The organism is Acinetobacter shaoyimingii (assembly GCF_011578045.1).
Lineage (GTDB): Bacteria > Pseudomonadota > Gammaproteobacteria > Pseudomonadales > Moraxellaceae > Acinetobacter > Acinetobacter shaoyimingii.
Window position 1 is genome coordinate 2,595,212 of sequence record NZ_CP049801.1, and the last position, 115,343, is coordinate 2,710,554.

Annotated in this window: 99 protein-coding genes, 4 tRNA genes and 3 pseudogenes (1 of these 106 cut by a window edge); 54 read left to right on the top strand and 52 right to left on the bottom strand. The window is 38.0% G+C overall.

Annotated features, from left to right (window positions below):
• Positions 1–963: the beginning of a multidrug efflux RND transporter permease subunit gene (locus G8E00_RS11650; protein ID WP_166224812.1), read on the bottom strand. It extends 2,130 nt beyond the left edge of the window; 963 of the gene's 3,093 nt are visible here — the first part of the coding sequence; its start codon is at positions 961–963; the stop codon falls past the left edge of the window.
• Positions 964–1,220: 257 nt separating this feature from the next.
• Here G8E00_RS11650 and G8E00_RS11655 point away from each other — a divergent pair, with 257 nt between their 5' ends.
• Together G8E00_RS11655 and G8E00_RS11660 are read left to right on the top strand one after the other, a co-directional pair.
• Positions 1,221–2,372 (top strand): glycerophosphodiester phosphodiesterase, encoded by a 1,152-nt coding sequence (locus G8E00_RS11655; protein WP_166224815.1) that lies wholly within the window; start codon positions 1,221–1,223, stop codon positions 2,370–2,372.
• A gap of 245 nt (positions 2,373–2,617) precedes the next feature.
• Entirely contained in the window at positions 2,618–2,992 is a 375-nt protein-coding gene (locus tag G8E00_RS11660) for a diacylglycerol kinase (RefSeq protein ID WP_166224818.1), read from the top strand.
• A gap of 565 nt (positions 2,993–3,557) precedes the next feature.
• On the opposite strand, the gene groL is transcribed toward G8E00_RS11660, so the two are convergent.
• The 4 genes from groL to G8E00_RS11680 all read right to left on the bottom strand — a co-directional run bounded on the left by groL (position 3,558) and on the right by G8E00_RS11680 (position 7,446).
• Entirely contained in the window at positions 3,558–5,192 is a 1,635-nt protein-coding gene (groL, locus tag G8E00_RS11665; RefSeq protein WP_166224821.1) for a chaperonin GroEL, read from the bottom strand.
• 89 nt (positions 5,193–5,281) lie between these two features.
• On the bottom strand, positions 5,282–5,572 hold the full coding sequence (locus tag G8E00_RS11670) for a co-chaperone GroES (RefSeq protein WP_005176348.1): 291 nt from the start codon (positions 5,570–5,572) through the stop codon (positions 5,282–5,284).
• 172 nt (positions 5,573–5,744) lie between these two features.
• Positions 5,745–6,533 carry a metallophosphoesterase family protein gene (locus G8E00_RS11675; protein ID WP_166224824.1) on the bottom strand — a complete coding sequence of 263 codons (789 nt, stop codon included), beginning with the start codon at positions 6,531–6,533 and terminating at the stop codon, positions 5,745–5,747.
• A complete protein-coding gene (locus tag G8E00_RS11680) occupies positions 6,514–7,446 on the bottom strand; it encodes a diacylglycerol/lipid kinase family protein (RefSeq protein ID WP_196781987.1) in 933 nt (310 codons plus the stop codon). Before G8E00_RS11680 ends, G8E00_RS11675 begins: the two co-directional genes overlap by 20 nt.
• Positions 7,447–7,856: 410 nt before the next feature.
• Between G8E00_RS11680 and G8E00_RS11685 the strand changes: the two genes are divergently transcribed.
• From G8E00_RS11685 to G8E00_RS11695, 3 genes are all read left to right on the top strand, one after another.
• Positions 7,857–9,686 carry a phosphoenolpyruvate carboxykinase (GTP) gene (locus tag G8E00_RS11685; protein WP_166224827.1) on the top strand — a complete coding sequence of 610 codons (1,830 nt, stop codon included), beginning with the start codon at positions 7,857–7,859 and terminating at the stop codon, positions 9,684–9,686.
• Positions 9,687–10,024: 338 nt separating this feature from the next.
• The gene (locus G8E00_RS11690) at positions 10,025–11,347 is read left to right on the top strand and encodes an MFS transporter (RefSeq protein ID WP_171522233.1); all 1,323 of its coding nucleotides are present in this window, start codon (positions 10,025–10,027) and stop codon (positions 11,345–11,347) included.
• 142 nt (positions 11,348–11,489) lie between these two features.
• Positions 11,490–11,927, top strand: coding sequence for a hypothetical protein (locus tag G8E00_RS11695; RefSeq protein WP_406741469.1), 438 nt, complete (start codon positions 11,490–11,492; stop codon positions 11,925–11,927).
• Positions 11,928–11,950: 23 nt separating this feature from the next.
• On the opposite strand, the gene G8E00_RS11700 is transcribed toward G8E00_RS11695, so the two are convergent.
• Positions 11,951–12,619, bottom strand: coding sequence for a class I SAM-dependent methyltransferase (locus G8E00_RS11700; protein ID WP_166224833.1), 669 nt, complete (start codon positions 12,617–12,619; stop codon positions 11,951–11,953).
• 141 nt (positions 12,620–12,760) lie between these two features.
• Positions 12,761–13,609: a bifunctional methylenetetrahydrofolate dehydrogenase/methenyltetrahydrofolate cyclohydrolase FolD gene (gene folD, locus G8E00_RS11705; RefSeq protein ID WP_166224836.1), complete on the bottom strand. Its 849-nt coding sequence runs from the start codon at positions 13,607–13,609 to the stop codon at positions 12,761–12,763.
• A 154-nt stretch (positions 13,610–13,763) separates the two neighbouring features.
• On the opposite strand from folD, the gene G8E00_RS11710 reads away from it, so the two are divergent.
• From G8E00_RS11710 to G8E00_RS11730, 5 genes are all read left to right on the top strand, one after another.
• A tRNA-Cys gene (locus G8E00_RS11710) sits at positions 13,764–13,837 on the top strand.
• 12 nt (positions 13,838–13,849) lie between these two features.
• A tRNA-Leu gene (locus G8E00_RS11715) sits at positions 13,850–13,935 on the top strand.
• Between the two features lie 118 nt (positions 13,936–14,053).
• Positions 14,054–14,782 carry a hypothetical protein gene (locus tag G8E00_RS11720; RefSeq protein WP_227591365.1) on the top strand — a complete coding sequence of 243 codons (729 nt, stop codon included), beginning with the start codon at positions 14,054–14,056 and terminating at the stop codon, positions 14,780–14,782.
• A gap of 187 nt (positions 14,783–14,969) precedes the next feature.
• Positions 14,970–15,055, top strand: a tRNA-Leu gene (locus G8E00_RS11725).
• A gap of 106 nt (positions 15,056–15,161) precedes the next feature.
• A complete protein-coding gene (locus tag G8E00_RS11730) occupies positions 15,162–15,626 on the top strand; it encodes a hypothetical protein (protein WP_166224839.1) in 465 nt (154 codons plus the stop codon).
• 32 nt (positions 15,627–15,658) lie between these two features.
• On the opposite strand, the gene G8E00_RS11735 is transcribed toward G8E00_RS11730, so the two are convergent.
• The 5 genes from G8E00_RS11735 to rlmE all read right to left on the bottom strand — a co-directional run bounded on the left by G8E00_RS11735 (position 15,659) and on the right by rlmE (position 21,712).
• Positions 15,659–15,970 (bottom strand): DUF5713 family protein, encoded by a 312-nt coding sequence (locus G8E00_RS11735; protein WP_166010486.1) that lies wholly within the window; start codon positions 15,968–15,970, stop codon positions 15,659–15,661.
• Between the two features lie 156 nt (positions 15,971–16,126).
• Positions 16,127–17,872 carry a vWA domain-containing protein gene (locus tag G8E00_RS11740; RefSeq protein WP_227591366.1) on the bottom strand — a complete coding sequence of 582 codons (1,746 nt, stop codon included), beginning with the start codon at positions 17,870–17,872 and terminating at the stop codon, positions 16,127–16,129.
• Positions 17,873–18,003: 131 nt separating this feature from the next.
• On the bottom strand, positions 18,004–18,855 hold the full coding sequence (gene folP / locus G8E00_RS11745) for a dihydropteroate synthase (RefSeq protein ID WP_166224842.1): 852 nt from the start codon (positions 18,853–18,855) through the stop codon (positions 18,004–18,006).
• A gap of 173 nt (positions 18,856–19,028) precedes the next feature.
• Positions 19,029–20,927 (bottom strand): ATP-dependent zinc metalloprotease FtsH, encoded by a 1,899-nt coding sequence (ftsH, locus tag G8E00_RS11750; RefSeq protein ID WP_166224845.1) that lies wholly within the window; start codon positions 20,925–20,927, stop codon positions 19,029–19,031.
• Positions 20,928–21,061: 134 nt separating this feature from the next.
• On the bottom strand, positions 21,062–21,712 hold the full coding sequence (rlmE, locus tag G8E00_RS11755) for a 23S rRNA (uridine(2552)-2'-O)-methyltransferase RlmE (RefSeq protein WP_166010482.1): 651 nt from the start codon (positions 21,710–21,712) through the stop codon (positions 21,062–21,064).
• Positions 21,713–21,911: 199 nt separating this feature from the next.
• On the opposite strand from rlmE, the gene yhbY reads away from it, so the two are divergent.
• Positions 21,912–22,235, top strand: a complete 324-nt coding sequence (yhbY, locus tag G8E00_RS11760) for a ribosome assembly RNA-binding protein YhbY (RefSeq protein WP_166010480.1) — start codon at positions 21,912–21,914, stop codon at positions 22,233–22,235.
• A 22-nt stretch (positions 22,236–22,257) separates the two neighbouring features.
• Positions 22,258–22,794, top strand: a complete 537-nt coding sequence (locus G8E00_RS11765) for a DOMON-like domain-containing protein (RefSeq protein WP_166010478.1) — start codon at positions 22,258–22,260, stop codon at positions 22,792–22,794.
• Between the two features lie 134 nt (positions 22,795–22,928).
• Here G8E00_RS11765 and G8E00_RS11770 read toward each other — a convergent pair whose 3' ends face one another.
• Positions 22,929–23,390 carry a hypothetical protein gene (locus tag G8E00_RS11770; protein ID WP_166010476.1) on the bottom strand — a complete coding sequence of 154 codons (462 nt, stop codon included), beginning with the start codon at positions 23,388–23,390 and terminating at the stop codon, positions 22,929–22,931.
• A 309-nt stretch (positions 23,391–23,699) separates the two neighbouring features.
• Between G8E00_RS11770 and carA the strand changes: the two genes are divergently transcribed.
• The 4 genes from carA (at position 23,700) to G8E00_RS11790 (ending at position 29,618) form a co-directional block, all read left to right on the top strand.
• Positions 23,700–24,842 (top strand): glutamine-hydrolyzing carbamoyl-phosphate synthase small subunit, encoded by a 1,143-nt coding sequence (carA, locus tag G8E00_RS11775; RefSeq protein WP_166224848.1) that lies wholly within the window; start codon positions 23,700–23,702, stop codon positions 24,840–24,842.
• Positions 24,843–24,855: 13 nt separating this feature from the next.
• The gene (carB, locus tag G8E00_RS11780) at positions 24,856–28,086 is read left to right on the top strand and encodes a carbamoyl-phosphate synthase large subunit (RefSeq protein ID WP_166224851.1); all 3,231 of its coding nucleotides are present in this window, start codon (positions 24,856–24,858) and stop codon (positions 28,084–28,086) included.
• A gap of 93 nt (positions 28,087–28,179) precedes the next feature.
• On the top strand, positions 28,180–28,656 hold the full coding sequence (gene greA / locus G8E00_RS11785; RefSeq protein WP_166010470.1) for a transcription elongation factor GreA: 477 nt from the start codon (positions 28,180–28,182) through the stop codon (positions 28,654–28,656).
• A 338-nt stretch (positions 28,657–28,994) separates the two neighbouring features.
• Positions 28,995–29,618, top strand: a complete 624-nt coding sequence (locus tag G8E00_RS11790; RefSeq protein ID WP_166224855.1) for a CatB-related O-acetyltransferase — start codon at positions 28,995–28,997, stop codon at positions 29,616–29,618.
• Here the strand turns inward: G8E00_RS11790 and G8E00_RS11795 are convergent, their stop codons facing one another.
• Complete coding sequence (locus tag G8E00_RS11795; protein WP_166224859.1) at positions 29,619–31,043, bottom strand: KAP family P-loop NTPase fold protein; 1,425 nt, start codon at positions 31,041–31,043, stop codon at positions 29,619–29,621.
• 180 nt (positions 31,044–31,223) lie between these two features.
• Here G8E00_RS11795 and G8E00_RS11800 point away from each other — a divergent pair, with 180 nt between their 5' ends.
• Positions 31,224–31,778, top strand: a complete 555-nt coding sequence (locus G8E00_RS11800; RefSeq protein WP_227591367.1) for a hypothetical protein — start codon at positions 31,224–31,226, stop codon at positions 31,776–31,778.
• 341 nt (positions 31,779–32,119) lie between these two features.
• Positions 32,120–32,566, top strand: a complete 447-nt coding sequence (locus tag G8E00_RS11805; RefSeq protein WP_166224865.1) for a universal stress protein — start codon at positions 32,120–32,122, stop codon at positions 32,564–32,566.
• A gap of 109 nt (positions 32,567–32,675) precedes the next feature.
• On the opposite strand, the gene G8E00_RS11810 is transcribed toward G8E00_RS11805, so the two are convergent.
• On the bottom strand, positions 32,676–33,011 hold the full coding sequence (locus G8E00_RS11810; RefSeq protein WP_171522232.1) for an MGMT family protein: 336 nt from the start codon (positions 33,009–33,011) through the stop codon (positions 32,676–32,678).
• A 107-nt stretch (positions 33,012–33,118) separates the two neighbouring features.
• Between G8E00_RS11810 and G8E00_RS11815 the strand changes: the two are divergent.
• From G8E00_RS11815 to G8E00_RS11825, 3 genes and pseudogenes are all read left to right on the top strand, one after another.
• A pseudogene (locus G8E00_RS11815) lies at positions 33,119–34,088 on the top strand (alpha/beta fold hydrolase).
• Between the two features lie 517 nt (positions 34,089–34,605).
• The gene (locus tag G8E00_RS11820; protein ID WP_166010458.1) at positions 34,606–35,574 is read left to right on the top strand and encodes a hypothetical protein; all 969 of its coding nucleotides are present in this window, start codon (positions 34,606–34,608) and stop codon (positions 35,572–35,574) included.
• 13 nt (positions 35,575–35,587) lie between these two features.
• Positions 35,588–36,484, top strand: coding sequence for an arginase family protein (locus G8E00_RS11825; protein WP_166010456.1), 897 nt, complete (start codon positions 35,588–35,590; stop codon positions 36,482–36,484).
• A gap of 108 nt (positions 36,485–36,592) precedes the next feature.
• Here G8E00_RS11825 and G8E00_RS11830 read toward each other — a convergent pair whose 3' ends face one another.
• The 3 genes from G8E00_RS11830 to G8E00_RS11840 all read right to left on the bottom strand — a co-directional run bounded on the left by G8E00_RS11830 (position 36,593) and on the right by G8E00_RS11840 (position 40,192).
• Positions 36,593–38,092, bottom strand: coding sequence for a cation:proton antiporter (locus G8E00_RS11830; protein ID WP_166010454.1), 1,500 nt, complete (start codon positions 38,090–38,092; stop codon positions 36,593–36,595).
• A 218-nt stretch (positions 38,093–38,310) separates the two neighbouring features.
• Positions 38,311–39,213 (bottom strand): KPN_02809 family neutral zinc metallopeptidase, encoded by a 903-nt coding sequence (ypfJ, locus tag G8E00_RS11835; RefSeq protein ID WP_166010452.1) that lies wholly within the window; start codon positions 39,211–39,213, stop codon positions 38,311–38,313.
• A gap of 52 nt (positions 39,214–39,265) precedes the next feature.
• Positions 39,266–40,192, bottom strand: coding sequence for a DUF808 domain-containing protein (locus G8E00_RS11840; protein ID WP_166010450.1), 927 nt, complete (start codon positions 40,190–40,192; stop codon positions 39,266–39,268).
• A gap of 194 nt (positions 40,193–40,386) precedes the next feature.
• On the opposite strand from G8E00_RS11840, the gene trpS reads away from it, so the two are divergent.
• The 6 genes from trpS (at position 40,387) to G8E00_RS11870 (ending at position 47,109) form a co-directional block, all read left to right on the top strand.
• Positions 40,387–41,400: a tryptophan--tRNA ligase gene (gene trpS, locus G8E00_RS11845; protein ID WP_166010448.1), complete on the top strand. Its 1,014-nt coding sequence runs from the start codon at positions 40,387–40,389 to the stop codon at positions 41,398–41,400.
• Between the two features lie 547 nt (positions 41,401–41,947).
• Complete coding sequence (locus G8E00_RS11850; RefSeq protein WP_166224868.1) at positions 41,948–42,592, top strand: YqiJ family protein; 645 nt, start codon at positions 41,948–41,950, stop codon at positions 42,590–42,592.
• 24 nt (positions 42,593–42,616) lie between these two features.
• On the top strand, positions 42,617–44,326 hold the full coding sequence (locus tag G8E00_RS11855) for a flotillin family protein (protein ID WP_166224871.1): 1,710 nt from the start codon (positions 42,617–42,619) through the stop codon (positions 44,324–44,326).
• Positions 44,327–44,724: 398 nt separating this feature from the next.
• Positions 44,725–45,459: a sulfite exporter TauE/SafE family protein gene (locus G8E00_RS11860; RefSeq protein ID WP_166010443.1), complete on the top strand. Its 735-nt coding sequence runs from the start codon at positions 44,725–44,727 to the stop codon at positions 45,457–45,459.
• A gap of 161 nt (positions 45,460–45,620) precedes the next feature.
• Positions 45,621–45,956, top strand: a complete 336-nt coding sequence (locus tag G8E00_RS11865; protein WP_166010441.1) for a hypothetical protein — start codon at positions 45,621–45,623, stop codon at positions 45,954–45,956.
• A gap of 205 nt (positions 45,957–46,161) precedes the next feature.
• Positions 46,162–47,109, top strand: a complete 948-nt coding sequence (locus tag G8E00_RS11870) for an N-acetylmuramoyl-L-alanine amidase (RefSeq protein ID WP_166010439.1) — start codon at positions 46,162–46,164, stop codon at positions 47,107–47,109.
• A gap of 80 nt (positions 47,110–47,189) precedes the next feature.
• Here G8E00_RS11870 and G8E00_RS11875 read toward each other — a convergent pair whose 3' ends face one another.
• Positions 47,190–47,774 carry a 1-acyl-sn-glycerol-3-phosphate acyltransferase gene (locus tag G8E00_RS11875; RefSeq protein ID WP_166010437.1) on the bottom strand — a complete coding sequence of 195 codons (585 nt, stop codon included), beginning with the start codon at positions 47,772–47,774 and terminating at the stop codon, positions 47,190–47,192.
• A gap of 330 nt (positions 47,775–48,104) precedes the next feature.
• On the opposite strand from G8E00_RS11875, the gene G8E00_RS11880 reads away from it, so the two are divergent.
• Positions 48,105–48,605: a copper resistance protein NlpE gene (locus G8E00_RS11880; RefSeq protein ID WP_166010435.1), complete on the top strand. Its 501-nt coding sequence runs from the start codon at positions 48,105–48,107 to the stop codon at positions 48,603–48,605.
• Positions 48,606–48,759: 154 nt separating this feature from the next.
• On the opposite strand, the gene G8E00_RS11885 is transcribed toward G8E00_RS11880, so the two are convergent.
• Positions 48,760–50,364 (bottom strand): isocitrate lyase, encoded by a 1,605-nt coding sequence (locus tag G8E00_RS11885; protein WP_166010433.1) that lies wholly within the window; start codon positions 50,362–50,364, stop codon positions 48,760–48,762.
• A gap of 634 nt (positions 50,365–50,998) precedes the next feature.
• Here G8E00_RS11885 and G8E00_RS11890 point away from each other — a divergent pair.
• The gene (locus G8E00_RS11890; protein ID WP_166010431.1) at positions 50,999–51,991 is read left to right on the top strand and encodes a LysR family transcriptional regulator; all 993 of its coding nucleotides are present in this window, start codon (positions 50,999–51,001) and stop codon (positions 51,989–51,991) included.
• A 126-nt stretch (positions 51,992–52,117) separates the two neighbouring features.
• Positions 52,118–53,443, top strand: coding sequence for a hemolysin family protein (locus G8E00_RS11895; RefSeq protein WP_166010429.1), 1,326 nt, complete (start codon positions 52,118–52,120; stop codon positions 53,441–53,443).
• A 72-nt stretch (positions 53,444–53,515) separates the two neighbouring features.
• Here the strand turns inward: G8E00_RS11895 and G8E00_RS11900 are convergent, their stop codons facing one another.
• The 8 genes from G8E00_RS11900 to tatA all read right to left on the bottom strand — a co-directional run bounded on the left by G8E00_RS11900 (position 53,516) and on the right by tatA (position 63,268).
• A complete protein-coding gene (locus G8E00_RS11900; protein ID WP_166224874.1) occupies positions 53,516–55,810 on the bottom strand; it encodes a TolC family protein in 2,295 nt (764 codons plus the stop codon).
• The gene (locus tag G8E00_RS11905; protein ID WP_166010425.1) at positions 55,807–57,939 is read right to left on the bottom strand and encodes a peptidase domain-containing ABC transporter; all 2,133 of its coding nucleotides are present in this window, start codon (positions 57,937–57,939) and stop codon (positions 55,807–55,809) included. Before G8E00_RS11905 ends, G8E00_RS11900 begins: the two co-directional genes overlap by 4 nt.
• 15 nt (positions 57,940–57,954) lie before the next feature.
• Complete coding sequence (locus G8E00_RS11910) at positions 57,955–59,223, bottom strand: HlyD family secretion protein (RefSeq protein WP_166010423.1); 1,269 nt, start codon at positions 59,221–59,223, stop codon at positions 57,955–57,957.
• 66 nt (positions 59,224–59,289) lie between these two features.
• Complete coding sequence (locus G8E00_RS11915) at positions 59,290–61,101, bottom strand: cholesterol oxidase substrate-binding domain-containing protein (RefSeq protein ID WP_166224877.1); 1,812 nt, start codon at positions 61,099–61,101, stop codon at positions 59,290–59,292.
• Positions 61,102–61,349: 248 nt separating this feature from the next.
• On the bottom strand, positions 61,350–61,682 hold the full coding sequence (locus G8E00_RS11920) for a hypothetical protein (RefSeq protein WP_166010419.1): 333 nt from the start codon (positions 61,680–61,682) through the stop codon (positions 61,350–61,352).
• A 133-nt stretch (positions 61,683–61,815) separates the two neighbouring features.
• On the bottom strand, positions 61,816–62,592 hold the full coding sequence (gene tatC, locus G8E00_RS11925) for a twin-arginine translocase subunit TatC (protein ID WP_227591368.1): 777 nt from the start codon (positions 62,590–62,592) through the stop codon (positions 61,816–61,818).
• A gap of 110 nt (positions 62,593–62,702) precedes the next feature.
• On the bottom strand, positions 62,703–63,092 hold the full coding sequence (locus tag G8E00_RS11930; protein WP_166224880.1) for a preprotein translocase subunit TatB: 390 nt from the start codon (positions 63,090–63,092) through the stop codon (positions 62,703–62,705).
• Positions 63,093–63,106: 14 nt separating this feature from the next.
• Positions 63,107–63,268: a twin-arginine translocase TatA/TatE family subunit gene (gene tatA, locus G8E00_RS11935; protein ID WP_166010415.1), complete on the bottom strand. Its 162-nt coding sequence runs from the start codon at positions 63,266–63,268 to the stop codon at positions 63,107–63,109.
• Positions 63,269–63,726: 458 nt separating this feature from the next.
• Between tatA and G8E00_RS11940 the strand changes: the two are divergent.
• Positions 63,727–64,179, top strand: a pseudogene (locus G8E00_RS11940) (SLC13 family permease); the annotation flags it as partial.
• A 323-nt stretch (positions 64,180–64,502) separates the two neighbouring features.
• On the opposite strand, the gene G8E00_RS11945 reads toward G8E00_RS11940, so the two are convergent.
• On the bottom strand, positions 64,503–65,015 hold the full coding sequence (locus G8E00_RS11945; protein WP_166224883.1) for a hypothetical protein: 513 nt from the start codon (positions 65,013–65,015) through the stop codon (positions 64,503–64,505).
• 170 nt (positions 65,016–65,185) lie between these two features.
• A complete protein-coding gene (locus tag G8E00_RS11950; RefSeq protein WP_166224886.1) occupies positions 65,186–66,091 on the bottom strand; it encodes an AEC family transporter in 906 nt (301 codons plus the stop codon).
• 412 nt (positions 66,092–66,503) lie between these two features.
• On the opposite strand from G8E00_RS11950, the gene G8E00_RS11955 reads away from it, so the two are divergent.
• A complete protein-coding gene (locus G8E00_RS11955; protein ID WP_166010409.1) occupies positions 66,504–67,316 on the top strand; it encodes a hypothetical protein in 813 nt (270 codons plus the stop codon).
• Positions 67,317–67,626: 310 nt separating this feature from the next.
• Complete coding sequence (locus tag G8E00_RS11960; protein WP_166224889.1) at positions 67,627–68,814, top strand: ammonium transporter; 1,188 nt, start codon at positions 67,627–67,629, stop codon at positions 68,812–68,814.
• A gap of 81 nt (positions 68,815–68,895) precedes the next feature.
• On the opposite strand, the gene G8E00_RS11965 is transcribed toward G8E00_RS11960, so the two are convergent.
• Together G8E00_RS11965 and G8E00_RS11970 are read right to left on the bottom strand one after the other, a co-directional pair.
• Positions 68,896–69,630, bottom strand: coding sequence for an HAD family hydrolase (locus G8E00_RS11965; protein WP_166224892.1), 735 nt, complete (start codon positions 69,628–69,630; stop codon positions 68,896–68,898).
• 139 nt (positions 69,631–69,769) lie between these two features.
• Complete coding sequence (locus G8E00_RS11970; protein ID WP_166226535.1) at positions 69,770–71,074, bottom strand: MFS transporter; 1,305 nt, start codon at positions 71,072–71,074, stop codon at positions 69,770–69,772.
• 210 nt (positions 71,075–71,284) lie between these two features.
• Here G8E00_RS11970 and G8E00_RS11975 point away from each other — a divergent pair, with 210 nt between their 5' ends.
• The 5 genes from G8E00_RS11975 to putP all read left to right on the top strand — a co-directional run bounded on the left by G8E00_RS11975 (position 71,285) and on the right by putP (position 76,089).
• Complete coding sequence (locus G8E00_RS11975) at positions 71,285–71,902, top strand: 1-acyl-sn-glycerol-3-phosphate acyltransferase (RefSeq protein WP_166224895.1); 618 nt, start codon at positions 71,285–71,287, stop codon at positions 71,900–71,902.
• 86 nt (positions 71,903–71,988) lie between these two features.
• Positions 71,989–72,918: a patatin-like phospholipase family protein gene (locus tag G8E00_RS11980; RefSeq protein ID WP_166224898.1), complete on the top strand. Its 930-nt coding sequence runs from the start codon at positions 71,989–71,991 to the stop codon at positions 72,916–72,918.
• A 129-nt stretch (positions 72,919–73,047) separates the two neighbouring features.
• Positions 73,048–73,521, top strand: a complete 474-nt coding sequence (locus tag G8E00_RS11985) for an NfeD family protein (RefSeq protein WP_166010529.1) — start codon at positions 73,048–73,050, stop codon at positions 73,519–73,521.
• A gap of 42 nt (positions 73,522–73,563) precedes the next feature.
• A complete protein-coding gene (locus G8E00_RS11990; RefSeq protein WP_166010399.1) occupies positions 73,564–74,424 on the top strand; it encodes an SPFH domain-containing protein in 861 nt (286 codons plus the stop codon).
• 171 nt (positions 74,425–74,595) lie between these two features.
• Entirely contained in the window at positions 74,596–76,089 is a 1,494-nt protein-coding gene (gene putP / locus G8E00_RS11995; protein ID WP_166224901.1) for a sodium/proline symporter PutP, read from the top strand.
• Between the two features lie 124 nt (positions 76,090–76,213).
• On the opposite strand, the gene G8E00_RS12000 is transcribed toward putP, so the two are convergent.
• The 3 genes from G8E00_RS12000 to prpF form a co-directional block, all read right to left on the bottom strand.
• Complete coding sequence (locus tag G8E00_RS12000; protein WP_166224904.1) at positions 76,214–77,125, bottom strand: polyprenyl synthetase family protein; 912 nt, start codon at positions 77,123–77,125, stop codon at positions 76,214–76,216.
• A 114-nt stretch (positions 77,126–77,239) separates the two neighbouring features.
• Complete coding sequence (locus tag G8E00_RS12005; RefSeq protein WP_166224908.1) at positions 77,240–78,196, bottom strand: GGDEF domain-containing protein; 957 nt, start codon at positions 78,194–78,196, stop codon at positions 77,240–77,242.
• A gap of 261 nt (positions 78,197–78,457) precedes the next feature.
• Positions 78,458–79,645: a 2-methylaconitate cis-trans isomerase PrpF gene (gene prpF, locus G8E00_RS12010; protein WP_166224911.1), complete on the bottom strand. Its 1,188-nt coding sequence runs from the start codon at positions 79,643–79,645 to the stop codon at positions 78,458–78,460.
• Between the two features lie 309 nt (positions 79,646–79,954).
• On the opposite strand from prpF, the gene G8E00_RS12015 reads away from it, so the two are divergent.
• The 6 genes from G8E00_RS12015 to G8E00_RS12040 all read left to right on the top strand — a co-directional run bounded on the left by G8E00_RS12015 (position 79,955) and on the right by G8E00_RS12040 (position 87,733).
• Positions 79,955–81,322, top strand: coding sequence for an amino acid permease (locus G8E00_RS12015; RefSeq protein ID WP_166010389.1), 1,368 nt, complete (start codon positions 79,955–79,957; stop codon positions 81,320–81,322).
• A gap of 79 nt (positions 81,323–81,401) precedes the next feature.
• A tRNA-Arg gene (locus G8E00_RS12020) sits at positions 81,402–81,477 on the top strand.
• Positions 81,478–81,745: 268 nt separating this feature from the next.
• Positions 81,746–82,888, top strand: a complete 1,143-nt coding sequence (locus G8E00_RS12025; RefSeq protein ID WP_166010387.1) for an OmpP1/FadL family transporter — start codon at positions 81,746–81,748, stop codon at positions 82,886–82,888.
• Positions 82,889–83,333: 445 nt separating this feature from the next.
• Positions 83,334–84,569, top strand: coding sequence for an OmpP1/FadL family transporter (locus G8E00_RS12030; protein ID WP_166010385.1), 1,236 nt, complete (start codon positions 83,334–83,336; stop codon positions 84,567–84,569).
• 323 nt (positions 84,570–84,892) lie between these two features.
• Positions 84,893–86,035 (top strand): OmpP1/FadL family transporter, encoded by a 1,143-nt coding sequence (locus G8E00_RS12035; RefSeq protein WP_166010383.1) that lies wholly within the window; start codon positions 84,893–84,895, stop codon positions 86,033–86,035.
• Positions 86,036–86,356: 321 nt separating this feature from the next.
• Positions 86,357–87,733: an outer membrane protein transport protein gene (locus tag G8E00_RS12040; protein ID WP_166224914.1), complete on the top strand. Its 1,377-nt coding sequence runs from the start codon at positions 86,357–86,359 to the stop codon at positions 87,731–87,733.
• A gap of 57 nt (positions 87,734–87,790) precedes the next feature.
• On the opposite strand, the gene thrH is transcribed toward G8E00_RS12040, so the two are convergent.
• Positions 87,791–88,408, bottom strand: a complete 618-nt coding sequence (gene thrH / locus G8E00_RS12045; protein ID WP_166224917.1) for a bifunctional phosphoserine phosphatase/homoserine phosphotransferase ThrH — start codon at positions 88,406–88,408, stop codon at positions 87,791–87,793.
• 195 nt (positions 88,409–88,603) lie between these two features.
• Here thrH and G8E00_RS12050 point away from each other — a divergent pair, with 195 nt between their 5' ends.
• Both G8E00_RS12050 and G8E00_RS12055 read left to right on the top strand, forming a co-directional pair.
• The gene (locus G8E00_RS12050; RefSeq protein WP_166224920.1) at positions 88,604–89,335 is read left to right on the top strand and encodes a phosphoadenylyl-sulfate reductase; all 732 of its coding nucleotides are present in this window, start codon (positions 88,604–88,606) and stop codon (positions 89,333–89,335) included.
• A gap of 164 nt (positions 89,336–89,499) precedes the next feature.
• A complete protein-coding gene (locus G8E00_RS12055; protein ID WP_166010375.1) occupies positions 89,500–90,903 on the top strand; it encodes a WS/DGAT/MGAT family O-acyltransferase in 1,404 nt (467 codons plus the stop codon).
• A 409-nt stretch (positions 90,904–91,312) separates the two neighbouring features.
• On the opposite strand, the gene G8E00_RS12060 is transcribed toward G8E00_RS12055, so the two are convergent.
• From G8E00_RS12060 to G8E00_RS12085, 6 genes are all read right to left on the bottom strand, one after another.
• Positions 91,313–91,486, bottom strand: coding sequence for a PA1571 family protein (locus G8E00_RS12060; RefSeq protein ID WP_166010373.1), 174 nt, complete (start codon positions 91,484–91,486; stop codon positions 91,313–91,315).
• A gap of 133 nt (positions 91,487–91,619) precedes the next feature.
• Positions 91,620–93,074 (bottom strand): ribonuclease G, encoded by a 1,455-nt coding sequence (gene rng / locus G8E00_RS12065; RefSeq protein WP_166010371.1) that lies wholly within the window; start codon positions 93,072–93,074, stop codon positions 91,620–91,622.
• 53 nt (positions 93,075–93,127) lie between these two features.
• Complete coding sequence (locus tag G8E00_RS12070; RefSeq protein ID WP_166224923.1) at positions 93,128–93,694, bottom strand: Maf family nucleotide pyrophosphatase; 567 nt, start codon at positions 93,692–93,694, stop codon at positions 93,128–93,130.
• Positions 93,682–94,179 carry a rod shape-determining protein MreD gene (mreD, locus tag G8E00_RS12075; RefSeq protein ID WP_166224926.1) on the bottom strand — a complete coding sequence of 166 codons (498 nt, stop codon included), beginning with the start codon at positions 94,177–94,179 and terminating at the stop codon, positions 93,682–93,684. Before mreD ends, G8E00_RS12070 begins: the two co-directional genes overlap by 13 nt.
• Complete coding sequence (gene mreC, locus G8E00_RS12080) at positions 94,166–95,023, bottom strand: rod shape-determining protein MreC (RefSeq protein ID WP_166010365.1); 858 nt, start codon at positions 95,021–95,023, stop codon at positions 94,166–94,168. The genes mreD and mreC overlap by 14 nt, the downstream gene beginning before the upstream one ends.
• Before the next feature lie 16 nt (positions 95,024–95,039).
• Positions 95,040–96,086, bottom strand: a complete 1,047-nt coding sequence (locus G8E00_RS12085) for a rod shape-determining protein (protein ID WP_166010363.1) — start codon at positions 96,084–96,086, stop codon at positions 95,040–95,042.
• A 134-nt stretch (positions 96,087–96,220) separates the two neighbouring features.
• Between G8E00_RS12085 and gatC the strand changes: the two genes are divergently transcribed.
• The 4 genes from gatC to G8E00_RS12105 are packed head-to-tail and all read left to right on the top strand — an operon-like array spanning position 96,221 to position 100,325.
• The gene (gene gatC / locus G8E00_RS12090; protein ID WP_166224929.1) at positions 96,221–96,535 is read left to right on the top strand and encodes an Asp-tRNA(Asn)/Glu-tRNA(Gln) amidotransferase subunit GatC; all 315 of its coding nucleotides are present in this window, start codon (positions 96,221–96,223) and stop codon (positions 96,533–96,535) included.
• A 53-nt stretch (positions 96,536–96,588) separates the two neighbouring features.
• The gene (gene gatA / locus G8E00_RS12095) at positions 96,589–98,067 is read left to right on the top strand and encodes an Asp-tRNA(Asn)/Glu-tRNA(Gln) amidotransferase subunit GatA (protein ID WP_166224932.1); all 1,479 of its coding nucleotides are present in this window, start codon (positions 96,589–96,591) and stop codon (positions 98,065–98,067) included.
• Positions 98,067–99,542, top strand: a complete 1,476-nt coding sequence (gene gatB, locus G8E00_RS12100) for an Asp-tRNA(Asn)/Glu-tRNA(Gln) amidotransferase subunit GatB (protein ID WP_166224935.1) — start codon at positions 98,067–98,069, stop codon at positions 99,540–99,542. The genes gatA and gatB overlap by 1 nt, the downstream gene beginning before the upstream one ends.
• A gap of 60 nt (positions 99,543–99,602) precedes the next feature.
• Entirely contained in the window at positions 99,603–100,325 is a 723-nt protein-coding gene (locus G8E00_RS12105) for a hypothetical protein (protein WP_166224938.1), read from the top strand.
• A 19-nt stretch (positions 100,326–100,344) separates the two neighbouring features.
• Here the strand turns inward: G8E00_RS12105 and G8E00_RS12110 are convergent, their stop codons facing one another.
• Both G8E00_RS12110 and G8E00_RS12115 read right to left on the bottom strand, forming a co-directional pair.
• Positions 100,345–101,052: a DUF4145 domain-containing protein gene (locus G8E00_RS12110; protein WP_166224941.1), complete on the bottom strand. Its 708-nt coding sequence runs from the start codon at positions 101,050–101,052 to the stop codon at positions 100,345–100,347.
• Between the two features lie 349 nt (positions 101,053–101,401).
• The gene (locus tag G8E00_RS12115; protein WP_166224944.1) at positions 101,402–101,971 is read right to left on the bottom strand and encodes a hypothetical protein; all 570 of its coding nucleotides are present in this window, start codon (positions 101,969–101,971) and stop codon (positions 101,402–101,404) included.
• Between the two features lie 157 nt (positions 101,972–102,128).
• Between G8E00_RS12115 and G8E00_RS12120 the strand changes: the two genes are divergently transcribed.
• The gene (locus G8E00_RS12120; protein ID WP_166224947.1) at positions 102,129–103,031 is read left to right on the top strand and encodes an NADP-dependent oxidoreductase; all 903 of its coding nucleotides are present in this window, start codon (positions 102,129–102,131) and stop codon (positions 103,029–103,031) included.
• A 39-nt stretch (positions 103,032–103,070) separates the two neighbouring features.
• Here the strand turns inward: G8E00_RS12120 and G8E00_RS12125 are convergent, their stop codons facing one another.
• Positions 103,071–103,532, bottom strand: a complete 462-nt coding sequence (locus G8E00_RS12125) for an AAA family ATPase (protein ID WP_166224950.1) — start codon at positions 103,530–103,532, stop codon at positions 103,071–103,073.
• A 491-nt stretch (positions 103,533–104,023) separates the two neighbouring features.
• Positions 104,024–104,473: a hypothetical protein gene (locus G8E00_RS12130; RefSeq protein ID WP_227591211.1), complete on the bottom strand. Its 450-nt coding sequence runs from the start codon at positions 104,471–104,473 to the stop codon at positions 104,024–104,026.
• A gap of 246 nt (positions 104,474–104,719) precedes the next feature.
• On the opposite strand from G8E00_RS12130, the gene G8E00_RS12135 reads away from it, so the two are divergent.
• Together G8E00_RS12135 and yddG are read left to right on the top strand one after the other, a co-directional pair.
• Positions 104,720–105,469, top strand: a complete 750-nt coding sequence (locus G8E00_RS12135) for a DUF4850 domain-containing protein (RefSeq protein WP_227591424.1) — start codon at positions 104,720–104,722, stop codon at positions 105,467–105,469.
• 115 nt (positions 105,470–105,584) lie between these two features.
• Positions 105,585–106,520 (top strand): annotated as a pseudogene (gene yddG / locus G8E00_RS12140) (aromatic amino acid DMT transporter YddG).
• 73 nt (positions 106,521–106,593) lie between these two features.
• On the opposite strand, the gene G8E00_RS12145 reads toward yddG, so the two are convergent.
• Positions 106,594–107,670, bottom strand: a complete 1,077-nt coding sequence (locus G8E00_RS12145; RefSeq protein WP_166224956.1) for a DUF1176 domain-containing protein — start codon at positions 107,668–107,670, stop codon at positions 106,594–106,596.
• 210 nt (positions 107,671–107,880) lie between these two features.
• Here G8E00_RS12145 and G8E00_RS12150 point away from each other — a divergent pair, with 210 nt between their 5' ends.
• Positions 107,881–108,459, top strand: a complete 579-nt coding sequence (locus G8E00_RS12150) for a DJ-1/PfpI family protein (protein WP_196781988.1) — start codon at positions 107,881–107,883, stop codon at positions 108,457–108,459.
• Between the two features lie 55 nt (positions 108,460–108,514).
• Here G8E00_RS12150 and sbmA read toward each other — a convergent pair whose 3' ends face one another.
• The 5 genes from sbmA to pgaB form a co-directional block, all read right to left on the bottom strand.
• The gene (gene sbmA, locus G8E00_RS12155) at positions 108,515–109,714 is read right to left on the bottom strand and encodes a peptide antibiotic transporter SbmA (RefSeq protein WP_166224959.1); all 1,200 of its coding nucleotides are present in this window, start codon (positions 109,712–109,714) and stop codon (positions 108,515–108,517) included.
• 293 nt (positions 109,715–110,007) lie between these two features.
• Positions 110,008–111,171, bottom strand: coding sequence for an acyltransferase family protein (locus tag G8E00_RS12160; protein ID WP_166224962.1), 1,164 nt, complete (start codon positions 111,169–111,171; stop codon positions 110,008–110,010).
• Positions 111,172–111,285: 114 nt separating this feature from the next.
• Positions 111,286–111,702 carry a poly-beta-1,6-N-acetyl-D-glucosamine biosynthesis protein PgaD gene (gene pgaD / locus G8E00_RS12165; protein ID WP_166010330.1) on the bottom strand — a complete coding sequence of 139 codons (417 nt, stop codon included), beginning with the start codon at positions 111,700–111,702 and terminating at the stop codon, positions 111,286–111,288.
• Positions 111,703–111,716: 14 nt separating this feature from the next.
• A complete protein-coding gene (pgaC, locus tag G8E00_RS12170) occupies positions 111,717–112,982 on the bottom strand; it encodes a poly-beta-1,6-N-acetyl-D-glucosamine synthase (protein WP_166010328.1) in 1,266 nt (421 codons plus the stop codon).
• Positions 112,983–112,991: 9 nt separating this feature from the next.
• Positions 112,992–114,980 carry a poly-beta-1,6-N-acetyl-D-glucosamine N-deacetylase PgaB gene (pgaB, locus tag G8E00_RS12175; RefSeq protein ID WP_406741470.1) on the bottom strand — a complete coding sequence of 663 codons (1,989 nt, stop codon included), beginning with the start codon at positions 114,978–114,980 and terminating at the stop codon, positions 112,992–112,994.
• Between the last annotated feature and the right edge of the window lie 363 nt (positions 114,981–115,343).

Consider the following 115,343-nt stretch of genomic DNA (forward strand, 5'->3'; position numbering starts at 1 on the left):
CCCTTCCGGTAATTGTTTAGAAAACTGTTCAATGGTTTCATAGATACGTTTAGAAGTCTGAACAGCATTGGCGCCAGATGCCAAAGACACCGCCATCCCAGAAGATGGATAACCATTAATGGTGTTATAAGATTGGTAATTCTCTGCCCCCATTTCAACGCGAGCGACATCTTTTAAATAAACGTATTCACCCGCTTGGGTGGATTTCAAAATAATATGGTTAAAATCATCGACTGTTTTTAAACGTGTACCTGCGGTCACCTTCGCATTTAAGTATTGTTCAGATACTGTTGGTAACTCACCAACCCCACCTGCCGCCACTTGAGTATTTTGTGCTTCAACCGCACGTTGAACATCACTTGGCATTAAACGGAATTGTCGAAGTTTATTTGGGTCGAGCCAGATACGCATTGCAAACTGCGAACCAAATACATCTAACTCACCCACACCATCAACACGTGCAATTTCAGATTCTAAATGCGTCAGTAAATAATCAGAGAGTTCAATATTGCTACTTTTACGGGTCTCATCATACAACCCAATCACCATATGTGTATCGCCCAATGACTTCAGGACATTAACCCCTTGGCGTTGTACATCTTCAGGTAAACGACTGATCACACTATTGATGGAGTTTTGAACTTGGACCTGGGCGGTATCTGGATCTGTTCCATTTTCAAAACTGATGCTGATACGACTTCGTCCTGTCGAGTCACTATTGGAACTAAAATATAAAAGATGATCTAAACCTTTAATTTGCTGTTCTAAAACCTGCGTTACGCTTTGCTCAACCGTTTCGGCATCTGCACCCGAATAGGTTGCACTAATGGTAATACGAGGTGGCGCAATATCTGGATAACGCTCAACAGGCAAATTGTTCAGGGCAAATAAACCCAAGGCCATGACAAAGATAGCCAAAACACCAGCAAAAATCGGACGTTCAATAAAAAACTTAGATAGCATCGTTCACATTCATAATGAGATGAATAAATGGGTTGTTTTGTACAAATTATAACAATGAGATTGATATTCAATCACTGTTGAAAAAAACACAAGGAAAATAACAGAAATCCAGCGTTTATAAAGAATTAAGGAGGAAATATGGAGAAGATTTTTAAGCTCAAAATCGAGATGTTCTAGACCGATTTAAATTGTGTCATTGAACTGAAAAATAAGCCTTATACATTCAAGTTTTCTAAATAAAATTACATGAGACAGTGATGTATAAAAAAATCATCTTTAGCTTAGGTTTGGTGAGCGTATTGAGTGCATGTCATAGTGATGATTCAAAAAATAATGCTCAGCATGTTCCTACACCACCTGATAATACATATGTTGAACCAAAGATAATCATTGTCGGGCATCGCGGTGCGAGTGCGCTTCGACCTGAGCATACCTTGGCTTCTTATGAAAAAGCCATTGCAGATGGTGCTGATTTTATTGAGCCTGATTTGGTGTCGACCAAAGATGGGGTACTTATTGCACGTCATGAAAATGAAATTGGCGGAACCACCAATGTCAGTACCTTAGCCAACTTTAGCAATCGTAAAGCGACAAAGACGATTGATGGGCAAAACTATACTGGATGGTTTAGCGAAGACTTTACTTATAATGAACTACAACAAAATGTTAAAGCGCGAGAACGCATTCCAGAGCTACGTCCAGATAATACTCAATATAATGATCAATACTCCATTCCAACCTTAGATCAAATCATTGAATTGGCGGATCAGCATTATCAAAAAACCGGCAAAATTATTGGCTTATATATAGAAACCAAGCACCCAACTTACTTCAAAAAACTGGGATTATCTATGGAAGATCAACTTCTACACACTTTGGCCAAGTACAAATACACACGCGAAATTGCGCCTATTTATTTACAATCATTTGAAGTCAGTAATTTAAAGTATCTCAAGCAAAAGTTAGCTCAAAACCCATCCTTAAAGCACACCAAACTGATTCAGCTACTGGATAGTCCAATCATGCGTCCAGCTGATTTGGTAGAAAGTGGCAATAAACAAACCTATTTGGATCTTGCCCTTCCGACTGGACTCAAACAAATTGCTACTTATGCAGATGGAGTCGGACCAAGTAAAACATATATCTTTTCGAATACAGATCAAAACTCCACAACCAGTTTTATTCAAGATGCTCATGCTGTAGGTCTAAAAGTTCACCCCTACACACTAAGACCAGAAAATAATTTTTTACCGAGTTATTTACGCTGTAGCCAGAGTTTAGCTGAACGATGTATCAAAGGCGCAGAGCAAGAATACACAAGGTTCTTTAAAGCGGGTGTCGATGGTTTATTTACTGATGATCCTCAATTGGGTCGTGAAGCCTTAATAAAATTTCAAAAAACACCTTAAGTGTCGCTCAATTCCTTAAATTATAAGCGCATCACCTTACACCTATTTTCTTTTTTAGTGTGTGGCGTGATGCTTTTGCTCAGCGGAAAACCATATTAAAACGAACCTTTTAAAAATTCATAATCAATTAATAAATTTTTGATATTGTTGAAAAAAATATTTTATATTTCATTATACCTACTTAATTCTATTTTAATTTTATTGTATTATCCTGATTTAAATAATTCTATTTTCGATGATTTTCTATGAATCAATATTCTGAATTTAAAGGTAAAACTGGAATTAAACGCATTTTCAATGCAACGGGGTATTCAATTGCTGGATTCAAAGCTGCATTCCAAAATGAGGCTGCTTTTCGTCAGATTATTTTAATTAATATTATTTTAATTCCCTTAACATTCTTCCTAAATATCACTGCAGTTGAACAAGCGGTGATGATCGCCGTGTGTTTGTTGGCAATTATTGTAGAACTTTTTAATTCTGCTATCGAAGCTGTTGTCGATCGTATTTCTTTAGAACACCATCAACTTTCTAAAAATGCCAAAGATATGGGCAGTGCGGCTCAATTTGTTGCTTTAGCGATTATTACCGCGACGTGGTTAATTATTTTATTTCGTTAATGCTGCGTTGTGTGGATTTTTGAATTTTTAGTCCATTTGCAGTAACAATGACCTGTTTTAATTCCTTTTTTAATCACGTCTTTTTAATCATATTTATTTTTTCCTGTTATAAACCGTCTTTGTTCTTGAGTCGTAAAAAACTTTTAACACACTGATGCAAATATTAGGAAGCTCGACAAGAGAAAAGCCCTTGTCATCCAATCCCCCCTAATTTGTTGTTTTAGCCTATAACGCAACACATGGTTAAAATGCCAATAGATCCTATGTATTTCAATTTAATTTTTGAAAAATAAAATTTTAATTTTCACTTTAAAGATTAATTTCAAATGCTGTAAAAAATAAACTCTAGAAGGTTGATTTTGATTGTATAAAAGGCCAAATCATTGCACTTTTAAAATGCTGATCTTGTGTTAAAAGAGGTCAGCATGTCGCATGGTGAATGCTTAGACATGACGGTTTTTCTCAATATTTGAAATCATGATGATGATTCAAAAGGCGTTTTGCTTTAGGCCAAAAAATCCTCGCATATGCGAGGATTTTTTTGTACAGGTTTATGATGTTTAAATTACATCATACCGCCCATACCACCCATGCCGCCCATATCTGGCATAGCAGGTTTATCTTCAGGGATATCTGTGATCATGCATTCTGTGGTCAACATCAATGCAGCCACTGATGCAGCGTGTTCAAGTGCTGAACGCGTTACTTTAGCTGGGTCAAGAATACCCATTTCTAACATATCGCCATATTCACCAGTAGCAGCGTTATAACCAAAGTTACCTTCGCCATTTTTTACAGCATTAATGACAACCGAAGGCTCATCACCTGCGTTTGAAACGATTTGACGAAGTGGCGCTTCAATTGCACGGCGTAAAATGTTGATACCCACATTTTGATCATCGTTCGCACCAACTAAACCATCAAGTGCTTTAGCAGAACGTACGAGTGCAACACCACCACCAGCAACTACACCTTCTTCTACCGCAGCACGAGTCGCATGAAGCGCATCATCTACACGGTCTTTCTTCTCTTTCATTTCAACTTCAGTTGCAGCACCAATTTTGATCACTGCGACACCGCCTGCTAACTTTGCAACACGTTCTTGAAGTTTTTCTTTGTCGTATTCAGAAGTTGATTCTTCGATTTGCGCACGGATTTGTTGAACACGATCAGCAATTTGTTCAGCATTACCAGCACCATCAACAAGAACAGTGTTTTCTTTAGACACTGTCACTTTATGTGCAGTACCTAAGTGTTCTAATGTTGTTTGCTCAAGTGACATGCCAATTTCTTCAGAAATCACAGTACCACCTGTCAAGATCGCGATGTCTTGAAGCATTGCTTTACGACGGTCACCAAAACCAGGTGCTTTTACAGCACATACTTTAATAATACCGCGCATATTGTTGACAACAAGTGTCGCTAACGCTTCGCCTTCAACATCTTCAGCGATGATTAACAGTGGTTTACCTGTTTTAGCAACTGCTTCTAATACTGTGATCAACTCACGAATATTGCTGATTTTTTTGTCTACAAGAAGAATGAATGGGTTTTCAAGTTCTGCAGTTAAAGTATCTTGTTTGTTTGCGAAGTACGGGCTGATATAACCACGGTCAAATTGCATACCTTCTACAACATCAAGCGAGTCTTCGAAGCCAGAACCTTCTTCTACAGTGATAACACCTTCTTTACCCACTTTTTCCATTGCTTGAGCAATCAGTTTACCCACAGTCGCATCAGAGTTTGCAGAAATAGAACCTACTTGTTCAATTGCTTTTGTATCTGAAGCTGGTTTTGCAGTTGCTTTAATATTTTCTACAACCGCTTTAACTGCAAGGTCGATACCACGTTTCAAGTCCATTGGGTTCATACCCGCAGTCACTGATTTGATACCTTCATTTAAAATTGCTTGAGCCAATACAGTTGCAGTTGTTGTACCGTCACCTGCGATGTCATTTGTTTTTGAAGACACTTCACGTACAAGTTGAGCGCCCATGTTTTCAAACTTGTCTTTTAATGAAATTTCTTTTGCAACAGTTACACCATCTTTAGTGATGTGCGGTGAACCAAAAGAACGGTCGATCACAACATTACGACCTTTAGGACCTAAAGTCACTTTGACTGCATCTGCAAGTACGTTTACACCAGCGATCATTTTTGAACGCGCTGAATCACCAAATTTTACGTCTTTAGCTGACATCTTTAACTCCAAAATATTTTTAAATTTTTACAATAAATTTGCAAAAAAGAAATCTGAAAACTATGTAATCTGCAAAACTGTATAAACAGTTAGCCTTCTAACACAGCTAAAATGTCAGACTCTTTCATAATAAGAAGTTCTTCACCGTTAACTTTAACGGTAGTGCCGGCATAAGTACCAAATAACACTTTATCACCCACTTTAACATCTAAAGCACGAACACCATTGTCAGTAATTTGGCCATTACCTACAGCAATGATTTCACCTTGAGCTGGTTTCTCTGCAGCAGAACCTGGAAGTAAAATACCACCAGCTGTTTTAGTTTCTTCTTCAACACGGCGAATCACAACACGATCATGTAACGGACGAATATTGCTCATAAAAAAACTCCACAGACTTAAGGTCTTGATACAGTGTACAGACGATAACTTTGTTATTCCTTGGGTCATCGTCAAAAATAAATTTAGATGACTCTGTTGTGGGGATGGAAAAAAAGGCTTCAAGGGCAAAATTAAAAAAAAATCAATTTTTTGTATTTTTTTTACGCTAAATTTATAAATTTGATATCGAATTCATTTTTCGCTCATCCAGAACAAATGACTGCAATGCTTTTGAAAAATAATAATGACGAATATCTGTATTGCTATAAATCACATTAAAACTATTCGGTAATCCATGATGCAATCGATATGACGTTGCTGTTCCAGCGTGAACATCTAGAACAGGATGTGAACGACCTAAATCATATATTTGGTTCAGATCGAAGATTGCAGACTGGTGTAAATGCCCATGTAACAATCCATTTAAACCTGATTGACTCCAGACCTTAAGTGCAAGATGCCCCAAAGCTGGACAATCTTTCAATCCATGTAAATCATCTGGTTCAGTATAAAACGGTTGATGCACAACCACCCATTTACTTTTTTGTCGTGGTGCATTGCGAAGCAGTTGATCTACATGTTCGATTTGTTTTAAGGAAATTGAACCTCGCGTGTGATGCCTACGCCGAATACTATTTACCCCAACAAAGTAAAATTCTTTGGTTTCTAATACATTTTCCATTTTTCCGAAAAAAAGTTGATAACGTAAAAAAGGCGTTAGAAAGCGATTCCAAAGATTATATAAAGGAATGTCATGATTTCCTGGCACAACTATATAAGGCGTTTTAAGCCCATCTAAAAATACTTTACAGGCATAAAACTGCTTAAACCGTGCTCGCTGTGTAAGGTCTCCACTAACCACAATCGCCTCAGGTTTATTTTCAAGACAAAAACGCTCAATGGCCCTTAAACACTCCTGCTTTTCAGTGCCAAAGTGCAGATCAGACAGATGCAGAATCATGAGGCACCATTATATTTAAGGCATTCTTTTCCACATAAAAATTTAATGGCGTATTCATTTCAACAATTTCCCCATCAATAGCGACAGTCAGGGTTTTCTTTTTGGATTTCACTGTCACACGGTCACCACTAAAGCTGTGAACCTCTGTGGCCTTTTCAAGTTGTCCTCGAATTAACTTATACAGGGTTTTAAATAGCGTAATTTTATCACTTTTCGCCATAATAACCCCTGCAACTTCACCTAGTTCCGCAGCTTTGGCTATTTTCAAATTCATTTCTTCAAGTTGTAATTGATTATTGCCAAAAAAGATCAGGGGCGTTTTTACCGCATAACTTTTTCCTTCAACATCTATTTCTAATTTTAACTCCTTACGATCTCGAATTAAGACATCAAGACCTGAGGTATAAGCATTAAATGGAAAACGACCAAATTTTTGATTATAAATTTCACGTTTTTTAATAAATAAAGGATAAAGACCTAAACTGGCATTGTTTAAATAGACATGATCATTAATTCTGGCCACATGAGACGATCGAGCCTGTCCTGTTGCAATCACTTCAGCAGCTTTTAAAATATCCAATGGAATATCGAGCACACGAGCAACATAATTAAACGTACCTAGCGGTAGTATTCCCATAGGAATTTTTTGGTTGATTAACTGCGCAGCAACAGCATTTAATGTTCCATCCCCACCCGCAGCGACAATCACACCATGATCATCATAAGCTTCGTGTCGTTTAATAATTTTTTGAATCAGGGTCGCAACATTGGGTTCTGAAGCGATGTCAAACACCTGAATTTCAAATTCATGCTCGGTCCAAATGGTCATGAGCTGCTCATAGACTTCGTCATGATTGTTGGCATGAAATCCTGATTTTTCATTATAAATCATTGAAAGTGGTTTTAAACTCATCGTATTTAAAGATTAATAGTGAAGTAAGCCTTTAAATTTCGTATATTTTATACTCAATTAAAAGATTCTTTATGTAAAATTCGAATCGTATTGATTCAATAATTCGATTAATTTATAATTCTTCTCAAATCATATAAATTACTAATAATTAAAAGTATTTCAATAAAAAATATCAAACATAAGCTTAGTAAATGAATATAAAATATCCATTTTTATTATAAATTAAACATAAAAATCAATTACTTATTTAATAACAAACGATTACTTTGTTTTAAGCCTTTAGTCTTATTTTTTTTTTCAAAATATGCTTTAATACAGCCACTTTTTTCATATTTGAATCTAAGTATTTGTACCCCAGATCTTAGATTATTATTTGTACGCACATTGTACACATTGATATAGGCCTCACCATGACCCAAGTGAACGCACCAGAATTCGTTCGTCACCCTAAGCTTATTGCCTGGGTGGAAGAAATTGCAAAACTCACCAAGCCAGCAAAAATTGAATGGTGTGACGGTAGTGCAGAAGAATATCAACGTTATATCGACTTGATGATCGCTAACGGCACAATGCAAGCGCTTAACCAAGAGAAACACCCTGGTTCTTACCTTGCAAATTCTGATCCTTCTGACGTTGCTCGTGTTGAAGGTCGTACTTTCATTTGTTCTGAAAAACAAGAAGATGCCGGTGCTACAAACAACTGGGAAGCGCCTGCTGAAATGCGTGCTCGCTTGAACGGTTTGTTTGACGGTTCAATGAAAGGTCGTACTTTATATGTCGTTCCTTTCTCAATGGGTCCTCTAGGTTCTCATATTGCACATATCGGTATCGAATTAACTGATTCTCCTTATGTTGCAGTTAGCATGTCAAAAATGGCTCGTATGGGCAAAGCTGTTTATGACGTTCTTGGTACAGATGGTGATTATGTTCCTTGCGTACATACTGTTGGTGCGCCTTTAGAAGAAGGTCAAAAAGACGTTGCATGGCCTTGCAACCCTGACAAATGGATCGTTCATTATCCAGAAACACGTGAAATCTGGTCTTTTGGTTCTGGTTACGGCGGTAATGCATTATTAGGTAAAAAATGCCTAGCTTTACGTATTGCTTCATACATGGGTCGTCAACAAGGTTGGTTAGCTGAACACATGCTGATCCTTGGTGTAACCAATCCTCAAGGTGAAAAACACTATATCGCAGCTGCATTCCCTTCTGCTTGTGGTAAAACAAACTTTGCCATGTTGATTCCACCAGCGGGCTATGAAGGTTGGAAAATTGAAACTGTAGGTGACGATATTGCTTGGATCAAACCAGGTGAAGATGGTCGCTTATATGCAATCAACCCAGAAGCTGGTTTCTTTGGTGTAGCACCTGGTACAAATACCAAGACAAATCCAAACTGTATGGCGACACTTCACAAAGACGTGATCTATACCAACGTTGCTGTAACTGACAACGGTGAAGTATGGTGGGAAGGTCTTTCTAAAGAAGCACCTGCAAACCTTACAAACTGGAAAGGTCAACCCCATACTGGCGAAGAAAAAGCAGCGCATCCAAACGCGCGCTTTACCGTTGCTGCTGGTCAATGCCCTTCTATCGATGCTGATTGGGAAAATCCAGCAGGTGTGCCAATTTCTGCGTTCATCTTCGGTGGTCGTCGTGCGGACACGGTGCCTTTAATCTCAGAAGCATTTGACTGGGTTGATGGTGTTTATAAAGCTGCAACAATGGGCTCTGAAACCACTGCTGCTGCTGTTGGTCAACAAGGTGTGGTACGTCGTGATCCATTTGCGATGCTTCCATTCGCAGGTTACAACATGGCTGACTACTTCACGCATTGGCTAGAAATGGGTGAAAAAGTTGGCGAGAAAGCTAAAGCTGCTGGCAACAAGCTTCCTGGTATCTACAATGTGAACTGGTTCCGTCGTGATGCTGAAGGTAACTTCGTATGGCCAGGTTTCGGTCAAAATATGCGTGTTCTTGAATGGATCATTGACCGTTGTGAAGGCCGTGCTACTGCGGTTGAAACACCAATCGGTTTAGTACCTACTTATGAACAGTTGAACTGGACTGGTTCTGATTTCACTAAAGAACAGTTTGACCTTGTGACTTCGCAAGACAAAGATCAATGGATCAAAGAACTTGAAAGCCACACTGAATTATTCAACAAACTTGGCGATCGTATGCCAGAAGCATTGAAAAAACGTCAAGCAGAATTAATTGCTGCGGTTCAATCTGCTTAATTAATTTTTTATATAAAAATCAATAAAAAGGTCACTTCGGTGACCTTTTTTTACACCAAAATAGTGCATAATTTCTCACACACATATTCCCCCAATGCACCAGCATGGAACCATCTCATCAAAAAATGCAATAAAAATTAAACAATCCTAATGAAATATTCATTGTATTCTTAAGTTATTAAAATTTATTATATTTTTCATCTAATTTTGGTGAAAAATTAGTTTTTTATAATCAATAATCTTTTAAAAACTTTAGAATCAATCTCAATTTAAATAGACGGTGCAAACATCACATCTAAATTTCTTAAGATTGAGCTCTACGATCGCAGGAACTGATCATGACCAATGAAACAACCATGCCGCAAGAGCACACCCCAATAGACAGAAAAACACGCATCAAATCCATTATCGGTGGATCTGCAGGAAACCTAGTCGAATGGTATGACTGGTATGTCTATGCTGCATTTACATTATATTTTGCCCCCAAATTTTTCCCAGACGGTGACAGTACAGTTAAACTACTCCAAGCTGCAGCCGTTTTTGCTTTAGGTTTTTTAATGCGTCCCATCGGCGCTTGGATATTCGGTATCTATGCCGACCGCAAAGGACGTAAAGCCGGTTTAACGCTTTCCGTTTCTTTAATGTGTATCGGCTCGCTCATTATTGCCTTTGCTCCAACATATCAATCAGTTGGTATGCTTGCACCCGCTCTACTTTTATTTGCACGACTGCTACAAGGTTTGAGTATTGGGGGCGAATACGGTTCTAGTGCGACCTATTTGAGTGAAATGGCAGGCAAAAATCATCGAGGGTTTTTCTCAAGCTTCCAATACGTCACTCTTATTTCAGGACAACTTATCGCATTATGTGTCTTAATTATTCTGCAACGCACACTGGGTGAAACTGCTTTAAGTGACTGGGGATGGCGTATTCCCTTCTTTATTGGTGCTGTTTTAGCTGTCGTCGTATTTTGGATTAGACGTGGTCTAGTAGAAACACAATCCTCAAAAGAAGCACAAGAGCAGGCTAAAAAAGGTGGTCCTAAATCAGGTTTAATCGAGCTCTTTACAAAACATCCAAAAGCCGCCATTACCGTTATTTTATTAACTGCTGGTGGAACACTGGCTTTCAATACATTCACGACCTACTTACAAAAATATCTCGTTAACACATCAGGATTTGATAAAGCAACTGCAACCGAAATTACCACAGCTGCTATTTTTATCTTTATGTTGATTCAGCCGGCAATTGGTGCACTTTCAGATAAAATTGGTCGTAAACCAATTATGATCGCATTTGGTGTATTGGGTGTTATTTTCACTGTGCCTATTTTTAACCATATTGGTGCAACCAATAATGCAATGACCGCGTTCTTCTTGTGTATGAGTGGTATGGTGATTGTTTCAGGCTATACAGCAATTAATGCCGTGGTGAAAGCGGAACTCTTCCCTGCTCATATTCGCGCTTTAGGTGTTGCTTTACCTTATGCCATTGCAAATACAATCTTTGGCGGTACCGCAGAACTTGTTGCATTGAGCTTTAAAAATGCAGGACATGAAAATTACTTCTTCTACTACATCACATTTATGATTGGTGTGTCGCTGATCACTTACATTTTCATGCGTGACACTAAAAAACATTCCATGATTACAGACAACTAATCATGTGATTCATTCAATTTTATTGATCGCTTTCCGTTTGAAACATTCGGAAAGCTTTTTTATGTGAATAACTGATTTTTTTGAACATGCAATAATGCACAATGTGGCATACTTTAAGACATAAAACCCTTGGAGTTGCACAATAATGAAACACTTTAAAATAATTGCATTAAGTTCTTTCACTGTCATTTTAGCAGCTTGCCAGACCACGCCACGTCAATTCAATGGTTTAACAGGTTATGAAGTTGAATCTAAAAGCTCTGATCATGCAACCATTGCCTACACGCTCTCCAGTCGCAGCAATCAACAATTCGATGAAACCAAATTACAACGTGCTTGCCAAAAGGTTTTAAACTCAACTCAAGCGTATAAATTAGATATTTTAAGTGTCAATGAAATTGCCAATCCGAAAGCACAGGCAAATGACATGCAAGCTGTACAATTGGGACAGTCTCGCACTTCTTTTGGATTATCCAATACCATGAATCCGTATAGCAATGAGGATTATGGTACTCGTCAAGCTTTAGAAAACCGCCCGAGTACTTTACAAGTGGTTCGTTATACTTGCTCAGGAAAATAATATAAACAAAAAAAAGACGCTATTTATAGCGTCTTATAAAAACTCACATTTCTAAATTCTGGTGACTCATCCAGATCTGGCCATGTTGTAGCACTTCGTTCATCCAATTTTTCATATTTTGGATGACTAAAATTCTTCACACGACTGTCTGCTACCCACACTTCTGGTGCAAACTTTAAGAACTCATCTAAAAAGAAACGATTGCATTGGTCATACAGCACATCTGCTGCCAACAAAATATCGACCGCTTCTGCTTTATATAAATCGTCTAAATACTCAAGTTCAACGTCATTCAGTTCTGCATTGGCACGACAGGCATCTAGACTCACCTGATCGATATCACAGCAAATCACACGTTTTGCTCCTGCCATTTTTGCTGCAATCGCTACCACACCAGACCCTGCACCAAAATCTAACACCACTTTATCTTTGACATGATGTGGTTCTGCCAAAAGCCACTGCGCCATAACCAAACCAGACGCCCAACAAAAGATCCAATATGGCGTATCATTCCAAATACGACGTATCACTTCATCATCAAGCTTATCGGTCGGAAAAACGGGAGGAATCAACCAGAGTGAAATGGGTGTTTCGGGCAATTGCTGAGCGTGTAATTCACAATGTGGAATCACTTCATGCAAGGCTTTTAAAAGATGCTCAGGGGCTTTAGGGAATTGAAATGTACAGCTCATAGGATTTCTTTTAATTGGTATTTATAGCTTCTAAGAATCTCCCCTAACCCCTCTTTAATAAAGAGGGGAACTTGCATCTAAACAAAAATGTCATACGCATAAATTCCCTCCTTTGAAAAAGGAGGGTTAGGGAGGATTTTATTAACCCAAAGCTTTCTCGGCAGCTTCTACAGTTTGACGAATTAACGTGGTAATGGTCATTGGACCTACACCACCTGGCACTGGTGTATAAGCAGATGCAATATCTTCAATACCTTGTAATTGGATGTCACCTACACCACCGCCATCACGTGGGTGGAAGCCAGCATCAACCACAACAGCGCCAGATTTAATCCAATCTTTTTGAATCAATTCAGCTTTACCTACTGCGCCCACAATAATGTCCGCTTGTTTTACAAAGCTCGCCAAATCTTGTGTACGTGAATGGCAAATCGTCACAGTTGCGTTCGCCTCTAACAGCATTGCTGCCATAGGTTTACCTAAAATTGCAGATCGACCAACAACAACAGCATGCTTACCCGCAATTTCAATATTGTTTTCTTTCAGAATGGTCATAATCCCTGCTGGAGTTGCAGAACCATATGCTACCTCACCCATCGCCATACGACCATAACCCAAACAAGTCACGCCATCGACATCTTTAGCCAATGAAATCGCATCGAAACATGCACGCTCATCAATTTGAGCAGGAACTGGATGCTGTAAAAGAATACCGTGAACATCTGGATTCGCATTAAGTTTTTCAATTTCAGCCAATAATTGTTCAGTTGTCGTCTCTTTCGGAAGCTCAACTTTCAATGAATCCATACCGACACGACGGCAAGCATTCCCTTTCATACGCACATAAGTCGCAGATGCACCATCGTCACCTACCAAAATAGTCGCCAAAATTGGAGTACGACCTGACTTTGCTTTTAGCGCTTCTACGCGAGTTAACAAGTCAGCTTCAATTTGCTTTGCCAATGCACGACCATCTAAAACTAATGCCACGGCACTTCTCCCAAGTGTTGATATGAATCAATTTTGCACATTCTACATGAATATTTTCATTATTTTTCGTTATATGCTGATTTTCTGCACATACAGCATTGCTATGCTATTGTTTTTTTTTCAGAGCTTGCTAATATACGCATCAACAAGACATGGCGGGGTGGCAGAGTGGTCATGCAGCGGACTGCAACTCCGTGTACGCCGGTTCGATTCCGACCTCCGCCTCCATCTTGTTAAAATGCCCGAGTGGTGAAATCGGTAGACACAGGGGATTTAAAATCCCCCGCCCACAAAGCGTGCCAGTTCGAGTCTGGCCTCGGGCACCATTTTTATACTTCTAAAAATGGTGCAATAAAATTTCCAGCGTTAAGCTGGTTTTTTTATGCCTAAAATTCATAAATCATATATATTAGTCTCCATCCACATCCTTTTTAATTTAAGCTGATGCCAAAACTAAAAACATCCGAATACCTTAAACAGCTTCAGGCAACCTACCCTCAAGCGTTTAAATGGAACTATTTGTTTTACGGTCAACTCAAAACCAAAGGCATTTTGGATGAAGCAAAAGAATTCATTCCTTTTATTCTTGCGTTAATGATTTTCACCCCTATTTCTATGGGACTTGCTGAGATCATTACTTTGTATTTTCCACAATTTGATTCATTTCAAGCTCAAGGCATCAGCATTCTCACAATCATGCTATTTTTAATGATGGTGACCCCCCTGATCATCAAACAAATCAAACATAGCTCTTCTTCACTTTATGCTTTTTTACATAACACCCCCATTAAAATTACTGCACTAATACTACTTCAAGCTTTAAATCTACTTTTTATTGAAAGTTGGATTATGCAAGGGGTTTTATTTTTCTTTGCCTTAATCTATGGTTTTGTGAAATTTTACAAAGAAAATATGTTCAGACCCAATGTCACACATGGTCAATACTACGAATTACAACAGGTTCGACGTGCATGTTTTTGGGCATATAAACAAGTGCGCAAATACAGTTTGAAAAAGCAAATGACGCGGAAAAACTCAAACGAATATTTACAATATGCCCAGCAACAAGAGAAGTTCATTCAGTTGCACCTTGAACTTTTTCAACTTGAAAATAAATTATGTATGAAGCACAAGCACCTAGACATGGAAAAATATCTAGATAGCCTGATGTAAACCCATCAAGCAACGCATTTTTTCTGTGATTGAACTAAAGACACCACCGTCCTCATCTCAAAAACATCATGGTTAATATTCTTTTGTTATATTTTTTATACACAAATGCATGATTTGATTGAAAAGAAAGCAATTAGTTCATTTTAGTATTGCCAAGCGTTATTTCGTCCTCTATTATGGCGCACATGCCCGAGTGGTGAAATCGGTAGACACAGGGGATTTAAAATCCCCCGCCCACAAAGCGTGCCAGTTCGAGTCTGGCCTCGGGCACCATTTTTATACTTTTAAAAATGGTGCAATAAAATCTCCAGCTTTATGCTGGTTTTTTTATGCCTAAAATTGCTAAAATTTCGATATTAAAATATAAGCAATTATCATAATGAATAAAATTATTACCCTACTCAGTATAGGCTTTTTAGCAACACTTAGTTTCAATAGTCATGGACTATCTATTAAGTTAAATCCTGACCAAACAGATTCCAATCGAATTCCAGAACCTCACAACATAGCGACCGAAAGCAGCGTTCCCCTTCAAGACACCAATGAATATGACGGTGGAGATTTATATCCAGGCACAATTCATTTTAAAAATAATCGCTATATTTTATCTCGTTGCACTTCTGGTGGTGATGATTATGTTCTGGAGTTCATTCATCACAATGATCAAAAAACCATTGATCAGCTAATAAACACCAAAGCAAAATTTTGGATCAATCTCTTTGGGGTTTATTCTTCAATAGAGGATGAACATCATTTAAAAGTAAAAGATGCTTCTGATATTCATATTGGTCAAAGTTGTCACTTAAAAGATGCTTTGGAAATTTTATCGAATGAAGAAGATTAAATAATAGTGAATGCAAAAAAATAGAGAGTGTATTACCACTCTCTATTTGAAACCAATTCTTCCATTTCAATCTCAAGATATCCTTCATCTTGAACCACCATCATCATTGCTTCAGCAATGTAATCAGCAGCCGTATCATCTAATGAAGAATCCAGATCTTCAAAATGAGGTTTCATCTCATTGATCTCTGACACAGTTTCAGCAGCAAAGCGGTAAATTTCAGTGTCAGATTTGGCTTTAGATACATTCTTAGCAAATTGCTCAATCTGTTGCTTCACTTCAGCAACCAGAATATCTGGATAATATTCATCATCAAACATGGGTAGAAGTAGATCATTAGACATGCTTAAGCTCAAATTTTAGCAATAACAAAACCGAGCTTATATAACACAAAGCACACAATTCACCTAATGATAAAATTTAAAAATTTAAATTAAAGATCAAAAATTATATTTAAGCTCATAATTTCTGATCTAAATTTCAATATTTAACGCTATAAATTATTGTTTCGATGCGCTTAAACTTTTACCTATACCAACCAACTCAATGAACTCTTTGCGTAATTCAAACTCATCCTTTCCTTTATTTGCTTTTGCTAATTTCAGAATTTGATCCCATCCCAGTATTCCATTGTATTGCCCACCTTTAAGCTGTTGAGCAAAACTCGCCACTGCTACCGCAAATTGAGTATCACGACTTGCCTGATTTAACTTGATCGATTGCGTTGAAATAGGTTGATTTAATAATATACTTTTTGATTGGTTTGGCTTTTTATATCTTAAATTTAAAAAACCATATTCCGATTTGTTTTGTTTTGTTGATGTTGACTCCTTTTGATATCTAGAATCATTTAACCAACCTTGTTGGCCTACTGGAATGATTTCATAAATTGCAGTAACTGTATGTCCAGCGCCAATATCACCCGCATCAACTTGATCATTATTGAAATCCTCTTGTTTCAACATCCTATTTTCATAACCGACCAAACGATATTCTTTCACTGTAGCGGGGTTAAATTCCATTTGAATTTTGACATCTTGGGCAACAGTCGCCAATGTCGAACTTAACTGACGTTGTACCACTTTTTTGGCTTCTTTTTCAGAGTCGATATAACTATAATTTCCATCCCCAGCATCTGCCAATTGTTCCATTAATTGCTCATTATAATTACCCGTACCAAAACCCAACGCAGTAAAAGAAATCCCGCTCTTACGTTTTTCAGCAACCATTCCCTTTAACGTATTAAAGTCAGTAATACCCACATTAAAATCACCGTCCGTAGCAATTAAAATGCGGTTGATGCCATCTTTGACAAAAGTGCTTTGCGCAGACTGATAAGCCAACTGAATGGCTTTTTCGCCCGATGTTGCACCGCGTGCTTGCAATTGGTTAATGACGTTGAGGATCTTTTGCTTTTCAGCCCCTGATGTTGCTGGCAATACAATCTGCTCACCGCTGGCATAGGTAATAATCGTGACTTTATCTTTTGGTCTGAGTTGCTCAGTAAGCACCCTTAATGTTTGCTTGACCAAAGGCAATTTATCTTGACTATCCATACTGCCAGACACATCTACAAGAAAAACCAAATTGGCTGTTGGCAGTTGATTATAAGCAATATCATTTGCCTTTATTCCAATTCTGATCAGTTTCGCATTCGGTTGCCAAGGTGAATCCACCGTCTCTGTGTTGACAGTAAACGGATGCGCACTATTCACTTGCGGATAGTGGTAATCAAAATAATTAATAAATTCTTCAATTCTTACTGCATCCACAGGCGGCAGTCTGCCTGCATTTAACATTCTGCGAGTATTACTATAGCTTCCTGTATCCACATCAATGCTAAATGTGGATACAGGCTCATCTGCAACACGTTTCACTGGATTGACAGTTGAATTTTGATATTTTTCAGTATTCTGACTTAATCTTGTTGTTTCATTTCGAATAGAACCTGACACACCTGAAAAAGGCGTATATCCACCATAAGCCTGAATGCGAGGCTGTGGTGACTTAGCAGGAGAAAGTTTAGTTGTACGAGATGTCCCCACCCTTTTTTTTACTGAAGAGGCTTCTACAGGTGATGGAGAAATAATAGCTGCAGGCGCTGGAGAAAGAACTGGTACATGTGAAACATCTGTAACCTCAACTTGTTGTTTGACTGGATCAGAACTGCATCCAACCATTCCTGCGACACATAATGAAATAAATAAAGCTGAACACGTCAAAGACGGTTGACGGATGGATGGCATTTTCTAATTTTCCTCTATTTATTTTGTCGGGATGTGTTGATGATTATTCTAAGTATTGTTTTATTTAGATTAACAAAGTTTTTAGCCGAATCAAAGGCAATGATTTCATTACCTTTGAGATTTCATTTGGATTATGCTGCTAAGGTCGCTTGCCACACTTTAATTGCATCAGACATCGCTTTCACATCATGCGCACGCACCATGCATGCACCCTGCTGAATACTCATCAGATGCGCTGTAACAGAGCCGACAACGCGTTGTTGTGCCTCAACACCACCTAAGGCTTCGCCAATAAATCGCTTACGTGAAAGTGCAGACAGAATTGGATAGCCCAACATATTCAACTTATAAAACTCATTTAAAAGCTTAAGATTATGATCAGCATTTTTTGCAAATCCAAACCCTGGATCGATCATAATATTGTTTGGCTTCACTCCTGCCGCAAGCGCATCATCAACGCGCTGTTGCAACTCAACCATGACCTCCGTCGTGACATCATCATATTCAGCCAATTGATTCATGGTGGTCGGCTCGCCACGCATATGCATGATCATTACAGGGATGTCTAACTCCACAGCAGTCTGTAGCGCATGTGGGCGCGTTAAACCACGCACATCATTCCAAATATGTGCACCAGCCTTTACAGCAGAGCGAATGACCTCAGGTTGAGAGGTATCAATCGACATCACCACACCAGAGTGAGCCAATGCCTTAACCACAGGAATCACACGTCGCAGCTCTTCTTCAACAGAAACAGGAGAAGCGCCTGGGCGTGTAGACTCACCGCCAATATCGATAATCGAAGCACCATCTTCTATCATTTGCAAAGCAAATTTGACCGCATCAGCAACCTGATCATGCTGTCCTCCATCACTAAAAGAATCTGGTGTGACATTCAGAATCCCCATAATATGCGGTTTAGATAAATCCAAACTTAAATCACCACACTTGAGTATTTTTTGCGGTAAAGGCATGAATTGCATGTTCAACTTCCATTTTATTTACATCAACATTCTAGCAAGACCTTACAGAATAATAATGAATTTTTCTCATTACTCATCGCAGACCTATTTCAGCGTGTGTATATTTTAAACAGATTAAAAAAACCACCCGAAGGTGGTTTTTTAAGGAATCATTATTGATTAACCAATCAGGCTTAAGCCTTTGGCAGAGATGGTAAAGGAGGTGGAGTCAATGGACCATCAGTTGCAGCAATGTCGACAACTGGATTTTCTGCGACATACACTTTTGGTGGTTGTGGCTCACGTCCTTCAATAATGTCACGGATTTGGTCACGATCAATGGTTTCCCATTCAAGCAATGCTTTCACCATGGCATGTGCAATATCTTTATTGTTTTCCAAGATATCACGTGCAACATTGTACTGTTCATCTAAAATACGACGAACTTCACGATCTACTTCAAGTTGAGTCGTTTCAGAAATTGTACGACTACCAATGCTACCCATAAATGATTGTTGAGAATCATCTTCGTAGACCATTACACCCATCTTGTCAGACATACCGTACTTGGTGACCATTGCTCGTGCCATTTTAGTTGCACGCTCAAAGTCATTTGACGCACCAGTCGACATCTGATTGATGAAGATCTCTTCCGCAATACGCCCACCAAACAAGATTGAAAGTTCATTCAACATCTTGTCTTTGTAATGACTGGTTTGGTCATGTTCAGGCAGCTGCCAAGTGACACCCAATGCCCAACCACGTGGCATGATCGTTACTTTATGCACAGGGTCTGTACCTGGAAGCAGTTCAGCAACAATCGCATGACCAGCTTCATGGTAAGCCGTTGCACGACGTTCTTCTTCACGAATCACCATCGATTTACGTTCAGGACCCATGTAAAGCTTATCTTTAGCATCTTCAAAGTCATGCATATCGACTGTGTTCTTGTTACGACGCGCAGCAAACAAAGCCGCTTCGTTAATCAAGTTCGCCAATTGTGCACCAGAGAAACCTGGTGTACCACGTGCAAGTACTTGTACATCCACACCTGTCACTGAAGGCAATTTTTTCAAATGTACATTCAGAATTTGTTCACGACCTTTAATGTCTGGAAGACCAACCATCACTTGACGGTCAAAACGGCCTGGACGAAGTAATGCTTTATCAAGAACGTCTGCACGGTTTGTCGCAGCAATCACGATAATACCTTCGTTGCCTTCGAAACCATCCATTTCTACAAGCATCTGGTTCAAGGTTTGTTCACGCTCATCGTGACCACCACCTGTACCCGAACCACGATGACGACCGACCGCATCGATCTCATCAATGAAGATAATACATGGCGCATGACGTTTTGCTTGTTCAAACATGTCACGTACACGAGACGCACCCACACCAACAAACATTTCAACGAAGTCAGAACCAGAAATACTAAAGAATGGTACTTTTGCCTCACCCGCAATGGCTTTAGCAAGTAATGTCTTACCTGTACCAGGAGGACCCACCATAAGCACGCCTTTCGGAATGCTTGCACCAAGGCGTTTAAATTTTGCAGGATCTTTTAAGAAATCAACAATTTCTACAACTTCTTGTTTTGCTTCATCACAGCCAGCAACATCACCAAAAGTGACTTTAATTTGATCTTCTGACAGCATTTTGGCTTTTGATTTACCAAAACTCATCGGACCATTTTTACCACCTGCGCCACCACCCATGTTGCGCATAAAGAACATGAATAACAGAATGATTAAAAGAACTGGGAAACTTGCAATAAGAAGTTGCATCAATAAACCTTGACGCTGAGGTGCAGTACCTTCTACCACAACCTTATTTTTAATCAGGTTTGGCATCAATTCAGGATCTTGAACTGCAGGACGAATACTTTCAAAAGGAGAACCGTTTGTTTTTTCGCCACTTATTCTTTCACCATCAATTGTGACTTGCTTAATTTGCCCAGCATTCACCGCTGCTATAAATTCTGAATAATTTAATGCAGCAGGCTTGTCACGGTCACTGATGTTGCTGAAGATTAGAATCAGCACACCTAAAATAACCAGCCACAAAACGGCATTTTTGAAGAGATCGCTCAAAGCTTTATTCCCATATCAATCTAATTTGATCATGCCCATAACTGGGTGACCTTTAACAAAAAGCGAGTAAATCGTTTCGCAATAATTTTAAATCGTACAAAATGCACAATTTTTGAGTACTTGGCAAGTAAACTTTATTGAGAAACTTTTTTACGGCCCTGTCCAATTAAAAAAACTTCTTTAGAACGCGCACGAGAAGCCGCAGGTTTCGCTGTCTTCAATACACTAAAGCTGTCGACTACTTGCTTTCGGAATTCATCAAAACCAGTGCCTTGGAAAACTTTTACCACAAATTGACCTTTCGGTCCCAGCACTTTATTTGCAAAATCGAGTGCAAGTTCGCACAAATAAATTTGTCTAGGTTGATCAACAGCCTTATTACCACTTGTATTGGGGGCCATATCTGAAATTACAACGTCTACGGTGCGTCCATTTAAAATATTTAACAATTTTTCGAAAACTTCTTCTTCTCGGAAGTCACCTTGCAGAAACGTTACATCTGGAAGTGCATCCATCGGTAAAATATCTGATGCGACAACAATACCTTTATCACCCACTAATTTACCAGCAATTTGTGACCAACTTCCAGGTGCAGCACCCAAGTCAACCACGACCATGCCTGGTTTAATAATTTTATATTTCTCTTGCATTTCAAGGAGTTTATACGCAGCACGTGCACGATAACCTTCTTTCTGCGCTTTTTTTACAAAAGGATCATCCAAGTGCTCTCTCATCCACTCACGACTACTTTTTGATAACTTTTGGTTGGTAATGCGTGTTGCCATAACTCTTTAAATACATCTTAAACTTATAACTTTTTATTGTACGTGAATTTTAATTTCTATGCAGTATCCATCTGTATCTAAATACGTGTTCAGATAAATGATTTTTTTTGATTAAGCTGATCGATTATTTCTACAGAATTTACAGCGTTTAAACGTGGTGTTTGCTATACTAAGTCGTTTTTAAAATTAGGTTATCTTTATGGCGGCTTTATCTATTCAGGAACGCAAACGTTTGCGTCAAATTGGACATGCACTTAACCCTGTGGTTATGTTAGGTGGACAAGGGTTGACTGAAAATGTCATTGAAGAAACAAACCGTGCTTTGAATGATCACGAACTCATTAAAGTGAAAATTGTTGCTGAAGATCGTGAAGCACGTGCTGCACTCATTGCAGAAATTGCTCAAGTAACAGGTTCTGAAATTGTGCAAACCATCGGAAAAATTGTATTGCTTTACAAAAAAGCGCCAAAACAAAATGCCAAACTTTCAAACTTGGTGCGTCACGCTCATTTGAGTAACTAATTCAAACTAGAGCAGATATTTCATGGCAAGTTATGAACTCAGTGCCTTTGATCGTTTTTACGATGTGTCACTTGTCGCAGCAATTGAGCAAGTTGCTCCATGTAATTTGAATGTGGGCTTCTGGTTACGAGATCCGAATCAACTGATTCAGTATCCAGAATTAGTCACGTCTCATCCAAGACAAGATTTTCTTTGGGAAAAAACCTGCTATGAAATTTTCATTGGGGTTAAAAATGAAGATTATTATCGCGAGATCAATCTTTCCCCTTCTCAAGCATGGCAAGCCTATCAGTTTGAAGAATATCGCTATCCTGAAGACATGCCTCCTCAAGCAGCTTACGATATCGAACTTGTTCAACTCAAACGCACTCATTATGGTCTAAATGTCAGCATAGATCTGGGTGAGTTTATGACAGCCAACAACCTTAAATGGTCGGATCTTTTTATTGGGTTAAGTGCTGTTCTTGATACCTCTAAAGGTCTGCACTTTTATGCGATGCAGCATAGTGGTCCACATGCGGATTTCCACAATAAGCGAGATTGGCTACACACCTTTTAAATCTGGATCATGTGATGATGATCATCATATGCACAGATAGGTTACGAAAAAAAGTGAGGCATATGACCTCACTTTTTTTGTATGTAACGTTTTTGTATGTAGATTTTTAACTACACTAAAGCCTCAACAACTGTTTATTGTTTGGTCGACACTTTATGCCAAACTTCCAAGGTATGTTCCTTTGAACGCTTAAGTGTATCCACCAATTGATCTTTATGTTTTACAGAAATTTGACTCACATCAGATTTCAATTCAAGTCCAAGTTTTGACAATTCGCTCACCACACTATTTAACTCAGACTTAATGAAACTTTTAAGCTCAATCAAATCTTGTTGCGTACCAGAGAACTGAGTTTTAATCGTTTCAAGTCGTTTTAACAATTCTTGTTTGAAGCTATTGAATTCTTTCTGAACATTTTCGTTGAGTTGTTTTACTTCAACATCAAGTGCTTCTTTGCTTTCTTCAACAACTTCTAAAGCTTGAGTTTTCGCCGTTTCTGCAATTTTTTCCAGCTTTTCAACACTGTCTACAGCGGTTTTTTTTACAGCTCGAGTAACGCGAGGTTTAGCTGTTGTTGTTTTCTGAGTAGTCGTCATGATTTTTAATCCCCAATTATTATTAAAACATGAGTATAGAAGCACTTGATAAAACTTAACGTTTGAATTGTTAAACAATTATTAATTTCTTACATTTTTATGAAGCATTCAAAAAATAACCTATTAATTAAAAATTGAACAATTATTCTCCGACATTCATTATAATTTAAATGGACTTTGGCAATGTTCATCCGTATAATGCGCTGTTAAGTTCAAGCGAGCAGACATAGGGAGGGTAGGTTTAAAAAATAGCCTTCCTTTTTTTTCGTCTTCTCGCTTTTTTACAGCCTAAATTTCAGGAGCTTTGGTTTGAGCACCCCAGCAATTTTAGCCCTTGCCGACGGAACTATCTTTAAAGGTACTTCTATTGGTGCATCGGGTAGTACGACTGGTGAAGTCGTTTTCAACACTGCCATGACTGGCTATCAAGAAATTTTGACTGATCCTAGTTACGCACAACAATTAGTGACCTTAACTTACCCACATATTGGTAATACAGGGTGCAATGAAGAAGATGCAGAATCAGGTCGAATTCATAAAGTTTGGGCAAACGGTTTAATTATCCGTGATTTGCCTTTATTGCACAGCAACTTCCGCTCAACTCAATCTTTAGGTGACTACCTTAAACAACACAATGTTGTTGCGATTGCTGATATTGATACACGTAAACTCACCCGTATTTTACGTGACAAAGGTGCGCAAAATGGTTGCATCCTTGCTGGCGAAAATATTACAGAAGAACAAGCATTAGAAAAAGCACGCGCATTTGGTGGTTTAAATGGCTTAGACCTTGCTAAAGAATGTTGCGACCCGAATGGTTTCGAATGGACTGAGGGCTCTTGGACACTTGGAAAAGGTTTTTCACAACCTGAACTTAAATTCCATGTTGTTGCATACGATTACGGTGTCAAAACCAACATCTTACGTATGCTTGCAGATCGCGGTTGTAAATTGACTGTTGTTCCTGCACAAACTCCTGCTGCTGATGTACTTGCTTTGAATCCAGATGGCGTGTTCTTGTCAAATGGTCCTGGCGATCCAGCTGCATGTGACTATGCAATTGAAGCTGTAAAAACAATTGTTGAAGATGCTCGAAACCTTCCTGTATTTGGTATTTGCCTAGGTCATCAAATTCTTGCACTTGCAAGTGGTGCGAAGACTGTAAAAATGCCTCATGGTCATCATGGTGCGAACCATCCTGTACAGAACATTGAAACAGGTACAGTGATGATTACTTCACAAAACCACGGTTTCGCAGTAGATGCAGAAACATTACCTGCAAACCTAAAAGCGACGCACAAATCTTTGTTCGACCAAACCCTACAAGGGATTCATCGTACAGATAAACCTGCGTTCAGCTTCCAAGGTCACCCTGAAGCAAGCCCTGGTCCACATGACTGCGCACCATTGTTCGATCACTTCATCGAACTTATCGAAGCATCTAAGAAGTAATTAAGGAAGCATCATGGCTAAACGTACAGACATTAAAAGCATCTTAATTATTGGTGCGGGACCTATTGTGATTGGTCAAGCATGTGAGTTCGACTACTCAGGTGCGCAAGCGTGTAAAGCACTTCGTGAAGAAGGCTACCGTGTTATTTTGGTGAACTCTAACCCAGCGACCATTATGACTGACCCTGCAATGGCAGATGCAACGTATATCGAACCGATTACTTGGCAAACTGTTGCAGCCATCATTGAAAAAGAGCGCCCAGATGCAGTACTTCCTACAATGGGTGGTCAAACTGCATTGAACTGTGCCCTTGCACTTGATGAGCATGGCATTCTTGCAAAATACAATGTTGAATTGATTGGTGCGACCAAAGAAGCGATTGAAAAAGCTGAAGATCGTAAACTCTTCGACCAAGCGATGCGTAAAATTGGTCTTGAATGTCCAAAAGCTGACATTGCAGAGTCAATGGAAGAAGCTTTAGCCATTCAAGCGCGTTTCGGCTTCCCTGTGATTATCCGTCCTTCATTTACGATGGGTGGTTCAGGTGGTGGTATCGCTTACAACCGTGAAGAATTCATTGAAATCTGTGAACGTGGTTTCGATCTTTCTCCAACCAAACAATTATTGATTGATGAATCTTTAATTGGTTGGAAAGAATACGAAATGGAAGTTGTTCGTGACAAAAACGACAACTGTATCATTGTATGTACCATTGAAAACTTTGACCCAATGGGCGTGCACACAGGTGACTCAATCACTGTTGCTCCTGCGCAAACATTGACAGACAAAGAATTCCAACTTTTACGTAATGCATCTTTAGCGGTACTTCGTGAAATTGGTGTAGAAACAGGTGGTTCGAACGTTCAGTTCGGTATTAACCCGAAAGACGGCCGTATGGTCGTGATCGAGATGAATCCACGTGTTTCTCGTTCTTCTGCCCTTGCGTCTAAAGCAACTGGCTTCCCTATTGCAAAAATTGCTGCGAAATTGGCTGTAGGTTATACCCTTGATGAGTTGAAAAACGACATCACTGGCGGTACAACGCCTGCTTCATTCGAGCCTGCAATTGACTATGTTGTTACTAAGATTCCTCGTTTTAACTTCGAGAAATTCCCACAAGCGGATGCAACTTTAACCACTCAGATGAAATCTGTGGGTGAAGTGATGGCGATTGGCCGTAACTTCCAAGAGTCTATGCAAAAAGCCCTTCGTGGTCTTGAAGTGGGCGCATGTGGTTTCGATGAAAAAATCGAAGTGGGTACTGAAGGCGCGAAAGATAAAATTCTTCAAGAGCTTAAAGTGCCAGGTCCTGAGCGTATTTGGTTTGTTGGTGATGCATTCCGTCATGGTTTCACGCTAGATGAAGTGTTTGCAGCAACCAATATCGACAAATGGTTCTTGATCCAAATCGAAGACATCATCAAAACTGAAGAACAAATTAAGACTTTAGGTTTTGGTGATTTGAACGCAGATAATATCCGTGCATTTAAACGTAAAGGTTTATCTGACCTTCGTATTGCAAACTTGATGGGTATTTCACAAAAGCAATTCCGTAAGCACCGTTGGAACTTGGGCGTAACCCCAGTTTACAAACGTGTCGATACTTGTGCGGCTGAGTTCGAATCAGATACAGCGTACATGTACTCAACTTACGATGAAGAATGTGAAGCAAATCCTTCAACACGTGACAAGATCATGGTGATTGGCGGCGGTCCTAACCGTATTGGTCAAGGGATCGAGTTCGATTACTGCTGTGTACATGCAGCGCTTGCAATGCGTGAAGATGGTTATGAAACCATCATGGTGAACTGTAACCCTGAAACGGTGTCTACAGACTATGATACATCTGATCGTTTGTACTTCGAACCTATCACTTTGGAAGATGTACTTGAAATCGTACGTATCGAGAAGCCTAAAGGCATTATCGTTCAGTACGGTGGTCAAACACCATTGAAATTGGCTCGTGCTTTAGAAGAAGCAGGTGCGCCAATCATTGGTACTTCTCCAGATGCAATCGACCGTGCTGAAGACCGTGAACGTTTCCAACAAATGATTCAACGTCTACAACTTCGCCAACCAAACAACAGCATCGTAAAATCTGCTGAAGAAGGTATGGCTGAAGCTGCGAAAGTTGGCTACCCACTTGTGGTACGTCCTTCTTACGTGCTTGGTGGTCGTGCGATGGAAATCGTGTATAACGATGACGAATTGAAACGCTACTTACGTGATGCGGTTCAAGCCTCTAATGAAGCGCCTGTACTTCTTGACCACTTCTTAGATGATGCGATTGAAGTTGACGTAGACTGCGTATCTGACGGTAAAGACGTTGTGATTGGCGGTATCATGCAACACATCGAACAAGCAGGTATTCACTCAGGTGACTCTGCATGTTCTATTCCTCCGTACTCTTTATCTCAAGAAGTACAGGACGAAATGCGCCGTCAAACCATTGCAATGGCAAAAGAACTTGGCGTGATTGGTTTGATGAACGTTCAGTTTGCAGTAAAAGGTACTGACGTATACATCTTAGAAGTGAACCCACGTGCGTCTCGTACTGTGCCATTCGTGTCTAAATGTATCGGTGAATCTTTAGCGAAAGTTGCTGCACGTTGTATGGCGGGTCAATCTTTAGAATCTCAAGGATTCACAACAGAGATTATCCCTGAGCACTTCTCTGTGAAAGAAGCAGTGTTCCCATTCAACAAATTCCCTGGCGTTGACCCAATTCTTGGACCTGAGATGAAATCTACAGGTGAAGTCATGGGTGTGGGTAAAACATTTGGTGAAGCGTTCTATAAAGCTGTGTTAGGCTCAAATGATCGCTTACCTGGTCTTCCAACCGCAGGTGAAGTGAAGCATGCATTCTTGTCTGTACGTCACTCTGACAAGCCTCGCGCTGTGGGTATTGCAAAACAGTTGACTGATCTTGGCTTCAAGGTCTTGGCAACTGGCGGTACTTATGATGTGATTAAGCAAGCTGGTATTGAATGTGAACGTGTGAATAAAGTCACAGAAGGTCGCCCTAATATCGTCGACCGCTTGAAAAATGGTGAAGTTCACCTCATTATCAATACTACAGAAGGTAAACAAGCTCAGCAGGATTCGTTCTCGATCCGTCGCTCTGCACTTCAAGGTAAAGTGTATTACACAACAACCTTGAATGGAGCCGATGCTGTATGCCAAGCTTTAGCAATCAAATTGCCAATGGATGTGTATCGTTTGCAAGATCTTACTAAAGGTTAATTAAGTTTCCGATAAGACCCGTCGCCTTATCGGTGGCGGGCTTTTTTTTATTTATAAACTGTACTTTTTAAGTACTTAACTTGAGGGACAACAATGCAACGTTATCCTATGACTCCTGAAGGCAAAGAAGCCTTGGAGAAAGAATTACATCAACTTAAATCGATTGATCGTCCACGTATTACTGCAGCGATTGCTGAAGCACGTGAGCATGGGGATTTAAAAGAAAATGCAGAATACCATGCTGCGCGTGAGCAACAAGGTTTCTGCGAAGGTCGCATCCAAGACATCGAAGGTAAATTGGGTGCTTGCCAACTTGTGGACGTAAAAACACTTGAGCAAAATGGTCGAGTGGTGTTTGGTGTGACTGTCACCATTGAAAACCTAGATACTGAAGAGCGTAAAACTTACAAAATTGTAGGTGATGATGAAGCAGACTTTAAGATCAATAAGATCTCTGTGAACTCTCCAATTGCGCGTGGTCTTTTGGGTAAAAACGAAGGCGATGAAGCAAAAATCACAACACCTCAAGGTGAAGTGGAATACGAAATTGTGAAAGTTGAATATATCTAATTTTTAGCTATGTTTGACTTTAAAGCCCCTCTTTTGAGGGGTTTTTTTGTTTTTATATTTTACCTTTCAATGGATAAAAGTCCCCATTTGAAAAGGAGATTTAGAGAGATTCTTTAATGACTTGCCCAATATTGAAATTTACCTCTGCCTACCCCTCTCCTATAAGGAGAGGGAACTTCTTTATGTTTCAAATAGCAATAGACCTTAATGGATACTCCCTCTCCCCTTGGGAGAGGGTTGGGGTGAGGGAAATAAACTAGAATCTCTCCAACCCCCTCTTTCCCAAAGAATGGCTTAACTACGTTATAATCCCACCACCCCAGCAACATAACTTCCCCATGTCCGAAAAGCTCATCAACTCACCTGTCAATCATTGGTGCGAATTCGAATTTATTTCGAAAACGGTGAAAAATCCGAATATTCACATCAAGGGCAATTACAGCTACTACTCTGCTTATTGGGATCAGGGTTTTGAGCGTTGTGTGGTGCGCTATTTACACGACAAACCCTCTACCCCAGAAAAACCGATCGATCAGCTGTATATTGGCAATTTTGTCTGTTTTGGTGCTGAGTGTGTGATTATGATGGGAGGCAATCAGTTGCACCGTACAGACTGGATTTCAGCATTTCCTTTTGATACCCGTAGTTTTGTGCCTGCTGGGAATACTGTTATTGGAGATGGTTGTTGGATTGGAAGCCGTGCCATGATTATGCAAGGTGTGACTTTGGGTGAAGGTGCTGTAGTGGCAACAGGTGCTGTGGTGACAAAGGACGTTCCACCTTATGCAGTCGTGGGTGGTGTACCTGCCAAAATAATCAAATACCGCTTTCCTGAAGAAGATATCAAAAAACTACTTTCCCTAAAGCTCTATGACTTAGATGAAAAGCAGTTTTTAAAGATGCGTGAACAATTACAGACGGATGATGTTGAACAATTATCAATATATTTCAATAATTTATAATTAAATACCCCTTAAAATGTATGCTTTCCAATCATTTATAAAATCATTTGGATGATTTAAGTTATATATTGATACTTCTTTTAAGACAGTATTCAATTGATATTCCATATTTTCATCTCCATGAAAAGAGTCATATGCATTCAAAATTATATTTATAAAAATACTCTCAATATTTAAATCAGATTCTAAAATAATCCTATACCATTCAGCATCTCTAATATCATCAATTGTTTTGTCATGATAAATTCTTAAATTATGTCTTCGCAAAAGCTCCATCTTATTTTTACATAGATAATTAACTAACTTTTTCACTACTGAACTAATATAAATATAGTAGTTTGCATAAGGCTCTACCCCCATTATTACACTGAGTAGAACTAAGTTTTTATTCTTATTTTCAGTTCTTAATAGTGCATATTGATTAAGCTTTTTAATTAGCTCCCTGCTATTTAACTGTTTGTCTAATTGTAAACCTAGAGTCCAATACAATAGCTCATTTCTATCATCTAATGAACTTAACTCCCCGATTCTAAATAATTGACTTTTTATAATAGCTTCATAATCATAACCTTCCGAATCAGTTTTTAAATGAATCGTAAAATCTACAAATTTTTCTAAATAATCGCCATTCATTTCTGAATCATAACCATAAAAACTTTTAACAGATTGCAATAATTGTGGTTTATTCATTACCAGAACAAATACAATGTTTTTGATATCAAAAAAGTGTTTTATTCTCTCAATTAAACGAATAGCAAAGTCAGGACGACAGCGGTCAAGTTCATCAATAATAAAAACTAAAGGCTTATCTAACTGTTCAGCCAATTTAGCCAATTCTTGTTTAAAAGCGAATAATGTATTTTTATCTGCTTCATGAGTTTCAATTTTTTCTTCAATACTTTCTTTAATTTTATCGCTAATTTCATCAATAGCAGATTCAATAGCCTTCTCACCTACTTTATGTATTTCTTGAGCAACAGTTCCTAGCACTCCCCCACTGATTAAGTTTAAACCTAGAGTGAGTAAAACTTTAGGCAAGCTTGGTAATAAAGCATGATATGCAGCCGCAGCTTTTTGTTTGAATGTATTGATATGACATTGATCAACATCACAGCCTTTAGATAAACAACTGGTAATCTCCGAAGAAATGACCAAAAAAGGATCTTCCAAATAATCATTAGCAAAAGCATCTAAATAAATCACATTATGGTCAGTATCACTTAAGTGTTTTGCCCAATGCCTTACAAACCAAGTCTTGCCCTCGCCCCATCGAGCATCTAAAGCCAACACAGCCCCGCACTGCAAACGATCAACATACTGGGTAAGTTGTTCCCCTAAACGACGACGATCCCATAGATCACCTTCCCAAGTCGTTTTAATATTCTCAAAATCATCTTTATGCCAATTCAGTTGATTGTTATCCATATTTCAACGTTAAATTTTTCTGTAATTAATTCATTTTAAATAAATTGCATTCAAATTCATATTTAATTTTAACTAAGTCATTGGCGAATCAACAAAAACAATTTATAAATAAGTGCATTAAAAACAAGAATGACAGTAAGGACTATGACAGCAAAAATACATATATCGGGGCTTATCTTTATGGCAATACTGGCAGCGATTATTGCCACAATTTGTGATGCCATCCATGTCTATACCCAAACGCTCAGCTACCCAAATCCATGGTATTTCGGTCAAGCTTGTTGGGTCTTGCCTGGCTTTTTTATTGCTTTTATGTTTATGGGAATATGCTACGCATTCCTCGCATCAAAACTACATACTGTTATCCATCTCAAAGCCAGTACCAGTTTCGGTAGCCAAATAGAACTTATTGAATGCTTAACGACTTTTGCACTGGTGTATATCTTAAGTGGCTTTGGAAACTTTGACCCTACGGTACTCTGCATCATCTTATACAGCACATTCTTGATCAGATGGTTATTTAGTTATGATCGAATGTGGTTGCTGATTTTAGCAATTTTACTGGCTATTGGTGGGATGTTCGCTGAAGGGCTTTTGGCAGACTTTGGGCAAGTAAAATATCGCCATAGTGATATTTTCAATGTGCCCTATTGGCTAGGTGCGGTTTATATGCACGGTGCTTTTGCTTTACGAGCAGGTATGCGTGCGTTGGTTTATCAAACCTATCATCACTAATGGATGACATTTGATTGAGCGTATTGCTTGAAATGAAGTTGAATGATGAATGCTTATGACTCAACTTCATTTAATTTTTTAGAATTGCTCGCCCCCTCTTTTTATCCTTGGAAACAATTATTTTCACAAAATAATCATCAGTAAAAAATACCTATCATCAAAATGCTGTTAATAATGAAACACTTCTAAAATTGCAAACTAACAACAACATTAAATGATTAATATCCCTATGAATTTACTTGGTTTTATTCTACAAACAATGGGTATATGATGAATAAATAAACAGGATTTTAAGCAATGTATATTTATAAAATCATGGTGTAAATAAAGGAGGTATGATCATGTCTTATCAACATATTTTAGTGCCCGTCGATGGTTCTGAGATCTCACTGAGTGTAATTCAACATGCAGTAGAGCTGGCAAAAGCATTTAACAGTAAAGTTATCGTGGCTCAAGTCATGACCCTTGATCCTTATATTGCATCTGAATATCTCACTCAAGGTCAAACCAACGATATGATTGAACGAGCACGTCAATTCATTCGTGAAAACCTAGACAACGCCAAAGCACAATTTGTCGCTCAAGGTGTTTCGGTTGAAGCTCAACTGCTTGAAGGTGAAAGTATTCCTCGTACATTGGTAAAAGCGGTTGATCAATTTAAAATTGATTTGATTGTGCTTAGCTCACATGGACGCAGTGGTTTTAAAAAGTTACTGATGGGAAGTGTCGCACAAAGCCTGATTACAGAATCCCCTGTTCCTGTGTTTGTGGTAAAGGCGCAAGCCTAAACAAACACTTCAATATATGCATATAAACAATCATGCTTAGCTTTGATTCAATTTTGACTCCAAATCCTTTTCATTTTTGATCAGGATTTTTTTTGTTTATCAACAGACCCTATTCTTCAATCCAGCCAAACTGTTTAAAACTTACTTTTCCATGCTTAAACACCACACCTTCAGATAATAGTTTTGCCTGTTGGTCATTGTAGCCATGATCATCAAGGCGATTTAGACTAATACGACCTTGTGCATTGATGACCCTATGCCAAGGAATCTTACTTGAATCATCCATCTGGCTTAACACCCTACCTACCAAACGTGCATGCCGTGGTAATCCCGCCATTGCAGCAATCTGCCCATAGCTTGCAACCTTGCCATAAGGAATCTGAGCCACAACCGCCACAATCATTTGCGCGAGTTCTTGTGTGGCTGATGTTGATTTTAATGTCATAGATTGACTCAAAAAAAATGCTGCGTTGGATTTAAGCAAATGCAATTGTTGATCTGCTCATTTAATCTCAATGTACAACAGGACAACAAAAACAATGAGTATAAAAAATGAAAAGGAATGTCAAAGCATTTGCACTTGCGACGGTCGTAAGCTTCTCAAGTTTATTGACCATCAACACATCAAGTTATGCTGCCTCACCCACAATTAATATAAAGAGTATATTGCAACAAGAGCGTGCTTGGGCAGGCTTGCAAAGTAAAAAAGTTAAAGTCAACGATATTGAATGGGCATACAGCGAAGGTGGTACGGCGGGTAAACCCACACTCATGCTCGTCCATGGTCTTGCAGGCAGTCGTGACAACTGGAACCGCGTAGCACGATATCTAACGCCTTATTTTCACGTGATTATTCCTGATTTACCCGGTCAAGGTGACAGCAAAGTTGGCAATGACTTTGATTATTCCATTCCAAATTTGACCGAAAAATTGCGTCGTTTTGCTGAGGCGATTCATGTCGATAAAGATTTACATGTCGCTGGACATTCCATGGGGGGGGGCGGTCACGCTTTTGTATGCTGCACAGTATCCAATTGATACTAAATCCCTGTTACTGGTAGATTCAGCAGGTGTATTTAAATCTGCAAATACCCCCTACCTTAAAGATCCAAATACCTTAAAAAGCTTTGTGGTGAATAAATCAGGTGATTTTGAACGTATTTTTAAAATAGCCACCAATATCCCCCCCTTCATTCCCAATGAGCTTAAAACTGAACAAGAAAAACTGATGATGGCCAATGCAGCGAACACCTCAAAATTGATCGATCAATTAATTGTCATGTCTAAAAACTTTACACCCGAGACCTTTGCTATTGCCGCAAAGTCGATTGATCAGCCTACATTGATTATATGGGGTGAAAAGGATCAAATTATTAATGTAGAAGCTGCCAGTGAATTAAAAAGCTTACTCAAAAATGCCAAAGAACCGATTATTTTAAAAGGTGTTGGTCACACGCCTATTTTAGAACAAGAACAAATTGTGGTTCAGCACTACTTGAGTTTTTTACAACAAATCAAATAGTCAATTCCAGCCAGTTTTCAATTTAAACACCCTTTAATGCCTATGTATCAATGGGTGTTTAATTGTCTACATTTGAACTGTTCTGAACTTTATTGTGTGTATTTCTTAGAACGTTGATAAAAATAGACGAGCAAAAAGGTGCTGACTTGTACTGCATATGTGAAATGTCAAAAGTATAGTGACGAACCTCGACAAGGGAATCGCCATATTCATCAACACATCCCTCATTTGTGTTGTTTAACCTATAACACAATGCATGGCTGAGAAGACAACAAAGCCCAATGAACTAAACAAAAAAAATATTAAAAATAGTGCATTATTTGGCGTTTAATTACTTGGTTTTTCAAAAGAATAATGCTAATTTTTAACTCAATATAAAAATAATCGATAAAAGTTTAAGCCACTTTTCAACACAGAAGAATCTTGGATTTTTATTTATTAAAATTTTGATAGGTTTCAACAAAACTTAAAAAAACTATACGCGTTATAAAAATATAAATTCGGTTTGGAGATGTACATGGGTAACCAGCCAGGGGATCATGAAGTTTTAACCTGCTTTAAAACTCACCTTTCACCACTATCAAAAAATTTAACTGAAATGCTGAATGAACATTTTAGTCATCAAACAGAACGTCGTGGATGTGGTTACACACAAGCAACACGAGTCATCGCAGAATTTATCAATCAAGAATGTGATGATGTTGATGTCAAAGATTTTCGTATTTTTGATGATTATGATACTAAAAGCTTAAAATCAATTATTTTTGATGCAAATGCCCGTCAAATACCGCTAAAAAGTTGGCGTCATTTAGACTTAAATGAAGATGCTAAACAATATATTCAAGCAAAACCAGATGACACCTTTTCTCACACTTTAACAAAAGAAATCCATTTTCAAGCCACACTTAGAAATATTAAAAATCTGGTTGAATTTGAAGAAAGCAAACTGATTTGTAACTTTTTAGAAGATATTATATTAAGAAAAACCGATATATCTGAACACCTATTAGAACTTAAAAGTCTACCTGAAAAGCCGAAAGTGGGCTCATGTCCAATGGCAGAGAAATTCTTTTTAAAAGTTGCGCATCGTCGTTTACTCAGACAAGGTCTCATCAACATTTTTGTCGATGACAAAGATGAGCCTATCATGATGGAAAAGCTCAATATGGGCGATGATCATTCATGTATTAATCTCGTTCCATTGATTATGAATGGCATTCGCATTCCCGAAGGCAGTTTATTTTCTGTGAAATATGATGATGAAAACATTCAGAAACGTGCCAATAAATTATATAAGGGCTTTGTGATACCGATTGATCAAGTCGAGGGTTTTTGGTTTTTAAGACTAACCACTCTGGCTGTTTCACCACAAAACCGTGCTCGTGCCTTTAATGCACACTTCAAACAACAAATCGATAATGGTTTGTTCAGTCCAGATACGACTGAACTAAGCCAATTGAAAGAAGTTGCTTTGGATCAAATTTAATGAAGGTATGAATATGTTAAAAGCTTGCTATTCAAATCGATATTACGCACAAACTCATACGAATAGCATGGAGAAATTAACTGCGGTTGCTGAAGTACTTGAACGTGATGAACTCGCCGATTTAGTTGATCCTGAAAGTATCGATCCGCGAATACTCTACTCCATTCATGACCCTGCATATGTTCAGGCCTTTGTTGAAGGTCGAAAGCCACTTGCCATGGTACAAGGTTTTAAAAATTGGACGCCCCAATTTAGAGAAGCGATCTTGTCTATACAAGCAGGACAACTTCTCGCCACTGAAATAGCATTTAAAGATGGGATTGCTGCAAATATTGCTCAAGGCTTCCATCATGCTGTTTATGAACGTGGTAATGCCTATTGTACCTTTAATGGTTTAGCACTGATTGCAAAGCAATATCCTCGTAAAAAAATCTTTATTTTAGATTGCGATCAACATGGTGGAAACGGTACAGCTGAATACTCAAAAGAGATTGGCAATTTATTTAATTTTAGTATTTATGGACTGGCTTTTGGATGTACCACCAATGATCGCAGTATGACGCGTCATATCCATCCTAAAAATGGTAATTTTGAAGAATATAAAGCTGCAATCTTAAGTGGCTTTGAAACAGCATTACAGTGGCAGGCAGATATTATCATTTATCAAGCTGGGATGGATTGTCACCAAAAAGATCGTTTTGGATCACAGTGGTTTACCACTGAACTGCTTTATGAACGTGACTTGATGGTCTTCCAACTGGCAAAAAAATATAACTTCCCCATCATGTTTGTGTTGGCAGGTGGCTATCAACCTTTGGTCGATTTAATCCCACTTCACGTCAACACCTTTAAAGCTGCAAATGCAGTTTATTATCCAAAACAAAATATTGAACTGAGTCATGCACAATAAAAAATCCCTAACCGATCTTGATAATAAGACCGATCAGGGATTTTAATTTATACCCTTTAATGTGGTTTTAGAATGGAACGCCCTTTCATGTGACATCCCGTCTCTATGTTAGAAGTTAGCTGGGTTTTCCAAACGCTTCACTTCATCCACTTTATTAGGGTGATGCACTGCAGCAACGCCATCCTCCGACTTTTTATCTAAGATCGCTTCTGGGTTATAAATGGTGATAATTTCATTGCCATTTGCATCTTCGCCCACAATATATTTCACACCAGAACGGTTCATTTTATTACACATGCGTTGATACCAACCTTTAAATCCAGTGGTTTCCTCATGCGGATTGTAATAAAACGCATTCATCACAGGAGGTAAGCCTAATCCACACACAACACCAGATAACAGTACCACAATAAAGGTGTAACCAATTAGAATACTACTGTATGCGGAGAGTTGAGGAACGTTTGCAACGGCCAAAATCAAGGCCAGCGAAATTCCCCCACGTACACCACCCCAAGACAGAATGGCCAAACTACCGTTATAACTTTTCTTTCTAAACGACGGAAAGAACGCAAATGCGAGATAATTTGCTGCAAAGCGTGATAAATGCAAAATAACGAACGCCACTATTCCGCCCAAAATCATACTCGTGCTTAGATCGAGAATGAAGAGCTCTAAACCAATTAAGGTAAACAAGAAAGAGTTGATAATCCCTTCCACCGTATGCCAGAAATGATTCACTTCACGAATTTCGCGCTCTTGTAAAATTTCCTTCCATTTATTCCCTACAATCAAACCACCAATAACACAGGCAATGGGTGCAGAGGCATGAGCAAAGAGTGCAACCAAATAAGAACCACACGCCAATAAAGCTGTGGTGAGAATCAAAGATTCCATCTCATGTTTGCCACGTAAAATGCGTAAAATTGACCAACCAAATGCCCAACCAATAAAGACCGCAACCACGATTTCATAAAGCAAAGTCTGTAAAGTTAGCAGTAAGCTAAAATGCTCACCTTCGAGTACATTGAGTAAAGTCATAAACACCGCAATACACATTGCGTCATTAAATAATGATTCACCTTCGAGTTTCACCATCAAATGATGAGGAGCACGAACAGAGCTCAATACACCCTTAATCCCAATTGGGTCAGTCGCACCTAGTGCAGAACCTAATAACAGAAGTACTAAAATCGGCACTGGATTACCAATGAGATATTGGAACCCAAACAATAAGCCACCGAATAAAACAGCACAAAGCACCAGTGCAATCGTGGCTAAAATACTAATCGGTTTCCAAAAGACTTTTAAATCTGAAACTTTAAATTTTAAAGCGGATGAGGTCAAAATAAAGCAAATTACACCATTGACCAAAAAATCATAAAAGTCGATGTGTCGAACAGCTGATTCGATATTCTGCAAGTTAATGGAAATAAATTGATTTCCACCAAGTAAGTTTGCGCCCCATTGTAAAATAAAGACGAAAATCGCCGATACAATAGGCACACCTATGGCCTGCGGAAAACCTAGAACACGTTTGTTAAAAATTGTCGTGGCAATTGATAAAGCAAAAACTACGGTAAAAACTTGAAGAATTAAATAACTGCCCATGACTTTGCCTGTTTATCTTTTATCGCGCTGAATACATATAATTACAAGAGGATGATGAATATCACATTTTTTGATTTTATATGTTTTTTCAACCTCTAGCTGTTTAAATTGTTTTTTTTAGAAACTTTCGCTTGTATTTTAATCACTTAAAACTTATCTGTAGATCAATGAATAAAATGTCATGTCCACGTCAAACAGATAAGTTTCAAGATGGATCTTTATATTGGGTTTTTAAAAGTATCACATTGATTTATATCGCCAGTGTTTAAGCCTTTATTAAACCATGTCATACGTTGTGCACTGGTACCATGGGTGAAACTATCTGGTACAACATGTCCACGTGCTTTTTTCTGTAGATAATCATCACCAATTTTATGTGCGGCATCCATGGCTTCTTCAACATCGCCCTTTTCTAAAAACTGCGTACGTTGATGATTGTCCTTGGCCCATATTCCAGCAAAACAATCCGCTTGTAATTCTTGGCGGACAGAGAGTTGGTTTCCTTCTGCTTGGCTTAATTGCTGACGTGCCTTGTGAACTTGACTGGAAATCCCTAAAAGATTCTGAACATGATGTCCAACCTCATGAGCAATAACATATGCCTGTGCAAAATCTCCAGCTTGATCTTGTGCAGATAATTCTGATTGATTTTGCTCACCTGAAATACCCATTTGAGTCCGCATATCTTTAAAAAACTCTGTATCGATATACACTTTTTGATCCGCTGGACAATAAAATGGTCCCATGGCTGATTCTGCGGAACCACAAGCTGAAGTATCACGACCGGTAAACATCACCAGCTTTGGTGGTGTATAGGTTGCACCTGCTTGTTTGAAAATTTGCGTCCAAGTATCTTCTGTATCTGCCAGCACTGTACCCACAAACTCATAGGCTTCTTGTTGTTGTGGTGTCGGATTTTGAATTTGATTACCTGTTTGACTTTGCGAACCTGATGTCACTTGCTTGGTCGCTTGATACGCCATTTGCGGATCAACCCCAAAGAATTTCCAAGCAATAAAAGCCACAATCAGACCAATAATACTGATTCCACCAGCTTTTGCACCGCCACCACCGCGGCGATCTTCTACATTCGAACTAACTCGACGACCTTTCCAACGCATAATATTTTCCTTTTTTATTTGATATTATTGATTATTTTATCAAATATCACTCTTAAGCAGTTTTTGATTTGCCGAATATTTTCTTTGCCAAACCAACCAACAGCAATACGATGATCCCTGCTACAAAACCAATAGCAAAGTTAATTAAAGTCGGTGTTAAAGCACCCATTATATGACCCAAATTTGGAATATGCTCTGCAAAATCTACCGAGTTTTCTGTCCAGTGATGAAAGAGTGGCACAGCATGCGCAATGATACCACCACCCACTAAAAACATCGCAATTGTTCCAACGATTGTTAAAGTTTTCATTAACTTGGGTGCAAATGCCAACAAACCACGTCCAATGGTTTTCTTCACATTTGATGCTTGCTGAATTAAATATAAACCTAAGTCATCTATTTTCACAATCATGGCCACAAATCCATATACCCCGATGGTCATGAGCACAGCGATCACACATAAAACAGCGACTTTGACACTAAAGGCAGCCGTTGCAACCGTGCCTAATGCAATCACGATAATTTCAGCAGACAAAATAAAGTCGGTCATGATTGCGCCTTTGATTTTCTGCTTTTCAAGTGTAGCAATGTCGCCATGCAGAGCTTGAAGTTCAACCTCAGCTTCTTCCTCATTGTGACTTTTTTTATGATGAAGTGAGTGTAAAACTTTCTCCACGCCTTCATAACACAAGAACAACCCACCGAGCATGAGTAAAGGATTAATCAGCCAAGGGGCAAAAAAACTAATGACCAGCGCCAAAGGCACCAAAATACATTTATTTAAAAAAGAGCCTTTTGCTACAGCCCAAACCACGGGCAATTCACGATCTGCAGAAACACCACTCACTTGTTGTGCATTCAGCGCAAGGTCATCCCCCAATACACCTGCGGTTTTTTTTGCCGCCATTTTACTCATTAAAGCAACATCATCCAGAATGGTTGCGATATCATCGAGTAAAAGTAATAAACTACCTGCCATTTTTATTGTCCTAAGATTTTTTATTCATTCTAATGTTTTGTTTTAACAAAATTGTATTTATTTAATATTTTTTAGAAGTTTTTTTATTTTTCACTTTCTATTTTATTCCTGCTGACATTAAAAAAAAAATTACCGTACAATAACGCCATTCTTTGTATATAGAAGTAGCGCTGACTACTATTTCGGAATTCATAATGAGTAATCTAGATAATCGCCCAGTAATTTTAACTGGTGACCGCCCTACAGGACAACTTCACCTTGGACATTTTGTCGGTTCTTTACGTTCACGTGTAGGTTTACAAGATTCACATCACCAACATTTGTTATTGGCTGATGCTCAGGCGTTTACAGACAATGCCGATAATTTTGAAAAAGTTCGCCGTAATATTATTGAAGTCGCAACTGATTATTTAGCTGTAGGAATTGACCCTACAAAAACAACAATTTGTATTCAATCAGGTTTACCTGCTTTGAATGAACTGACCATGTTGTATCTTAACTTTGTGACGGTTTCGCGTTTGGAACGTAACCCAACCATTAAATCTGAAATTCAGATGCGTGGCTTTGAACGTGATATTCCTGCTGGCTTCCTTTGCTACCCTGTTGCACAAGCTGCCGACATTACTGCTTTTAAAGCGACTGTCGTTCCTGTTGGCGAAGATCAGATCCCAATGATTGAACAAACCAATGAAATTGTGCGTCGTTTGAACCGTCAAATTGGGCAAGATTTACTGCCTGAATGTAAAGCACTTCTTTCAAATGTGGGACGTTTACCAGGTTTCGATGGCAAGGCAAAAATGTCTAAATCTTTAGGCAATACGATTGTGCTCGATGCTTCTGATAAAGACATTAAAAAAGCGGTCAATGCAATGTACACCGATCCAAATCACTTACGTGTTGAAGATCCAGGTCAAGTTGAAGGTAATGTTGTATTTACATACCTTGATGCTTTTGACCCAGATAAAGAAGCTGTTGCAGAATTAAAAGAGCACTATCGTCGTGGTGGATTAGGTGATGGTACAGTGAAAAAACGCCTTGAAGGTGTTTTAAAAGAGTTGATCACGCCTATTCGTGAACGCCGTTTGGAACTTCAAAAGGATCCAGACTACATCATGGATATTTTAAAAGCGGGTACGGATAAGTGCCGTGATATTACTCAGCAAACTTTAGATGAAGTTAAAGCGGGATTAGGCGTATTTCGTTTTTAAGTCGCCTAGTTCGCTCTAAATATTGCTCAATCTTGCAATATGCAAAAAACCTCTCATTTTGAGAGGTTTTTTTTAAATACACAGAACTTTTATACTTCTTACGAGAACTTACACTATTTAACGCGATTACATATGATCGATTTATCATTATTGATTATTATTTAATAACAGTTATGAACCATCCCCAATGTTCATAACATTTCTCCTTAACCGGAACTGCGAAAGCAGATTCGTTGTTATACGCATTGATCACCCCAATCTTTGCGTATTTTTTTTGACTGAAATTTTATAGCTCAAATTGCTTGTATCGTATAGCATGATCTTGTAAATAAGACCAAAATGCTGTGAAAATACAATTAAAAATTTCAGAAGAATCAATTACTCAAATCAGAAATAGTTTGCTAATTTTTTAATCAAAAGCTAAACTCAAGGTGATCTCATTCTTGCTTAGAAACGTAGATTAAAACACCTTATTGCACTGTATTTATAACAAATTAATTCAATATTCAAAGCGCGAAACAATTAAAAATGTCGGGAAATTATAACAATGTGGGAATTATTTACTGATCCATCTAATCTCATTTTTAGCATTAGTTTGTGCTTAATGTTTTTACTCGGCTTACTTGAGTGCTTAATGTTATTGATGGGTTCTACTACACAAGGCTTTTTAGATCAATTCGTCCCCGACTCGCTGTTTGAGGCAGATCATCCTGATGTAGAGTTAAATCCTGATCAAAGTTTTGTTGTTCAACTCTTAGATTGGCTCTATATCGGGCGAATTCCTGTTCTGGTCTGGCTGATTATTTTCTTGACAGTGTATGCCCTGTTTGGATTTATTTGCCAAGCCATTTTCCATCATTTTACTCAAAGTTATTTACCGCTTTGGATCATTGCCCCTGCAACACTGTTTTTGTGCATGCCCTTGGTAAGATTATGTTCTGCAGTCATTGCAAAAATTTTACCTAAAGATGAAACCACCGCTATTTATAGTGATGAACTGATTGGGCTCACTGCTGAAATTATTCTAGGCGAAGCTAAACTGAATTATCCAGCACAAGCAAAAGTCAAAGATCAGTTTGGGCAAATTCATTACATTTTGGTTGAACCAGAATCAAATCTGATTTTTCAACCTGGTCAATTTGTCGTACTTACTCAAAGAACAAATAACGGTTTTCAAGCCATTCCAACTTAATTAATTTCATATAGAGAACAGAAAATGTTGAACGATTCTTTTATTCAAATTTTGATTTTTGCAGGCATTGCACTTGCTGCACTTATTTTTATTGGGGTGATCATTGCCCGTTTATACAAACGTTCAAGCAAAGAAGTTTCATTTGTAAGAACAGGCTTCGGTGGTGAAAAAGTCATTTTGGGTGGTGGTGCGATTGTTCTACCTGTTTTACATGAAGTTATTCCAGTCAATATGAATACACTTCGTTTAGAAGTAAAACGTGCTGCAGACCAAGCCCTGATTACACGTGACCGTATGCGCGTCGATGTTATGGCTGAATTCTATGTCCGTGTAAAACCAACAGCTGAATCTATTGCGACTGCTGCACAAACACTGGGTCAAAAAACCATGTCTCCTCAAGAATTGAAAGATTTGGTGGAAGGTAAATTTGTTGACTCATTACGTGCTGTTGCGGCTGAAATGGCAATGGAAGAACTGCATGAAAAACGTGTCGACTTTGTGCAAAAAGTTCAGCAAGTGGTCTCAGAGGATTTGTTCAAAAATGGTTTAGAGCTTGAAACCGTGTCATTAACAGGTTTAGATCAAACTAGCTTTAAGTTCTTCAACCCTCAGAATGCCTTTGATGCTGAAGGTTTAACTAAACTGACTGAAACGATCGAAGACCGTCGTAAGAAACGTAATGACATCGAACAAGATGCTGATCTAGCGATTAAAACTAAAAACTTGCAGGCAGAACAAGCACGTTTACAAATCCTTCGTGAAGAAGAATATGCAAAAATGCAGCAAGAGCGTGAGATTTCTATTCGTAAAGCAGAGCAATTGGCAGAAATAGCGACACAAGAAGCGGCGAAAAAGCGTGAAGCTGAAGAAGCTCAAATTGCAGCTCAACGTGAAATTGAACTGAAACGCATTACTGCAGCACGTGATGTTGAAAATCAAAATATTCAAAAATCACAAATTATTGAACAAGCGCAAGTTGAACAGAAGAAAACTATTGAATTGGCTGAACAAGATCGTGCAATTGCTATTGCTGAAAAATCTCGCGCTGAGTCAGAAGCGAAAGCATTGGCTGATCAAGCACGTGCGCAAGCTGTAAAAGCCGAAGAAGAAGTTGTGACTGTTCGTGAAACTCAACGTGCAGAGCGTTTAAAAGCCGTTGAATTGGTTGCGGCTAAACAGGCTGCTGAGACTGATGCGATTGCTATTACTGTTGCTGCCGCTGCATCAAAACAAGCTGCTGCAGATGAAGCTGAAGCTGTTCGTATTAGTGCCGAAGCTGAGGCTGAAAAACAACGCTTAAAAGCCAAAGGTGAATCTGATGCTAAAATTCTTCTTGCACAAGCGCAAGAGAAGCAATATCAAGTTGATGCTGAAGGTACGCGCGCAGTCAATGAAGCAAATAACATCTTGTCTTCTGAACAGGTTGAGATGCAAATTCGCTTGGCATTATTGAAATACTTGCCTGAAATTATCCGTGAAAGCGTCAAACCAATGGAAAACATTGATGATATTAAAATTCTTCAAGTTAATGGTCTTGGTGGATTAGGTGGAAGTGCCGCTTCAGCAGGTGAAGGTGCTGATCAAGGTCAAGTTGCACTCTCTGATCAAGTGGTCAACAGCGCCCTACGCTATCGTTCACAAGCACCATTGATTGATAGCCTGATGAACGAATTAGGTATTCAAGGCGGTGATATCAACGGTTTAACCCAGAGTTTAAAACCGAAGTCTGAATAACATTCCTTCTAAGTAATACCTGTATTGTTAAAGCCCTTATCTAGATAAGGGCTTTTTAATGAGTTGGTGAGAAATTTATCATTCAACCATCAACCATCAAAATCTTAAGATATCCGTTCATTGCCACGTTAGCATCTTTAATCATTGTCTAATCAGTGGCGTAATCACTGTTATTCAATTTCACTCAAAATGAATAAGCTCCAGCATTTTTGAGATAAGTTATGCAAAATTAATGATTTTTATATAATTTTAGTTAACGCTAAACTAGCACAACAATAAACTAACCAAAGCATATACAGAGCCATATCCATGATTCTCGCCCAAGATAGTATGAAGATAAAGATTATGGCCATTTCATTTCAATATTCACTTTATGATCAAAATGCATTTTCTCCAGTATGACTAGCTGGCTCATCTTCATACTCGGTGCAAGTCTTGCAGGCTTTGTGCAAGGTTTAACTGGATTTGCCTTTGCACTCATAGCCATGTCTTTTTGGGTTTGGATTCTCCCACCTCAGTTGTCTGCACCATTAGTGGTATTTGCATCTCTGTGGTGTCATATTATTTCTTTAAGCCACGAGCAGAAACATGAATTTTCGGTTTCACTGGTTGCACCCTATATATTGGCAGGTTTAATTGGCATTCCTTTAGGTACCTATTTACTCGACATTGTACGTGCAGATATTTTTAAGATCATACTCGGCATATTTCTCATCATCTGGTGCCCAATCATGTATTTTGCACCACAGTTCAGTCTACTGAAAAGTGCAGGAAAAACGGCAGATGCTACGATTGGATTTGCCGGAGGGATATTGGGTGGATTGGGTGGTTTTTGCGGTGCACTCCCCTCTGCTTGGGTGATGCTGAAAAATCTGCCCAAAGCACAACAACGCTATATTTTAAGACATTTCAATTTTGCCATTCAGCTTTTTACAATTTTGGTCTATTTATATAAAGGTACGATTAATGCCTCACATTTGACCTATATCGTTATCATTCTTGTTGCAGTAAGTATTCCAGCCATATTAGGCGCACAATATTTTTATAAAATTTCAGAACGTCAATTTAAACATCTGGTACTAAGCTTGCTCTTTGCTTCTGGCTGTGTATTGGTGAGTACACAATTTCTTTAAGCATTTTATTCAGCCACTTGATATGTAAATGAATATAGTGAGTAAAATGTGCCGAATTTAGCAACAAACAGCTCTAAATCTACTCAATTTATGCAAATATCTTTAGCAAAAAAAATGAAAAACTTTAGAATATCGCCAATTATTCATTCACGCTCTTCTAAATGAAAATAGCCTTACTTTTTAGCATGTTATTCATTTTAACTGGATGTAGTCTTACAACTTCAACTGAAATAGAAAATGCGGAAGAAATCTTCACACATTTTGACTGTAAGAATATTGATAATGAGCAATTATCCCATAGTCCACTCACAGCTTTTCATGAACGAACGCTTGCCGTGAGTAAAGATCGCGCGTTGAAATATATTCAAGATTATAAATCAGGCGAGATTACAGATATTCCGATTGAAAACTTTATACAAGAGCAATATATCACCTATAAATCTGCGTGTGAGTTATTGGGCGGAGTTACTTTGCATCCAACTCATCCAACAAAATAGATTTGTGAGTGGCTGAAATAATGGGCCATCTTGCCTAAGTATTTCATTTATTGAATTTTAATTTTTATAACCCTTTGAAATAATAAAATTTAACCATTAAATAAATATAAATTTACAGTTTATATCCACTACACATTCTCATTTCCTACTAGAACTCATATATTAGAGAAAAATAAAACCTTAATCATGTGATAAGAGTAATAAAATGAAATCAAATAGATACTTGAGTTTTATATTCATTATTTTAAGTTCTTTAACACTTGTAGCTTGTAATGATGATGACAAATCCGATAACACATCAAATCCATCTATAAATAATACTCCACCCTCTTCTACGGCACCTAATGTTCCTGAGTATATCATCAGTGAAAATTATCAGCTTGATCAAACCTATCTTTCACCAAACCAAGATGCTCGGCAAATGATGCTGGTATTACACTATACAGCCATTCCGCTTGAGGAAACTTTACGTCGCTTTATGAGTGAAGAATACGCTGTGAGTAGCCATTATTTAATTCCTGAGCAGGCTCAGAATTCTAAGTTTATTGTATACAACCTTGTTCCAGATGATAAACGTGCTTGGCATTCAGGAACTAGTTATTGGCAAGGCAATCGAAATCTAAACCCATCAAGCATTGGTATTGAAATTGTCAATCTGGGCTTTCCTGAAACGGATGAATTGGTTCCGCTGATGCAACGACGCTGGTATCCATACGCATCAAAACAACAAATTGAAGTTCTTGCTGAAGTCATCAAAAAAATTGTTAACAAATATCAAATTACACCATCACGTATTATTGGGCATAGCGATATAGCACCTGGCCGAAAATTCGATCCAGGTCCTTTATTTCCTTGGGAGCAATTGTACCGAGAGCATGGTATAGGTGCTTGGTATGATGATGAAACCGTCAATTTTTACCGACTTTATTTCCCTTGGAAAGACGATGTTCAATCATTGCAAAGCAAACTTGCAGCATATGGCTATGATGTACCACAAAATGGCATTTATGATGATGATACTAAAAACGCTGTATCTGCATTTCAAATGCATTTTTACCCTAAAAAATATGATGGTATAGCCGATGTGGAAACTATTGCTCGTTTAGATGCACTGTTGGAAAAATACCGCGGTCAACAACGTCCAACACTCTAAATGAAAAATTTGAATATTAATTTAAATATGATAGAAGACTTGATCTTATAGTAGGATCAAGTCTTTTGTGCTCAATGACCTTATTTGCTCAAATAACGTGTATCAACACTATATAAGTTTTCAAATTTAGGCGTAATATTGGCATAAAATTGCATTATTTCAGCCATGTCTTTTTGCATATCGCCAGTAGGATAAATAATTTTGCCTACCCCTGTTTTTTTCTTTGCATAATCCATATATGCCAACGCGATCGGAACGTTTGCTTTCAGCGCAATATGGTAAAAACCTGTTTTCCATTGCTCTTGTTTAGCACGAGTTCCTTCTGGAGTAATGAGCATTACCAGTTTCGGATGCGTTTCAAACAATTCAGCCATTACATCCACCATGCTCGGACGCTCTTCACCTGGTTTTTTTGGACGACGATTAATCCCTATTCCACCCAAAGCACGAACAAATGGTCTAAAGGGAAATTTCATATAACTGTCTTTAATGGTCAGACGTACATTTACCCCTAATGCTTTTAGTGCCAATCGTGCATACAGTGCATCCCAATTACTGGTATGAGGCGCTGCCAGCATAACGCATTGATCTAAGTCTAATGGCCAGTGATTATCAATTTCCCACCCCATTAACCCCAAACTTTGTTCAGCTAATTTTTCGAACATTAATGACCCACTCATTCAAAAGGTGCAAAGTTTATCAGCTCTTAAATAAAAATATTAAATAAATGAATATTATAGATGACTCACGAGATTTTTTTTATTTGCAATATCAATTCAAACTACAATTTTTTGAATAGATATCAAACTTCTTTATGAGTTTGAGTGATTCAAAAAAGTAAAATATAAGCGATAAATTTAAAAGCAGAACCACCGTTAGACTGCTTCTTGTCGCATTTAATTACATGATCACGCTGTTTTATTTTTCTAGAACTTTTATTGTATGAGATTAAGCATTTGAGCTTAATCAATGACAATGAATAATTTAGGTGATTTATGAAAAAAACAACACTTACACTCGCACTTTTAGCAATCATATTAAGTGCGTGTAGCAAACCTAAACCAGAAAACTCGACTGAGTCGACTCCACCTAATGAAGTTACTGCAACCCAACCAGCTGCACCAGAAACACCAGCAAGTTCAAGTGCACTCGTTGTTGGTGAAAACACTGAAAATTCACTTGACTGGAATGGTGAATATGAAGGCGTACTGCCATGTGCGGATTGTGAAGGAATTAAGACAGAGCTTGAGTTAAAAAATGATAAAACCTATGAGCTCAGTGAAGAGTATCTCGGTAAAGGCAAAGGAAATGAACATAAGGTTAAAGGTACATTTAAATTTGACAGCGAAAATTCATCTATTATTGTTTTGGACCAAGCTGGAGATAACCGTAAATACTTTATTGGGGAAGGTTTTGCAGAAGCCCGTGCTGTAGAAACAGGTGAAGCAATTACTGGCCCACTTGCTGCGCACTATAAATTAAAGAAACAACCTTAGTTTTAAAAAAGATCTCGACAAGGCAATAGCCCTGATCATCAATTCATAACTGATTTGTGTTGTCTTAACCTATAACACAACCAATGGATGAAATATCAAAAGATCTTAATAAAAAAACCCTGCTTTCGCAGGGTTTTTTGAATCACTTCAGTGCTTAGTGAGCAGAGAATTGGTTCATTGTGTTTTTAGAGTCATCACCAGCTTTCAATGCATTGTCACCAGCGAAGATTTCTTTGTGATCATCACCAATGTCAGAACCAGCCATTGCTTGGTGTTTAACACATGCGATACCACCGCGGATTTCTTTACGTTGTACGCCAGCAACATAAGCCAACATACCTTCAGAACCGAAGTAACCTTGAGCAAGCTCATGAGTAGAAAGCGCAGCTGTGTGGTATGTAGGAAGTGTGATCAAGTGATGGAACACACCCGCTTCACGTGCAGCATCTGCTTGGAATGTACGTACTTTGTCGTCTGCTTCAGCAGCCAATTCAGTGTTGTCGTACTCAGCGCTCATTAATTTAGCACGATCGTAAGCAGACACGTCTTTACCTTCAGCAACCCAACGATCGTAAGCTTGTTGACGGAAGTTTAATGTCCAGTTGAATGATGGCGAGTTGTTGTAAACAAGTTTCGCATTTGGAATAGTTTCACGTACACGGTTAACCATGTGAGCGATTTCAGCAACGTTTGGCGTAGCAGTTTCGATCCAAAGGAGGTCAGCACCGTTTTGTAAGCTGGTTACACAGTCAAGTACAACGCGGTCGATTTGAGTACCTTCACGGAACTGGTACAAACCAGAAGCAAGACGCTTAGGACGGTGTAATTTACCATCACGTTTGATCAGGATTTCATCTTCTTGCGCTTCTGAAATGTCGATTTCAGTTGTGTCTAAGTAGCTGATGTATTGAGAAGCGATGTCGCCTGGCTCTTTAACCACTGGGATTTTTTGAGTCAAGTCAGCGCCTTCAGAGTCAGTACGCGCAACGATGATACCGTCATCAAGACCCATTTCTAAGAATGCATAACGTAATGCATGGATTTTAGCGATGAAGTCTTCGTGTGGAACAGTTACTTTACCTGCTTGGTGACCACATTGTTTCGCATCAGAAACTTGGTTTTCGATTTGAAGTGCACAAGCACCCGCTTCGATCATTTTCTTAGCCAACAAATAAGTTGCTTCTTCGTTACCGAAACCAGCATCGATATCCGCAATAATTGGCACAACGTGAGTTTGGAAGTTGTCGATTTGTGAAGTGATTTCAGCCGCTTTAGCTGTATCGCCAGCTTCTTGAGCTTTTTTAAGCGCACGGAAAAGATCGTTTAGTTCTTTCGCATCAGCTTGACGTAAGAAAGTGTAGATTTCTTCGATCAATGCAGGTACTGAAGTTTTTTCATGCATAGATTGGTCAGGAAGTGGACCAAATTCAGAACGAAGTGCTGCAACCATCCAACCAGATAAGTAGATGTAGCGACGTTCAGTTGTACCGAAGTATTTTTTGTTCGCAATCATTTTTTGTTGTGCGATGAAACCGTGCCAGCAACCTAATGATTGAGTGTATTTGCTAGAGTCAGCATCATATGCTGCCATATCACGACGCATAATTGCAGCTGTGTATTTCGCAATGTCTAAACCAGTTTTGAAACGGTTTTGTAATTGCATACGTGCAGCATCTTCAGGAGAGATGTCCGCCCAAGTGTTACCGAATTTAGCTTTTAATTCGCGGATTGCATCAATCGCTGTTTGGTATGTAGTCATGATATTTTACCCTGTATATAATTTTAGGATTTATCAATCGAAGGTTAAATCAACTCGGAATTAGTTGTTCAGATTTAGAGCACTTCGTTGCTATGAACCTAGCTTAGTTTGAGTCCAATAATTAATCCAATATTCTGCGCTAATTTTCGATATTTATTTAAGAAATATGTAGATCAAAGTCGTATTATATTCCATTTGATTTATTATAAATTATTGTTTTTTATATATTTATTAAATTCACCACTCGGCTGTTTTTTACACATTTTGTATAGAATTAATGCATTAGACTTAAGTCTTGAGTGATTTACAACAGTCATTTTGCATGGTCTAAGCATAAATAAATCCATTCTTTGTACTGGTTTTAGGGTAAATGCTTGATTGTTTGTATGTTTATTTATTCTGCTATATCACATATAGAAATATCCAGCTGTGAAATATTTTTTTTTGAATAGTGTTAGAATCAAATTGAGCTTTTTATACTGCTTTGTAATCGATGACGCGTTGGTTAACGATTACGTAAATTTACCAATTCCAACGCAATTCCGCTGTAATTTGCATCACTTTTTCACACAAAAGCATTTGCTTATGGCATAATCCCTGTTGATTTCAAAAATTTATTCTCGGTATTTTTTTTATGAATCTGGAGAGGGTTGATCTCAACCTATTAATTTACCTTGACGTATTATTACGTGAAAAAAACGTAACTCGTGCCGCAGAACAACTGGGTGTCACCCAACCTGCGATGAGTAACATCCTAAGACGTCTACGTAACTTATTTAATGATCCTCTGCTCATTCGTTCTTCTGAGGGCATGACCCCAACAGAACGCGCTCTGGAATTACAACCTCGAATCCGTGATGCTTTATCTGATCTTTCCATGATCTTAGAGCCACGCACAGAATTTCGACCTTATACGTCTAATCGTGTTTTCCGCATTATGACGTCTGATTATGCTGAAGCAACGTTAGTTCCTCGTTTAGTGAAAGCATTAAGGTCAGAAGCTCCCAACGTCGTACTGGATTTCTTAACACCAAGTGATGTGTCTTATCGAGACATGGAACAAGGTAAAGTCGATCTTGCGATTAACCGCTTCAATGAAATCCCACAAAGTTTTCACCAAGTTTTGGTTTGGCGAGACAGTTTTTCTTGTTTGCTCAATCAAAAACACCCCGCAGTCAATAACCTCAACTTAAAAAGTTATTTAGATGCTCAACATATTTGGGTCTCTAAAACAGGTATGGGTGTCGGTTTTGGTGTGAACCCTGAAAAACAAGCTGGCTTAGGCTGGATTGATCAAGCTTTAGAACGTATTGGGCAAAAACGTAAAATCTCAGTGTTCACTCGTCATTATCAAATGCCTGGATTATTGGCATCGAATGTTGACTTGATTGCTACATTGCCTTCACGTATCGCTCGTTTACAAGCAAAAAGCCAAAACTTAATGATTAAAGACCCACCTTTTTATATTCCTGAATTTGAATTAAAAATGGCTTGGTGTCCTCTGCTTCATCATCATCCTGCACATCGTTGGTTAAGACAATTGATCTTATATGTTGCGCGTCAAATGATTGAAGAAGAAAATCGTGAATTTTTGTCTAATAATAATGCGCAAGTGTCACATTTTTAATCATACTTGACTTATTTTTTTACAATTTTCAGTTTAGCGCTATAATAGAAAGGTAGTGGATTAATTCACTACCTTTCTTGTTTTTATGTTACAACTTTCATAATAATTTCAAACTAAAGGTGTTTTGTGAGTCTCTTTCAGAATATCGTGATTATCATTCTTTTGATTGCTGGTGCTGGCTTTCTCTCATTGAGTGAGATTGCACTTGCGGGATCACGTAAAGTTAAGTTAAAAATTTTAGCTGAATCAGGAGATGACCGCGCACAAAAAGTTTTAGATCTTCAAGAAAATTCAGCTAATTTTTTTGCGGCATCACAAATTGGCTTAAACGCTGTTGCCATTCTCGGTGGTATTTTAGGTGAAGGCGCTTTTCGTCCATACTTTTACAATATGGTCACGAATTTTTATCAAGGACCATGGGCTGAAACCATTAGTTTTACCCTTTCCTTTACCTTAGTAACTTCCCTATTCATTTTATTCGCAGACTTAATGCCAAAACGTTTGGCCATGATTGCACCTGAAAAAATTTCAGTTTCAGTAATCAAACCTATTCATGTGTTTATTGCGATTTGTCGTCCTTTATCGTGGTTTATTAACGCCATTGCAAACTTGCTTTTCCGTCTATTTAAAGTCAATACCACTCGCGATGACAACATCACTTTTGACGATATCTCTGCGGTCATGGATGCAGGTGCTCAAGCAGGCGTATTACAAAAACAAGAACATCATTTTATTGAAAATGTATTTGAGCTTGAAGAACGTAATGTTCCCTCGAGTATGACCACACGTGAAAATGTGGTTTATTTCACCTTGAATGAATCTGAAGAAAGTATTCGTCAAAAACTGGCTGAATACCCTTACTCAAAATTTTTAGTGTGTAGTGAAAACATTGATGATGTCATTGGTTACGTCGATGCCAAGGATATTTTAGTTCGTATTCTCAAAAATCAGTCCTTACTTCAATTGAATGAAAGCACAATTCGTAATGTATTAACCATTCCAGATACATTAACTCTTTCTGAATTGTTGGATCGCTTCCGCTCGAGCAAAGAAAAATTTGCCGTAGTGTTCAACGAATATGCGCTTGTCGTAGGTGTCATTACGCTGTCAGACATCATGATCACCGTGATGGGTGATTGGGTGACTCCTACTGATGAAGATGTTCAAATCATTAAGCGTGATGCCAATTCTTGGTTGATTGATGGGAGTACCCCAATTGAAGACCTAAAGCATGCTTTAGCCATTGATGAAATGCCAGATGATGAAAATTATGAAACTGTTGCCGGTTTTATGATGTATAAGCTCCGAAAAATTCCACGCCCTGCAGATACCGTAATCTTTGGTGGATATAAATTTGAAGTGGTCGATGTGGATCATTTTAAAATTGACCAATTATTGGTGACACGATTGCTTGAACAAAAAGACGAAGTCGACAATCCTGCCGAGTCTTAAGTCGAATTTTGGTACAAAAAAACCCTTCACTCGAAGGGTTTTTTAAACAGTTTTAAAAAGTGATCACGTTAATCACCAAACATTTAATGTCCCAACATTTGATAGCAATTGGAAGCGGATGACTAAATACTCTGTTAAAGCCGTTGAATATTTCATCTTCGATTCAGTTAATAAATTTTGTGCATTTATCAGCTCTAAGATATTACCCACACCTGCCTTATAGCGACCTTGAGATACTGAGTAAGACTGTTCAGCACTAGAACTGAGAACTTTTAAAGCGTTGATATTTTCAATTGAGGCTTGCAACAAGTTATAGTTCTTCCATACGTCTTGTGCAATTTGTTGCTCAATTTTTTCTTTTTCCACATATTTTTGTTGTAACAATTGTCTTGCTTCAACCACTTTATTTTTACGATTAAAACCATCAAAAATTGGGAAGTTTAACTGCAATCCTGTTTGCATTTGTTGTGTGGTGTATGCATAACTGCCCTCACCATCTTGCGTTGAATTATCAAAATTCGATACAAATGAAATGGTCGGATATCGGGTTCTTTCTACCGATTTAACTTTATGTTGCGCAGCATTAATCGCGTATTGCGACTGCTTTAATTGCGGATTTGTTTTACCCGCCGCAGTTAACAGTTCTTGAATGGGTTTTAAATCTATCAGTTCAATCTCTTTTAGCGAGTTAGATTGAACGTTAAAGTTTTGATAAGCCATGTTACCCATGACTGCAGCTAAATTACCCTTAGCAACCTTTAAATCACCATTTAGTTTGATCAAATCTGATTTTGCTTTTACCCAATTGGCATGCATTTGTAATTGATCAGAACGAATACCTGCTCCAGCATTGTAACGTGCTGATGCAATGTCATAATTCTTCTTTGCAAAAGATTCAAGTTGTTTCGCATTATCTATCTGCACTTCAACCTTCAACACTTCATAATAAGCTTGAATGGCTTGCAGCATAACAGTTTGAAGCACATAATCTTGTTGTGCGAATGACATTGCCAACAGATTTTCAGATTCTTTTAAAAGTTGTTTTCGACTACCAAAATCATAGAGTAACCACGTCGCTTGTACCGCAACGCCATATTTTTTGATTTTACTGTCATAAGTCAAAAGGTCGGTATTTTTGTACTGTGTATTACTCTTACCCTTTATATAGTCAGCCGTAGCACTGACTTGTGGATAATATTGAGACTGCACCATTTTCTCTTGTGCCGCGCGAATTTTCGTCTCAATCCATGCATTTTTCGTATCAGGATTATTACAAATCGCTCGCTCAATGGCTGCCATTAATTCTAAGTTATTACCTGAATTTAAAGTCCCACTCGATAAACAGTTAACCTTACCAATTTGATCACGTGTTTCAAGCTTTGGATTTGCTTCCCCCAATATCACATCAGGTACTGTTAATTTAGGATCTGGCTGTGGCGAATTTGATTTTGCTTTAGATTTCTTTTTATTCGCTTGAATTGTTTTAGGCGATTTATTTTGAACACCATTCACCGAATCTAATGTTGCTAAAACAACGGGTTCATCAGATCTAACTTTAGGTGTAGGCTCTAGCAATTGTCGATTTGCAACACGGGTTGAGGTGGTTTTCGGTGGTTGCTGATTTTCAGCATTCAGCGATGAACTTAAATTTGTATTTGAATTGGGAATTGCAATTGTTTGCACTTGTTCTTGCTGAATTTGTGGTGACTTCTCATCCCCCGTAATATTTGCAAAACGGGTGACATTACTGGAAATTTTGGCGTTATCTTTAGATTTAAGGGTATTGTTTAAATCATCTAACTTAGTAACCGACTTTTTCTTTGCCTTAGCTTTGGTCTTGGCTACTTTTGTAGCATTTTGGGAACTAGCGCTCGCTAACGATTGAACTGGTGCTCTTGAAATAGAGATACTCGTAGCAGGAATATCTTTGACGGAGCGAGGTGTGATGATTTGTCCAGATTGATCATCAACAACTTTAAATGCCGATGCCGAATTTAATTGAGCTTGATTAATATAACTCGCATCTCCCGTTGAAGCATTTGCGTTCACATCGTTTTGTGGCTTTGCTATTTTTTTTGCTGCAGCTGACGTTTTTTTGGTTTTTGTGTTTTTTCTGGTTTTGGATGTTTTAGCTGTATGACTTTGAGTCTCAGATTGACTATTTGTACTTTCTGAAATGCCAGGTGTATACGCCCAATTGTCTGCCCGTATTGCTCTTTCAGCAGACATGGTGTCTGCTGATTGAAGATTTCTACTGGTCAGATTTTTATTTTTAGGCAAATTCTTGCTTTCAAGTGAAACACACGCTGTATTCAAACACATACAGACAAGTGGAAATACAATATAACCTTTCTTTACTGGATTCATGATGTTTTAACATCCTTCACAAGTACATCTTGCGCAACCACACCATCTTGCAATGCAATAATACGATCTGCCGATGCAATGGTTTCTGGGCGGTGGGCAATAAGAATTCGTGTAATATTTAATTGCTTAATTTTTTCATTTACTTCATGTTCCTTTTGAACATCTAAATGGCTGGTTGCTTCATCCATGAATAAAATTTTCGGTTTTTTATACAAGGCACGGGCCAATAATATTCGTTGCTTTTGACCACCAGACAACATATTACCAATGTCACCGACCAAAGTCTGATACCCCATTGGCATCATCATAATATCTTGATGGACTGCAGCAATATCTGCACATTTCTCAACCCACTCTTGATCGGGTTTATCATCAAAGAAATTGATATTATCTGCAATTGAGCCTGCAAAGAGCACATCATCTTGTAGGACCGTTGCCACTTGATCACGAATAGCATTTAATCCGAGTTTTTCAATATTTTTCCCCATCACCTCAATTTCGCCTTCATTTTGTGGGAATACCCCAAGAAGCACATGAAGTAAGGTGGTCTTACCGCAACCCGTTGGACCGACAATGGCAACTGATTGGTTGACAGGAATCTGGAAATTCACCCCTTTGAGAACATAAGGATCATTTTCAGAATATTTAAATTTCAGATTCTTCACACTAATAGCAAATTCAGTATTTTCAGCTGCAGCGTGATCGACCTCACCAAACAGTTTTTCTGGTTCCGTCAAAACGATGTCAGATAGACGTTCGACATCGATTTGCAACATTTTCAATTGAACATATTTATCAATTAAGCCTGCAACACGTCCATCGAATTGGTTTTTGTAGGCAATGAATGCCATCAGTGCACCGACTGTGAAATTACCATCAAGGACTAAACTTGCCCCCATCCATACAATGATAATATTTTCAAAACCAAACAATGTGCCATTGGCTAAACGGAAACCCAAACCTAATTTTTGCGTGGTTAAATCTGCATTAATTTGATTGACCAAAAGACTGAGCCATGTTGAACGTCGCACTTCTTGGCGCTGAAACAGTTTAATGGTTTTTGCACCACGTACTGTTTCCATAAAATGACTGCTTTGCTTGGCTGCATGAATAATTTGAGCTTCAGTAGCACGGCGTAAAGGTGAATACCAAATCCAACGAATAATCCCGTATATCACCATCGTTATAATTGCAACTAAAGCCAATTTCGGGCTATAGATGAACATTAGAATTAAGGTAAATACAGTCATCAAACCATCTAAAATGGCTTCTAAGAAGGTCGTGGTTAGGGTCTGTTGAATATTACCAATTGAACCAAAACGAGAAACCACATCACCCAGCGAGCGTCTTTCAAAATAAGATACGGGTACATTAATTAAATGGTTAAATACATTGGCTTGCCATTGCACACTTAAGTGCGTGCTCATATACATCATGATCCATGAGCGTAATAAGCTGATAAACTGTTGTAATAGCATCAGCATACCAAAGCCAATTGCAAGAATCGTCAGCAAGTCCCGATCTGCCGAAACAATCACATGGTCAATCACCCATTGCATGAAAAATGGGCTAACCAATGAAAATACTTCTAAGACCAGTGCAAGGACTAAAACTTGACCTAAAGATTTCCAAAGACCTTTAATACGTCCAAACAACCCTGAGAGTTGTATATGATTTTTTTCTTCTTTTTTCTCAAAATTTGTATTTGGCCAAAGCTCTAGTGCAACACCTGTAAAGTGCTTGGACACTTCCTGCATAGTCATATGGCGTTTACCAAATGCAGGATCTAGAATTACAACTTTATTTCCACTGACACTTTCTAAAACCACAAAATGGTTAAAATCCCAATGCAAAATACAGGGGGTTTTTAACTGATCTAACTCTGTTAAATCTAATTTTAATGGTCGTGTAACCATGTTTAATTGGTTACTGATAGAAATCAGTTGGGCTAAATTACTGCCCTTTTGAGAGATTGAAAAGCGTCGTCTTAAGGTAAGTAAATCTGACTCATAACCATGATAATGCGCAATCATGGTTATACATGCCAGTCCGCATTCCGTAGCTTCTGTCTGTAGTATCGTAGGAATCTTTTTCGTTAAACCAAACGACAACTTATCTGTAAATTTCATTGGTATCCTATATTCTTATATTTTTCCAGAAATGCTATAGAGCGGTTCAAGCACCCATTCATAGAGCTTTCTTTTTTCTTGTAAGATATCAGCTTCAAAAGCCATACCAACTTTAAATGGTCTTGATTCACCATAAACTTTTATATCTTGGCTCGCCAATTTCACTTTAACCAAATAGATCGCATCGTTTTGCTGTGCTTCACCTGCTTGACTCAGTTCACCCATGCTCATCAGCTCTTGTGAATTCATGGTTGTATCTGAGATCGAAATAATTTCGCCATTCACTTGTCCAAATTTTTGATAAGGAAATGCTTGGAAACGCAGTTTTACAGGTTGCCCTTTTTTGATAAAGCCAATTGCGGAACTTGGTACATACAAGTGTGCATATAGCGTAGATTTCTCTGGAACAATATTGAGTAAAGGAACATTTTGTGAAACTTGTTGACCAATTTGAGCATTGATGGAGGCGACTACCCCAGTTCCATTGGCCTTAATCACCAAACTGTTTTTTGCTTTATTTTCAATAAGTTCTTGTCTATTTGTTGCAATTTGACGGTCTAAATTCGACAAATCTGTAGACAATTTACTGGATAAACTTTTTAAAAAGATTCGCTTATTGGCAAGCTCAGATTGCTTCGCAATTTTTTCTCGTTCATAACTTTGTAGCCGAAGTTTTTGATCAAGATAAGCATCTTGTTTTAATTGAAAATCTTCAGTCGATATATAATCTTTATTTCTGAGTTCTTGATAACGATCTACATTTTGTTTTGCCAAGTGCAAACGTTGTTTTTGCTCTTCCAGCAGCATATTGAGCTTATCAATCTCAAGACTTAAAGCTGAAATTTCGCTTTCAGTTTGGCTGTAGGTATTTTGATGCAGATCTAAAGACTTTTGCTTATCTGAATCTAAAGTTCCTTGCTTAATATTTATCTGTTGTTCTAAAGATTGGTTATAGTTTCCTGAATCACTGAATCTTGTCAGCGAAACGGCATAAAGAGGTTGATCTTTTTTGACTGTTTGCCCTTCTTTTACAAATTTTTCAGTCACGATACCGCCTTCCTTGGCGTATACGCGAATCAGCCCCGTGTTGGGCATGAGTTGCCCCATCACGGTACTACGCTTCGTATATGATCCAAAAAATAAAAAAAGGAGCAGAATAATTGCAAAAAAAGCGGCGAAACCAGTCAAAACAGTAAACGAAAATGGACGCAAAAGTATAACGTTGCCGATCCAATTCGATTTTTGTGCTTCTAATGCATCATCTCTAAATAATTTTTTTGTCATATATAGTTGTATAAAATTTATTTTAATCTATGAGATAAAATAATAATTTTGAATTTCCCTTCATAATTAAGCGAGTATTTTCTTCAAAATAGTTGAAGTATAGATATCCAAGGCATCATATTTTTTTAACGTTTTTGCAGCTTCTGCAATCGTCAAATGATTGGGTTGACCTTGAGCATGAACCTTCGGTAATTCAGTCGTGAAGTAATCCACATTATCCCAAGGCTTAGTCCGACTATAGCCCCAACCTTTTGACCATTCAGGACGCACCAATGAATCACCTTGGTAACGATTACAAATCCATGTTTCCATTTCATTATAAAATTCGTGTGCATACGAAGTTCCTGGCAAAGTCAAAATATCAAGCCACACCGCACAATCCCATTCAGGATGATCTGGACAAGGCTTAATTGCAGACAATGCAGGAATTTGTGCATCTTTGACAATTGAGTCTTTAGGATCATCTAAACCAGTCACACGAATTTCAACCGGACCATTCATTGGGTAGCGCCCAAGTGCTTCATATTGTTCAACAAGTTTCGAATAAGCATCACAAAAATCTGCAATCACTTTTTGAACATTGTCTCGACTTGTTAAAATCGCATATCCATTTGCAGTAACGCGTAAGGTGGATGGCTTGACGTAGAGAATAAGGTTTTTTGAGGGTCCCCATAAATCGTAACTTTGTAAAGATAAATTACCGGCTGTAACGAGGGTTGTAAAAGGTGCAATAGGACTGCCATTTAAGCCCAAGGTAGAAATGGACAGTTGTAACTTACCGAATGCTGGTGTGATATAAACAGAACCTGTAGCGATTTGCTTGATCATGTCAAGCATTTGTTTGGGTAAGTTTTCAGCAAATTTATAATTAAAGGGTTCATTTACAATTTTAGCTGTGAGTGGTCTTTTCTCTTTTACAGACCACACTTTTACCCATGGATAATTGGTAAATGGGAACCAAATAGCTTCAATTCGTCCTGCTTCATCTAAAAAGTGATTGAATGTTCGACCTGCATTTTTATCTTGAGAAAATAGCTCTTTATAATGAATACTGGTAATACTCTGGCAGCGTAAATAGTGATTCTTTGATGTTTGCAGTTCAACTGACAAGATTAAGGCTTTACCTAAATTCACTAAAAAAGCACTGATCTCTGGATCATTTCTGTAGAATTTTTTTGGAGCATATTGTCCCGTATTTTCATCAAATACCAATGCTGTTAACGACACCACAAGGTTACTCACAGAACCATAGGTTTGCGCATATTCCTTTTCTTCATTTTTTGCAGGAATAGATGTGCCATGACCATCAATGGCCAGCACACCACCCAAAGTTAAATCCCCGGGTGCTGGGTAAGATGTGAATCCTCGACCATGCTCTTCCATTTTTTTAACCAAATCTTGCATTTGGATCCCAGCTTCAGCGGTCACGATACCATTTGGATCTATTGATACTTGATTTATATGCGAAGCCATATCAATTAAAACAACCTTGAGATCTTTATCCTGATCATCAAGCATCAAAGGTGACCAGTTATGAGACATACCTTTTGCACGTACTTTATAACCATTCTTAGCAGCCCAGTTTACGGTCTGAATAATTTGCTGCTGAGAAGTGGGTACTACTGTCCAAGCATCTTCATATCTCGATTCGCCAGACCAGTTTTCATATAGTCTTTTTACAATTTGAAGATCGAGTGGAAAATCTGGTAAACGCTCAGTAGGTACGGCTTGCATTGCTTTTACTGTTTGTGTCGGAATCCAAGCTGAAACCACACCTAAAGCAGCCAAACCACCCATAGTTTTTAAGAAATCACGTTTTTCTACATCGACAATTTCTTCAATCTTTTCTTTTTCTAGAGTATTGTGTTGATTAGCCATAAGAACCTGTTTTATTTAAATTTGTTTTTGGATTGGTTTTATTTAGGGACAGTTTAATTACCACAGTTGGCTGGATAGTTCATAGGATGACATAGGTTGGTTTTTGCTGTTCAGTGCTACCCAAACAATCATAAAAAACCATGAACAACATTAAAATGTACATCGAACAACGTTTTACCGAAGTGCTCACAGCCCCTAATAGCTATAAAAAATAAGAGCAACCGAAGTTGCTCCATAAAAATTGACGATTATTTAGGATTACGACCAAAAAGATAAGTTGGTAGTAACACGTAGTAGCCTTCACTCGATTCTTTTTCGTAATGGTTTTGTGATTCTGGTAAGTCCCCACCTAAAAGTCGACCTAAGCCTACTAATGTTTTTGAAGCAACAAGACCAGTTGTATCAGCAACTTGATGCACAAGACCTAAGCCTACGCCACTAAAAACTTCACCTACTGATGAAATGAGCTTGGTATTAAGCACTTGGTTAAATACATTTACGGTACCAATAAGGGTATTACCTACGAGACTCGCACCTGTAACTTGAGAGATTTCATCTTGATTTAATTCATGTAAACTCATAATTCTTTACCTTTACTTTAATTTGAATATGAAACAGCATGATAAAATTTACTTAACATTTATTTAATTTTTATTAAGCAATGCATAATATACCTGTAAATTTTCTTTCATTGAATGTTAACTAAATCACTTTTTATTGTTTTTTTGTTATTCTTATCACTATTTTTGATAAAATTATACCTAATTCAAATAATAAATACATAAATAATGCAGCAATTCCCATGGATAAGATATCAGGTGGAGTAATAAACATAGCTACAAAAAAACAACCTACAAATATATATTTACGTTGATTAGTAAGTGTTTCAATTGGAATAATATGGAAGTAGACCAAAATTAGAATAAGTAAGGGTAATTGAAAAACCAACCCCAAAATCAGAAAAAATTTAATACAAAACATTAAATATTCATTGATATCTGTCATTGGAATAACAGCTTCTGGCGCCATACCAATAAAAAAATTCAGCACGGTTGGTAAAATCGTAAAATAACCTAACCCAACGCCCGAATAGAATAAGAAGATGCTCAATGGAAAAAACAAAAAAAATACTTTCTTTTCATTTATAAACAAAGCAGATTTTATAAAACTATAAAGTTTGAAAAAAATAAAAGGCACAAGCAATGCCAAAACAACAAAGAAGACCAACTTAAATGGCGCAATAAAGGTTGATGTAATATCCGTGGCAATCATATGCGCATGAGCTGGTAACTTATGCTGAAGAGGTAAAGTAAGGAAAGTATAGATTTTTTTTGCAAAAGGCGTTAAGCATAAAAATAGTGCAAAGAAAGTCACCAATATCTGAATGAGTATTTTTCTAAACTCAGTGAAATAAACACTAAAATTCGATTTTTTTTCACCTATTGATACTTCACTCTTATTTTCAATCATTGCTTCTCTTACTATGCTCATGACATTTATTCATCATGTATTAACGACTCAATAAAAAAATTTATTCAATCATAAAATGTGATACGAATACCTTAAAAAAATATCTCTGTTGATCACTTTAAAATGAGGTATCAAATTTTTAAACATGGATACAGCATCAAGTGTTGAATAATAAATCCATTTAAAAATGGAATTTTAGGGCTAAAATCTTCAACTGGAAAATACAATTTTTCATTCAGATTTGAATTGAGCTGAGTTGTATTTCGATCCATTTTCGCAAGATATTGATCTAATTTTCTTTCTAATTCAGAAACGTATGTAATTTCCTTGCTTAGTTCACTTTTCAACTGATTTAATTCAAATTCTTTTTCTAAAGTCTGATTTAGATCTTTCTTTAAAATATCAAATTTTGCTTTAATTTTAGCAATATAGCGAATAACCTCAGGTAACTTGTCTGGACCTAGAAATACAATTGCAATAATACCTAAAAAAATAATCTCACTAAAACCAACTTCGAACATAATTAACGCTCAAGCTATTCTTTTTTATCGTTATTTTTATCATCATTCAATGCATTTTTAAAATCTTTGACGGCGCCGCCTACATCTTTACCGAAGTTTTTTAACTTGGCTGTACCAAAGATCAGTAGAATAACCACCGCGAATAGAACGATATGACCAATCGATAAACCCATCATTTTCTTTTCCTATTTATTGACTTGAATTTATTAGAAATTTCACAATTTTAGCAAGATTTTATAGCAACCATTATTAAGTTGAACTTACTAATAATCAACTATATCACATACTTTTTTGCATGTTCAAAAATTACAGAGCAAATAATCATCATTCACTCACTCATATTTTTATCCTATATATAACATTCTAATTTAATTTATTAAATTTACTATCCTATACACAACACAGAATATGTGTCTCAGTTTACATTTTAATTTATTTATTTTATAGAAATGAGTTTACTTGTAAGACAAGATCAAAACTGCAACTTAACTTTTTATTTTTAAATAATATTTTCTGAGTACATCTATGTAGATTGATCATTTTATAGCGATTATTTAGTAATTTTTCAAAACACATTAGACTGTGGACTGCAATCAATTTGCAAAAAAATATTAATTTCTCAAGGGATTGAAACATGCTCACCGTATTAGGTTTAGGCATGATTTTATGCTTTATGTATTTAATCATGACTCGTCGTTTAAGTGCTCTCGTTGCACTCACTTTAATTCCCGTCCTCTTTGCCTTAATTGCTTACGGTCTCGGTTTCTTTATAGAAGATTTAAATCACATTCAGCTCCATGAACTCGGCGAAATGATGCTAGATGGCGTTAAAAAACTCGCACCGACAGGTGTGATGCTGTTATTTGCCATACTGTATTTTGCCATCATGATCGACACTGGCCTCTTCGATCCATCCGTTAAATGGATTTTAAAAATGGTCAAAGGTGATCCACTGAAAGTCACTATTGGCACAATCACACTGACCCTCATTGTGTCTTTAGATGGTGATGGATCGACAACCTATATGATCTGTGTTGCAGCCATGCTCCCCCTCTATAAACGTTTGGGTATGAGTCCGCTCACTATGGCATTACCCCAGTTGAAATGGCGCGTGCTTCCATTGTAGGACAGCCAGTTCATTTGCTTTCACCTTTGGTGCCATCCACTTATTTATTGTGTGGTTTAGCCGCTATTGAATTGGGCCAACATAAAATTTCACCATAAAATGGGCCATTATGACCTGCCTGGTCATGATAGTTGCTGCACTTATTTTTGGTATTTTTCCTTTTTACTCCACCCTAGCTTAGCCACATCAAGATCATGATGTAAAAAAGCACCCTATTGGGTGCTTTTTTGGATATACGACATCAATGACTAAAACTTAATTGATATAACTTTAATTGCTAAAAATTAGCGACCGTACAACTCAAGTAATTTGTCTAAAGTTGCTTGATAGTGAATGCTAATGTCATCAGATAAAATTTGATAAGCATTATCAAACTGCACCATTGGCCAACCTTCTTTCCAAAATGGGAAAATATTATGCAAATCTTTAGTCACTATTGCATCTTCACGAGTAATCGCTTGAGAAATTTGCGATAACACTTGCGCTGTCTCTGCACCATCAATCGCTAGATAATCGATACCACGTGCTTTTAAAATACGAACTCGGTCTTTTTTATAGCGAATTTTTTTGGTTTGCCCTTCATTCAGACCTAATGCCAAACTCACTGCTTCAACAAATTTTTCTTCAAAAGACGTATTCAAAGCCACTAAAGCATTTTTATGTGCTTCTTGACGTCCCGCTTTGCCACCATTGCGGATAATCTCTTTCGCTTCAACATCGAGTACATCGTCTTTCATCGACTGTAAAATGTCTAAAATTTCGATATCACTTAAAGATTCAAGAGAGTGATCAGTCATGGGAGTCCTTAAAGGCAAATATAAAAGTGTATTTTCTCACAATTTCGAATTTAATTCAGAAATTAAATCTAAATTTATAACGGTTCACATTTCGACTAGACATAATCAATTCGGTTTTTCTACGACCTGAGCTGCATAATCAACTCAATACTTTATATAAATTTAATGATTTAAAGCACGAAACTTAATACAACTGGCAGGGTAAATGCAGAACACAAAATTTGTAAACTAATGACGCCAGCCATAAGTTGACTATCACCACCTAAAACTTTGGTCAAAATATAAGATGCCGATGCTGTCGGCAATGCAAAATATACGACAAAAATTTGTGTTTCTAATGCTGATAAATCCATCCAGTGACATAGCGCAAATGCGAGTGTAGGCATAATCAGGAGCTTCGAAAAGGTATTCACAATCAGTGGAAATATATCTTTTTTTAATGCCATAAATTGTAATGCTGCCCCAACGCACAATAAACCTAGTGGCAAACTACATAGCGCCAGTTGTTTCAAGAATGAATCAAACCCTACCCACAAATGAATACCCGACCCATTGAACAACGCACCAATCACACATCCTAAAATCAGCGGATTTTTAGCCAGTGAAAAAACTATACTTTTCACATCCATATTGTCCTGATTTGTGAGTGCCAGTACAGCTAAAACATTCACAACAGGTATACTCATCGCCAAAATAATAGCAAAGATAGTCATCCCTTGTTGATGAAATAATGCTGCAACAATGGCAAGCCCCATAAATGTATTAAAACGGGTATTACTCTGCATATATACGCCAAATTTTGCAGATGGAGTTCCACACACTTTCCGAATGATATAGAGCGTAATACAGGCAAGTGACAACACCAAGCCCACAACAACAAAAATGGTCTTCATTAACCCTAAATCAAGTTTTGCTGTGGCAAGGTTAGCAAATAACATGATTGGAAAAAGAATGTAATAATTCAGTTTTTCAGCACCTTGCCAAAAATCATCTGATAGAAATTCTTTTTGCTTTAAAACATAACCACTAATAATTAAGGCGATGAGTGGAAATAATGACAGTAAAATACTCTGCATAACCTTGACCTATATCACCGCAAAAATGTTGTTGTGATAATTGTTATATAAAAACATGTTCTGTGAAAAAGTCTTGTGTTGAGCTTAGTCTCTCAAGGGCTAAATTTAAGTTTTTAATATTTTAGAACAAAACCAAAACCGTTGAGAAAATACAAGATCATACACATTGAGCATAACGAATGACTGAAAAGAATACACCTTATAATATGATTTTAATCGAATGAATATTCAACATAATTCATGCTAGAAAAAATATGTATCCATTAAATTCCTGGGTACTATTTATCAAACTGATCCACACAATTGATAACCCAACGCTTTGTAACGATTATCCACATATAAATAACTATTGCGAAAGTCCTGAATAAATTAATATGTGATTCAAGTCTAATTATAATCAACGGATATTGAAATGAATCACTTAAAATACATAATTCCATTCTTTTTTTTAAGTTTTTCATATAGTTCCGTTGAGGCACAAACGCCTATTAATGAAAAAGCGAAAGCCCTTATTTTTAAAGCAGCAGGTTTTAAAAACCATTTAGGAACATGGCAAAGTAAATGCAGTTTTGGTGCACTCACTTTATATCAAGATTTAAATGGTGACCGAATTCCAGATGCATTAATTAAAGATGGTGGTTCTACATGTTATCCCAAAGTGGGGGTTGGTTTTTATCTGCTTCGTCAAGATACCGACCATAATTGGCATTTAATGCTACATAAAGCTGGTACAGCAAAATTCTTAAAAACCAAAGGCGTTAATAGTTGGCCAGACGTACAAAGCGTGACACAAGATAAATGTCAAAGTATTTACCGTTGGAATGGTCGCCAATATGTGCTGAATCGTCGTGTGGCAGACGGCATGCCATGTCAGACCAATCAAAAAGCGATGAATACAAAAGCATCAAAAGCTCTGTCTCATTCTTCAGCGCAAAAAAACACTCAGCACAACAAACAGATGTTGAAAAACATTAACCATTTGAATCAATCGATTACTGAAGAAAGTAAAAATTTGGAACGTATGGCAACAGCAGATAAAATCTCTTCTGACAAATCAATGGTTGATCAGACACCAGCCAATCAACCCATGCCGTCGGTTAAACCCAAATATCAACCACCTGCAATAGAAGTGAAAACCTTCCAACAATTTGAAGAACCCAAAAAGTCCAATAAATCTCTTGAAGATGAAATTAAGATTTATAAAGCCTTTGAGCATTTAGAATAAAAGATTTTTTTATAAAAACTAATCATTTTTTTCCTGCATCAGTAATTTTGAAATGATTAAATTACAGCTTCTATGGAAAGCTTAAAAATAAATTTATTATAAATCATATATTTAAATTAAAATAGGTGTAATACAAACGCCCAAATTCAGTGCAATATGTCCATTTGAGTGCACGCTTATGCTTTATATCGAGTCTTTTCATTTTTAAACAAAACTTGATCAATATTTTCTAAAGTTTCCCCCCTTCACGTCTCAAAATGTATTGTTATACTGGATCAAACTGTGACATATAGCACTATAAAGAATCATTATGCAAAATATAGATTTATTATTTCTTCTTTTAGGGGCAATACTGGTGCTTGCAATGCACGCTGGTTTTGCTTTTTTAGAATTAGGCACTGTTCGCCATAAAAACCAAGTGAATGCTTTAAGTAAAATTTTGACTGATTTTTCAATATCAGCAATCGCTTACTTTTTTATCGGATATTACATTTCGTACGGGCAACATTTTTTTCACAGTAGCCAAGAACTCTCCGCTGAACATGGTTATAACCTAATGCGTTGTTTTTTCTTACTGACTTTCGCAGCTGCCATTCCTGCTATTGTGTCTGGCGGTATTGCGGAACGTGCCAAAATGCGCTCACAAGCCATTGCTACATTATTTATTGTTGCTTTGGTTTATCCTTTTTTTGAAGGTATGGCATGGAATGGTAATTTGGGATTGCAAGATTGGCTCGCAAAAACCTTCGGTGCAAGCTTTCATGACTTTGCTGGTTCTGTGGTGGTTCATGCAATGGGTGGCTGGATTGCGTTAAGTGCAGTCATTTTATTAGGTGCTCGTCATGGACGCTATAAAAAAGATGGCCGCGTCAGTGCCCACCCACCCTCTTCCATTCCATTTTTAGCACTAGGGTCTTGGATTCTAATTGTCGGTTGGTTCGGTTTTAATGTCATGAGTGCGCAACGCCTTGATGCCATTTCAGGTTTGGTGGCGATGAATTCCCTGATGGCAATGGTCGGTGGAACAATTGCAGCCAATTTCTTTGGTAAAGAAGACCCTGGATTTTTACATAATGGACCGTTGGCAGGACTGGTTGCGATCTGTGCAGGATCTGACATTGTTCATCCTGTGGGTGCGCTGATCATAGGTGCAATTGCTGGTTTCTTATTTGTAAAGCTATTTACCTATACACAGAACAAACTTAAAGTGGATGATGTGCTTGGGGTCTGGCCACTCCACGGCGTTTGTGGTGCTTTTGGTGGCATAGCCGTTGGACTTTTTGGACAAAAAGCTTTAGGTGGATTAGGTGGTGTCTCAATGATGTCACAATGCATTGGAACGCTACTCGCCATTGTGATAGCACTGGTTGGTGGATGTCTGGTGTATGGCATTTTAAAAATCACCATCGGCATACGCTTAAGCCAAGAAGATGAATATCGCGGTGCTGATTTATCGATTCATCGCATTACAGCCAATTCTGAAGATGCAATGTTTTAATCTTTCATCTAAATACTTAAAAATCCTGAGTTGACTCAGGATTTTTTATTATCGATTTCCATCATCCATGTAGTCATGGTTTTACAAAATAGAAACTGACTCATCCCCCAAATGTGTCCAGATTTCATCTAATTGATGAATCGTTTTCTCCTTTGGTATATGTTCAACCTGTTCATGAAAGCCTAAAATCAGTAAAGCATTCAGACCTGCATCTGTTGCACCTTGAAAATCATTTATCGGATGGTCTCCAATATATAAACTGTACTTTGGTTCTACCTGAAGTTTTGCACAGCTATATAGAAAAATTTCAGCTTTTGGTTTTGAAATGCCAACCAATTCAGAACTCAAAATTTCATCAAAATAATCCGCAAAACCTAAGCCTTGTAAAATTCTTAGACGAGTTGCATGTCCGCCATTAGAAATCACAGCCAATTTAAATCCTCGTTGTTTGAGTTGTTTTAATAATGCTTCTGCACCAGTCATAGCAACGGCAGATAGACCAAATTCAGAAAACCAAAATTCAGTCAATTCATCTAATTCTGGCGCTTGCTTCCAGTCTAATTCCTGAAGTAATGCAAAACCTACAGATGCGGCAATACTTGGATGAGTCAGCAGTTCTTTCTTGGGATAACCACCATGATCAATACGGCGGATAATGTCTATAATTGTGTTTAAATCAGATTGTTTTTGTTCGGTGTTTTTTAAATTTAACCGATTAGAATAATGTTCAAGAAAATGCCGACTATAAGCCTGAACACTTAAATCTCGATGCGTCAAGGTATTGTCTAAATCAAAGAGCACCGCTTCTATGCGCATAACGTACAATCCACATCATTTTTTATCATCAGCCATATATTATCGATTGCTTGGCTTAATCTATATTCCGATTTGTACTGATTAAATCTTCAAAATGGCATAAGTCATCTTGAATATTTACGATTTCAAATCACCATGATCAATCTGTATGTGCTTTTAGACTCTGATTTTTCCAATACCAAATTGGCATAATCAAAATGAGACCAATGACACTGATACTCATCAAATATTTTTGATAGCCTAACGCATCTCCTGCAATACCACTCACCGTATATAAAACACCACTCACCATCGCCATTAAAGACACTTGAAAAGTAAAATCGGTTCCCGCATGTTCCTTACGGCTATACTGCATGACTAGGGTTAAAATAATCACCAAAAGCATTGATGCGAACATATCTTCTAAAGCATTAATCAAATATATCCACCATGTTGCAATATGCAGATGATGTGCATGTAAATAAGCAAGCCATGTAAAACCAAGCAAACTTAGCAATTTTAAAATTGAAAATAGAATTAAGGCATTTGATCGAGATACATATTTTAAGCTCAAACCAGCAAGTCCAGCTCCAATGAGTGCAGCAAATGCGCCTAGCATCGTAATATAAACACCGATCTCAGAAAGTGTTAAACCTAAATCAACCAATAATGGCTTAATAATTGGCCCTGATAATCCATCTGTAATTTTCAGTACACAAAGTACGACAAACCAACTCAACATGAGTTGAGAATGCATAAAATACTGTAAATATTGCATCAGTGACTTAAAGAATGAGAGCTGATCTTTTTGTATAGACTCTATAGATGTAGAAGCTCCTAAGGGTGCTAATTCTTTTGATGAATGATCTGTCTTAAATCCGTGGTGTTTAGGCTCTCGGTACAAAAAAATTGGGATCGTATTTAATGCAACCAATCCCGCTAAAATTAAGAAGGTACTTTGCCAATTAAGCCAGTCTAAGGCCCATAGGATGGCCCCACCACCCACGATAAAGCCAAGTCTAGAACCTACAACTTGGAACATATTTCCAATGTGTTGTTGCTCCCCTTTAAGTATAGATACAGCTAGACCATCGGTCGCAATATCTTGAGTCGCTCCAACTGTATTCATAAACAATAAAGCGATAAAAAATGCCAATAGGTAGACGGGTTGGTTGAGTGCTTGAATAGGTAAAAATGACAAAATAATCAGTATCGCGACAGTGAATATCTGTGTAGGGATAATCCAACTTCTATAGTGCCCAAATGCCGAACTCCCATAACGATCTACCCAGGGTGCCCATAGTACCTTCAATGCCCACGGCGCCATGAGTAAACCAAAACCACCAATATGTGTCAGCGATACGCCTTGAGCCCGAAGAATCACAGGCAATGCATGAGTCATAAACCCTACAGGTAAGCCTTGCGCCCAATATAGTGAAAAAAGCAGCAGATAAACGTGAGACATTTTCAACATATCAAGACACTCAATTCAAGTAAAAATAGGCATAGACACAATATGAACCCCAACTCAATTTTATCTAATTTTCAATTTTTCATTGATCAATTTAAACATTTAATTATTTGCGTTAATGTTAGATAATCATACTGTTAAATTTGGCGATACTCCAAAGTATTCAAGTAAATAATATTTCCCTTTACATTGAAAGTTCAAAAGATGAAACAGTCCTTCCCTCAATTGCCAGCCCAAGTTCCTGTACGAGGAACGCCGTTCAGCCGTAGTATTTTTAAAAAACTCTATTTAGCGCAAGGCTGGCAGTTTGATGGTGATTTTCCAGATCTACCCAAAGCTGTTGCGATCATTTCACCACATACTTCAAATTATGATGGACTTTATGGCTTCTTGGCGATGCTTGGACTTGGAATTAGTGTGACAGTTTTTGGCAAAGACAGTTTATTTAACACCCCACTCAAAGGCTTACTGAAATGGATGGGGGTGATTCCTGTCAAAAGAGATACACCTCAAGGACTGACCAAACAGATTATCGACGTGATTCAATCTAAAGATAAAATTTGGATTGCACTGGCGCCTGAAGGCACACGAAAAAGCCCCGAGCATATTCGTAGCGGATTTTGGCATATTGCTAAAGGTGCAAATATTCCCATTGTCATGTTTGCATTGGACTACAAAAACAAAGCCATTCACTGTTTGGGTGTTGTCCATCCAACAGATAACTATGAACATGATCTTGAAATGATCTTGAGACATTATCAAGGTAAGTTTTATCCTAAAAACATGCAGCGCTTAGCCAAACCATTGAAGAAACTTTTGTAATTCATTTTTAAATGTGCTGGAAAAATTGCTGACAATCTGTTCAGATATACATCAATTACAATGATGATATTTAAAGATTGTCACTTATGTTTATTCCCTCTTTTTATAAAAAAATTACACTGATTGGCTTACTTACCCTCAGCTTTGTCGGTTGTGATAAAGCCACTCAAACACCAACAACAACGACTCCAATTAAAGCACGCGAACCTGTCATTGCCATTGCATTGGGTGGCGGTGGGGCTAAAGGCTTTGCTCACATTGGCGTTCTGAAAGTTTTAGAGTCTCATGGTATTAAACCCAAAATTGTTACAGGTACCAGTGCAGGAAGTTTCGTCGGCAGTATCTATGCCAGTGGCAAATCCCCTTATCAACTCCAACAAATTGCGCAGACCTTAAAAGAGTCAGATATTCGAGATTTGACCTTGAGTAGCCAAGGTGTGGTATTGGGTCAAAAATTACAAGACTATGTTAACCGTCAAGTGACCAATAAACCGATTGAACAATTTCCGATACGTTTTGCCGCTGTGGCAACAAGACTCGACTCAGGTAAACGTGCCGATTTTATTAAAGGTAATACAGGTCAAGCTGTACGTGCTTCTTGCAGTATTCCAAATGTCTTTGTCCCAGCCACCATTGGTCAGCATAAATATGTCGATGGTGGATTGGTAAGCCCTATACCAGTACAAACTGCCAAAGATATGGGCGCAGATATTGTTATTGCGGTTGATATCTCTGCACGTCCAGTCGGTGATAAACCTTTAAGCATGTGGGGACTCTTGGATCAAACCATCAATATTATGGGACAACAGAGTATAAATAATGAACTGAATCAAGCCCAAGTGGTGATTCAACCCAAAGTTGGACATTTAGGAACACTCGATTTGAAGTCTAGCAATCAAGCGATTCTTGAAGGTGAAAAAGCCGCACAGTTAAAAATTAAATCGATCGAAACTGCAATTCACAATTTTAAAAAATCCCCTGCTGCATTTAAACCTGCACCACGAGGAAAAATTTAAATACATTTACTTCAATCATTTATGACATTTTGATGTGCAGAAATGCATTTCTCTGTTACAGTGGGCACAACACTTAGCTAGCTAAGTCAATGAAATTACAAAGAATCATAATGATTAGAGAGCGTAATGATGAATTTAGTGATTGAACCTTGGCATTGGTTCGTTTTAGGTACTGTGCTTATTATCTCTGAGTTATTTATACCCGCTTTCGCTGCACTGTGGTTTGGTCTTGCTGCACTGGTCGTTGGTATTTTATTGTGGGTTTTCCCAGAGATGAACCTTGGTTTACAGTTGATAATCTGGGGAATATTATCCATTGTATGTACTTTACTTTGGTTTAAATATATTAAGCCTCGTGCAAATCGAGATACACAATCACAAATTGAGCGTGAAAATACCATTGGTAAAACAGGTATGGTCATACTTACGCATCTTGAACAAGATCATATTCGCGTGCGCTTTACGACCGCTGTTTTAGGGGCAGATGAATGGAACTGTCGCACGGTTTCCCCTGTACAAGTGGGTGATCGTGTACGCGTTATTGATATTCTTGACAATGAGTTACTTGTTCAACCTTACTCTACAACCACCACACCGTTGTAAAGTGAGTTTTCAGTTTAAAGATTATAAAAAGAGGGATTAACCATGTCTGGTTTCGCAGTGGGTTTGGTGTTTTTTGCTTTTGTGGTATTTACCATTTTTAAAGGTGTCCGAATTGTACCTCAAGGCTATAAATGGATCGTACAACGCTGGGGCAAATATCAAGAAGTCTTGGATCCAGGACTGAATTTTATTATTCCTTATATTGATGAAGTTGCATATAAAGTCACCACCAAAGATATTGTTTTAGATATTCCATCTCAAGAAGTCATTACGCGTGATAATGCAGTATTGGTAATGAATGCTGTGGCTTATATTAATATTGCGGCTCCTGCAAAAGCGGTTTATGGAATTGAAAATTATTCTTGGGCAATTCAAAACTTAGTCCAAACATCATTACGTTCAATTGTGGGCGAAATGGATCTAGATGATGCTTTGTCATCACGTGACCATATTAAAGCCAAACTCAAAATTGCCATTTCAGATGATATATCTGATTGGGGTATTACTTTAAAAACAGTTGAAATTCAGGACATTCAACCTTCATCTACCATGCAATCTGCCATGGAAGCTCAGGCTGCTGCTGAACGTCAACGTCGTGCAACAGTTACGCGTGCAGATGGTGAAAAGCAAGCTGCGATTTTAGAAGCTGAAGGTCGCCTTGAAGCGTCACGTCGTGATGCAGAAGCACAAGTCGTACTGGCTGAAGCATCTGAAAAAGCCATTCAAATGGTGACCAATGCTGTGGGCGATAAAGAAATTCCTGTGGCGTATTTATTGGGTGAACAATATGTCAAAGCCATGCAAGAAATGGCGAAATCCAACAATGCGAAAACTGTGGTTCTACCCGCTGACATTATGAACACCATCCGTGGTGTGATGGGGCGTACACCTCCAAATAGCTAATTTCAGCAATGAATAAAACAATTGAAAAGACAGCAAATGTGCTGTCTTTTTCTTTTTAACATGATCAAGCTTTTGAAATTGTCAGCATTTTTTTTTAAATTATGTTTAAATTTCGCATTAAATTTTAGATTTGTTCTTTCAATCTACTATCCACCTGTATATGGATCACGTATGAGCTCCCTAAATCCCACACTAATCACCTTTCTATTTTATATAGTCGCCATGGTTATCATTGGTTTAATAGCCTATCGTGCGACAACCAATTTTTCAGATTATATTTTAGGGGGACGACGTTTAGGCAGTTTCGTGACAGCACTTTCAGCAGGTGCTTCAGACATGAGTGGCTGGTTACTCATGGGACTCCCTGGAGCCATTTATCTGTCTGGCTTGTCTGAAATGTGGATCGCGATTGGTCTTATTTTAGGTGCATGGTTGAACTGGCTTTTGGTGGCTGGACGCTTACGTGTACATACTGAAGTACAGCACAATGCCCTCACCTTACCCGATTATTTTTCAAATCGATTCAATGATCAAAAGAAAGTTTTACGTATCGTATCTGCTTGTATTATTCTAATTTTCTTTGCAATTTACTGTGCTTCTGGCATGGTGGCTGGTGCTCGTCTCTTTGAGAGCATGTTCCATTTTTCCTACACCACTGCCCTTTGGATTAGTGCAATTGCGACTATTAGCTACGTATTTGTAGGTGGATTCCTTGCTGTATCATGGACCGATACCATCCAAGCAGGCTTGATGATTTTTGCTTTGTTACTCACACCTGTTGTGACCATTCTCAGCTTCTCAGATTTGACTGAAGTCACTTTGGCACTCGAAGCTGCTCGTCCACAGGCCATGAATATTTTTGGTGACTTAAGTGTCGTTGCGATTTTGTCATTACTGGCATGGGGCTTAGGTTACTTCGGTCAACCGCATATCTTAGTACGTTTCATGGCCGCAGACTCGGTTAAATCTATTCCAAATGCACGTCGTATTGGTATGACTTGGATGATTTTGTGTCTAGGTGGTGCTGTGGCTGCTGGATTCTTTGGTATTGCATTTTTTCACGCCAACCCTGATCTCGCTGCAACTGTAAATGCCAATCCAGAAACCGTGTTTATGGAACTCACAAAGATTCTTTTTAATCCGTGGATTGCCGGTATTGTATTGGCAGCGATTTTAGCGGCAGTCATGAGTACGCTCAGTTGCCAACTTTTAGTCTGTTCGAGCACTTTGACAGAAGACTTTTACAAAGCCTTTATTCGTAAAAATGCTTCACAAAAAGAATTGGTGTGGATAGGTCGTTTAATGGTGCTATTGATTGCGATTTTAGCCATTGTTCTTGCAGCGAATCCTGAATCGAAAGTACTGGGGCTTGTCGCATATGCATGGGCTGGTTTTGGCGCAGCATTTGGTCCACTGATTATTTTGTCATTATTCTGGAAACGCATGACTTTAAATGGTGCGCTTGCAGGTATGATCATTGGTGCTGTTATCGTCATTGTTTGGAAAAATTTCTTTGGTTATACAGGTCTATACGAAATTATTCCTGGCTTTATTTGCTCACTCATTGCCATCATTGTGGTAAGTCTTGCAGACAAAGTACCCAATACAGATGTCACTGCCCGCTTTGATGAAGCAGATCGTTTATACAAAGATGCGTTTAAATAATTGACTGCTAAAATAACAGTACGATTCAAAGCGAATAGCGATAAAAAAAGAGAACCTTAAGGTTCTCTTTTTACTTTATAACATTTTCATTTAATCAATATTTCAAGTTGATATGGTCTTGAAATTAATTTTTACGGGACAATAAAAATGTTGAAATTTCATTCAGCTCACGAGCTTGATCACCAAAATATGCCAAAGCTTGAAACGCTTGATCATGCAATTGCTGTGCATAATTCTTCGCACCTTGCAAACCCATTAGCGCTGGATAAGTAGATTTATCCACTTGTTCGTCTTTACCGGCTGTTTTCCCTAACGTTTCAGTATCTGAAATCACATCCAAAATATCATCTTGTACCTGAAAAGCTAAACCAATGGCCTGCCCAAACTCACGTAACTTTGGAATGGCTTGATCTGTACCTTCAAACACGGTGACAGCTGCCATCATAATGGCTGCCTGCATCAGTGCACCTGTCTTATTGCGATGGATATTTTCAAGTGCAGCTTGATCGACATGTTTGCCTTCAGCTTGAATATCGAGGACTTGTCCTGCCACCATTTTAGAACTTGAAGTGGCTAATATTTGCATTTGTTTTAAAACAATTTTGGCATCCACAGCCACTTGGGTATCAAACAGCCGACTACCCAATACTTCAAATGCCATAGACTGTAAAACATCACCTGCAAGCAATGCTGTATCTTCACCAAATGCAGCATGGCATGTGGGCTGACCACGTCGAATTAAATCATTATCCATACAGGGTAAATCATCATGGGCCAACGAATAGCAGTGAATCAACTCAACTGCAACCGCAGCACGTCTAACCGCTGCATAGTGAGGATGATTTGGCTTCAAATGAGATGTTGCATAACACAAAGCTGGACGGACACGTTTTCCGCCTAACATCACTGCATGATAAACGGCACTTTTTAGAGGCTCAGGTAAAGAAAAAGCATCTAAAGCAAATTTCAAATCTTGTCTGATTTGTTCTTGAGCTTGCTTTAAAATTTCAGTATTTACTTGCAGAATTGATGTCACTATGGCCTCGAAATTTTATATTGATCCGCTATCAATAAAACGAATACGACATGGAGTGTCTATATTCTACATCGAATAGCAAAAACACTCATCTCATTAATGACTGTTTCGCGTTTAATCCAAAACAAAAATCGAATTTTTACCCTGTGACTTGGCTTGTTGTACCGCAATATCTATTTGTTCAATAATATCGAGCTCATTAAAATTGTTGTGTGCTTGAGGGTGATAAATCCCAATTGAAATCGTGAGTATTTCCTCAGAATCTGCTTCAAAACGAATATTTTCTTTCATCATTTTATGGCGCAGTCGCTCTGCCACTGTTAATGCTGACCAAGGGGTGCATTTTTCTAAAACAACGACAAAACTGGCAGAATTTAGACGATACAAAATTGCATTATCTTGTGCAATTTCGTCATGAAACAGTTGCGCAATAGAAGTGAGTAATTCATCTCCATAGGTATAACTATTGAGTTGATTAAACTTTTTAAAATCATCCAAATCAATTTTCAAGAAAGAATAATTTTCCCGTTTTGTACCGACAAAGTTTTGCTTTAAAAATCGCTCTAGAGCCCTTCTATTATTCACACCAGTCGTTTGGTCAATATACAAATGATCATGTAATTTTTGATTATTTTGGATCAACACACGTTCACGACGCTTTAATCGTGTGACATCTGTACACACCACAATCACTGCAATTAATTTACGATCGACATCTCTTAAGGATTTAAAATTTAAAATATAAAAGTGACCCTTAGAATAAAACTCATTTTCGACCAGCTGCAGATGGCTCTGACTCTTAAAATCATTCAAAGCCTCAATATAATAAGCATGCACGACCGTTGATACAGAACTGAGTTTTTTACCCATTAAGTACAATGCATCACTTTCATAAATGTCAGCAAAATTTTGGTTAATTCCTAGAAATATACCTTCATTTTCGATGATCGCGATGGGAATAGGCAATTTAGAAATGAAAGAGACGAGTTCTAACTTTTCAGCACCTTGTAGGACGTCTAAAAACTTTTGGTCATCAAATAAATCATCAAATTTGTGTTGTGATTTTTCCATTCAACCACCTCAATAGCTATCATTTTTTTGCTGATGAATGAGCACTCAATTTTCCCTAATCATTGATATTTTATTCGACCAACACGACACATTTCACTTAGTTGAAATATAACATGAACCAATAAGCAATAATATGCACAAAATTACAATTTTATCTTATATTTATTTAATTTTTTGCCATTAATTTTTAGCAAAAATAACCCTTTTTTTTGTGTAAAAACCTCCATATGAAATAGAGGTTTATTTTTAAAACATTTTTATTTAGAAACAATCGGCAGGTACACGAACCCAACCTTCCATCAGTACACGTGCACTTCGACTCATGATGGCTTTTTGTACCACCCACTGCCCATTTTCAATGGTCGCTTGCGCTCCAACTCTTAAAGTTCCAGATGGATGTCCAAAACGTACCGCTTCACGATCTTGCCCTCCCGCAGCAAGATTGACCAATGTTCCTGGAATGGCAGCAGCCGTTCCAATTGCAACCGCCGCTGTTCCCATCATGGCGTGATGCAATTTGCCCATAGATAATGCACGAACCAATAAATCGACATCAGTTTCATGGACATCTTTACCACTTGAAGATTGATAAGACTTTGGTGGCGATACAAAGGCAACTTTAGGCGTATGTTGGCGGCTTTTGGCTTCTGAAATATCTGAGATTAAACCCATTTTCAGTGCACCATAAGCACGAATGGTTTCAAAACGCTTTAATGCAGCATCGTCATTATTAATCTGATCTTGTAACTCAGTTCCTGTGTAGCCAATATCTTCTGCATTTAAAAAAATAGTTGGAATACCAGCATTAATCATGGTCACTTTAAAAGTACCAATGTCTGGGACAGTCAGTTCATCAAACACATTGCCTGTAGGAAACATAGATCCACCCTCTTCACCATCATCGGCTGGATCTAAAAATTCAATCTGAACTTCAGCTGCTGGGAATGTCACACCATCCAGCTCAAAATTACCTGTTTCTTGGACCTCGCCATTGGTCACAGGTACATGCGCAATAATGGTTTTTTGAATATTGGCTTGCCAAATACGCACCGTACACAAGCCATTTTCAGGAATACGTGCTGAATCAATCAAGCCATTACTGATGGCAAAAGAACCCACAGCAGCTGTTAAATTTCCGCAATTACCACTCCAATCGACAAATGCTTTATCAATCGAAACTTGACCAAATAAATAGTCAACATCATGATCAGGTTGTGAACTTTTAGACAAAATGACTGTTTTACTGGTACTTGAGGTTGCTCCACCCATACCATCAATTTGTTTGCCATAAGGATCTGGACTGCCAATTACACGTAATAACAAATCATCTCGTGCTTGACCTGCAACTTGTGCTCGCTCAGGAAGATCATCTAACTTAAAAAAAACACCTTTACTTGTTCCACCGCGCATATATGTTGCAGGGATTTTAATTTGTGCAGCAAAGCTCATTGTTATTTCATTCCTTTAGACTTCTTTGTTCAGTTCAACTTTTTTGATATTGCCATCATATCTTGTGCTTATACAAAAGTATTGACCACAGGACTTAAGTATAAAAAATATTCTAAAAAACGCTTTTATAAAAATTAATTTTTCACTTCTTTGTCTGAAATATAATTAAGTTGATGTTTCTTTAATAAAAAACTGATAAAAAATATTTTTCAAATGATTTTGTATGCGGATCACTCATCAGATTCTCTAGGCTAATGGTTTTCTATACATTACAATCTCAAAAATTAATTCATTGTCGGGCAACGTAATTTGAACAACGAACCTTCTAAACTACAGCGTGGCTTAAAAAATCGTCATATCCAATTGATTGCTATGGGTGGTGCAATTGGTACTGGCTTATTTTTAGGTTCAGCCCAAGTCATCCAATCCGCAGGACCTTCCATCATTTTAGGTTATGCCATTGGTGGTTTGATCGCTTTCCTCATCATGCGTCAATTGGGGGAAATGATTGTTCATGAACCTGTTGCAGGTTCGTTTAGTCATTTTGCTTATAAATATTGGGGTAAATTCCCTGGATTTTTAACAGGTTGGAATTATTGGATTTTATATATCCTCGTTGCCATGACCGAATTGACCGCTGTTGCCAAATATATTAACTACTGGTGGCCACAAATACCTGCTTGGTCATCTGTACTGTTCTTTTTCATTATCATTACTTTAGTCAATTTAGGTAATGTGAAATTTTACGGTGAATCAGAATTCTGGTTATCGATTGTTAAAGTTGCTGCAATCATTTCGATGATCATTTTTGGGCTATATTTACTTTTGACAGCTGATTCCAATTCTACAGCTTCTTTTAGTAATTTATGGCAACACAACGGCTTCTTTCCAAATGGCTTTGAAGGTTTGTTCTTTATGCTCGCCTTTCTGATGTTTGCCTTCGGAGGAATCGAGTTGATTGGTATGGCAGCAGCAGAAGCTGAAGATCCTGAAAAAACCATTCCTAAAGCCATTAATCAAATTATTCCTCGAATTTTAATTTTTTATATTGGTTCAATTATCATTTTATTATCTCTAGTGCCATGGAATAATTTTACAGGTGGGAGTTTAGAAACCAGTCCATTTGTTAAAGTATTCAGCCTCATTGGAATTGAATGGGCTGCTAGTTTAGTCAACTTTATTATTCTCACTGCTGCACTTTCTGTATATAACAGTGGTATGTATGCAAATAGTCGTATGCTCTATAGCCTTGCACAACAAGGCAATGCGCCAAAAGTTTTTGCAAAAACCAATAAACAAGGTGTGCCTATTCCTGCTGTATTGTTATCTGCATTGCTGATTTTTGGATGCGTGCTTTTAAACTATTTCATTCCAGAAAAAGCATTAGGGCATTTGATGTACATTGTGGTTGGTGCTTTAGTTCTCAACTGGGCAATGATTACTTTGACGCACTTACAATTTAAACGTGCGAAACGTATTTTAAAATTTGAAACCTCGTATCCAGCACTATGGTCACCTATCAGTAACTATATTGTGCTTATCTTCATTGGTTTAGTGCTTTATATTATGTGGAATCAAGGCTTTAAAGAGTCCGTGATGATGATTCCAATTTGGATTACCATCATGTTGCTTTTATTTAGTTATCTGAATCCGAAAGATTTAAACAAACTTGATTAAACACAGCATAATTTCTAAAAAGTTATTGTTTAGGCAATAACTTTTTTCTTTTTATATTAGAATAAAACTTCCCTGCCTTGCGCTCTTAGCTTAACTGGATAGAGCAGTTGCCTCCTAAGCGACCGACGTGGGTTCGAGTCCCGCAGAGCGCACCATCTTTTTTGAGCGTTAACAGCTACTATTATTTGATACTGTTCATATAATTTTTTCATTCGTTGATGCAGTCCCGAACTATTGACCATTTTCTACATTTTACTGGTCATTTTTGTCATAAAACATCTTGCATACCTGTAACTTTATGTTATTTTGTTTCTAGAGTAAAAAATAACCAAAACAACAAACATGATTGTTTTTTACTCATATACACAAATGAAAAGAAATCGACCAAAAACGAAAAGATTAACAATTTCAAGGACTGAATACATGAAATTAAAGGCTCTAAGCTCGTCTATCATAATTGCACTTTTACCAGCTACTGGCGCTTTTGCAGCAGCGTTGGATCGCTCAGGCCAATCAATTAGTGCATTTCTTCAACCAAATAACTATTTTGAAGCAGGGATATCTGTGCTAGATCCTGATGTATCTGGTACAAGTATCGCGACAGCTCCAAAAGTCAGCGATATGGCTGATGACTATACAATGGTAAATGCCGCACTAAAACTGCAGTTAACCGATCATTTTTCTTTTGGTCTTATTTACGATCAACCCTTTGGTGCTAAGGCAACTTATAAAACAAATGATGGTGACTTATTAAGTGGCACGGAAGTTGATGTACAATCCCAAAACTTAAGCCTGATTTTTGGTTTCCAACCGACTGAAAACTGGAATATTTACGGCGGTGGTGTTTATCAAACAGTAAAAGGTAGTTTATTACTTCGAGGTAATCCGTTGCCAACTGCGGACTTGGCTCCATTTTACGATGCACGTTATAAAGAAGATGGAAGTGCAGGTTGGTTAGCAGGTATTGCCTTCCAAATTCCAGACATTGCCTTAAAAGCATCGTTAACCTACCGTTCTGAAATTGATCATGAACTAGCTACACAAGATGTAATTGGTGGTGGTACAACGTTAACTCCTTCTTTAGATACAGTAATCACAACGCCTCAGTCAGTAAATCTTGATTTCCAAACAGGCATCATGGCAAATACAGTTGCTTTTGCCAATGTACGCTGGGTAAATTGGAAAGAGTTAGACATTAGCCCTGCTAGATTCATTGGTGCTACGAATGCTCCACTCTTACAATATTCAGATGATCAATGGTCAGCGAACGTTGGTGTAGGTCGTAAACTTAATGACCAATGGGCAGGTAATGTCTCTGTCGGTTGGGATTCAGGTGCGGGTAACCCTGTAACTGCACTTGGACCAACAGAAGGTTACTGGAATGTCGGTTTAGGCGTTCAATTTAGTCCTGCGCCAAATTACTTTATTGCTGGTGGGGTGAAATACTTCTGGTTAGGTGATGCTAAAGGTCAATTAGCTACTCAAGCAGGTACACCAGCTTATGTTGCTGAATTTAAAGACAACAATGCAATCGCATATGGCCTAAAAATTGGTTATAAATTCTAATCAGCTCATTACATGTTACACAAAAAAGGAGAATCATTTGATTCTCCTTTTTCTATTTTACGCTACACCCTATTCTGCCTTATTCAAATAAATCGAACAGCTTGTGAATATTCAAATTAAAATTGCTTAAATTTCATACAATCAAATACATTAATAACTTTTTTGACTTAACCGTTCATTTTTTATACTTATATTTTTTAATAAAAAATTCCATTTTTTTATATTTTTTTCATATAAATTGTCTTCATTTGATAATTTTAAAATTTTATTTTCATTTTTCAAAAATTTAGAAAAACTTCACTGTTCTAGAGTATTTACTCTTATTTTTAATGTGTTATTTTGTGTTCAGAAGTAACAATAGATGAATTAATGTATCTATGTGTTTACTCTACATTCTAAAACGAGAACTTGGAACATTCATTTATAATTTTAGGGAATAATTAAAGTGAAATTAAAAACGTTATCAACATCAATTTTACTTGCAACTCTACCAACAAGTGGTGTTTTCGCTGCTGCATTAGATCGTTCAGGTCAATCTATTTCTGCTTTCTTACAACCTGGAAATTATTTTGAAGCTGGGATTTCTGTTTTAGATCCTAACGTGTCAGGTAAAACGACAGCGAATGAAAAGACTGGTGATATGGCTGGGGACTACTATTTCCCTGCTGCAGCACTTAAATTACAAGTCGCAGATCAATTCTCTGTAGGTCTTCTATACGACCAGCCTTTTGGTGCAGACGCTGAATATACTAAATCTACTGCTTTTACTAATGCTCAAGGCAATACTGCAGTTGAAGTAGATACACAGAATTTATCATTAATTTTGGGATTCCAACCAACTGAAAACTGGAATATATATGGCGGTGCTGTTTATCAAACTGTAAAGGGTAATGTTTCTTTACGTGGTTCAACTTATAGCGCGCTTGGAGGTATACCTGCATATGGTATTGGTGGATATGACGCTAAAATTAAAGAAACTGATGGTTACGGTTGGTTAGCAGGGGTTGCCTATCAGATTCCTGAAATTGCTTTAAAGGCAGCAGTGACTTACCGTTCTGAAATCGACCACGATGTAAATATCAAAGAAAATATTCCTAGCCCTGCTCAAATGGGTGCAATTGGTCAAACTGGTTTTGAATTATTATTGCCTAATGGATATGCCGAAGCTGAAACAACAATTACAACTCCACAATCTGTGAATCTTGATTTACAAACAGGCATTATGGAAAACACTGTTGCATTTGCAAATGTGCGTTGGGTCAACTGGAAAGATTTTGCAATTCGTCCAAATAAATTTGGTCAATTTGCTGGTGTCGCAACCTATCCAGCTGGCGGTAAAGGATTTGATTTAGTCGCATATACAGATGATCAATGGTCGGCTACTGTTGGTTTAGGTCGTAAGTTTGATGAAAAATGGGCAGGTAATGTATCAGTAGGTTGGGATTCAGGTGCAGGGAACCCTGTAACTACCCTTGGTCCTACTGAAGGTTACTGGAATGTAGGTCTAGGCTTACAATATAGCCCAGCGCCAAATTACTTTATTGCTGGTGGTGTGAAATACTTCTGGTTAGGTGATGCTAAAGCGCAATCTGGTGCTGATTTTGGTACAAACAATTTTGCAGCCGAATTTAAAGATAGCCATGCTTTAGCTTACGGTTTAAAAATCGGCTATAAGTTCTAATCTGATTTTCATCGAAAAAAGACCATTTTCATCATGGTCTTTTTTTGTTTTGAATATCCCCTAAATTCCTTATTTAATAAAATTTAATCATCAGATCAATAATTCAACAAATAGAATATTTTTTAATTGCACCTTATTTTTAATACAAATTTATTTTTCTAATTACAAATCATTAACATAAAAAAAATGGGAATATTATTTTTAGTTCATTTGCTCGAATTTGTTTATTTTTCAAACACATCTGAGTATTTACTCTTTTCTTTATTGTGATATTTTTCACCTACTTTTTTTTGCCACCTTGGATTATAGGGAAGTTTATCAATATGAAATATACTGCACTTGCAGCTGCCATTTTTACAATTTCTATAACTTCTAATATCGCAAGTGCAGCTGGACTTGATCGTACAGGTCAACCCATCAATGCTTTTTTACAAGATGGCAACTACGTTGAAGTTGGTTTCAATGCCCTATCTCCAAATGTCGATGGAAATGACAACGGCGGTAGAACCGTTGGCAACATGGCAGATAATTATTACTTCCCTACTGCTGCCATTAAAGTTCAAGCAACAGATCATCTTTCAGTGGGTATTTTATATGATCAACCATACGGTGCAGATGCGACATATGGTTTAAATGGATCGGATTTTTCATCTGAAACCCTAGGACAAGGTACGCAAGTTAAAGTTCGTACGCATAACATTACGACTTTAATTGGGTATCAACCGACTAAAAATTGGAACCTATATGCTGGTCCAGTGTGGCAAACAGTTGAAGCTGACATTTCACTGCGAGGTGCAGCTTATGGTCCTTTAAGTGGCTATAACATTAAAGTTGACCAAAAAGAAGCATGGGGTTGGGCTGCTGGTTTTGCTTACCAAATTCCAGAGATTGCGTTAAAGGCTGCTTTGACTTACCGTTCTGAAATTGATCACCATGCAAAAGCATCAGAATCAATGTCTATTGTCAGTCCAATCTCAATGGATGTACCACTGAGCATCGATGGAGTGACCGCAACTACACCACAGTCTGTCAACTTTGATTTCCAAACAGGGGTTTCAAAAAATACTTTGGCATTTGCCAATGTTCGTTGGGTACATTGGGATCAATTTGTTGTGAGTCCAAAGTTTCTAAAAAGTTATAAGCAAGATTTAATTTCATACTATGATGATCAATGGTCATTAAATGTCGGTTTAGGTCATAAGTTTTCAGATCAGTGGTCTGGCTCTGTAAGTGCAGGTTGGGATTCGGGTGCGGGCAATCCTGTAACTACGCTTGGCCCAACAAATGGATACTGGAGTGTGGGGCTTGGTGGTCAATATAGCCCAACCAAACATATGTTTATTCAAGGCGGTGTAAAATACTTTGGTTTAGGTGATGCAACCGCACAAACTGGTGGAGCACCTAAAGGAAAATTTGAAGGCAACCATGCGATTGGTTATGGTCTAAAAGTCGGCTATAAATTCTAAACGATCACGATCATATTAAAGGCGCTTAAAGCGCCTTTAATTTTGCCAATATAAAACCACAAAAAATGAATTTATTCCTTTTAGCTTGTGTATATAAACTTAATTCATGTTTAATTTAATTAATATATTCATTCACTTATAACATTTTTCACATAAGTTATCAATGGCTCAAAATATACCAAACATTAAAATTAGAGCATTTACTCTTATTTTTAATATGCTATTTTTCACATGAGATATGAACATAAGAACATTACATATCTTTTTTATGCATAAACACATTGATTCGTGTTTTTTAAAATTTTCTAGGACAGATCGAGTATGAATTTAAAAACTCTTAGTATTTCTATCATATTAGCAAGCTTACCTACTTCAGCTGTATTCGCAGCTGCTTTAGATCGCTCGGGGCAATCAATACAGGCGTTTTTACAACCTGGGAATTACTTTGAAGCAGGTATTTCTGTTTTAGATGCAGATGTATCTGGTAAAGTTAAAGATGGTTGGACACCTGCAAATCAAAGTCGTGGTCAAATCGGCGGCACAGATATTTCAGATATGGCTGAAAGTTATCAGTTTTATAATGCTGCTTTAAAAGTACAAATGACAGAAAACGTGTCATTTGGTTTAATCTACGATCAACCTTTTGGTGCAAAAGCTCAGTACTCCACTAATGATAAAACCCACACAAATGGTCCGAGTAATGCTAGCCCAAACCCAACCAGCTCTGCACATAATTTAATTAAAAATTCTGGCGCATTCCATAATGGAACTGAAGGAACGAATGTCGACGTTGAAACACAAAACCTGTCTATGATTTTTGGTTTCCAACCTATTGAGAACTTCAATATATATGCTGGTGGTGTCTACCAAACAATTAAAGGTAACGTGAGCTTACGTGGTACTGCATATGGTCCATTTGGCTCAGGTTTATGTGCAAATGAAGTAGCTTGCGGTCAACCAAAAGATAAAGATGGAAAAATTACTCCATATGATGCCAAAATTAGTGAAGACTCAGCAGTGGGCTGGTTAGCTGGCTTTGCTTATCAAATTCCTGAAATTGCTCTTAAAGCATCATTAACTTATCGTTCTGAAATCAAACATAAAGTTAATGTGGATGAAAATATTGGTGGTATAAAAATTCTTACCACGACTGTTTTCGATCCTAAGGAATTTACAGAAGGTGTAACTGACATTACAACACCACAATCTGTAAACTTAGATTTGCAAAGTGGTATTATGGAAAATACTGTAGCCTTTGCACAATTACGATGGGTAGATTGGTCAAACTTCTCTATCAAACCACATAAATTTGGTCAACTTGGCGATCGTCTAGCAAAAGCAAATCTTGTACCAAACCAATTTGGATTAGTTGCCTATGACAAAGATCAAATCTCTGCAAACGTAGGTGTAGGTCGTAAATTTAACGATCAATGGGCTGGTTCAGTTATGGTGGGCTGGGACTCTGGTGCAGGTAATCCTATTTCAACACTTGGACCAACTGAAGGCTACTGGAGTACAGGTTTAGGTGTCCAATTTAGTCCAACGAAAGACTCATTCATTCAAGCAGGTGCAAAATACTTCTGGTTAGGCGATGCTAAATCTCAAGTAGCCTCAGATTTTGGTACAAAAAATTATGCAGCTGATTTTAAAGACAACCATGCCATTGGTTACAGCTTAAAAATCGGTCATCGTTTCTAAGATTTAGTTCATTAAAAAAGGCGCTTCAAGCGCCTTTTTTATTTATTCTTTACAACTTTAGGCTGGAATATCACGTACAGAAGCGTTGCGAATCGCTTCTTTTAATGCTTCATAACCATGAATTGGCGGGAACTGAGGAAACTCTGCAATCACATTTTCTGGTGCATCAAACAAGAAACCAGCATCTGCTTCACCCAGCATCGTTGTATCATTATATGAATCCCCTGCCGCAATCACGCGGAAATTCAAACCATGAAGAGCTTTTACAGCTTCACGCTTTTGATCTGGCTGACGAAGTTTATAGTTGGTAATGAGACCATTTTCATCTGTCTCTAACTTATGACAGAAAATTGTTGGCCAACCAAGCTGTTTCATCAACGGATGAGCAAACTCGTAGAAAGTATCCGATAAAATAATCAGTTGAAAATGCGTACGCACCCATTCAACAAATTCTTTAGCTCCTGGAAATGGCCCCATATCTGCAATCACAGCTTGAATGTCATTTAAACCTAAACCATGCTGTTTCAGAATATTAAGGCGCTGTGTCATCAGTACATCGTAATCTGGGATGTCACGTGTGGTTGCTTCTAGTTCTTTAATCCCTGTCTTCTTCGCAAAATTAATCCAAATTTCAGGAACCAAGACACCCTCTAAATCAAGACATACGATTTCCATATGCGCTCCATGTTATTGCTGTTAAAATTTTCCGCGCTATCATAGCACTAAGCCTGTTCAATATAGTTTAATGTTTTATTTCTGTTTTTTTCATAAGCTTTGTATATTATCTGCTAAGTAATTTTTTTGCATTTACTTTAAAATATTGCAACATCGAGAATATAGATAGCTTCAAGCTAGTCGCCAGGAGCAGACATGACTGCCATTCCATCTGTAGATATGATTGATGCGCTAGCATCTGAATATGCAGACAAATCTCCCTCTGAAATTTTAGAGCTTGCACTGAGTCAAGAAGGTGAAATTGCCATTTCATTTTCAGGTGCTGAAGACGTTGTCCTTATTGATATGGCAGCCAATTTAGGCAAGCCATTTCGTGTGTTTAGCCTAGATACTGGGCGTTTACACGCAGAAACCTATCAATTTATAGAGACTGTTCGTAAACATTATAATATTCAAATTGAAATTTGTTTCCCAGAATCAGCAGCTGTGCAAAATCTTGTCAATGAAAAAGGTTTATTCAGTTTTTATCAAGATGATCACAAAGAATGCTGTGGTATTCGAAAGGTTCAGCCATTACGTAAAAAACTGGCAACCTTGGATGGCTGGATTACAGGTCAACGCAAAGATCAAAGTCCAGGTACACGTAATGAAATTCCAGTGATTCAAGCAGATCCTGGTTTTTCTGGTGAAGGCAAACAACTGATCAAGTATAACCCACTGGCAAACTGGTCAAGTGCTGAGGTGTGGAGTTATATTCGTATGATGGAAGTTCCTTATAATCCATTGCATGAAAAAGGCTTTATTTCCATTGGTTGTGAACCTTGCACCCGCCCTGTCCTACCAAATCAGCATGAACGTGAAGGTCGCTGGTGGTGGGAAGAAGCTACGCACAAAGAATGTGGCCTACATGCAGGTAATCTAAAATAATGAAACAGAAAAACCACTTTTTATAAAGTGGTTTTTTTATACGATTAATTCTTCTAATTCATCTGAGTTAATGATAAAAAGGATTTATACTCTATGAATGATCTATAATTCTAAGAAATGACCCTCGAAATGAGAGGTCAATATTGCAGGGAGGCAATCAACATATGCGACCATTACATCCGATTGACTTTATTTTTCTATCTTTAGAAAAACGTCAACAACCTATGCATGTTGGTGGATTATTTTTATTTCAAATTCCAGATAATGCCCCTGAAACCTTTATTCAAGACCTTGTTGCAGATATACGTGAATCTAAACTCAAACCTATTCCGCCATTCAATAACCGTTTAGACGGATTATTTTGGGAAGAAGACAGCGAATTTGATTTAGATCATCATTTTAGACACATTGCACTCCCAAATCCTGGTCGTATTCGTGAACTTTTGGTTTATATTTCGCAAGAACACAGTACTTTAATTGATCGTGCAAAACCCCTATGGACTTGTCATATCATTGAAGGGATTGAAGGCAATCGTTTTGCGATGTATTTCAAAATTCACCATGCAATGGTCGATGGTGTTGCAGGCATGCGATTGGTGCAAAAGTCTTTATCCAATGATCCAAACGCAAAAAGTATTGTGCCCCTTTGGTGTGTGGAAGGAAAACGCCATAAACGTTTAACCGAACCCAAATCAAATAAAATTAAAAAAATTGTGTCTACTATTGCAGGGCAACTTTCTGCAACACCTCGTGTTACTCAAGAACTATGCAAAACTGTTTTTACAGAAATGGGCAAAAACCCAGATTATGTTTCAAGTTTTCAAGCCCCTCCGAGTTTATTCAATCAACGTGTCAGTGCTTCACGACGTTTTGCAGCACAATCATTTGATTTTGAACGTTTTAGATCGATTTCAAAAACTTTAAATGTCACCATTAACGACATTATTTTGGCGGTCTGTTCTGGGGCGTTACGTGAGTATCTTATTTCACAAAATGCCCTGCCTAAAAAGCCTTTAATTGCGATGGTTCCAGCATCTGTACGTAATGATGATTCAGATTTCAGTAATCGAATTACCATGATTTTGGCCAATTTAGGCACGCATCAAGCAGATCCACTGGATCGACTAGACATTATTGTCCGTAGCGTACGCAATGCAAAACGTCGCTTTGGTCGTATGACACCAAACCAAATTTTAAATTACAGTGCGTTCGTATACGGTGCTGCAGGATTTAATATCGTGTCTGGTCTTATGCCAAAACGCCAAGCCTTTAATATTGTGATTTCAAATGTCCCAGGGCCGACTGAAGCGCTGTATTGGAATGGTGCTAAATTAGAAGCACTCTACCCTGCCTCCATTGTATTAGATGGACAAGCCTTGAATATCACCATGACCAGCTATTTAGATAAACTTGAAGTCGGTCTACTCGGTTGTCGCAATGCTTTACCGAAGATGCAGAATTTACTCACACACTTAGAAGATGAAATTCAACGCTTCGAAACCATTGTAAAATCCATTGAAAGTAAGCAAAACAACGTGATTACAATTAAATCTAAAAAACCTGCTTAAAGCAGGTTTTTTTAATACAAGATGTTAGGGTCTAATGACATTTCACAGATGGTTGCGACGATAAACATTTTAGGTAAAAGTTTTAGTCGCACGTTAAGATAAAATTTATATGCAAATAGAAATACATCATTCTGGTCAATAAAAATTAAGCATCATCACTCATTAAATATTTTTTAAATGTTGTTGTGAATATGCCTTTAGACTGACTCTTTGGAATCTAAACTCACTTTTGAATCTACAATTCTTTTTTCAGTTCTTTTGAAACAACAATTCACTTTTAAGATTATGTCATTTGGTTTTTATCAAAGTTAAATCTAGCTTTACTATTATGAACTTACATCTATTATTTATATTTAAACCATTTGTATATTTAAATGCATGGTTAAAAAAAGGAGCAGTGTGATGCTCCTTAGTTTTTAACATTACGACATTGATTGAGTAGTTGTTGGCAAACAGTAACGACCATTGCCTTGGTGATATGAACTTCTTGACCATGTTCATTGACCATCACACATGCATTTTTCTTCTGAGTGTCTACAACGTGTTTGATACCTGACGTTAAAATTTGTTCACCGATATTCATGCTTGTCCTCACTTGCTAAGACCTTGGGAGAGAGTCTTTGGCTACTTGTTATTTAATGCCCCTAGTATTGTAAATCCAAGCATGCTTGTAAACTTTCAGATGTAACAACTGTTTAACGATATTCTGTTACACTTTAATTCAGAATGATATCATATTGCTCTTGCGTGTATAAATTTTCGACTTGAAATTTGATTACGCGTTTCACAAAATGCTCTAAATCTGAGACAGATGCAGCTTCTGCGGTAAGCAAGCGATCAATCACGGATGGATGCGCGACGACAGTAAAGTCAGTCTGAGATTCAAATTCTCGTGCATATCGCAATATCTCTCGAAAGATTTCGTAACACACTGTCTCTGCAGATTTAACGTACCCACGCCCCTGACAGGTCGGACATGATTCACAAAGTAAGTGTTCAAGCGACTCTCTGGTACGTTTTCTGGTCATTTCCACTAAACCAAGCTCAGAAACCTGCGTAATCTTGGTTTTGGCATGGTCTTTTTCTAAGACTCGTTCAAACTGTTGTAGCACTTCATCACGATGCGTGGCTTCTTGCATATCAATGAAATCAATAATGATAATGCCACCCAAGTTACGTAAACGAAGCTGACGAACAATCACTTGTGTTGCTTCCATATTGGTTTTGAACACTGTGTCCTCAAGTGATCTTCCGCCAACGTAGGAGCCTGTATTTACATCAATTGTCGTCATTGCTTCTGTCTGATCGATCATCAAATAACCACCAGACTTTAATGCAACACGGGTTTGTAAGGCTTTTTGAATATCATCTTCAACATTATACAGGTCAAAAATAGGACGCTCGCCCGGATAATGCTTTAATCGATCGTGCATACTCGGCACAAATTCTTCAACAAACTCTTCAAGCTTTGAAAAAATTTCACGTGAGTCGATATGAATTTTTGCTGTATTTTCATTGGCTAAATCACGAATGACTCGCTGAGGCAAAGGCAGTTCTTCAAAAATTAAGGACGGCACCACCACGCTCTTTTGCTTACGCTGAATAAACTCCCAGAGCTTCGCCAAGTAAGCCATATCTTGAGCAATCGCTTCTTCTTCAATACCTTCAGCAGCAGTTCGGACAATCACAGAACCGGGTAAATCATGTTCTTTCTGAATACGTTCAATCATCGAGCGCAGACGATCACGCTCTTCTTCAGATTCGATACGTTGCGATACACCAATATGATGCCCATATGGCATCAATACAAGGTAACGTGAGGGAATAGAAAGATCTGTACTTAGACGAGCACCTTTGGTGCCCAACATGTCTTTCATCACTTGCACTGTCAAAATCTGACCGGGCTGTAAGAGCTCAAAAACGTTGGGCGTAGGCTGACTACGTGGCCAAATCATATCATTGATATGTAAAAATGCCGTACGTGACAAGCCTATATCCACAAATGCAGCTTGCATGCCAGGTAAAACACGCACCACTTTTGCTTTATAAATATTACCGACTAAGCCACGTTTTGCTGTTCGTTCAACGAACAACTCATTGACCGTCCCATTTTCGATTAACGCAACACGACACTCCATGGGCGTGACGTTAATCAACAACTCGTCAGACATAAAAACACTCAATACATTATAAAAATTCTTTTTTAAAGGGTTAATTTAGTGCCTTAACCGCTTTTCATCACTGTATTTAATAATTGCATTGTTTCATGCAAAGGTAAGCCAACCACATTGCTATAGCTCCCTACAATACGCGGAATATACTGTGCAGCATAACCTTGTATTGCATATGCCCCTGCTTTACCTATAGGTTCGCCTGTGTCCCAATATTGTTCCATATCTTCGGGACTCAAATGCTGAATTTCAACTTGTGTGTGTACTGCAATCGTTTGAATCTTATTTTTACTTGCTACACACACACCTGTAATCACCCGATGCTCACGGCCTGACAATGCTGACCAAATTTCAAAAGCATGCTGTTTTGACTCAGGTTTACCAATAATGTATTGGTTTAAACTTAAACTGGTATCTGCTGCAATCACAATCGCTTCTGGGAACTGCTCCAAAACCACTTTCGCCTTTGTTTCGGCTAATCGGAGCACATACGATTGAGCCGTTTCTCCATTTAAAACAGACTCATCAATGTCTGGGCTAAAAGTGTCAAACACCAAACCGACTTGTTCAAGCAACTGTTTGCGACGAGGTGAACTCGACGCAAGAATTATATTCGCCATGGTTTTAAAAAGTAATATAACACTGGCCAAAGTACAATACTGGTGGCTAAAGATTGCCAATGACGCCCAATACTAAAATCAAAACCTGATATTAATTGAGCCATCATGATAAAGATCAGATGTGCAACAAACACGATGGTCGCAATCACCCACGTATTCCCAAAGGTCATGATACGCCTTTCTCGGATAAAGTAACGCGTAACAAAGCTTACAAAGACGTAACTGAGTGCATTTAAGCCTAATGGTGCATCAAGAAGAAGATCTGTAAAAATACCAATGGCAAATGCAAACCACACACCACACCATGTTGGCTGACAAATCACCCAAAATAAGGTGACCATCAGCATAAACAATGGTCTCCATCCTGCCCAAGCATAGGACAATGGATACACGGTCAATACAGAGCAAATGATGATGGAGATCACGATGATGAATAATGGATCTTTACGTCCACGATTTCGAGATAAGGCCTTAACGCTGAGCATTCGGTTGCTCCATCGCAAGTGAGTCAGAGAATAAGACCACCACGTGATGTCCACCAGCGAGTTGAGCTGCTGGTTTTACATCAATCTGAGCAAACTCACCCGTATTGTCACGTTTCACTTTTGAGATTGTTCCGACTAAGTAACCTGCTGGAAAATGCTGTCCTAAACCAGAGCTATAGACTTTGTCACCGACTTTTAAGTTTGCACTGGTCGGTACATATTCCATTTTTAAACGTCCAAGATCCCCCGTACCACTTACAATGGCACGCATACCTGAATTATCTAAACGAACTGACAACGAATGTTCTTTATCGGACAGCAACATGACTCGACTGCTATGCGGATAAACATTAATAATTTGACCCATAATGCCATTATCATCGAGTACAGTGAGTCCGACTCGTAAATTATTTTTAGCACCACGGTTAATAATAATCACATGACGTAAAGGATCTGCATCTGTCCCGATTACTTCTGCAATTTCCATACGCCCATCAATAATAAGAGGTGTATTGAGTAGACCTCTTAGACGGGTATTTTCAGCAGAGAGTTCCGAGAGTTTTTGCAGACGCACTTTCGCCTGAAGCAGTTCAGCCTGCATCGCTGTATTTTCTCGACGCAGCTGAAGTTCAGACTTGGTATGTTGATTGAGCCATTCTTTCGATAAAACTGGATAACTTGCAATGGCATAAATGGGGTTATATGCCGCGTACAAAACATCCCTTGCGGGTTGAACCACTTGCGGCATGCGCCAATTAAAAATAAGCACAACAAAACAAGTGATGACCGCAATAATGAAAGAGCGAAAAGATGGCGGTTGTCTTGAAAAAAGATTCGGTTGCACCCGCCTGACCCTTTACTTAACCAACAAACAACATGTCGTGATTTGGGCTGTCAAAGAACTCTAAGACTTTACCGCCACCACGTGTTACACATGACAATGGATCTTCCGCAACCACCACAGGTAAACCTGTTTCTTGAGACAAGAGTTTGTCTAGGTTACGTAACAATGCACCACCGCCTGTTAAAACAATGCCACGCTCAGCGATGTCTGATGACAACTCTGGTGGCGTTTGTTCTAAAGCAGATTTTACTGCTGCAACAATACTTTGTAATGGATCGGCAATCGCTTGCGTAATTTCGTCCGAGGTAATGGTAATTGCACGAGGTACACCCTCAGCTAAGTTACGACCACGCACTTCAATCTCTAAGGGTTTAGCACCAGGTTCTGCTAAAGCCATACCCACTTCTTTCTTAATATTTTCAGCAGTGGTTTCACCAATCACGCAGCCATGTGCTTTGCGTACGTAGTAAATGATTTGTTCATCGAACACATCACCACCAATACGTAAAGAATCTGAATACACACAGCCTTGCAAAGAGATAATTGCAATTTCAGTTGTACCACCACCCACGTCAACCACCATTGAACCACATGCTTGCTCTACTGGCATTCCTGCGCCAATTGCAGCAGCCATAGGCTCTTCAATTAAGCGAACGTCACGCGCACCTGCATTAAATACCGCTTCACGAATGGCACGGCGTTCAACCAAAGTCGACTTACATGGTACACACACCACAACACGTGGTGCAGGTGGGAATAAACGTTTTTCATGCACTTTACCAATAAATTGGTTTAACATGGTTTCGGTTACTTCAAAATCTGCAATTACACCATCTTTCATTGGACGGATTGCAGAAATGTTTGCAGGTGTACGACCAAGCATTTGCTTAGCATCCAAACCTACAGCTGCAACAATTTTTTGTGAACCACTGTGACGAATCGCCACAACTGTCGGTTCATTTAATATAATGCCCCGTCCTGGAGCATAAATTAGTGTATTTGCAGTGCCTAAATCAATGGCTAGATCCGGCGAAAACAAGCCAATTAGTCGTTTTAGAATCACGGGTCGTTCTCAGTTAAACGTTATATGGACGTAAGATTGCAACTTTAACTAAATGTGATGCTTTGAACAAGTCAATCGCTTATTATAACGCATTATATTTTGAATATTTTTTAATACTGGTTAGGTGAGACATCATGTCAACATCAGATACTCAGCAATCTGCAGATTTAAATGCACAAATTGTTTCAAATATTGCCAATCTTGCACGGTTGTCTTTAGATGAATCGCAATCTGCTGACTATGCACAAAGTCTAAATAAAATTTTAGCAATGATGGAAAGCTTGAAAGGCATCAATACCGACGGTATAGAGCCACTTAAGAGCCCATTTGACAATCCGCAGCCTTTACGTGAAGACGTAGTTTCTGAAGAAAATCATAGAGTTGAGTACCAAGCTGTTGCACCTGCAACACAAGATGGTCTCTATCTTGTTCCACGTGTAATTGAATGATTTCACGTCAGTACATCTTAATTTTTTTAAATTTGAACTAAAGAATTGAACTCATGACAGATTTACATCGCCTATCAATTCGCGAGTTGGCTGAAGGATTAAAAACCGCTCAGTTCTCTTCTCGTGAATTGACTCAACATTATTTAAATCGAATTGCAAAAATTGACTCCCAGGTTCATTCTTTTGTAACAATTTCCCCAGAATTGGCACTTGCAGAAGCAGATGCGGCAGATGGACTGCTTAAATCGGGTATGGCTGGTTTAATGACAGGTATTCCATTGGCGCATAAAGATATTTTTTGTACCAAAGGCATTAAAACCACTGCAGGTTCTAAAATGCTGGACAAATTTATCTCTCCTTACGATGCAACCGTTGTAGCGAAAGGTAAAGAAGCAGGTCTGGTTACTTTAGGTAAAGTGAACATGGACGAATTCGCTATGGGTTCGACCTCAGAAAGTTCATATTATGAGACCACACTCAACCCTTGGGCACTCGATCATGTACCAGGTGGTTCATCTGGTGGTTCTGCTGCGGCTGTTGCGGCTGACTTAGCGCCGATTGCGACAGGGACAGATACTGGTGGCTCAATTCGCCAACCTGCATCATTCTGTGGTTTAACTGGTCTTAAACCAACTTACGGTCGTGTATCACGCTTCGGTATGATTGCTTATGCATCATCATTGGATCAAGGTGGTCCGATTGCACGTTCTGCGGAAGACTGTGCTTACCTGATGAATGTGATTGCAGGTCACGATGCGAAAGACTCGACATCTGTAAATAAAGAAGCAGATGACTATGTTGCAAACTTAAACGGCACATCAGTTAAAGGCTTACGCATTGGTATTCCAAAACAGTACTTTAACGTTGCTGGCTTAGATGCTGACGTTAAAGCACGTGTTGAAGAGTCATTAAAGAAATTGGAAGAAATGGGTGCGATCTTGGTTGAGATTGATCTCAACATGACCGAAGCTTATGTTCCAACTTATTACCTGATTGCGCCTGCTGAAGCATCTTCTAACTTATCTCGTTTTGATGGCGTACGTTATGGCTACCGCTGTGAAAACCCAGTCGACTTGATGGATTTGTACAAACGTTCTCGTTCAGAAGGTTTTGGTCCTGAAGTACAACGTCGTATCTTGATTGGTACCTATGCACTGTCTGCAGGTTATTACGATGCTTATTATGTGAAAGCACAAAAAGTACGTCGTCTCATCCAACAAGATTTCTTAAAAGCATTCGAATCTGTGGATGTCATTGCTGCACCATCTGCACCGACCACTGCCTATAAAATTGGTGCATCGCTTGACCCAGTTGAAATGTACTTAGGCGATATTTACACCATTGCCGTGAACTTGGCAGGTTTACCTGCAATTAACGCCCCTGTTGGTTTTGACAAAGACAATTTACCTGTTGGCTTACAGCTCATTGGTAACTACTGGTCAGAATCTCAATTGTTGTCTGTGGTGCATCAGTATCAACAAGCAACGGATTGGCATAGCAAACGTGCGGCAATTGCTGAGGAGAATGCATAATGGCGAACAACAATGCAAAACCGAAGTCAAACTTGATTGACGGTTGGGAAGTCGTTATCGGGATTGAGATTCATACTCAGCTTGCGACAAATTCTAAAATTTTCTCAGGTTCGTCGACTGTATTCGGTAATGATCCAAACACTCAAGCAAGCCTTGTTGACCTTGCAATGCCGGGTGTATTGCCTGTACTGAACAAAGAAGTGGTTGATCTTGCGATTCGCTTTGGTTTGGGTATCGATGCGTACATCGACCAAGCTTCTGTGTTTGCACGTAAAAACTATTTCTACCCTGACTCACCTAAAGGCTACCAAATCAGCCAAATGGATAACCCGATTGTGGGCTTGGGTCATATCGACATTCAACTTGAAGATGGCACAGTCAAACGCATTGGCGTTACACGTGCACACCTTGAGGAAGATGCGGGTAAATCGATTCATGACCAATTTGAAGGCATGTCAGGCATCGACTTAAACCGTGCAGGCACACCTTTACTTGAGATTGTCTCTGAACCCGATATGCGTTCTGTTGAAGAGGCAGTTGCTTATATTAAAGCGATTCACACCTTGGTGCGTTGGTTAGGTATTTCTGACGGTAACATGGCTGAAGGTTCGTTCCGCTGTGACTGTAACGTGTCTTTACGTCGTCCGGGACAGCCTTTTGGTACACGTTGCGAGTTGAAAAACTTGAACTCATTTCGTTTCATTGAACAAGCGATCAATGTTGAAATTGAACGTCAAATGGAAATCTTGGAATGGGATGGCACGATTGATCAAGAAACCCGTTTGTTCGACCCTGTGAAGATGGAAACGCGTTCGATGCGTTCGAAAGAAGAAGCGAACGATTACCGCTACTTCCCTGACCCAGACTTGTTGCCTGTCATCATTGCAGATGAGCAAATCGAAGCGATTAAAGCGCAAATGCCTGAGTTGCCTAAAGCACGTCGTGAGCGTTTCGTGACAGACTTCGGTGTGACTGAATACGATGCTCACGTGCTTACACTGACTCGTGAAATGTCAGAGTTTTATGAAGTTGTGGTGAAAGCTGCTGGTGGCGCTGCACAAGGTAAGATTGCTGCAAACTGGGTGATGGGTGAATTCTCTGGTGCTTTAAACAAAGCTGGTTTAGATTTGGCTGACTCTCCTGTATCTGCGGAAAAACTTGGCGGCATGATTGCACGTATTGTGGACAACACAATTAGCGGTAAGATTGCGAAGCAAGTGTTCGGCTTTATGTGGGAAGAAGGCAAAACTGCGGATGAAATTATTGCGGAAAAAGGCTTGAAACAGGAAACTGATACAGGTGCAATTGAAGCGATTATCAAAGACGTGCTTGCTGCCAATGAGAAGATGGTTGAAGAGTATAAATCTGGTAAAGAGAAAGCTTTCAATGGTCTTGTGGGTCAAGTAATGAAAGCGTCTAAGGGCAAAGCCAATCCAGCTCAAGTGAATGAATTGATGAAGAAATTGATTGGTTGATCTAATCTATTTTGAAAAAGAAAACCCGCTTTAGAGCGGGTTTTCTTCATGGAGAAAAGCATGTCTAAATTAATGGCTAAAGTATCAAAAGGCACATATAAAGATACACCCCTTTATGCTCATAAAAATGAGGCAGGTAGATATATTGCAAGTCCATCAAGATTTGAGGTAGATTATATCTATGTAGATAATGAAGACGAACTAGAGGCATTAGTATTAAGCGGTCTTAAAGCTAGAATGTCTAATTCTGAAATTCCTAATGCTCCATCCCTCATTACGCCTAAAAGTATTCAAAAAGTTGATGGCTCAAAATTATCAAGTGATCCTAAAAACTTCTTACCAAAATTTTCTGATGAAGTTGATTTAGATTATGATTCAAAGTCGAAATCAAGAAAGGAGCAAGCCTTATTACGATTGCATCTTACTCAAGGTAAAGATGAAGCTAAATGCACAATCTGTGGAGATGTTTATCCAACAGATTTTTTAATCGCTGCTCATATAAAACCAAGATTATTATGTGAGAAATCTGAAAAACTAGATTTTGATAACATTGCTGCTTTGATGTGTAAAACCGGTAGTGATGACCTCTTTGAAAAAGGATATATCATCATTTGCGATGGAATTGTTATAGATAATTCTAAACAAAAAAAGACTACTCCAAAGCTTAAAAACCTCATTGATCAACTTGCAGGTAAAAAAGTAAGTAATTGGGTAGGTAGTTTCAAATATTATATTGCTCATAAAGAGTATCACAACGGTAAATCTAAAAAATCTGCTAAATAATTAGCAGATTTTTTCCAATTCAAATATTAGCTCTTTTTTGTTCCGGAAATAGTGCATTTATCTCATCAATTTCCTTTGGCTTCGTGATTGCGTAATCAACTATTAAATTAATATAAGTAAAAATAGCTGGATTGATATCTTCTAGAACCTCATCCCCAATAATCCCCGAATGAACATTCGCATTTCCAATCAACCTGATATTATCTGCAGCTTGTGCAACTCTTAATGGAATAATTTGTTTTTTTGCCAGCTCTTCAATCGATTCTTTAATATTCTTCTTTCTAACACCTAAATGCTCGCATAATCTTTCTAAAGCTAAGCGTATAAGAGCAGCTCCAGAACGTGGTGACAATTCAAAAATTAAGGCTGCTTCTTTATACAACTCCTGTACATCATGTGGCATATCAGGTAAGTATTCCGGTATATCTGTGTTACTAATTTCATTTATTGGAAACAGTCTTAATAATTCAGAATCATTACTAGGTCTTGGTATTCCGTGAAGCGCCAACCATCCTGAAACTTCCCGATTGTTATACCATATATTTTCTTTCTCACATGACGCACATCGTGCTTGATGAACTCTTGTTTGAATATTATGTTCATTACCTTGCTCATCATGAATAGTAAAAAATAGATTTTCCCATTTCATATGCGCAAAAGCGCCACAATGGGGACATTTAAAACTCTTTTGATCAAGAATTGTTTTTGGTAATTCAGGTATTTTCATAGCGTATGATTAACTTTAGTTTTTTTACTTCATAATTTTACCTACAAATCAATAACTTTTAAAACTATTATCAAGTTAATCAAAATTATTAATTTATTTTCAATTTTAACCATTTAAACAAAAATGAACATCAAAAAAGTATTCTTAATCGCCAAACTTAAAGACTTAGGACTTATCCAACTTTCAAAGTCTTTCTTTATGTGTGACTTCTGAATCCCTCTAAATCTCCCTTTTAAAAGGGAGACTTTGACACGTGATTAATTTGATACGCAGAGTTCCCTCTCCTGAGCAAGTTTTAAAACACTGCTTTAAGACGAGAAGCACTGCTTCACAAGAGATAGATAACAATTTACTTTTTTAATTTACAATAATCTAACTCATTATTTGCTGATAATAATCTAATGGGTTTCACTTCTTTTCGAGTTCCATCTTTCATAATTTGATTAATGGTAAACTTGCAATCATCAGAACCAGTGTTATCTAACAACTCATAATTTTTCTTTGATTTGAAAGTATAAATTCCATAATGACTACATGATTTATATACTCTTTGATCGATAGAATATTTTTTTACTCTAAATATCAATTCTGTTTTTGCAGGCAATTTATACTCTAAATAGTCAACACCTAGAGGTTGGAAAGGCATACCAATGCTTTTAGTGTCAAATGTCCACACATCATCAAAAGGATCATTATCCATAGCAATTTTGGGTGATAGCCTATTATGCAAAACTTCTCGTTTTAAACAACGACCGTCTTCAAAAGTCAATTCATAGAAAACTTTGTTCTGAACTCTTAAATTACTAAAAGTTTTCCCCTCAAAATCTTTGTAATCTTTCGAGAAAGGTTTTCTTGGTGCAGACCAACTGCTTGCTGTTATGAATAATAGTATTAAGGTTAAAATTAAACTTATTTTCATGATTTTATGACTTCTCTTTTACTTTTATTTTAACCAACTTTTACTATCTGACAAAGTAGCTTAATTACTCAAGAAAACACTGTCCTATTTTTAGCCCTTCAAAGCCACAACTCTGCCACCCTATAATCAAAACAGAACATAAAACTAGGCAAAGAAAATGAAAACTACAGTCTTAATCGCTCACGAATACGGACAACCTGAGGTCTTAAATCTCGAAAGTCATTCCCTACCAACCCTCGCATCAGGCATGGCACGCATCCAAGTCAAAGCCGCCGGCATCAACCCTATTGACGCACGTCGTATGACAGGCGAATTCAAACATGCGCAACTACCGCAAACCTTCGGAACAGAGTTTGCAGGTGTCATTGTCGAACTTGCAGATGCCAACACAACATGGAAAATTGGCGATGAAGTTCTCGGCTCAGGTGGCTCATTTACCCATGCAACAGTCATTGATGTACCGCTCGAAAACCTCATTCGAAAACCACAAAACATCGAATGGAACATCGCAGGAAGTCTGGCAGGTGCAGCACAAACCGCAATGACCATTTTAGATGAAATGGGGCCAGCCCAATCTTTACTCGTACATGGTGGTTCTGGTGGTGTGGGTTCCATCCTCATTCAACTTGCGATTGAAAAAGGCATGAACGTGGTTGCAACTGCATCCGAAAAAAATCAGCAGCACCTTCAAGCTTTGGGTGCTACCCCTGTTGTGTACGGTGAAGGCTTAATTCAACGCTTGCACAGCATTCATCCTGAAAAATTCGATGCGTCTATTGATATGAGTGGTAATGAAGATGCAACCCAAGCCTCTTTAGCTACTGTAAAATCAGGTGGTTTTATGGGTTCAATTGCAGGTCGTAAATTGTCTTCAAGTCAAATACGTCCAGTTTGGGTGAAACGCAACATTAACAATTTACAGCATGTGGTGGATGGTGTGGCAGACGGACGTTTCGATTGGTCTGTCAGTCGTGAATATCCTTTTGAGAATGCTCAAGAAGCCTATACCGATGTTTTAACTGGTCATACCAAAGGTAAAAGTGTTTTGGTGTTTCAATAAATTGATAATTTAGATCCAGATGGATGAGCGTATCGATGCTCATCCTGCATCGTAAACAATGATTTCTCTAAAGCCTTCATCCAAACTTGGCATTTCAATCGCATTAAAAACATTTCTTAGCGCAGACTCATCTACACGTGTATCTAACGCTCTTGTTTCATTTCGTTTTAAGCACAGTGCTAAAGATGTATGAAAAACGATCGCAATGATGGCGATTTTTTTATTATGAATTAAGTTGATTATGCTTTTTCTTTCTTGTTTTTTAACCAAAATCGCATCAAAAATAATATTGTCAGGCTCTGAATTATTTTTCTCTTTCGCCCAAGTCGATTTACCCGAAGCTTGCGCACCAATCAGTAGATATACACGCTGAATATTTGCATTTCCGTCTAACTCTTCTTCCAAGTCAGCAAAACATCTTTCCCACGCCAGTTGATTACCTTCATCCGTAAACACTCGACCATGTTCTGTCTCTAAATAGTGATCTGGATTAATATGCATTGAACACACTCTATCGGATGAAATTCATCAAATATCAAAATGAAATACTGTATATTTGATTTATAAAAAATCATGAAACAATACCATTTAATAAAAAATGACACTTCTCAATTTTATATTCACTGTAATCGGCATACTTTTTATTGTCTGGCTATATGCACTCATCTATGCCGAAAACCTACCGATCATCCATTTAAATCAACTACAAGAAAAATGGAAAAAGTTAAAAGACTATCCAATTTCCAATGTGCTCAATAAAATCTACCAAACCATTGTCGAAATTTTGAGATTCATTGGAAGAGTCATTTTTAAAATATTCAAATTCATCTTAGAAGTATTAGCTGAAATCATTTTCAATATTCTGTTAAGAGGAATTTGGTTTTTGATTAAAGCTTTTTTCTCTTTAATCTTGCGATTTTTTGATGCTTAATGCCATTTAAAAAAAAGACTGCTCATGGTGGCCATCAGCAGTCTTCTCATTTGGAATGCAATTATTTGCTTAAACCCAATTTCGACATAATGTCAGGCGTTAAGAAAGTCGTCACCAATTTGTTCAAATCGACATAACGAATCACACCCTTCAACTGCGCTTTCACTTCAGGATTTTTCAAAATTTCTTCACCCGAAATACGACCTAATTCTTGGAAACTGTTACCCACAGCTTGAATACCTTCAGCCTTAATCACAGCCTTGGTTTGCGTTGCACATTGCTCAACTAAAATGCGTTGTAAGACAGTCGCTAAATTTTGATCTAACTGTGTCTTTTGTGCTTCTGTCACATTACTAAAACTTTTAAGATCTGGATGACTCGCCAAAGCCACAAAAGTCCATTGTAAAACAGCAGTTTTATCTGTTGCTGTGGTCGATTTCACCAAACATTCACTCAGTTGATCCACGGTTGGACCCGCTGATGCAACTTGCGTCATGCCCAGCAAACCCATTGCTAGAACAGAAGCACTTGCGATACGTGAAAATTTTGAGCCGAAGGTGTTAGATAAACGACGAGACATACAATGACTCCAAACCAAGATTAAATTTAACAACTATCATAATCCTATTCATGCGCTTAAGTCCCTTTCTGTAACTCAAATACTGAGAAAATTGGCAGATCAAGGAGATATCCCTCCATATTTTGAGCATGATCTTATAAAAATGTTATTCTATGCTTACTTGAGGAATGTTAAAAAATACTAAAAATGAAAATATTATTACTGAGTCTTTTATGTTTACTGAATACGCTTACTTTTGCCAAAGTTGAAACTTTTAATCCAAAGTTCTCTAAATTTTCAGACAATGCCATCCAACGTAAAAAGTGGAATCAGTTTTATTCCATAGGATATGCAACCTTTAACAATAATGTGCAAGTACCCATTTATGGTGTAACGGTAGAGAACCCTTACGATGATGGTATTTTAAAAGAATCTAAACCTTGCACAAAAAACACATGTACCTTTAACTTTAAATTAGATCCTCAACAAGCCAGTCAAATTAAAGTAATTGTGTTACCAAATATTGGTGCAGTGATGATTCCTCGTGCATGGACAGATATTTCTGCTAGTGCAGGAGCAAATGGTAGTGGTTCAGCACTGATTATGAGTGCAGATCAAAAAGAACAGATAAACCTATATAATTCTGCATTCTGTGTTGGTTGTGGAATGCCCTATGCCAGTTTATATTTTCCACATTTATTAAAACAAAGTGTCGAAAATGAGTTTGGTGGCTATGTCGATAAAAATAAAAAATTAAACGTGGTCTATCCGAGTAAGAACGTTGCTTTTTTTAGCTATCAAATTCCAAACTTGAATAATAAGACGCATGGCATAGCAAAATATGATGATGAAGATACGTTTAACTTTCAAGAAATCAGCACTACTTTAGATCAATCAAATCAAAATTTAGCCCGACCGATCTTAAATTTTTATCATGCGATGCATTAATTATTTACTTTTATAACAATGCAACTATTGTGAAATTTGATTGAATAAAACTCAGTAACATTACAATAACAGCTATAATAAATCACTTAATGAAAAGACTTCATCCTGACTTATGATGACCAAAAACTTAGCAACACTAATCGGCTTTAGTGCCGTATTACAATGGTCATCAATCGTCGGTTTGTTAAAAAGAATTAGCTTGAGTATTGGTGCAGATTTAGCTGTCTTGTTTATGTATAGCTTAAGTGCTGTGATTTTAGTTTTAGTGTTTCGTATTCCAAATTTAAAACAGATTCCTCGGACTTATTTAATTTGTGCCACGCTTTTATTTGTCATTTATGAGTTGTGTTTTTCCTATGCCATTGCTTTAGCCCAAACCGCACAGCAAGCCATAGAAGTGAGTTTAGTCAATTATCTCTGGCCAAGCTTAACCATCGTAATGCTTATTGTCTTTAAAGAACTAAAATTCAACCTGTGGGTTATGGTTGGTTTGGCTATAAGTTTATCGGGCGTCATCTATATCCAATCTGGCAATGGCGCATTTAATTGGCACACAGTGTTTCATCATATTCAAAGCAATCCTATTAGTTATGCTTTAGCCTTTTTAGGTGCTTGTCTTTGGGCAATTTATTGCGTAATCACTAAAAAATATAGCGGTGGTCATAATCCTATTGCACTGTTCTTTCTCGCCATTACCGCTGTACTTTAGCTAAAAATGTGGTTGATACACCCAGAAAAATTACAACATATGCCTCATATTGATTTTCATACTTTGGGCTATATGGTTTTGGTGTCTATCGTCACAGGTTTAGGCTATGCGATGTGGAATATTGGGATTAACCAAGGCAACATTACCTTATTGGTTACCCTGTCCTATTTCAGCCCGATTTTTTCATCATTGATTTCGATGTGGATTTTACAATCGCCACTCTCCATTACATTTTGGCATGGTGCAATCATGGTGACTTTAGGTTCTTTTATTTGTTGGATTTCTACCAACTGGGCCTTTATCAAATTAAAATTGCAGCGAAAAACAATACAATCCAGCTAAATAGAGTCTCTCGACAATAAAAAAATTGAGCTGATTGGCTCAGCTCAATTGATCATAGTTTTGATCTTCACTTTTAACGAATATCTGATTCAATTTTTTCCAACGACCACATGCCCCCTGTAACGCCTTTACATGCGCCAGACCAGCGGTCACTGGTTTGTATAAAGCGAGCGCCATTCCAAATCCATTGTTGATGCGACCAACAATCACCGACACCGCGACCTTTATGTGCTGCCACTAATTCGCCAGAAAGTACATCCGATACACTTTCACTGACAAACTCAGCTTTACCTTTGAGTGACTGATCAACCACCCAAGCCCCATAGCCTTGGTTATAAGCACCACTCCAACAGAGTGTAGTTGCCAGTATTTTATTGTTGGTCAATTTGTATAGTTCAATATTTCCAAAGCGATACCCCTCTTTTTCACCCTCAAAACTGCCTTGGCAGATATCTTCGTCTGGATCTTTGACTTTAGGTTTCGCCGCCATCAGTGTAGAGAATAAGGTTTTGTACTGTGCAGTGCTTGGCTTTAAGGTCAAATAAGGTTTATCTGATGTTTTAACTTTTTTTACTTCAAGTTTCGGTGCTGGTTGTAACAGCGCAGACTCATTTTGACTGCCTTTACGAATTAAGGCGTTGGTCGTACCCACACGTTTTTGAAAATCATCCATTTTCAAAAGTGTTGCGGTCATGCCTGCATCTGAGACAATCCAATGATATTTTTTATTTTTAAACTCTATACGCACTTTTTGTTTAAGTAATGCGCTTAAAGCTTGAGTTTGAACTTTGTTTAACTGTCCTGTAATCGAAAAATCACCGGAAACAGGTTGAATCATTCCTAAATCTTTTCCGTTTAAATAAAAACGAATTGGATCCTTTGCTGTATATCTCAATTCTTGATCTTGATCTGACAAGGTATATTCAACGCTAATACCTTGATTCGCTCCAGCTTTACGTGTAATTAAAATTGATGCAGGTAATTGATCATCTTCAATTTGATAACCCGCAGCACGACATGTCCCAATATTACTGCAATACATTTCCCACTGATCTTTTTCGAATACAATCGGTTTAATGTTTTGAGCAAAACTTAGAGATGAAATTAAACCGAGACTAAAACTCGATAAAGTCAAAATTGTTGTACGCATTTTTATTATCCGAATGAATGATTACACTTTATTTTAACTGAATTTAAAGCTTTATTAATTTTAACTGTCATTAATATGTGCAATCCATTGAAATTATTGCCAATGATAATCTTCGACTAAAGAACATCTTCCCGCTCTTATCAGCTTCATAGTGCTATGCTAAAGTGGAATTAAAACCAACATTCATAACATCGATAAAAGGAAATTCTCATGGCAAAACAACTTTTAATGCTTGTGGGTGACTACGCTGAAGATTATGAAACCATGGTACCTTTTCAGTTCCTCACTGGCTTAGGTTATACCGTTCATGCAGTTTGCCCAGATAAAAAAAATGGCGATACCGTTGCTACAGCGATTCATGATTTTGAAGGCGATCAAACCTATAGTGAAAAACGTGGTCATAACTTTGCAATTAATTATGATTTTGATCAGGTCAATACACAAGACTATGTCGGTTTAGTGATTCCAGGGGGACGCGCACCAGAGTACTTACGTATGAATGCACGTATTATTGAAATTGTACGTGAGTTTGATGCTGCACAAAAACCAATTGCTGCTGTATGTCACGGCGCTCAAATTCTTGCAGCAGCCGATGTATTGAAAGGTCGTTTATGTTCTGCCTACCCTGCTTGTGCTGCTGAGGTGAAACTGGCTGGTGGAAACTATGCAGATATTGCAGTGACTGAAGCAGTAACAGACGGTCATTTGGTGACTGCACCTGCTTGGCCTGCACATCCTGCATGGTTAGCGCAGTATATTAAAGCTTTAGGTGCTACTGTCAGCATCTAATAAAGTTCACATTAAAAAAGCCCATCGAATGGGCTTTTTTCAACTCATCTAAAACTTACTGATCGTCAAGAATCGATTCAAATGCTTTTAGACGTTTACGAATAGACAGTAACTCGATAATGGTTTTCCATGAACTGACTAAATATTGGAAAGATTCACGGACTTTACCGAAAACACCTGCAATTTGGTTGATCAATCCGAGTGTCAAGAATCCTGCTGCAAGTGCTGGGAAAAGTACGAAAAGATTATACAAAATATCGAGTTGTCCATACCAACGTGCAACAACGTTAAAATAAGCATAATGGAAATAAAGTTTAAAATAATTCTTCCGAATATTGCTAAACAATTCTTTTAACGTTGCAGGCTGTGCACGCTCAGCATGATCTTCTCCATACACGAGCTCTTTACGATAAGCAGCTTCAACTTTTTGGTTATTAAATTCCAGTCCTGGCAGTTTAATCCCAACCACCATCAGTAAGAATGTTCCAAATACAGCCCAACCAATGGCTGCCCAAACCAGTGAATATTTAATTTCACCAATAAAAGGTAAAATAGGTACTTTTGCAGACAAGGTAAACAATAACGGTAAAAATGCAATCAGGACCAAAATTGCCTTAATCAACTCGACACCTAGATCTTCCATAATCGTGGCAAAACGCATGGTGTCTTCCTGAACACGTTGAGATGCACCTTCCACATGTCTTAATTTTTCCCAATGCTCAACATAGTATTCAGTCATTGCTGTGCGCCAACGAAAAATATAGTGACTGGTAAAGAAGGTCATTACCACACCTGTGGTCACTGATACTGCAGCAATATATAAAAATGTCAGTGATTCTTTATAAAGCATCGATAAATCACCACCACCTTTGGTGAGAATTTGCTGAATCAAATCCCAAAAAGGAACATACCACGCATTGACAGCAACACTGACTTGTACAATCAGCCAGATATTAAAAATGATGAATGAAGTTCCCCACACCGACCAACCTTGCCAAGGATTATTCGATCTCCATTTCCAAAATAGTGCAAAAAGTGCTGTAGACACAAAATACCAGAGATAGAACCATAAAAATGATGGACTCCAAAATCGACTGACATCAATTGCTAAGGCGTTAGATCTGTACCCCTCAGGGAAACCGAGAATAGTTCCCCACTCACTTCCACCCGAATACCATAAGGCTAAATTAATAACGAACCACAGTACTGCAGATATGAAAAACCACTTTGGATTTGGAAAAAATGACTTAAACATTCAGCGTTGATATCCTTAATATTTTTTTGAATTGATGCCTTGAATATTAATCCTAAATTCTACAATTAACTTCATTTTTTAGAAAATTTTTGTTATGTCTCGTACGCTTATTATGCGCATTATGTGTGATCTCAAACATTCGAATACCGATCAAACTCATCATCCTCATTGTGATCAATCAAACAAGAATGATGAGTGATGTTTTCTATAATTTGAAAACTATTTTAATTGCGAATTTTAAATCGTAAGTCTCAACAAGCGCAAAAATCCGATGAGTACGCTTCGAAAATCATTTATTTAACAATACGATTTGCCAAACCATTACTGATTTTAATCGCAAATTGGTCAACCCATCGACTATAAAATTCAGCCACAAACAAAGTCAGCCCTATAAAAATTAACGACGCTGTCAGTGCTGACACCACATAATTGACACCGTGATCGGATAAATAATTAAACAGAGGTAAAGCAATAAGATAAATCAGCATCAGATGAAGCAGATAAATTGAAAATGATAACTTACCTAACCACACTAAAAAGCGTTGATCCAAATGTTTCGACAAATTCACACTCATCAGCACCGCATAGACAATACAAACACCTGCAAAAAAATTGCAGTAATCATAAGTACGCTCACCCATCCATGCATATATCCATTGATAAGACCAACTACTATTATGTGCACCTGCCAAATACAAGCCAAATAAAAACAGTAAAACTGCGGGTACAAGCTTCAACTGTTTGCCGTATAGATAGTAATAAATTCCAATGACAAAGCTCAGGATGCCCAATAAGAAGCCTTCGCCCTTCCACCACCAGGCCAACAGTGGAAAAACGATTGAACCAACGAAAAATAGTGTTTGATTGATTTGTCTAAGATATAGCAACACAAATAAAACCAATGAACCTATCAATTCGATGTTCATGGTCCATAGCACCCAGTTGGTATCACTTTCAGCAAAGAAAAATGAACCAATCAATCCTTCATAAATCGCATGTTTTAAGGTGATATATTGGCTGACAAATTCATGAAACCAGCTATATACACGACTACTGTCGATATGGAAAAACTTGAATGTCGCCCACGCAATTAAACACGAACCCAGCACAGGTATTGCAAGGCGTGGATAACGTTTAACCAACATGGTTTTAATCTTATACTCAACTAGCTCAGGCTTTCTCAAAATCGCATAAGACAGCACAAAACCACTCAGTACAAAAAAAACAAAGACCGCAGCCGTGCCTGAATACCAAAAAGCAAATGGAGAATGATGAATAAAGGACTGAATCGGCGACTTAGCGACTGATTCCATATCAGCAGAATGCAAATAAGGAAAGAAGGTTAAGCTTAAATGCGAAAATACAACTGCTAAACAAGCTAAACCACGAATACTTTCTGCCGAATTTAATTTAACCACATCATCCTCAATTTCCATTTTTCTCGTGCTAGTCAACATGAGTCAAACTTTTGGTACAAGTTTCAAATCGTAATCATTCACAAAATTAATGCTTTAGATTAAAAATTAGATAATAAACATGAACAGCGCACTGAATTTGGCACTTATAATGTGCTATTCAACACGCTGAATTTTTCCAGACTCATCATGGTAAACAGTCACGATTTTTTGCTGACGTGCACGATGAATGCTTTGAACATCAATTTGATAATGTTCCGCATAATCTTGCATGCTTTTTGCTTGGGTATGTTTTACAGCTTTTGAAGGAAGACAATGCGTCCAAAGCCATAAAACCACTGCAAAGATTGCGATGCTGATGAGCCCATGCTCAACGACTGTAAAAAAAGCATCTAATACTTGATCGACAAAACGCTGATGTCGGACCTCAATTAAACCCAATGCCATGGCAATAGGCTGCCATAACAAGATCCAAAAGAACCAAAGCATCAATGTCCCTGTATTGGACAAATAACGCTTGTGCCAAGGAATTTGATCACGTAGATCAATAATAATCGAATCAGTTTTCAACACATTAACTCTTTCACTCAACTGTCGTGACGGATTCCACGGTCGGGACTAACCCAACGCGCACGTTTTCCATCATTTCGTGACAGTACTTTTGGTAGCGCCGCAATGGTTCCTGAAACTGTAATAATCCAGAAAACAAAGGGATACCAGATCATCCAAAAATAGTTTTTGGCAAGACCTCTTTCATACCGACTGTCCATCCACATGCTAATAGCGAATTGGAATAGACATGTCGCCCCGATAAAAATACCTGTGCCATACGGCAAAAAGGGTGAACTTATATTTGGGAAGCCTACAAAGGGTAAAATGACATGCAAAATCCACATCACCACCATAAATAACATCAGATAAGACCATACCAATGTCAAACTCAGTTCCAAAATAAGTGGCCAAAGAAAATTGAGTTTAGGTTTAAACAAGACATCAAAATTTTTCAGCAAGACTTGAGCACCACCCATTGCCCAACGTAATCGCTGTTTCCATAAACCGGTGAAGGTTTCTGGCATAAGCACCCAGACCATTGCATTGGGTTCAAACTCAATATCCCATCCCGCGCGCTGCAATTTCCAAGAAATATCGATATCTTCAGTCAACATATCAGGTGACCAATAGCCGACTTCATGCACAGCACTTTTACGAAAAGCAGTCACTGCACCAGACACCGTAAAAATACGTCCAAAAGTACGTTGCGCACGTTTAATCATGCCAATAATAGATGAAAACTCACCAACTTGCACACGTCCGAGCAGTGTTGAACGATTTCGAATACGCGGATTCCCTGTCACTGCTGCAATGCGAGGATTGTTCTGAAAATGTCGAATCATCCATTGTGCAGCATGCGGATCAAGCAAAGCATCACCGTCGATACCCAGTAAAAACTCTGCCTCAGTAACCAAACTTCCTGCTTGCAAAGCCATGGCTTTACCTTGGTTTTCCGCCAAATGTACCACACGTAAATGTGGGTACTTTTCAGCTAAGTGATTAAGCACTTCACCTGTATTGTCCGAGCTACCATCATTAATTGCAATCACTTCAAAATTCGGATATTGCAATTTAAGTGCTTGAACCAAAGTCTCTTCAGCATTATCCCCCTCATTGAAACAGGGAATCAGTACAGCCAATAACGGATAATCATCAAGTTTTGGTGGATGATTAAATGCGGGCTCTTGGCGCTCACGAAAGCAAAAAATGAGTGCCCCCATCATCCATAAATAAGACATGAATAATGGGTAATAAAAAATAAAATTAAGGATAGACTGCCAAAGCGTCTGAAAAGTGGTCATTGCCCAACCTTAAGGTTCTAAACGATTCGATTTAGTATCGAAGACTTCTCGTAAAACTTTAGGATCTGGATGCCCTTCAATCGGATCATCAGGATAATACCCAACATGGATCACACCATGTTTATACAAATCACGAATGGTGTCAGCCATTTCTTGATTTGGTACTTTGGTATTGTTACGCCAATTCACTGACTGTAACTCAAAAATGGTTTTACGCATTCCATCTGGATATTTCTCAACACGGTTAATGATATCTCGATAGAACTTTTTCGGGTCTTCAACTTGTTCCATATATGGCATGGCCATAATGGCGGTAAAATCATAATGTTTCAGTGATTCTTCCAAAGACTGTGCATACCAATTTTCAGCATAAGCTGAAAGTGCCACTTGCGCATATAAATTACGTGCGGTTAACAAGAATGGATGGTAATAACGCAACTCGTCAGCCAACTCCATAGCAAAAGCATCGATGCTGCGTGTTTTAAGCGCCGTCCACTTTTGCATGTGTTTTTCATCTTTACGGATATCTGCCAGTTTCTTTGGTAAGCCAGCCTTTTGATACACTTTTAACGCATGTGTACTGGCATCTTCATAATCAGACAAGGTCGCATCATCATGGAAAATAATCCCATCAAATGCAGAAGACTTGGCTAAATCTTGATAAATACCTTTAATCGTTTTTCTGGCTTTAGGTGAGAACGGACTTAAACGGTGATACCCCATATTGAGGTGTTCGCCTTTATGCGCTTGTTCTGTTACCACCAGTTCTTTAGACACGGCGTTATGTTGTGGTAATTCCCAAGCGAAAATAGGCATCCAAGCGTAAATACGACTGACTTGAGTACGCGTTTGTATTTGCCAACTGACACGATTAAATAAATCCGCTCGCATTGGAATATACCGGTTAGGGAAATATACCAAATCGGCTGAACCATTCCCGTCTGGATCAGAAAAAGCTTGTAAATAAACGGTATTAACATTCATCGCAACAATGCGATCAATAAGTAAGCCTAAATTTTTCTCTTGCTGTTTCTCATCTGGATCATAAATATAATCCAAGTCGACATGCATCACTTTTTGTGCACGATATTGATCACCCAAATGCATTTCACGGTTGCGAATTTCAACCGCCAATTCTTCAGGTTTCATACCATCTTCAATCAAGATCCGATTAAATTGGCTTTCTTTGGCTTTTCGATTATAAACAGTAGCTGTATCGTCCAAACTTAAGGTGATCGGCATCCCTGCTTGTTTCGCAATATCAACAATTTGCTGATTATAACGACCATATGGCCAAGCCATAATACGTGGATGCTTAATACCATGCTGGGTCAATAATTTATTATTGGCTTTTAAGTCTTTTGCAATACGTTTAGCGTAGGCTTGATCAGACTCATAGCTCTTGGTCGCAGGTTGGTAGATGCGAGTTACTGCAGCAGGTTCATTATTGCCTTGCGGATTGCCCAGTACACCTCGATGCAAGTTATAGCTATGGCTACCAATTTCAACCAAACCACTCTCTTGCATTTCTTTTAACTGTTGCCATGACAACAATTGATTGCGTGCAACACGTATATCGCCAAATTGAACCTGTTGATTGGCTTGTGGCTCTAACCAAGAACCAACAACCGAAAGGACGACTGGTATATTTTGCTTTTTAATGATCGGATATACATCTTTATAAAAAGACTGATAACCATCATCAAAAGTGATCAAGACTGATTTTGGAGCCAAAGGTGTTAGACCTCGTTCAGCTCGAATCACTTGATCAACATTGACAAATGTATAACCATTTTTCTTTAACCAATTGATATGAGACTCAAAAAGTTGAGCATTCACAGCATATTGAGGAATAAGTGAATTTTTATTGGAAGTAACTTCGTGGTATGCCAATACAATGAGTTTTTTTGTATTTATTTGATGTGGTTTTTGTGGAAGCTTATCCATTGACGATGCAAAACCAGAAAAAGTTGAACACGTCAGTGCTAAACTCAACATTGCGGTAAATGGAAAATAACGTGGCTTCATAACTTAGTCTCAGTTGCCATTTATTGTTAATCAGATATAACTCTTTAAGACCACTAAAGAATTGGACATTCATTATTGAGTTCAATGCGCATGGATATAAAACAACACCCGTGCGTCATTGAACGAAGCAATATTAGAACATTTGTCGGATTAATCTACTGTTTACAATTGTTTATATATTGCGTATTTAGCGCACAATCGATACACAATGATATAACTTTCATGGCGATGAAAAAAAATACCTTCAGCTTATCGCGTCGAATTATACATGCTCATTCTACATCTAAAACACATTTTATGAAGAGAATCTCAGCCTTGATTAATCGCTTAAAT

Coding starts and splice junctions, on each gene's coding strand:
- G8E00_RS11655 (WP_166224815.1), top strand. CDS start 1,221: ATGTATAAAAAAATCATCTTTAGCTTAGGTTTGGTGAGCGTATTGAGT.
- G8E00_RS11660 (WP_166224818.1), top strand. CDS start 2,618: ATGAATCAATATTCTGAATTTAAAGGTAAAACTGGAATTAAACGCATT.
- groL (WP_166224821.1), bottom strand. CDS start 5,192: ATGTCAGCTAAAGACGTAAAATTTGGTGATTCAGCGCGTTCAAAAATG.
- G8E00_RS11670 (WP_005176348.1), bottom strand. CDS start 5,572: ATGAGCAATATTCGTCCGTTACATGATCGTGTTGTGATTCGCCGTGTT.
- G8E00_RS11675 (WP_166224824.1), bottom strand. CDS start 6,533: ATGATTCTGCATCTGTCTGATCTGCACTTTGGCACTGAAAAGCAGGAG.
- G8E00_RS11680 (WP_196781987.1), bottom strand. CDS start 7,446: ATGAGTTTAAAACCACTTTCAATGATTTATAATGAAAAATCAGGATTT.
- G8E00_RS11685 (WP_166224827.1), top strand. CDS start 7,857: ATGACCCAAGTGAACGCACCAGAATTCGTTCGTCACCCTAAGCTTATT.
- G8E00_RS11690 (WP_171522233.1), top strand. CDS start 10,025: ATGACCAATGAAACAACCATGCCGCAAGAGCACACCCCAATAGACAGA.
- G8E00_RS11700 (WP_166224833.1), bottom strand. CDS start 12,619: ATGAGCTGTACATTTCAATTCCCTAAAGCCCCTGAGCATCTTTTAAAA.
- G8E00_RS11720 (WP_227591365.1), top strand. CDS start 14,054: ATGCCAAAACTAAAAACATCCGAATACCTTAAACAGCTTCAGGCAACC.
- G8E00_RS11730 (WP_166224839.1), top strand. CDS start 15,162: ATGAATAAAATTATTACCCTACTCAGTATAGGCTTTTTAGCAACACTT.
- G8E00_RS11735 (WP_166010486.1), bottom strand. CDS start 15,970: ATGTCTAATGATCTACTTCTACCCATGTTTGATGATGAATATTATCCA.
- G8E00_RS11740 (WP_227591366.1), bottom strand. CDS start 17,872: ATGCCATCCATCCGTCAACCGTCTTTGACGTGTTCAGCTTTATTTATT.
- folP (WP_166224842.1), bottom strand. CDS start 18,855: ATGCAATTCATGCCTTTACCGCAAAAAATACTCAAGTGTGGTGATTTA.
- rlmE (WP_166010482.1), bottom strand. CDS start 21,712: ATGGCAACACGCATTACCAACCAAAAGTTATCAAAAAGTAGTCGTGAG.
- yhbY (WP_166010480.1), top strand. CDS start 21,912: ATGGCGGCTTTATCTATTCAGGAACGCAAACGTTTGCGTCAAATTGGA.
- G8E00_RS11765 (WP_166010478.1), top strand. CDS start 22,258: ATGGCAAGTTATGAACTCAGTGCCTTTGATCGTTTTTACGATGTGTCA.
- G8E00_RS11770 (WP_166010476.1), bottom strand. CDS start 23,390: ATGACGACTACTCAGAAAACAACAACAGCTAAACCTCGCGTTACTCGA.
- carB (WP_166224851.1), top strand. CDS start 24,856: ATGGCTAAACGTACAGACATTAAAAGCATCTTAATTATTGGTGCGGGA.
- greA (WP_166010470.1), top strand. CDS start 28,180: ATGCAACGTTATCCTATGACTCCTGAAGGCAAAGAAGCCTTGGAGAAA.
- G8E00_RS11790 (WP_166224855.1), top strand. CDS start 28,995: ATGTCCGAAAAGCTCATCAACTCACCTGTCAATCATTGGTGCGAATTC.
- G8E00_RS11795 (WP_166224859.1), bottom strand. CDS start 31,043: ATGGATAACAATCAACTGAATTGGCATAAAGATGATTTTGAGAATATT.
- G8E00_RS11800 (WP_227591367.1), top strand. CDS start 31,224: ATGGCAATACTGGCAGCGATTATTGCCACAATTTGTGATGCCATCCAT.
- G8E00_RS11805 (WP_166224865.1), top strand. CDS start 32,120: ATGTCTTATCAACATATTTTAGTGCCCGTCGATGGTTCTGAGATCTCA.
- G8E00_RS11810 (WP_171522232.1), bottom strand. CDS start 33,011: ATGACATTAAAATCAACATCAGCCACACAAGAACTCGCGCAAATGATT.
- G8E00_RS11820 (WP_166010458.1), top strand. CDS start 34,606: ATGGGTAACCAGCCAGGGGATCATGAAGTTTTAACCTGCTTTAAAACT.
- G8E00_RS11825 (WP_166010456.1), top strand. CDS start 35,588: ATGTTAAAAGCTTGCTATTCAAATCGATATTACGCACAAACTCATACG.
- G8E00_RS11830 (WP_166010454.1), bottom strand. CDS start 38,092: ATGGGCAGTTATTTAATTCTTCAAGTTTTTACCGTAGTTTTTGCTTTA.
- ypfJ (WP_166010452.1), bottom strand. CDS start 39,213: ATGCGTTGGAAAGGTCGTCGAGTTAGTTCGAATGTAGAAGATCGCCGC.
- G8E00_RS11840 (WP_166010450.1), bottom strand. CDS start 40,192: ATGGCAGGTAGTTTATTACTTTTACTCGATGATATCGCAACCATTCTG.
- trpS (WP_166010448.1), top strand. CDS start 40,387: ATGAGTAATCTAGATAATCGCCCAGTAATTTTAACTGGTGACCGCCCT.
- G8E00_RS11850 (WP_166224868.1), top strand. CDS start 41,948: ATGTGGGAATTATTTACTGATCCATCTAATCTCATTTTTAGCATTAGT.
- G8E00_RS11855 (WP_166224871.1), top strand. CDS start 42,617: ATGTTGAACGATTCTTTTATTCAAATTTTGATTTTTGCAGGCATTGCA.
- G8E00_RS11860 (WP_166010443.1), top strand. CDS start 44,725: ATGACTAGCTGGCTCATCTTCATACTCGGTGCAAGTCTTGCAGGCTTT.
- G8E00_RS11865 (WP_166010441.1), top strand. CDS start 45,621: ATGAAAATAGCCTTACTTTTTAGCATGTTATTCATTTTAACTGGATGT.
- G8E00_RS11870 (WP_166010439.1), top strand. CDS start 46,162: ATGAAATCAAATAGATACTTGAGTTTTATATTCATTATTTTAAGTTCT.
- G8E00_RS11875 (WP_166010437.1), bottom strand. CDS start 47,774: ATGTTCGAAAAATTAGCTGAACAAAGTTTGGGGTTAATGGGGTGGGAA.
- G8E00_RS11880 (WP_166010435.1), top strand. CDS start 48,105: ATGAAAAAAACAACACTTACACTCGCACTTTTAGCAATCATATTAAGT.
- G8E00_RS11885 (WP_166010433.1), bottom strand. CDS start 50,364: ATGACTACATACCAAACAGCGATTGATGCAATCCGCGAATTAAAAGCT.
- G8E00_RS11890 (WP_166010431.1), top strand. CDS start 50,999: ATGAATCTGGAGAGGGTTGATCTCAACCTATTAATTTACCTTGACGTA.
- G8E00_RS11900 (WP_166224874.1), bottom strand. CDS start 55,810: ATGAATCCAGTAAAGAAAGGTTATATTGTATTTCCACTTGTCTGTATG.
- G8E00_RS11905 (WP_166010425.1), bottom strand. CDS start 57,939: ATGAAATTTACAGATAAGTTGTCGTTTGGTTTAACGAAAAAGATTCCT.
- G8E00_RS11910 (WP_166010423.1), bottom strand. CDS start 59,223: ATGACAAAAAAATTATTTAGAGATGATGCATTAGAAGCACAAAAATCG.
- G8E00_RS11915 (WP_166224877.1), bottom strand. CDS start 61,101: ATGGCTAATCAACACAATACTCTAGAAAAAGAAAAGATTGAAGAAATT.
- G8E00_RS11920 (WP_166010419.1), bottom strand. CDS start 61,682: ATGAGTTTACATGAATTAAATCAAGATGAAATCTCTCAAGTTACAGGT.
- tatC (WP_227591368.1), bottom strand. CDS start 62,592: ATGAGCATAGTAAGAGAAGCAATGATTGAAAATAAGAGTGAAGTATCA.
- G8E00_RS11930 (WP_166224880.1), bottom strand. CDS start 63,092: ATGTTCGAAGTTGGTTTTAGTGAGATTATTTTTTTAGGTATTATTGCA.
- tatA (WP_166010415.1), bottom strand. CDS start 63,268: ATGATGGGTTTATCGATTGGTCATATCGTTCTATTCGCGGTGGTTATT.
- G8E00_RS11945 (WP_166224883.1), bottom strand. CDS start 65,015: ATGACTGATCACTCTCTTGAATCTTTAAGTGATATCGAAATTTTAGAC.
- G8E00_RS11950 (WP_166224886.1), bottom strand. CDS start 66,091: ATGCAGAGTATTTTACTGTCATTATTTCCACTCATCGCCTTAATTATT.
- G8E00_RS11955 (WP_166010409.1), top strand. CDS start 66,504: ATGAATCACTTAAAATACATAATTCCATTCTTTTTTTTAAGTTTTTCA.
- G8E00_RS11960 (WP_166224889.1), top strand. CDS start 67,627: ATGCAAAATATAGATTTATTATTTCTTCTTTTAGGGGCAATACTGGTG.
- G8E00_RS11965 (WP_166224892.1), bottom strand. CDS start 69,630: ATGCGCATAGAAGCGGTGCTCTTTGATTTAGACAATACCTTGACGCAT.
- G8E00_RS11970 (WP_166226535.1), bottom strand. CDS start 71,074: ATGTCTCACGTTTATCTGCTGCTTTTTTCACTATATTGGGCGCAAGGC.
- G8E00_RS11975 (WP_166224895.1), top strand. CDS start 71,285: ATGAAACAGTCCTTCCCTCAATTGCCAGCCCAAGTTCCTGTACGAGGA.
- G8E00_RS11980 (WP_166224898.1), top strand. CDS start 71,989: ATGTTTATTCCCTCTTTTTATAAAAAAATTACACTGATTGGCTTACTT.
- G8E00_RS11985 (WP_166010529.1), top strand. CDS start 73,048: ATGAATTTAGTGATTGAACCTTGGCATTGGTTCGTTTTAGGTACTGTG.
- G8E00_RS11990 (WP_166010399.1), top strand. CDS start 73,564: ATGTCTGGTTTCGCAGTGGGTTTGGTGTTTTTTGCTTTTGTGGTATTT.
- putP (WP_166224901.1), top strand. CDS start 74,596: ATGAGCTCCCTAAATCCCACACTAATCACCTTTCTATTTTATATAGTC.
- G8E00_RS12005 (WP_166224908.1), bottom strand. CDS start 78,196: ATGGAAAAATCACAACACAAATTTGATGATTTATTTGATGACCAAAAG.
- prpF (WP_166224911.1), bottom strand. CDS start 79,645: ATGAGCTTTGCTGCACAAATTAAAATCCCTGCAACATATATGCGCGGT.
- G8E00_RS12025 (WP_166010387.1), top strand. CDS start 81,746: ATGAAATTAAAGGCTCTAAGCTCGTCTATCATAATTGCACTTTTACCA.
- G8E00_RS12035 (WP_166010383.1), top strand. CDS start 84,893: ATGAAATATACTGCACTTGCAGCTGCCATTTTTACAATTTCTATAACT.
- G8E00_RS12040 (WP_166224914.1), top strand. CDS start 86,357: ATGAATTTAAAAACTCTTAGTATTTCTATCATATTAGCAAGCTTACCT.
- thrH (WP_166224917.1), bottom strand. CDS start 88,408: ATGGAAATCGTATGTCTTGATTTAGAGGGTGTCTTGGTTCCTGAAATT.
- G8E00_RS12050 (WP_166224920.1), top strand. CDS start 88,604: ATGACTGCCATTCCATCTGTAGATATGATTGATGCGCTAGCATCTGAA.
- G8E00_RS12055 (WP_166010375.1), top strand. CDS start 89,500: ATGCGACCATTACATCCGATTGACTTTATTTTTCTATCTTTAGAAAAA.
- G8E00_RS12060 (WP_166010373.1), bottom strand. CDS start 91,486: ATGAATATCGGTGAACAAATTTTAACGTCAGGTATCAAACACGTTGTA.
- rng (WP_166010371.1), bottom strand. CDS start 93,074: ATGTCTGACGAGTTGTTGATTAACGTCACGCCCATGGAGTGTCGTGTT.
- G8E00_RS12070 (WP_166224923.1), bottom strand. CDS start 93,694: ATGGCGAATATAATTCTTGCGTCGAGTTCACCTCGTCGCAAACAGTTG.
- mreD (WP_166224926.1), bottom strand. CDS start 94,179: ATGCTCAGCGTTAAGGCCTTATCTCGAAATCGTGGACGTAAAGATCCA.
- gatC (WP_166224929.1), top strand. CDS start 96,221: ATGTCAACATCAGATACTCAGCAATCTGCAGATTTAAATGCACAAATT.
- gatA (WP_166224932.1), top strand. CDS start 96,589: ATGACAGATTTACATCGCCTATCAATTCGCGAGTTGGCTGAAGGATTA.
- gatB (WP_166224935.1), top strand. CDS start 98,067: ATGGCGAACAACAATGCAAAACCGAAGTCAAACTTGATTGACGGTTGG.
- G8E00_RS12105 (WP_166224938.1), top strand. CDS start 99,603: ATGTCTAAATTAATGGCTAAAGTATCAAAAGGCACATATAAAGATACA.
- G8E00_RS12110 (WP_166224941.1), bottom strand. CDS start 101,052: ATGAAAATACCTGAATTACCAAAAACAATTCTTGATCAAAAGAGTTTT.
- G8E00_RS12115 (WP_166224944.1), bottom strand. CDS start 101,971: ATGAAAATAAGTTTAATTTTAACCTTAATACTATTATTCATAACAGCA.
- G8E00_RS12120 (WP_166224947.1), top strand. CDS start 102,129: ATGAAAACTACAGTCTTAATCGCTCACGAATACGGACAACCTGAGGTC.
- G8E00_RS12125 (WP_166224950.1), bottom strand. CDS start 103,532: ATGCATATTAATCCAGATCACTATTTAGAGACAGAACATGGTCGAGTG.
- G8E00_RS12130 (WP_227591211.1), bottom strand. CDS start 104,473: ATGGGTTTGCTGGGCATGACGCAAGTTGCATCAGCGGGTCCAACCGTG.
- G8E00_RS12145 (WP_166224956.1), bottom strand. CDS start 107,670: ATGCGTACAACAATTTTGACTTTATCGAGTTTTAGTCTCGGTTTAATT.
- G8E00_RS12150 (WP_196781988.1), top strand. CDS start 107,881: ATGGCAAAACAACTTTTAATGCTTGTGGGTGACTACGCTGAAGATTAT.
- sbmA (WP_166224959.1), bottom strand. CDS start 109,714: ATGTTTAAGTCATTTTTTCCAAATCCAAAGTGGTTTTTCATATCTGCA.
- G8E00_RS12160 (WP_166224962.1), bottom strand. CDS start 111,171: ATGTTGACTAGCACGAGAAAAATGGAAATTGAGGATGATGTGGTTAAA.
- pgaC (WP_166010328.1), bottom strand. CDS start 112,982: ATGACCACTTTTCAGACGCTTTGGCAGTCTATCCTTAATTTTATTTTT.
- pgaB (WP_406741470.1), bottom strand. CDS start 114,980: ATGTTGAGTTTAGCACTGACGTGTTCAACTTTTTCTGGTTTTGCATCG.